General features: G+C 63.6%; 105 protein-coding genes, 1 pseudogene and 1 riboswitch (2 of these 107 cut by a window edge). Of the genes and pseudogenes, 49 read left to right on the top strand and 57 right to left on the bottom strand.

The window, feature by feature from the left end:
• Both G5134_RS01330 and G5134_RS01325 read right to left on the bottom strand, forming a co-directional pair.
• Positions 1-806, bottom strand: the 5' portion of a protein-coding gene (locus G5134_RS01330; protein ID WP_211049359.1) for a competence/damage-inducible protein A. 340 nt of this gene lie to the left of the window's left edge; only the first 806 of its 1,146 coding nucleotides appear in the window; the start codon lies at positions 804-806; its stop codon lies beyond the left edge, outside the window.
• A 58-nt stretch (positions 807-864) separates the two neighbouring features.
• A complete protein-coding gene (locus tag G5134_RS01325) occupies positions 865-2,103 on the bottom strand; it encodes an HD-GYP domain-containing protein (protein ID WP_005308285.1) in 1,239 nt (412 codons plus the stop codon).
• Positions 2,104-2,247: 144 nt separating this feature from the next.
• Here G5134_RS01325 and metA point away from each other — a divergent pair, with 144 nt between their 5' ends.
• A complete protein-coding gene (gene metA / locus G5134_RS01320) occupies positions 2,248-3,195 on the top strand; it encodes a homoserine O-acetyltransferase MetA (protein ID WP_005308287.1) in 948 nt (315 codons plus the stop codon).
• Here metA and G5134_RS01315 read toward each other — a convergent pair whose 3' ends face one another.
• Entirely contained in the window at positions 3,196-3,714 is a 519-nt protein-coding gene (locus G5134_RS01315) for a cyclin-dependent kinase inhibitor 3 family protein (RefSeq protein WP_411587016.1), read from the bottom strand. It abuts the gene before it with no gap.
• Between the two features lie 149 nt (positions 3,715-3,863).
• On the opposite strand from G5134_RS01315, the gene G5134_RS01310 reads away from it, so the two are divergent.
• The gene (locus G5134_RS01310; protein ID WP_005308292.1) at positions 3,864-4,334 is read left to right on the top strand and encodes an Lrp/AsnC family transcriptional regulator; all 471 of its coding nucleotides are present in this window, start codon (positions 3,864-3,866) and stop codon (positions 4,332-4,334) included.
• Positions 4,335-4,393: 59 nt separating this feature from the next.
• Here G5134_RS01310 and G5134_RS01305 read toward each other — a convergent pair whose 3' ends face one another.
• On the bottom strand, positions 4,394-6,358 hold the full coding sequence (locus tag G5134_RS01305; protein WP_421231824.1) for an LTA synthase family protein: 1,965 nt from the start codon (positions 6,356-6,358) through the stop codon (positions 4,394-4,396).
• A gap of 259 nt (positions 6,359-6,617) precedes the next feature.
• On the opposite strand from G5134_RS01305, the gene G5134_RS01300 reads away from it, so the two are divergent.
• From G5134_RS01300 to G5134_RS01290, 3 genes are all read left to right on the top strand, one after another.
• A complete protein-coding gene (locus tag G5134_RS01300; protein WP_010635292.1) occupies positions 6,618-6,875 on the top strand; it encodes a DUF2442 domain-containing protein in 258 nt (85 codons plus the stop codon).
• A gap of 245 nt (positions 6,876-7,120) precedes the next feature.
• Positions 7,121-9,088: a TonB-dependent copper receptor gene (locus G5134_RS01295; protein WP_065018392.1), complete on the top strand. Its 1,968-nt coding sequence runs from the start codon at positions 7,121-7,123 to the stop codon at positions 9,086-9,088.
• 125 nt (positions 9,089-9,213) lie between these two features.
• A complete protein-coding gene (locus G5134_RS01290; protein WP_065018391.1) occupies positions 9,214-10,830 on the top strand; it encodes an alpha-amylase family protein in 1,617 nt (538 codons plus the stop codon).
• A 50-nt stretch (positions 10,831-10,880) separates the two neighbouring features.
• On the opposite strand, the gene G5134_RS01285 is transcribed toward G5134_RS01290, so the two are convergent.
• Positions 10,881-11,414: an MgtC/SapB family protein gene (locus G5134_RS01285; protein WP_042009345.1), complete on the bottom strand. Its 534-nt coding sequence runs from the start codon at positions 11,412-11,414 to the stop codon at positions 10,881-10,883.
• A 24-nt stretch (positions 11,415-11,438) separates the two neighbouring features.
• Positions 11,439-12,881 carry a RimK family protein gene (locus G5134_RS01280; protein ID WP_065018390.1) on the bottom strand — a complete coding sequence of 481 codons (1,443 nt, stop codon included), beginning with the start codon at positions 12,879-12,881 and terminating at the stop codon, positions 11,439-11,441.
• A 186-nt stretch (positions 12,882-13,067) separates the two neighbouring features.
• On the opposite strand from G5134_RS01280, the gene G5134_RS01275 reads away from it, so the two are divergent.
• Genes G5134_RS01275 through G5134_RS01265 form a run of 3 tightly spaced genes read left to right on the top strand, consistent with a single transcriptional unit; the run spans position 13,068 to position 14,592 of the window.
• Positions 13,068-13,526 (top strand): GNAT family N-acetyltransferase, encoded by a 459-nt coding sequence (locus tag G5134_RS01275; RefSeq protein ID WP_005308308.1) that lies wholly within the window; start codon positions 13,068-13,070, stop codon positions 13,524-13,526.
• Positions 13,527-13,543: 17 nt separating this feature from the next.
• Positions 13,544-13,789 carry a DUF3624 domain-containing protein gene (locus G5134_RS01270; protein WP_005308310.1) on the top strand — a complete coding sequence of 82 codons (246 nt, stop codon included), beginning with the start codon at positions 13,544-13,546 and terminating at the stop codon, positions 13,787-13,789.
• A gap of 56 nt (positions 13,790-13,845) precedes the next feature.
• Positions 13,846-14,592 carry an SDR family oxidoreductase gene (locus G5134_RS01265; protein WP_065018389.1) on the top strand — a complete coding sequence of 249 codons (747 nt, stop codon included), beginning with the start codon at positions 13,846-13,848 and terminating at the stop codon, positions 14,590-14,592.
• Positions 14,593-14,652: 60 nt separating this feature from the next.
• Here G5134_RS01265 and G5134_RS01260 read toward each other — a convergent pair whose 3' ends face one another.
• Positions 14,653-16,125 (bottom strand): C69 family dipeptidase, encoded by a 1,473-nt coding sequence (locus G5134_RS01260; RefSeq protein ID WP_065018388.1) that lies wholly within the window; start codon positions 16,123-16,125, stop codon positions 14,653-14,655.
• A 465-nt stretch (positions 16,126-16,590) separates the two neighbouring features.
• Between G5134_RS01260 and G5134_RS01255 the strand changes: the two genes are divergently transcribed.
• Both G5134_RS01255 and G5134_RS01250 read left to right on the top strand, forming a co-directional pair.
• Positions 16,591-17,043: a hypothetical protein gene (locus tag G5134_RS01255; RefSeq protein WP_065018387.1), complete on the top strand. Its 453-nt coding sequence runs from the start codon at positions 16,591-16,593 to the stop codon at positions 17,041-17,043.
• A 167-nt stretch (positions 17,044-17,210) separates the two neighbouring features.
• Positions 17,211-18,386: an iron-containing alcohol dehydrogenase gene (locus G5134_RS01250; RefSeq protein WP_082038613.1), complete on the top strand. Its 1,176-nt coding sequence runs from the start codon at positions 17,211-17,213 to the stop codon at positions 18,384-18,386.
• Between the two features lie 125 nt (positions 18,387-18,511).
• Here G5134_RS01250 and G5134_RS01245 read toward each other — a convergent pair whose 3' ends face one another.
• From G5134_RS01245 to G5134_RS01235, 3 genes are all read right to left on the bottom strand, one after another.
• Positions 18,512-19,141: a glutathione S-transferase family protein gene (locus G5134_RS01245; protein ID WP_065018386.1), complete on the bottom strand. Its 630-nt coding sequence runs from the start codon at positions 19,139-19,141 to the stop codon at positions 18,512-18,514.
• A gap of 110 nt (positions 19,142-19,251) precedes the next feature.
• The gene (locus G5134_RS01240; protein ID WP_017764595.1) at positions 19,252-20,520 is read right to left on the bottom strand and encodes an O-acetylhomoserine aminocarboxypropyltransferase/cysteine synthase family protein; all 1,269 of its coding nucleotides are present in this window, start codon (positions 20,518-20,520) and stop codon (positions 19,252-19,254) included.
• 130 nt (positions 20,521-20,650) lie between these two features.
• Positions 20,651-20,827, bottom strand: coding sequence for a hypothetical protein (locus G5134_RS01235; protein WP_017764594.1), 177 nt, complete (start codon positions 20,825-20,827; stop codon positions 20,651-20,653).
• A 100-nt stretch (positions 20,828-20,927) separates the two neighbouring features.
• Between G5134_RS01235 and sgrR the strand changes: the two genes are divergently transcribed.
• From sgrR to G5134_RS01220, 3 genes are read left to right on the top strand one after another with little or no spacing between them, the layout of a single operon-like run.
• Positions 20,928-22,661 carry an HTH-type transcriptional regulator SgrR gene (gene sgrR / locus G5134_RS01230; RefSeq protein ID WP_421231823.1) on the top strand — a complete coding sequence of 578 codons (1,734 nt, stop codon included), beginning with the start codon at positions 20,928-20,930 and terminating at the stop codon, positions 22,659-22,661.
• A gap of 35 nt (positions 22,662-22,696) precedes the next feature.
• On the top strand, positions 22,697-23,092 hold the full coding sequence (locus G5134_RS01225; RefSeq protein WP_017783630.1) for an acyl-CoA thioesterase: 396 nt from the start codon (positions 22,697-22,699) through the stop codon (positions 23,090-23,092).
• A gap of 31 nt (positions 23,093-23,123) precedes the next feature.
• On the top strand, positions 23,124-23,837 hold the full coding sequence (locus G5134_RS01220; RefSeq protein WP_065018384.1) for a hypothetical protein: 714 nt from the start codon (positions 23,124-23,126) through the stop codon (positions 23,835-23,837).
• A gap of 64 nt (positions 23,838-23,901) precedes the next feature.
• Here G5134_RS01220 and G5134_RS01215 read toward each other — a convergent pair whose 3' ends face one another.
• Together G5134_RS01215 and G5134_RS01210 are read right to left on the bottom strand one after the other, a co-directional pair.
• Positions 23,902-24,645 carry a lipase secretion chaperone gene (locus G5134_RS01215; protein WP_065018383.1) on the bottom strand — a complete coding sequence of 248 codons (744 nt, stop codon included), beginning with the start codon at positions 24,643-24,645 and terminating at the stop codon, positions 23,902-23,904.
• On the bottom strand, positions 24,642-25,553 hold the full coding sequence (locus G5134_RS01210) for a lipase family alpha/beta hydrolase (protein ID WP_065018382.1): 912 nt from the start codon (positions 25,551-25,553) through the stop codon (positions 24,642-24,644). The genes G5134_RS01215 and G5134_RS01210 overlap by 4 nt, the downstream gene beginning before the upstream one ends.
• A 291-nt stretch (positions 25,554-25,844) precedes the next feature.
• Between G5134_RS01210 and G5134_RS01205 the strand changes: the two genes are divergently transcribed.
• Together G5134_RS01205 and G5134_RS01200 are read left to right on the top strand one after the other, a co-directional pair.
• Complete coding sequence (locus tag G5134_RS01205) at positions 25,845-26,270, top strand: hypothetical protein (protein ID WP_065018381.1); 426 nt, start codon at positions 25,845-25,847, stop codon at positions 26,268-26,270.
• 21 nt (positions 26,271-26,291) lie between these two features.
• Positions 26,292-26,906, top strand: a complete 615-nt coding sequence (locus G5134_RS01200; protein WP_065018380.1) for a superoxide dismutase — start codon at positions 26,292-26,294, stop codon at positions 26,904-26,906.
• Between the two features lie 53 nt (positions 26,907-26,959).
• On the opposite strand, the gene G5134_RS01195 is transcribed toward G5134_RS01200, so the two are convergent.
• The 3 genes from G5134_RS01195 to G5134_RS01185 form a co-directional block, all read right to left on the bottom strand.
• Complete coding sequence (locus tag G5134_RS01195; protein WP_421231822.1) at positions 26,960-27,940, bottom strand: SanA/YdcF family protein; 981 nt, start codon at positions 27,938-27,940, stop codon at positions 26,960-26,962.
• A 211-nt stretch (positions 27,941-28,151) separates the two neighbouring features.
• Positions 28,152-30,899, bottom strand: coding sequence for a collagenase (locus tag G5134_RS01190; RefSeq protein WP_065018378.1), 2,748 nt, complete (start codon positions 30,897-30,899; stop codon positions 28,152-28,154).
• A 493-nt stretch (positions 30,900-31,392) separates the two neighbouring features.
• Complete coding sequence (locus tag G5134_RS01185; protein WP_026141776.1) at positions 31,393-31,716, bottom strand: hypothetical protein; 324 nt, start codon at positions 31,714-31,716, stop codon at positions 31,393-31,395.
• Positions 31,717-31,809: 93 nt separating this feature from the next.
• Positions 31,810-31,895, bottom strand: a riboswitch (cyclic di-GMP riboswitch).
• 886 nt (positions 31,896-32,781) lie between these two features.
• On the opposite strand from G5134_RS01185, the gene G5134_RS01180 reads away from it, so the two are divergent.
• The 6 genes from G5134_RS01180 to G5134_RS01155 all read left to right on the top strand — a co-directional run bounded on the left by G5134_RS01180 (position 32,782) and on the right by G5134_RS01155 (position 38,736).
• Complete coding sequence (locus G5134_RS01180) at positions 32,782-33,327, top strand: fimbrial protein (protein ID WP_065018377.1); 546 nt, start codon at positions 32,782-32,784, stop codon at positions 33,325-33,327.
• Between the two features lie 99 nt (positions 33,328-33,426).
• The gene (locus G5134_RS01175) at positions 33,427-33,816 is read left to right on the top strand and encodes a hypothetical protein (protein WP_010635268.1); all 390 of its coding nucleotides are present in this window, start codon (positions 33,427-33,429) and stop codon (positions 33,814-33,816) included.
• 67 nt (positions 33,817-33,883) lie between these two features.
• Complete coding sequence (locus G5134_RS01170; RefSeq protein ID WP_017779285.1) at positions 33,884-36,418, top strand: fimbria/pilus outer membrane usher protein; 2,535 nt, start codon at positions 33,884-33,886, stop codon at positions 36,416-36,418.
• A gap of 10 nt (positions 36,419-36,428) precedes the next feature.
• Positions 36,429-37,160, top strand: coding sequence for a fimbrial biogenesis chaperone (locus G5134_RS01165; RefSeq protein WP_010635266.1), 732 nt, complete (start codon positions 36,429-36,431; stop codon positions 37,158-37,160).
• 2 nt (positions 37,161-37,162) lie between these two features.
• Positions 37,163-38,188 (top strand): fimbrial protein, encoded by a 1,026-nt coding sequence (locus tag G5134_RS01160; RefSeq protein WP_010635265.1) that lies wholly within the window; start codon positions 37,163-37,165, stop codon positions 38,186-38,188.
• An 8-nt stretch (positions 38,189-38,196) separates the two neighbouring features.
• Positions 38,197-38,736: a fimbrial protein gene (locus G5134_RS01155; protein WP_025202285.1), complete on the top strand. Its 540-nt coding sequence runs from the start codon at positions 38,197-38,199 to the stop codon at positions 38,734-38,736.
• Between the two features lie 2 nt (positions 38,737-38,738).
• On the opposite strand, the gene G5134_RS01150 is transcribed toward G5134_RS01155, so the two are convergent.
• From G5134_RS01150 to G5134_RS01120, 7 genes are all read right to left on the bottom strand, one after another.
• Positions 38,739-39,974, bottom strand: a complete 1,236-nt coding sequence (locus G5134_RS01150; protein WP_065018376.1) for a winged helix-turn-helix domain-containing protein — start codon at positions 39,972-39,974, stop codon at positions 38,739-38,741.
• Positions 39,975-40,275: 301 nt separating this feature from the next.
• Positions 40,276-41,682: a 2-succinylbenzoate--CoA ligase gene (locus tag G5134_RS01145; RefSeq protein ID WP_065018375.1), complete on the bottom strand. Its 1,407-nt coding sequence runs from the start codon at positions 41,680-41,682 to the stop codon at positions 40,276-40,278.
• A 10-nt stretch (positions 41,683-41,692) separates the two neighbouring features.
• The gene (gene menC / locus G5134_RS01140; protein ID WP_065018374.1) at positions 41,693-42,622 is read right to left on the bottom strand and encodes an o-succinylbenzoate synthase; all 930 of its coding nucleotides are present in this window, start codon (positions 42,620-42,622) and stop codon (positions 41,693-41,695) included.
• A complete protein-coding gene (gene menB / locus G5134_RS01135; protein ID WP_039215084.1) occupies positions 42,622-43,482 on the bottom strand; it encodes a 1,4-dihydroxy-2-naphthoyl-CoA synthase in 861 nt (286 codons plus the stop codon). Before menB ends, menC begins: the two co-directional genes overlap by 1 nt.
• Entirely contained in the window at positions 43,475-44,245 is a 771-nt protein-coding gene (menH, locus tag G5134_RS01130; RefSeq protein ID WP_065018373.1) for a 2-succinyl-6-hydroxy-2,4-cyclohexadiene-1-carboxylate synthase, read from the bottom strand. The genes menB and menH overlap by 8 nt, the downstream gene beginning before the upstream one ends.
• Positions 44,235-45,965, bottom strand: coding sequence for a 2-succinyl-5-enolpyruvyl-6-hydroxy-3-cyclohexene-1-carboxylic-acid synthase (gene menD, locus G5134_RS01125; RefSeq protein ID WP_421231821.1), 1,731 nt, complete (start codon positions 45,963-45,965; stop codon positions 44,235-44,237). The genes menH and menD overlap by 11 nt, the downstream gene beginning before the upstream one ends.
• A gap of 33 nt (positions 45,966-45,998) precedes the next feature.
• Entirely contained in the window at positions 45,999-47,345 is a 1,347-nt protein-coding gene (locus tag G5134_RS01120; protein ID WP_421231820.1) for an isochorismate synthase, read from the bottom strand.
• A 207-nt stretch (positions 47,346-47,552) separates the two neighbouring features.
• Here G5134_RS01120 and G5134_RS01115 point away from each other — a divergent pair, with 207 nt between their 5' ends.
• Entirely contained in the window at positions 47,553-48,458 is a 906-nt protein-coding gene (locus G5134_RS01115; protein ID WP_005308387.1) for a 1,4-dihydroxy-2-naphthoate polyprenyltransferase, read from the top strand.
• A gap of 103 nt (positions 48,459-48,561) precedes the next feature.
• Positions 48,562-48,777 (top strand): DUF6500 family protein, encoded by a 216-nt coding sequence (locus tag G5134_RS01110; RefSeq protein WP_421231819.1) that lies wholly within the window; start codon positions 48,562-48,564, stop codon positions 48,775-48,777.
• A gap of 68 nt (positions 48,778-48,845) precedes the next feature.
• Here the strand turns inward: G5134_RS01110 and G5134_RS01105 are convergent, their stop codons facing one another.
• On the bottom strand, positions 48,846-50,243 hold the full coding sequence (locus G5134_RS01105) for a PepSY-associated TM helix domain-containing protein (RefSeq protein ID WP_421231818.1): 1,398 nt from the start codon (positions 50,241-50,243) through the stop codon (positions 48,846-48,848).
• A gap of 274 nt (positions 50,244-50,517) precedes the next feature.
• Here G5134_RS01105 and G5134_RS01100 point away from each other — a divergent pair, with 274 nt between their 5' ends.
• Complete coding sequence (locus tag G5134_RS01100) at positions 50,518-50,913, top strand: hypothetical protein (RefSeq protein ID WP_017780374.1); 396 nt, start codon at positions 50,518-50,520, stop codon at positions 50,911-50,913.
• A gap of 37 nt (positions 50,914-50,950) precedes the next feature.
• Here G5134_RS01100 and G5134_RS01095 read toward each other — a convergent pair.
• The 3 genes and pseudogenes from G5134_RS01095 to dbpA all read right to left on the bottom strand — a co-directional run.
• Positions 50,951-51,118, bottom strand: a pseudogene (locus G5134_RS01095) (YkgJ family cysteine cluster protein); the annotation flags it as partial.
• A gap of 100 nt (positions 51,119-51,218) precedes the next feature.
• Positions 51,219-51,500: a YkgJ family cysteine cluster protein gene (locus G5134_RS01090; protein WP_017765205.1), complete on the bottom strand. Its 282-nt coding sequence runs from the start codon at positions 51,498-51,500 to the stop codon at positions 51,219-51,221.
• Positions 51,501-51,572: 72 nt separating this feature from the next.
• Positions 51,573-52,949 (bottom strand): ATP-dependent RNA helicase DbpA, encoded by a 1,377-nt coding sequence (gene dbpA / locus G5134_RS01085; protein ID WP_065018368.1) that lies wholly within the window; start codon positions 52,947-52,949, stop codon positions 51,573-51,575.
• Between the two features lie 564 nt (positions 52,950-53,513).
• Between dbpA and G5134_RS01080 the strand changes: the two genes are divergently transcribed.
• Positions 53,514-54,719: a NupC/NupG family nucleoside CNT transporter gene (locus G5134_RS01080; RefSeq protein WP_005308404.1), complete on the top strand. Its 1,206-nt coding sequence runs from the start codon at positions 53,514-53,516 to the stop codon at positions 54,717-54,719.
• Between the two features lie 69 nt (positions 54,720-54,788).
• Here G5134_RS01080 and G5134_RS01075 read toward each other — a convergent pair whose 3' ends face one another.
• The 4 genes from G5134_RS01075 to G5134_RS01060 all read right to left on the bottom strand — a co-directional run bounded on the left by G5134_RS01075 (position 54,789) and on the right by G5134_RS01060 (position 56,828).
• Complete coding sequence (locus G5134_RS01075; protein ID WP_043169419.1) at positions 54,789-55,289, bottom strand: metal-dependent hydrolase; 501 nt, start codon at positions 55,287-55,289, stop codon at positions 54,789-54,791.
• 91 nt (positions 55,290-55,380) lie between these two features.
• On the bottom strand, positions 55,381-55,938 hold the full coding sequence (locus G5134_RS01070) for a cytochrome b/b6 domain-containing protein (RefSeq protein ID WP_065018367.1): 558 nt from the start codon (positions 55,936-55,938) through the stop codon (positions 55,381-55,383).
• A 48-nt stretch (positions 55,939-55,986) separates the two neighbouring features.
• Positions 55,987-56,256, bottom strand: coding sequence for a PepSY domain-containing protein (locus tag G5134_RS01065; RefSeq protein WP_005308413.1), 270 nt, complete (start codon positions 56,254-56,256; stop codon positions 55,987-55,989).
• A gap of 119 nt (positions 56,257-56,375) precedes the next feature.
• A complete protein-coding gene (locus G5134_RS01060; RefSeq protein WP_065018366.1) occupies positions 56,376-56,828 on the bottom strand; it encodes a YaiI/YqxD family protein in 453 nt (150 codons plus the stop codon).
• 105 nt (positions 56,829-56,933) lie between these two features.
• On the opposite strand from G5134_RS01060, the gene zntB reads away from it, so the two are divergent.
• On the top strand, positions 56,934-57,926 hold the full coding sequence (zntB, locus tag G5134_RS01055) for a zinc transporter ZntB (RefSeq protein ID WP_065018365.1): 993 nt from the start codon (positions 56,934-56,936) through the stop codon (positions 57,924-57,926).
• 9 nt (positions 57,927-57,935) lie between these two features.
• Positions 57,936-58,454, top strand: a complete 519-nt coding sequence (locus tag G5134_RS01050) for a mechanosensitive ion channel domain-containing protein (protein ID WP_017780379.1) — start codon at positions 57,936-57,938, stop codon at positions 58,452-58,454.
• 42 nt (positions 58,455-58,496) lie between these two features.
• Here G5134_RS01050 and G5134_RS01045 read toward each other — a convergent pair whose 3' ends face one another.
• The 11 genes from G5134_RS01045 to G5134_RS00995 form a co-directional block, all read right to left on the bottom strand.
• Complete coding sequence (locus tag G5134_RS01045; RefSeq protein ID WP_005308429.1) at positions 58,497-58,745, bottom strand: hypothetical protein; 249 nt, start codon at positions 58,743-58,745, stop codon at positions 58,497-58,499.
• 63 nt (positions 58,746-58,808) lie between these two features.
• Positions 58,809-59,390 (bottom strand): DNA-J related domain-containing protein, encoded by a 582-nt coding sequence (locus G5134_RS01040; RefSeq protein ID WP_065018364.1) that lies wholly within the window; start codon positions 59,388-59,390, stop codon positions 58,809-58,811.
• Positions 59,387-61,174: a cation:proton antiporter gene (locus tag G5134_RS01035; RefSeq protein ID WP_010635247.1), complete on the bottom strand. Its 1,788-nt coding sequence runs from the start codon at positions 61,172-61,174 to the stop codon at positions 59,387-59,389. Before G5134_RS01035 ends, G5134_RS01040 begins: the two co-directional genes overlap by 4 nt.
• 176 nt (positions 61,175-61,350) lie before the next feature.
• Positions 61,351-61,872 (bottom strand): MltR family transcriptional regulator, encoded by a 522-nt coding sequence (locus tag G5134_RS01030; RefSeq protein ID WP_005308438.1) that lies wholly within the window; start codon positions 61,870-61,872, stop codon positions 61,351-61,353.
• 113 nt (positions 61,873-61,985) lie between these two features.
• The gene (locus G5134_RS01025; RefSeq protein ID WP_065018363.1) at positions 61,986-63,131 is read right to left on the bottom strand and encodes a mannitol-1-phosphate 5-dehydrogenase; all 1,146 of its coding nucleotides are present in this window, start codon (positions 63,129-63,131) and stop codon (positions 61,986-61,988) included.
• Between the two features lie 37 nt (positions 63,132-63,168).
• Positions 63,169-65,091, bottom strand: coding sequence for a PTS mannitol transporter subunit IICBA (locus G5134_RS01020; RefSeq protein ID WP_065018362.1), 1,923 nt, complete (start codon positions 65,089-65,091; stop codon positions 63,169-63,171).
• A 454-nt stretch (positions 65,092-65,545) separates the two neighbouring features.
• Complete coding sequence (locus G5134_RS01015; RefSeq protein WP_421231817.1) at positions 65,546-66,592, bottom strand: DUF418 domain-containing protein; 1,047 nt, start codon at positions 66,590-66,592, stop codon at positions 65,546-65,548.
• Positions 66,593-66,613: 21 nt separating this feature from the next.
• Positions 66,614-67,207 (bottom strand): TetR/AcrR family transcriptional regulator, encoded by a 594-nt coding sequence (locus tag G5134_RS01010; protein WP_139431231.1) that lies wholly within the window; start codon positions 67,205-67,207, stop codon positions 66,614-66,616.
• A 186-nt stretch (positions 67,208-67,393) separates the two neighbouring features.
• Positions 67,394-69,415: an exoribonuclease II gene (locus G5134_RS01005; RefSeq protein ID WP_421231816.1), complete on the bottom strand. Its 2,022-nt coding sequence runs from the start codon at positions 69,413-69,415 to the stop codon at positions 67,394-67,396.
• An 86-nt stretch (positions 69,416-69,501) separates the two neighbouring features.
• Entirely contained in the window at positions 69,502-70,401 is a 900-nt protein-coding gene (locus G5134_RS01000; protein ID WP_139725809.1) for a LysR family transcriptional regulator ArgP, read from the bottom strand.
• Between the two features lie 266 nt (positions 70,402-70,667).
• Positions 70,668-71,291 carry an acyl-homoserine-lactone synthase gene (locus G5134_RS00995; protein ID WP_421231815.1) on the bottom strand — a complete coding sequence of 208 codons (624 nt, stop codon included), beginning with the start codon at positions 71,289-71,291 and terminating at the stop codon, positions 70,668-70,670.
• Positions 71,292-71,353: 62 nt separating this feature from the next.
• On the opposite strand from G5134_RS00995, the gene G5134_RS00990 reads away from it, so the two are divergent.
• From G5134_RS00990 to G5134_RS00980, 3 genes are all read left to right on the top strand, one after another.
• Complete coding sequence (locus G5134_RS00990) at positions 71,354-72,136, top strand: LuxR family transcriptional regulator (protein ID WP_005308457.1); 783 nt, start codon at positions 71,354-71,356, stop codon at positions 72,134-72,136.
• A gap of 213 nt (positions 72,137-72,349) precedes the next feature.
• Complete coding sequence (gene lysE / locus G5134_RS00985) at positions 72,350-72,970, top strand: L-lysine exporter (protein ID WP_005308459.1); 621 nt, start codon at positions 72,350-72,352, stop codon at positions 72,968-72,970.
• A gap of 126 nt (positions 72,971-73,096) precedes the next feature.
• On the top strand, positions 73,097-75,076 hold the full coding sequence (locus G5134_RS00980) for a bifunctional 2',3'-cyclic-nucleotide 2'-phosphodiesterase/3'-nucleotidase (RefSeq protein WP_213344053.1): 1,980 nt from the start codon (positions 73,097-73,099) through the stop codon (positions 75,074-75,076).
• Between the two features lie 75 nt (positions 75,077-75,151).
• Here the strand turns inward: G5134_RS00980 and G5134_RS00975 are convergent, their stop codons facing one another.
• The 8 genes from G5134_RS00975 to hslR all read right to left on the bottom strand — a co-directional run bounded on the left by G5134_RS00975 (position 75,152) and on the right by hslR (position 82,682).
• Positions 75,152-75,628: a glycine zipper 2TM domain-containing protein gene (locus G5134_RS00975; protein WP_005308463.1), complete on the bottom strand. Its 477-nt coding sequence runs from the start codon at positions 75,626-75,628 to the stop codon at positions 75,152-75,154.
• 137 nt (positions 75,629-75,765) lie between these two features.
• Positions 75,766-76,218, bottom strand: a complete 453-nt coding sequence (locus G5134_RS00970) for a GNAT family N-acetyltransferase (RefSeq protein WP_065018359.1) — start codon at positions 76,216-76,218, stop codon at positions 75,766-75,768.
• Positions 76,219-76,330: 112 nt separating this feature from the next.
• The gene (locus G5134_RS00965; RefSeq protein ID WP_065018358.1) at positions 76,331-76,726 is read right to left on the bottom strand and encodes a nitrous oxide-stimulated promoter family protein; all 396 of its coding nucleotides are present in this window, start codon (positions 76,724-76,726) and stop codon (positions 76,331-76,333) included.
• A 112-nt stretch (positions 76,727-76,838) separates the two neighbouring features.
• Positions 76,839-78,641 carry an aminopeptidase P family protein gene (locus G5134_RS00960; RefSeq protein WP_065018357.1) on the bottom strand — a complete coding sequence of 601 codons (1,803 nt, stop codon included), beginning with the start codon at positions 78,639-78,641 and terminating at the stop codon, positions 76,839-76,841.
• A gap of 33 nt (positions 78,642-78,674) precedes the next feature.
• Entirely contained in the window at positions 78,675-79,340 is a 666-nt protein-coding gene (locus tag G5134_RS00955; protein WP_017783592.1) for a GntR family transcriptional regulator, read from the bottom strand.
• A 175-nt stretch (positions 79,341-79,515) separates the two neighbouring features.
• Entirely contained in the window at positions 79,516-81,141 is a 1,626-nt protein-coding gene (gene pckA, locus G5134_RS00950) for a phosphoenolpyruvate carboxykinase (ATP) (RefSeq protein ID WP_017765220.1), read from the bottom strand.
• Positions 81,142-81,290: 149 nt separating this feature from the next.
• Complete coding sequence (hslO, locus tag G5134_RS00945; RefSeq protein ID WP_065018356.1) at positions 81,291-82,175, bottom strand: Hsp33 family molecular chaperone HslO; 885 nt, start codon at positions 82,173-82,175, stop codon at positions 81,291-81,293.
• Between the two features lie 108 nt (positions 82,176-82,283).
• Positions 82,284-82,682 (bottom strand): ribosome-associated heat shock protein Hsp15, encoded by a 399-nt coding sequence (hslR, locus tag G5134_RS00940; protein WP_065018355.1) that lies wholly within the window; start codon positions 82,680-82,682, stop codon positions 82,284-82,286.
• Between the two features lie 214 nt (positions 82,683-82,896).
• On the opposite strand from hslR, the gene exeC reads away from it, so the two are divergent.
• The 12 genes from exeC to exeN all read left to right on the top strand — a co-directional run bounded on the left by exeC (position 82,897) and on the right by exeN (position 94,394).
• Positions 82,897-83,745, top strand: a complete 849-nt coding sequence (gene exeC, locus G5134_RS00935) for a GspC family type II secretion system variant ExeC (RefSeq protein WP_306729678.1) — start codon at positions 82,897-82,899, stop codon at positions 83,743-83,745.
• Between the two features lie 21 nt (positions 83,746-83,766).
• Entirely contained in the window at positions 83,767-85,800 is a 2,034-nt protein-coding gene (gene exeD, locus G5134_RS00930) for a GspD family T2SS secretin variant ExeD (RefSeq protein ID WP_065018353.1), read from the top strand.
• Positions 85,800-87,305, top strand: coding sequence for a GspE family T2SS ATPase variant ExeE (exeE, locus tag G5134_RS00925; RefSeq protein WP_065018352.1), 1,506 nt, complete (start codon positions 85,800-85,802; stop codon positions 87,303-87,305). The genes exeD and exeE overlap by 1 nt, the downstream gene beginning before the upstream one ends.
• Before the next feature lies 1 nt (position 87,306).
• The gene (gene exeF / locus G5134_RS00920; protein ID WP_005308480.1) at positions 87,307-88,527 is read left to right on the top strand and encodes a GspF family T2SS innner membrane protein variant ExeF; all 1,221 of its coding nucleotides are present in this window, start codon (positions 87,307-87,309) and stop codon (positions 88,525-88,527) included.
• Between the two features lie 152 nt (positions 88,528-88,679).
• The gene (exeG, locus tag G5134_RS00915) at positions 88,680-89,111 is read left to right on the top strand and encodes a GspG family T2SS major pseudopilin variant ExeG (protein ID WP_005308483.1); all 432 of its coding nucleotides are present in this window, start codon (positions 88,680-88,682) and stop codon (positions 89,109-89,111) included.
• Positions 89,112-89,158: 47 nt separating this feature from the next.
• Complete coding sequence (gene exeH, locus G5134_RS00910; protein ID WP_017765227.1) at positions 89,159-89,722, top strand: GspH family T2SS minor pseudopilin variant ExeH; 564 nt, start codon at positions 89,159-89,161, stop codon at positions 89,720-89,722.
• Positions 89,719-90,078, top strand: a complete 360-nt coding sequence (exeI, locus tag G5134_RS00905) for a GspI family T2SS minor pseudopilin variant ExeI (protein WP_005308487.1) — start codon at positions 89,719-89,721, stop codon at positions 90,076-90,078. Before exeH ends, exeI begins: the two co-directional genes overlap by 4 nt.
• Positions 90,079-90,122: 44 nt before the next feature.
• Positions 90,123-90,770 carry a GspJ family T2SS minor pseudopilin variant ExeJ gene (gene exeJ, locus G5134_RS00900; RefSeq protein WP_024942324.1) on the top strand — a complete coding sequence of 216 codons (648 nt, stop codon included), beginning with the start codon at positions 90,123-90,125 and terminating at the stop codon, positions 90,768-90,770.
• Positions 90,760-91,785: a GspK family T2SS minor pseudopilin variant ExeK gene (gene exeK / locus G5134_RS00895; protein ID WP_017780398.1), complete on the top strand. Its 1,026-nt coding sequence runs from the start codon at positions 90,760-90,762 to the stop codon at positions 91,783-91,785. The genes exeJ and exeK overlap by 11 nt, the downstream gene beginning before the upstream one ends.
• Positions 91,786-91,904: 119 nt before the next feature.
• Positions 91,905-93,089 (top strand): GspL family type II secretion system protein ExeL, encoded by a 1,185-nt coding sequence (gene exeL, locus G5134_RS00890; RefSeq protein ID WP_017783585.1) that lies wholly within the window; start codon positions 91,905-91,907, stop codon positions 93,087-93,089.
• The gene (exeM, locus tag G5134_RS00885) at positions 93,086-93,577 is read left to right on the top strand and encodes a GspM family type II secretion system protein ExeM (protein ID WP_005308496.1); all 492 of its coding nucleotides are present in this window, start codon (positions 93,086-93,088) and stop codon (positions 93,575-93,577) included. Before exeL ends, exeM begins: the two co-directional genes overlap by 4 nt.
• Positions 93,578-93,638: 61 nt before the next feature.
• Positions 93,639-94,394, top strand: a complete 756-nt coding sequence (gene exeN, locus G5134_RS00880; protein ID WP_024942326.1) for a GspN family type II secretion system protein ExeN — start codon at positions 93,639-93,641, stop codon at positions 94,392-94,394.
• A 59-nt stretch (positions 94,395-94,453) separates the two neighbouring features.
• Here exeN and G5134_RS00875 read toward each other — a convergent pair whose 3' ends face one another.
• A complete protein-coding gene (locus tag G5134_RS00875) occupies positions 94,454-95,269 on the bottom strand; it encodes a helix-turn-helix transcriptional regulator (RefSeq protein WP_065018351.1) in 816 nt (271 codons plus the stop codon).
• 166 nt (positions 95,270-95,435) lie between these two features.
• Between G5134_RS00875 and tyrS the strand changes: the two genes are divergently transcribed.
• On the top strand, positions 95,436-96,701 hold the full coding sequence (gene tyrS, locus G5134_RS00870) for a tyrosine--tRNA ligase (RefSeq protein ID WP_065018350.1): 1,266 nt from the start codon (positions 95,436-95,438) through the stop codon (positions 96,699-96,701).
• On the opposite strand, the gene G5134_RS00865 is transcribed toward tyrS, so the two are convergent.
• Positions 96,696-97,601, bottom strand: coding sequence for a LysR family transcriptional regulator (locus G5134_RS00865; protein WP_017787454.1), 906 nt, complete (start codon positions 97,599-97,601; stop codon positions 96,696-96,698). The genes tyrS and G5134_RS00865 overlap by 6 nt on opposite strands.
• Positions 97,602-97,716: 115 nt before the next feature.
• Between G5134_RS00865 and G5134_RS00860 the strand changes: the two genes are divergently transcribed.
• Positions 97,717-98,823: an NADH:flavin oxidoreductase gene (locus G5134_RS00860; RefSeq protein WP_065018349.1), complete on the top strand. Its 1,107-nt coding sequence runs from the start codon at positions 97,717-97,719 to the stop codon at positions 98,821-98,823.
• A 69-nt stretch (positions 98,824-98,892) separates the two neighbouring features.
• Here the strand turns inward: G5134_RS00860 and yrfG are convergent, their stop codons facing one another.
• Entirely contained in the window at positions 98,893-99,561 is a 669-nt protein-coding gene (gene yrfG, locus G5134_RS00855) for a GMP/IMP nucleotidase (RefSeq protein ID WP_065018348.1), read from the bottom strand.
• A gap of 138 nt (positions 99,562-99,699) precedes the next feature.
• On the opposite strand from yrfG, the gene nudE reads away from it, so the two are divergent.
• From nudE to G5134_RS00840, 3 genes are all read left to right on the top strand, one after another.
• Positions 99,700-100,308 (top strand): ADP compounds hydrolase NudE, encoded by a 609-nt coding sequence (gene nudE / locus G5134_RS00850; protein ID WP_054544019.1) that lies wholly within the window; start codon positions 99,700-99,702, stop codon positions 100,306-100,308.
• Positions 100,309-100,343: 35 nt separating this feature from the next.
• Positions 100,344-101,156, top strand: a complete 813-nt coding sequence (gene cysQ, locus G5134_RS00845) for a 3'(2'),5'-bisphosphate nucleotidase CysQ (RefSeq protein ID WP_005308514.1) — start codon at positions 100,344-100,346, stop codon at positions 101,154-101,156.
• A gap of 412 nt (positions 101,157-101,568) precedes the next feature.
• On the top strand, positions 101,569-102,840 hold the full coding sequence (locus G5134_RS00840) for an aromatic amino acid transport family protein (protein WP_065018347.1): 1,272 nt from the start codon (positions 101,569-101,571) through the stop codon (positions 102,838-102,840).
• 80 nt (positions 102,841-102,920) lie between these two features.
• Here the strand turns inward: G5134_RS00840 and G5134_RS00835 are convergent, their stop codons facing one another.
• The 3 genes from G5134_RS00835 to metJ form a co-directional block, all read right to left on the bottom strand.
• Positions 102,921-103,259 carry a tRNA-binding protein gene (locus G5134_RS00835; protein WP_019840797.1) on the bottom strand — a complete coding sequence of 113 codons (339 nt, stop codon included), beginning with the start codon at positions 103,257-103,259 and terminating at the stop codon, positions 102,921-102,923.
• A gap of 84 nt (positions 103,260-103,343) precedes the next feature.
• Positions 103,344-104,096: an AraC family transcriptional regulator gene (locus G5134_RS00830; protein ID WP_065018346.1), complete on the bottom strand. Its 753-nt coding sequence runs from the start codon at positions 104,094-104,096 to the stop codon at positions 103,344-103,346.
• Between the two features lie 34 nt (positions 104,097-104,130).
• Positions 104,131-104,454, bottom strand: coding sequence for a met regulon transcriptional regulator MetJ (gene metJ, locus G5134_RS00825; RefSeq protein WP_005308521.1), 324 nt, complete (start codon positions 104,452-104,454; stop codon positions 104,131-104,133).
• 208 nt (positions 104,455-104,662) lie between these two features.
• Here metJ and metB point away from each other — a divergent pair, with 208 nt between their 5' ends.
• The gene (gene metB, locus G5134_RS00820) at positions 104,663-105,835 is read left to right on the top strand and encodes a cystathionine gamma-synthase (RefSeq protein ID WP_065018345.1); all 1,173 of its coding nucleotides are present in this window, start codon (positions 104,663-104,665) and stop codon (positions 105,833-105,835) included.
• Entirely contained in the window at positions 105,835-108,303 is a 2,469-nt protein-coding gene (locus G5134_RS00815) for a bifunctional aspartate kinase/homoserine dehydrogenase II (RefSeq protein WP_065018344.1), read from the top strand. Before metB ends, G5134_RS00815 begins: the two co-directional genes overlap by 1 nt.
• A gap of 645 nt (positions 108,304-108,948) precedes the next feature.
• Here G5134_RS00815 and ppc read toward each other — a convergent pair.
• Positions 108,949-111,582, bottom strand: coding sequence for a phosphoenolpyruvate carboxylase (gene ppc, locus G5134_RS00810; protein WP_065018343.1), 2,634 nt, complete (start codon positions 111,580-111,582; stop codon positions 108,949-108,951).
• Between the two features lie 215 nt (positions 111,583-111,797).
• Positions 111,798-111,845: the 3' end of an acetylornithine deacetylase gene (gene argE, locus G5134_RS00805; protein WP_065018342.1), read on the bottom strand. It continues 1,098 nt past the right edge of the window; only the last 48 of its 1,146 coding nucleotides appear in the window; the start codon falls outside the window, past its right edge; the stop codon is at positions 111,798-111,800.

The following is a 111,845-nucleotide window of genomic DNA, read 5'->3' as shown; positions in this document are numbered from 1 at the left end:
AGCGTCAGCGCTCTCTCTCCCAACAGATCCAGGATCTGCCGCGCCGGTTCCTCGTCGCCCCGTCCCACCAGCCAGGGCTCGATGGCCGCAAGCAGCCGTGCCTCGGCGGCGTCCATGTCCGCCGTGCTGGCACCGTGGCCGATGAGCTTGAGCTCGATGAGCGGCATGGAGGAGCGGTAGCCCAGCTCGATGCCGGCGGGCCAGGGGGCGGCATCCAGCATGTCGCTGAGGGCCGACTCCGAGACGCCAAACGTGTAGAAGCGACGCAGCTCGGTGTCGGTCTGCGCGCCAGCCAGCGCCTTGAGGCGCGGCAAGATCTGTTCGCGCACCATCTGCTTGAACTCGAACGGCACGCCCGGGGTGAAGAAGAGCCGGCTTGGGCCCGCCTGCACCAGGAAGCCACAGGCGGTGCCCACCGGGTTGTCGAGGATCTCGCACCCCTGCGGCAGCCAGGCCTGCTTGGCGTTGCTGGCGGGCATGGGTCGGCCACGGCTGGCGTAGCGCGCTTCGATAGTGGCGAGCCAGTCAGGGAACAGGGTGAGCTGCTGGTCGAAGGCCTCGGCCGCCGCCTGGGCGGTGAGGTCGTCGGCGGTGGGGCCGAGCCCGCCGCACACCAGCACCACCTCGGCGCGGGCGGCACTCTCTTGCAGCACGGCTTTCAAATCGGCGAGGTTGTCCCCCACGGTGACGCGGCGGCGCACCTGCCAGCCCTGCTCCAGCAGGAGGGCACTGAGCCAGGCGGCGTTGGTGTCCACCACCAGGCCCGTCACTATCTCGTCGCCGGTGCTGATGATTTCGATGCGCATGAAGGGCTCCTCGGGGCTGGCGGTGGGGCTGGGCCGGCCACCTGGGTGGCCGGGTCAATCAGGGCTTGTTGTGTTCGAAGTAGTAGCTGATGCGGGTGCGTGGGTTGAGGTACTCAAACACCGCCGGCGGCAGCCGCTTGGGATGGATCACCTTGGCGATGGAGAGCTCGGCCTGCTGCAGATCGATGATGGCCGCCTCCTGGCGCGGAATGCGCGGATCGTACACCAGCACCGAGGGGTAGAGCAGGCGGGAGGTGTTGACCGACATCACCAGCCCCACCTGCCCGTTGGAGAGCTGCACCACGCTGCCCGGCGGGTAGATCCCCATCAGCCGGATCAGCATGCCGAGGTAGTCCGGGTTGAACTGGGCCTTGCGCTGCTTGTAGAGGCCGCTCAGGGCCGAGTAGGGCACCTTGGCCTGCATGTGGCAGAGGTTATCGTACTCGTTGATCAGCGAGACTATCTGGGTCAGCGGGTCGAGCTGCCCCTTCTTGAGCCCCTCCGGCCCGCTGCCGTCCAGGTATTCGTGGTGGTGCAGCACTATCCCCTTTGCCTCGGCCGGGAAGTCCTTGGCCAGGTTGAGCAGATCCAGCCCGTAGCGCGGGTGCTGGGCCATCAGGTTGCGCTCGGGCTTGGTCAGCGGCTCGGTCTTGCGCAGGATCTGGCTCGGGATCTTCAGCTTGCCGATGTCGTGGAACAGGGCCCCCATGCCGACCCGGCGGATTTCGTCGGCCGACATGTTGCACTCCTTGGCCAGCAGCATGCTGAGCACGCTGACGTTGAGGGAGTGGAAGTAGAGGTTGTTGCCATCCTCGCTGTCGGAGACCAGGTGCAACACCATCTCGTCCACCGACAGCAGCTGCTCGGTCATGGCGTTGATCAGCTCCTGCGCCTCGCCGATGGCGTTGAGGGGGCGGGACTGGATCTTGCCCATCACGTTGCGCACCTGGGCCAGCGACTGCTGGAACTGCTTCTCGCACTGCTGCAGGTCGCGGCGGTACTGCTGCAACTGCTCGATGCGGCGCTCCTTCTCCTGCTGCATCTCGGCCTGACGCTGGGCCGTGTCTGGCGCCTCCTGCGGCTGGGCCTGAACCTGGTTCAGCGGCTTGGGCGGGGCGTCGCTCTTGTCCGGGATGATGGTCACGAGCTTGAGACCGAGCCGGCGAATGAGCTCGATCTCCTCTTCGTTCTTGAGTTTGAAGCTGGAAAACAGGAAGGGGTGTTCGCGCCAGCCAAGTGGCAGAGAGACGTAATTGCCGACTTGCAGCCGGTCTACTGAAATCTTGATACCTGTCATTGTCTTGGATGCGAGAGACACATTGAGCCGTATGCTAGTCAAAGGTGGGGGTGAATACAAAAGGTATCTGATGACAGGGTAGTCGCTTTATTATAGGCTTCTGGATGTCCAGACATATTTACCGATGCAGTACAGGGAGTAAGCATGCCGATCAAGATCCCGGATCAGTTACCCGCCGCCGAAGTGCTGGGGCAGGAGAACATCTTCGTGATGACGGAGTCCCGGGCCGTCACCCAGAACATTCGCCCGCTGCGGGTGCTCATCCTCAACCTGATGCCCAAGAAGATAGAGACCGAGATCCAGCTGATGCGGATGCTCTCCAACTCGCCGTTGCAGGTGGACGTGGATCTGCTGCGCATCGACGATCGGGAGTCGAAGAACACCCCCCAGGCACACCTGGAAAACTTCTATCACGACTTCGAACAGGTGCGGGGCAACAACTACGACGGCATGATCATCACCGGGGCGCCGCTCGGGCTGGTGGAGTTCGAGGAGGTGGTCTACTGGCCGCGTGTCGTCGAGATCATCGAGTGGTCCCATCAGCACGTCACCTCCACCCTGTTTCTCTGCTGGGCGGTGCAGGCGGCGCTGAAGGCTCTGTACGGCATGGAGAAGCAGACCCACGGCGAGAAGCTCTCCGGGGTCTATCGTCACCACCGGCTCGATGAACACGAGCCGCTGCTGCGCGGTTTCGATGACGAGTTTGTGGCGCCTCACTCCCGTTATGCGGCGTTTGACGGAGATCTTATCCGTGCCAACACAGATCTGCAGATTTTTGCCGAATCGGCAGAGGCGGGTGTCTATCTGGCGGCCACCAAGGATTGTCGCCAGGTGTTCGTCACCGGCCATCCCGAATACGACGCGCTGACCCTGGATGGCGAGTATCAGCGGGATCTGGCCGCCGGGCTTGAGCCCGTCATTCCGGTCAACTACTACCCGAACAACGACCCGAGCCAGACCCCGCGCGCCAGCTGGCGCAGCCACGGCCACCTGCTGTTTGCCAACTGGCTCAACTACTACGTCTACCAGCTCACCAGCTATCGGGTGGAGGATATCGGCAAGGTCTTCACCTACGACCAGGGTGGCAAGTAATCAGGCGTACTGATCCAGCCGCTCGGCCAGCTGGTCGAGCCATTGGCGGTGGCAGGCCAGGGCGAACGCCTTGGGTCTGTGAGCCTTGATGGCGGCCATCGCCTCCTGTCGGTGCTGGCCCAGGCTCATCAGCAGGGCGGCGGCCACCAGCCCGGTGCGACCGCTGCCGCCCTTGCAGTGGATGGCCAGGTGCTGCCCCTCGCGCAGCAGGGCCAGTAGCTGCGGCAGCGTCTGTTGCCAGGCGAGCTCGAAGGTGGCGTCGGGGGCCTGGTCATCCTCGATGGGCAGGTGAAACCAGCGCAATCCCTCGCGCTCGACCGTCTCGCCCAAGTGGGCCAGCTCGAGGCGAGCCAGTTCGGCGTCAGTCATCAGCGTGATGACGGCGCGGGCGCCGGCCAGCCTGAGCTGATCGAGGACCAGCGGCAACGCGACCTGCTGGGTGCCGGGGCAGGGGGTCAGCAGCAGCTGGCCGTCGAGGCGCGGCACCTCCTGGCTCCAGAAGGGGTGGGAGGGGTGCATGAAGCTCCTTATGAAGCCAGTGACGGCGGGCGTGAACCGGTTTTTGAGTGCGCCAAAGCATAGGGGGCGCGGCCCCGATGTCAATCTGCGTTGTGTTCAGCCCGGTTTACGGGCAGAGTCTAAAAAATTGAGCGGTTCAAGGAGTAAAGATGAGAAACCTGGATCAACTGGATTTGGATATCCTGGCCCATCTGTTTCGCGATGCGGGCATGACCAACAAAGATCTGGCCGCGCTGGTCGGGGTGGCACCGTCCACCTGTCTGGAGCGGGTGCGCAAGCTGCAGCAGGATGGGGTGCTCAAGGGCGCCCACTGCGAGGTGGATTACCAGGCGCTGGGGGGTCACATCCAGGCCATGGTCTCCCTGCAGCTGGCTCGCCACAGCCGCCAGATCATCGATGCGTTTCGCGATGCCATCCTGGCGCTGCCCGAGGTGATCAGCCTGTTCCACATGGGGGGCAAGGATGATTTCCTGGTGCATCTGTGCGTCTCTGACACCGAACACCTGCGCAACTTCGTGTTCGATCACTTCACTTCCCGCGAGGAGGTGGTGCATCTGGAGACCTCGCTGGTGTTCGAGCACAAGTTCAGCCGTTCGCTGCCCTGCTTCCTCAACACCTGATGCCCCGCCTGCCTCCTACAAAAAAACCCGCCAATCGGCGGGTTTTGTTTTTATGGCGCTCAGTTCAGCACGGTGCGGGTGTCCGGCGCCGTCCGGTAGAGCCCCTGCTGGTAGGCGAGGCTGCCCCAGAGCGCGAGGCCGAGGGCCGCGTCCTTCATGGTGGCCGGCTGCGGCGCCGGGGTGAGCGTCTCTGTCGCATCCTCATAGATGAAGCCTTCTGGCGCCCGCTCCGGCTGCAGGATCACAACGTCCTTGCCGCGCATAAGGGCGAAGTTCTTGTCGTACTGCATGATGGCGCGGCCCGGCCAGTCGGCGGGCATGCGGGTCAGATCCTTGCCGAGCATGGGATAGTCGGCGCTGATCCCCATCAGGGAGAGCAGGGTCGGTGCCATGTCGATCTGGCTGACGATGCGCGGATCCTGTCTCGGCGCTATGCCGTCACCCACTATGACGCCCGGAATGTGGAACCGGGGGATGGGCACCAGGCTGGCACCGCTGACCCGGCTGTCGTGATCGGCGATGACCAGGAACAGGGTGTCTTTCCAGTACTCCGAATTTCTCGCCTTTTTGAAGAACTCGCCGATGGCGTAGTCCGCGTACTTGGCGGCGTTGTTGCGGGTCTGCTTGGGCTGCTCATAGAGGGCGATGCGATCGTCGGGAAACTCGAACGGATCGTGGTTGCTCGAGCTGAACACCAGGCTGAAGAAGGGTTTGCCCTGTTTGTGCAGGGCCTGGAAGGTCTGGTCGGCCTTGGCCATCAGATCTTCGTCAGAGGCGCCCCAGGAGCCCTCGAACACCGGGTTCTTGAAGTCCTTCTGCTCGACGATGGTGGTGAAGCCGTTGCCGAGGAAGAAGCTGCGCATGTTGTCGAAGTGGCTCTCGCCGCCGTAGATGAAGCTGGTGTCGTAGCCCCGCTGCTTGAGCAGATCGGCGATGGTGAAGAAGTTGGTCTGGCTCTTGCCAAGCTTGACCACGGCCTGGGCCGGGGTCGGCGTGAAGCCGGTCAGCACCGCCTCTATGCCGCGCACCGAACGGGTGCCGGTGGCGTAGAGCTGCTCGAACGCCCAGCCCTCTTTCGACAAGGTATCGATGTTGGGGGTGAGCGGCAGGCCGCCGAGGGAGCCGACGAACTGGGCCCCCAGGCTCTCCTGCAGCAGGATCACCAGGTTCTTCGGCTTGCCGCCGTAGCTGGCCTCGTTGAAGGTCTGGCTGGGCAGGGTGTCGGAGCTGAACTCATGGGATTCGCGGCCGCTCTCCTGGCGAACCAGATCCAGAATGCGCTGGCGGGGCAACTCGCCGTAGAACTGGCCGGCATCCTCCTCGGCGCGCATCTGCTTGATGGCGAAGAAGAGGGAGTAGGAGGAGTTGACGGTGAGCGCATTGACCAGGGGATCGCTGGCAAACGCCACCATGGCCGGGTTGAGGGCGCGGTGGCCCAGGCTGGAGCGGGCACCGAGAAAACCGATGGCCAGGATCAGCAGGGCAAACGCCGGACGCAGATACCAGCGCGGGAAGCTGATGCCGCGCAGCAGGCGGCCGCTCAGACACCAGCTGCCCGCCAGCATGGCGCAACTGAACACCAGCGCCAGCAGCAGCTCGCCCTTGCGGCCGGCCCACAGCATGGCGAACACCTCTTTGGGATAGATGAGGTACTCCACGTAGAGGCGGTTGGGCCGCACCCCGTACTCGGTCACGAAGGAGGGGGTGGAGATCTCCAGGAAGAGCAGCAGCCAGAGTCCCAGGGTCAGCCAGACCCGGATGAACTGCAGCCAGGCACGGCCCACGGCATGGGGGCCGGCCAGCAGCAGGGTGAACACGGCGGGCACGCCCCATAGCCAGCAGAGGGTGGCGAAGTCGACCCGCACACCCTGCAGCAGCATCTCCTGCCAGCCGGTGACGGCGTCGACCCGTTCCAGCTGCCAGAGGCCGAGGGCGAGCCGGCTGATGGAGAGAGAGACGAGCGCGATCAATGAAAAAACGGCGATGGGCCAAAACGGTCCCAGCCATCGTCTGATAGTGGTCATTGTTGTTCCTACAAGCCTGTTTGCACCCGTCCACGGGCGCATTGTTTTTATATTGCAGGGTTATGACAGTGGTGGCGGGCAAAGGTTGCGTCGGGAGCGTGCGAAAGCGCAACTTTTGGCACGTTTTATGATTTTTCTGTGATGGCGGACAAGGGTTGCAGACAGCAGAAACGACTGGAAAAACTGTGATCCTGCCTGCAAAGCGAGGGCGGGGGCTTATCTATAATGGCGCCGATTTTTCTCAATCGGAGCCGAAGGGATGCCGGTCTTTATCGATGTGGAATATTTGCAGGGGTGGAGCCTGTTCGTGGTGCTCTCCGACGGTACCACGGGGGCACTGGATCTCGCCCCCTGGCGCACCCAGCCGCTGTTTGCGGCGCTGGATTCGGAGCGGCGCTTCGCCCGGGTCTTCATCAATCGTCACCATCAGCTGGAGTGGCCCGCCGGCTGTACTCTGTCGGCTCATGAGGTCTATCACCTGATCAAGCCCATCGACGAGCGGGAGGCCTTCAGCTAACTCCCTGTTTTTGTGAGCTATCACAAGATTCCTGTAAAGGGAATGTTTGAGCGTTTGCCTTCCTCACCCATTTTGGGTAAAACCTGCGCAACATTTTGCCAACCCTAGCCTGGTTTCGCCTCAGAGGGCTTGCCGCCACCGTGCCGCAGGCCTTTTTTGCAGCCTGACGGCAAACCTTCCAGTAACTGAATGGTTTGGCAGTTGGAATTAAAACAACAAAATAAACAGAGAGATAAGGAAAGAGTATGGCTTGTCATATGCGCACCCCGCTGGCCCTGCTGGTGGGTGGTCTCGCCTGTCACGGCGCCGCCGGCCAGGAGACCGTTCAGCAGTTGGAACCCATGGTGGTGGTCGCCAGTCGCCCCGCCAGCACCCTGGAGGTGACCCTGGATCCCAAGAAACCGGGCTCCCCCATGCCGGCGGCCGACGGCGCCGGTTACCTCAAGAACGTCACCGGCATGAGCATGGTGCGCAAGGGGGGCCTGGGTGGCGATCCCGTGCTGCGGGGGATGGGCATGTCCCGCCTCAACGTGCAGATGGATGGCGGCATGCTGGCCGGCGGCTGCGGTGGCCGGATGGACCCCCCCACCGCCTACGTCTTTCCTCAATCTTTCGACCGGATCCGGGTGCTGAAGGGGCCGCAATCCCTCGAGCAGGGGGCCACGCTGGCAGGGACCGTGCTGTTCGAGCGGGACAGACCCGAATTCACCGCCCCCGGCGTCAAGGCCGAGGCGTCGGCGCTCTATGGCAGCTTCGGGCGCGACGACCAGATGCTGGACGCCACCGTGGGGGCGCCGCAAGGCTATCTGCGCGGCCAGTTCACCCACTCCGACAGCGATGACTATCGCGATGGCCACGGCGACAAGGTGCGTTCCTTCTACCGGCGTGAGAACGGCACCGCCCAGCTTGGCTGGACGCCCAGCGAGCACACCTGGCTCGAACTCACCGCCGAGCGCAGCAACGCCCGCGCCGCCTATGCGGATCGCACCATGGACGGCCCCATGTTCGACCGCGAGTCCTTCGGCCTCAAGCTCAGGCAGGAGCAGATCACCACCCACTGGCAGCGCAGCGAGCTGACCCTGTGGGACAACGACATCGACCACATCATGGACAACTTCAGCCTGCGGCCGAACAGCGGCATGAAGATGCTCTCCAACCCGGATCGGCGCAACACCGGCGGGCGCTGGGCCAACGACATAGCGCTGCCGGCCGACTGGCTGCTGACCGCCGGGTTCGATGCCAACCGGGATCAGCACAGGGCCCGCAGCGGGGTGGACTACGCCAGCCAGCCGCGCCAGCGCACCCTGCGCTTCGAGCAGCAGGGGGGCTTTGCCGAGCTGGGCCGTCAGCAGGGGGCCCACAGCTACAAGGGGGGCTACCGGCAGGACAGGGTTGAGACCACCCGTTATGGCGCGGGGGATCAGACCCTCTACAGCGATACCCTGACCCTGGACAGCGGCTTTGGCCGCTACGAATACCAGTGGTCGCCGGCCTGGTCGAGCTACCTGGCCTGGGGTCAGGCCAAGCGTGCGCCGGATTACTGGGAGCGCAGCAAGGACAGCGTGCCCTTCACCCTCAACCCGGAGCGCAGCCGCCAGTGGGATGCGGGGCTGGCCCTGCGCAGCCGCGATCTGGACCTGACCCTCTCCCTGTTCAGCGCCGACATTCAGGACTACCTGCTCTATAACAACAAGTCGAACAAGGTGCGCAACATCGACGCCCAGACCCGCGGCGGCGAGCTGGAGGGGCGCTGGCAGTTCGCCGAGCAGTGGCGTCTCGATGGCGGCCTGGCGGTGGTCTATGGCGAAAACCAGAGCGACAACAAGCCGCTGGCCCAGATGCCGCCCCTCGATGGCAAGCTGGCGCTGGGCTGGCAGCCAGCCGAGGCGTGGAACCTGACCCTGCTGGGCCGCGCCGTGGCCGCCCAGGATCGGGAGGATGTGGGTTCCGGCACCGTGGCCGGCCAGGATCAGGGGGAGACCCCGGGCTTCTTCACCATGAACCTGAGCGCCGCCTGGCAGTTCCACCCGGGCTGGCAGCTGTCGGCCGGGGTGGACAATCTGTTCGACACCTTCTACTACGAGCACCTCTCCAAGTCGGTGCACGCCAGTCAGGCCGGGCTGGGCTACGAGCAGGTGGGGCGCATCCCGGAGCCGGGCCGTGCCTACTGGCTCTCCCTCAGCTATCGCTTCGCCTCGGCCGGCGTGCTCTGAGCGGGGATTGGGTAACCGGCTGAATCGGGTAACGTTTTCAGTCACAGACCCGTGCGGGCTGGGCCGTTATCATGGCCCCAGTGCGGCGCTTTGGGCGTCGATACCACCACAGCGGGAACATAACAATGAAACAAGGAACGTTGCGTCGTGGCGGCCTCATCGGGGCCGCCCTGTTACTGACGGCTTGCGGCAGCGGAGGCGGGAGCGGTTCCAGCGAGCCCCAGCCCCCGGTCATCAACCCGCCGCCGGCCACCGCCAGCCGCGCCTGCTACGGCAATGACCAGCCGGCCTGCAACCTGCGCACCTATCAGGTGATGGTGGAATCCTTCGTCGACGGCGACGGCAGCACCAACTACGGTGTCGGCTACGGTCCCTCCCAGCACAACGGCGATCTGCAGGGGATCATCGACAGCCTGGATCACATCAAGAGCCTCAACGTCAACGCCATCTGGCTGACCCCGGTGTTCGACTCCTGCGCCGGTCAGGGCGGGGACGACAGGCTGGACGCCACCGGCTACTTCGCCTGCGACTTCTTCAACGTGGACCCCAACTTCGGCAGCAACGCCCAGCTTAAAAAATTGGTGGACGGGGCGCATCAGCGCGGTCTCTACGTCTTCCTAGACGGGGTGTTCGGCCACGTGGGCAAGGTGGGGGTGAGCAAGCCCTCGCCCGAGGGACGGCTGCCCGCCCTCAAGAGTGGCGGTGCCGGCTACCCGGGCCAGCTGGTGGATTACAGCCAGCCCGAGAGCCTGGCCTACTTCAAGGAGGTGGCCCGTTACTGGGTCGAGCAGTACGGCATCGACGGCTGGCGCCTCGATCAGGCCTATCAGCTCGATCTTGACGACTGGCGCGCCATTCGCAGCGAGGTGGAGCGGGCCAGCGCGGCGCGCAAAGCCGCCGGCCAGCAGTGGGGCACCCTCGGCTACCTGGTAGGGGAAGTGTGGAAAGGGGCCGACGAGATCCGCGCCCAGGCGTACGGGCCGAGCGACAATCCGGCGCTCTCCTCGGCGTTCGACTTCCCGCTGCGCTACGGCCTGGTGCAGGCACTGGCGGTGGAGGAGTCCGGCAAGGGCGGGCAGGGGGCCAGCGTGCTCGATGCCAGCTGGAACAAGGTGGAGAACTACCCGAACCACGCCATGCCGAACCTGATGCTGGGCAACCACGATCTGGTGCGCTTCGGCGATCTGCTGGAGCGCGGCAACTTCAATCCGGCGGACTACTGGCAGCGCCACAAGGCGGCCTTCAGCTTCCTGGCGGCCCGCTCCGGCCCCATCACCCTCTACTACGGCGAGGAGTTTGGCGACGAGGTGCCTGGCTTTGCCAATCAGGTGGGGGGCGACTGCGCCGCGCAGGGGCTCTGTGACGATCACGTGGCCCGCAGCGATGGCAAGGTGCCCGGCGTCACCGGTTTCGTGCCGAGCAGCGAGCAGGGCGAGCTGAAACAGTGGCTCAGCCAGCTGCTGGCCCTGCGCGCCGCCCACCCGGCCCTCTATCAGGGGGAACGGGTCAAGCTGGTGGCCGAGGGGAGCGTCTATGGCGACATCAAGCAGACGGCGGCGGAGCAAGTAGTCTACCTGCTCAACGTCTCCACCACGCCCCAGAGCTATGCGGTGCCGGCCAGCAAGCTGCGCAGTGGCAGCGCCCTGGTGGATCTGCAGAGCGGCGAGCGCCTGGCCATCGGTGGCAGCAGCGTGACGGTGGACTTGCCGCCGCTCACCGGCCGCTTCCTGCTGGTGCGCTGAGGCTGGTAAACAACAAGGGCTCCGTGATGGAGCCCTTGTTCATTGGGACGTTACTTCTCGATGCCGCTGCCGAGCTCGTCCTGATGGGGGGTGGCCTGACCGTTGCCATTGCCGTGCCGCCAGCTCTCCAGCCGGTTGTGTACCCCGCGGCGCAGGCCTTTGAAGCTGGTCTCCAGGTAGTCCACCCCCACCAGGATGGAGAGGGTGACACCGGTGAGCAGCAGCGCCTGGTGCAGCATCTGCATGCCGATAAGGGCGCCGAGGGCCGCCAGCATCCAGACGGTGGCGGCGGAGGTGACCCCCAGTACCTGACCATCCCGGGTCATCATCACCCCGGCGCCGAGAAAGCCGATGCCGGTGATGAGCTGGCCCAGCACCCGCGCCTGGTCGGCGCTCTGGGGACTGACGGCGGCACCGATGGCAAGAAAACAGTAGGTGCCGAGGATGATGAGCGAGGAGGTGCGGATGCCGACCGGCTTGCCGCGCAGCTGCCGCTCCAGCCCCACCAGGGTGCCGCACACCAGACAGACCAGGATGTTCTCCCAGCCAAGGGGCGCTATGTCCCACCAATCAGTCGTCATCATATCCACCTCTGCTCTCGATGCTTGTTATCCGGCCGCGCTCTGCCCCCGGTTTTCCAGCCGCTGGCGGAAGGCCCGGGCGAGGCGCTCGTAGAGGTCCTTTGCCTCTCTGTCCTCAATATCGCCACGTATCCAGGGATTGTCGATGATTTCCAGCAGCACGCAGTCACGCCCCTGCTGGCGCAGATCGACCCCGAACAGGCCGTTGCCGAGCTGATGAACGGCGCGGCGGGCGGTCTGCAACACCCGCTCCGGCACCTCGTTGAGCGGCAGCGCCTCGATGCGGCTCATGTCGAGGGGGTGTTTGCGGCGGCGGATGCGGTTGCCGGGCTCGGGCCGGAAGCGGCGGCAGGCAAACAGCGGAGAGCCGTCGAGAAAGCCGATGCGCCAGTCGAACTCGGCGGGGATCCGGCTCTGCACCAGCAGCAAGGCGGAGCGCCCCAGCCCTTCGTCCAGCAGGCGAGCCAGCTGCTGCTCGTCGCTGGCCATGGCGAGATCGCGCCCCTGCGCCCCGTCGGGTACCTTCACCATCAGCGGCAGGCCGAGCCGCTGCACCAGCTCGTCCACGTGGTGGCGGCCGCGGCGGGTCACCACCATGGTGGGTGGCATGGGCACGCCGCTGCGTACCATCAGCTCGTAGAGGTAGAGCTTGTTGCTGCAGGCGAGGATGGCGCGGGAGCTGTCGATCACCGGCATCTTGAGCTGCTCGGCGCGGCGGGCAAACTCGAAGGTGTAGTGGCCCACTGCAGTCTCGGAGCGCAGCCAGAGGGTGTCGAACTCCGGCAGCCGTTCGATGGCGGACGGCGGCAGGATCTCGGCCCGGATCCCCTGGGCCGCGGCCGCCTGGATGAAGCGATCCAGCGCCAGCGCATCGCTGCTGGCGCGGCCGTCGTTGGGGTCGACCAGGATGGCGAGCTGATAGAGCGGCGCCGCCTGCTCCTCGTCGCCGGTGCCCACCAGTGCCTGGGCGTGGTGCAGCATCAGCTCTTTCTCGCTAGGGCTCAGCGCCAGCGGTGACAGGCTCTGCTGCTGGCGCACCGACCAGCCGTGGCGGCCGCGCTTGAGGGTCAGCTCCTGCAGCGGCAGCTGGCTGAGGCCGTAGTAGTAGCGGGCCAGCCCCGCCAGCTCGCTCTGCTCGCACTGGCCGAAGATGGCGCGCACCCGGATTCGGTCCTCGCTCTGCTGGGCCAGCCAGCCTTGCAACTTGCGCCACAGCTTGGCCGGCGGCTGCTGGGGTTGCAGCTGGCTGATGGCTTGCAGGCCCGGCAGGCAGTGGTGACCGCGGGCCTGGGCCAGCAGCGAGCAGTAGTAGCCGGCACTGAGGTGCTCCAGATTGCGGCAGAGGTTGATGATGCGGGGGCGGCCGCCGGTGGTGGGCACCCCGTGTTGCAGGTAGGTGCGGGCGGTCAGCAGATAATCGGCATGGCAAGGCCAGTCGCCCAGCTCTTCGACGATGACGTAGGTACTCATTTTTTCGGCTCCACAGATGAAACTGCCTTAAGCGGCAGGATCCCCAGTGGGCTTCGATGCACCGACAAGCACGACAATGGCGCGAGGGGAAACAAGAGGTTACAGTGCCTAATATGCCGCCTTGGTAACTTGTGATACAAGTCGCATTTTTGGTGATGAAGATAAATAACCGAACAAGGATTCCCCGTGTTGACCGTGCGCGCGGCCCGGACCGATGATCTGGGCGCCATCGTTAAGCTGGAACGCTACTGTTTTCCCCCCGAAGTCGCCTTTGGCCGCAGCCGCTGGCACTATCTGCTGACCCAGGCCAAGGGGCGCACCTTGCTGGTGCTGGACCAGCAGGAGCAGCTGATGGGCTACCTCTGTTTGCTGGAGCACAGGGGCTGGGATCGGCTGATCATCCAGACCCTCGCCATCCGCTGGACCATCCGCCGCCAGGGCTGGGCTCGCCGCCTGCTGGAGCAGGTTATTCAGGAGGGCAAAGAGGCAGGCTGGGGGGCGATCCGGCTGGAGGTGGGCGATGCCAATGAAGAGGCGCAGGCGCTCTATCGCGGGCTGGGTTTTCGCCCAAGGCAGAAGCTGCTGGATTATTATGGCCACGGTCAGCATGCCCACCGGCTGGTGCTGGCGCTGAAGCAGGCCTGAGTGAAGGGAGAGAGGGGATGAGCTGCGACAACTGCCTCGCCACTGCCATCAGGGCCAAGCTGGGGCGCTGCCCGGTCTGCGCCGGCCAGACCTTCGCCATCGGCCTGGTCGGCTGGCTGGTCTGGTGGTGGTGTGGCGCCGACACCTCGGTCAACGCCCTCACCGGTCTGCTGTTCGCGCTGGGGGGCTCGGGCCTGTTTTTGCTCCATCTGCTGGTGTTCATCTGGCGCAAGGCGAGCGGGCGTGAATTGAGCGACGAATAGATCAGATTGGTTTCAAACAGATAAATAACAATAGCGCTGTAGAAATGGAGGTTCAGATGATTGCAATGGTAACGGGCGCCTCGTCCGGGTTTGGTGAATCCATCAGCCGTCAGCTGGTGCAGGCGGGCTACCGGGTGATCGGCACCGGTCGCCGCGCCGAACGGCTGGCCGCGCTGGCCGACGAGCTGGGCGCCCAGTTCCTGCCGCTGGTGTTCGACGTGCAGGACAAGGCGGCCACCCGCGCCGCCATCGACGGGCTGCCGGCCGAGTGGCGCGAGGTGGATCTGCTGGTCAACAACGCCGGGTTGGCGCTGGGGCTGGAGCCGGCCCACAAGGCAGACCTAGAAGACTGGGAGCAGATGATCGCCACCAACATCAGCGGTCTGACCCTGCTCACCCGCCTGCTGCTGCCGGGCATGGTGACGCGCAATCGCGGCCACGTCATCAACATCGGCTCCATCGCCGGCACCTACCCCTATCCGGGCGGCAACGTCTACGGCGCCACCAAGGCGTTCGTGAAGCAGTTCAGCCTCAACCTGCGCGCCGATCTGGCGGGCACCGCCATCCGCGTCACCAACGTGGAGCCGGGTCTGTGCGGCGGCACCGAGTTCTCCAACGTGCGCTTCCACGGTGACGACGCCAAGGCGGCCACCGTCTATCAGGGGGTGCAGGCGATCCAGCCGGAAGATATCGCCAATACCGTGCTCTGGATCAGCCAGCAGCCGGCTCACGTCAACATCAACAGCATCGAGATCATGCCGGTGGCGCAGACCTTCGGCCCGCTCCATATCAGCCGTCGCTGATCGCTGCTGCGGATGAAACAAGAGAGGCTCCCCTGGGAGCCTCTCTGTTTTGGGGCCTGTTTACAGGCTCATGATCTTCTTGAACTCCTCCGGCGAGTACTTCTGCTCGGTGCGCTTGGTGAGATCCGTCATCAGCTTGTAGCGCAGCTCTTTGGCCATCTGATAGCTCTTCTCCAGCTGGCCATAGGAGTAGTCGGATGCCAGCCCGATGGCGGTGGTCTTGTCACCGGCATAGGCCTGCTTCAGGCTCTGGTCGAGCAGGACCACCTCCTTGTAGAGCTTGCTGCTCTCCTTGCTCCAGACGCCGCGCAGCAGCGGCAGGTATTTGTCCGGATCGGCGCTGGCCAGCGCCGTCAGGCTGCGGAACTGCCAGTAGGCGGAATCATCGGAGTAGCTGTCGCTGCCGGTGCGATAGGGCAGGGGATAGGACTCCAGGGTGTTGTAGAGCGGCACCATCACGGATTCGGCCAGCACGCCGTAGCTCTGCCAGATGAGCCCCTGCAGCTCTTTGGGCATCTCCTTGCGCAGCTGGATGACGTGGGATTCGAGCTGCCTGTCGATGCGGATCGGCCGCTCTGCCTTGCCGGCCAGCGGGGTGCCGTCATAGGTGGCGCTCAGCAGCCTGGCCACGTCCGGCACGGCGATGGGGGCATCCGGCTTCATAAAGAGCGGGTACTGCGCCTGGCGGGTTGGCTGCTTGTGAGAGGCCGTCAGCATCTTCTGGCCGAGCCACTCCCGATCCACGTTGTAGGGGTCGGCGATGACCCCGAATGCCTTGGCGAAGTTGAACTCTTTCGGGTCGGCGTTATCCAGCAGTTTATGTTCGCGCACGAACTCCAGCAGTCTGGGCGAGTGCAGCACGTCGGCGCCGTCGAGATCGACGCCGTGGATGCGCAGGCCGTTGGCCACCATGGCGTAGCTGTCGTCCGGCACCCGCACCGCAATCCAGTGGTGGCCGGAGCCGATCTCCATCAGCCAGGCCTCGTTCACATCCGCCAGATAGAGGCTGTTGCCCTCACCGGCGCCATATTGCTCCACATAGCGGCCGAGCAGCTCGACCCCCTCTTTGGCCGTCCTGGCCTGCGGCAGGATCAGGGTCGGGATGATGGCCTCGATGACCCCCTTCTCGACCAGCGGATCGGCCTTCTGGGCCTTGTCGTTGACCTCGGCGCTGGTGGTGGCCGAGATGGCGACGTTAGCCTCGTTGATGCCGCGCTCCTCGTAATACTTGCCGTCCGGGTCGCTGGCTGTGGCATCCCAGTCACGAATGGCGGAGTAGGCCAAGAAGGCTTTGGGCATGGGCACTTCCAGCCCGTTGCCCAGTTTCCAGGTCTTGCCCTCGTTCTGCTGCGCGGGCCGGAAGGCCAGGTACTTGTTCCAGTTGTTGACGCCAAAATCCTCGTTTCTGGCGATCATCACGCTGCCATCGGCACTGGCGCCCTTGCCGACGATGAGGCCGGTACAGGCGTCGGCACTGGTGCCAAGCAGGGTGAGCAGGGTGGCGGAGAGAAGACTCAAGGTGTGTTTTTTCATAGTTATGCCCGAAAGGTTGCGGTGGATGCGCGTCAGGGGGCAGGAGAAGCGGCCGGGAGTAACTGGACTGGGTCGGGGATCCGACGGTAGACAGGTCTGCATCTGGTTGATTTCGCAAACATATCATCCATAACGCTGCTTGCTTGCCCGATGGTGCGCCAAAATTGTATGCCTCACTGGTTGTTTGTTTTGTGATCGGCAAGGCGTTCCTGCTGTTTATGTGGCGCGGAGTTTTTGAGGTAGTTGTATGTGTCGGAAATCGGGATAAAAGCAGCGGATGAGTCATGATTCTGACGCCACATCAGGTCCGTGACCGACTGCAGGCCTGCCACGGTGGGGATCTCGCCCAGCCTGACAAGTTGGCCTGCAACTTGCTGGTTTTATTGCCAATGATGGGGCCAGGTGCCTCATACCATCGAATCAGCGACCTCGTCATGCCGGTTTGGCATGCAGACTGGAGCCCCCATGGATATCAAACCCTACAGCCAGCAGCTTGCCCAGAGCGCCTCCAACAATCGCGCCCTCGCCACCCTCAGCAGCGCCGACAGCGGTCAGGGAGGCGGCGGCTGGGAAGATCTGGTCAACCTCTCCTCCCAGCGGATAACCGGCCAGGCCCAGCAGGCGCTGACCTATGAACACCTGGCCAAGAACAACAAGCTGCCGCCGGCGCTCGACATGAGCTCCGACAAGGGGGGCATGCTGCAGCAGCTGGTGGACAAGGCGCTCGGCTTTGATCGCAAGCAGTTCAACGAGATAGAAGAGAAGCTCAAGGCGATTGCCGACAACAAGCAGCTGAGCGCCGAGGAGCGGGCGGAGCAGAGCAAGCCGTTGAACGAGCAGCGGGACGCCATGCTGCAGGATGCCATGGACCGCCTCACCGGCAAGAAGAGCAGCAAGGAAGAGAGCAAGAGCGCCTGAGCAGCGGAATGACTCGAACGGCAATCCATGGTCGGTGGGGGCAAGCCCTTGCCCCCACCGACCACAGTGAATGAGCTGCCCTGCCGGCAACCCGCATCCGCGGTGCAATGTGAGGGCGGGTCTGCGTTCTTTGACCTGTGGGGGCCACAGGCGCACAATCCCTCTGCATGCATTCAACCGAGGGCTCTGCCGTGTACAACTTCCAATATGCCAATCCCACCCGCGTCTGTTTCGGTGAAGGCCAGATCGCCAAACTGCCCGAACTGATCCCGGCCGGCAGCCGCCTGCTGGTGCTCTACGGCGGCGGCAGCATCAAGCAGAACGGGGTCTATGACCAGCTGACCCAGGCGCTGGCAGGCCGGGAGTGGCTGGAGTTCCCCGGCATCGGCGCCAACCCCCAGTACGACCAGCTGATGGAGGCGGTGGATCTGGTCAAGCGCGAGCGCATCGACTTCCTGCTGGCGGTGGGTGGTGGTTCAGTGGTGGACGGCAGCAAGTTCGTGGCCGCCGCGGCCCGCTTCGAGGGGGACGATCCCTGGGAGATCCTGCTGCACAAGGCCCCCATCAAGGCGGCGCTGCCGCTCGGCTGCGTGCTGACCCTGCCGGCCACCGGTTCGGAGAGCAACCCGGCCGCCGTGGTGAGCCGCGGGGAGGCCAAGCTCTCCTTCATGAACCCGCTGGTACAGCCGGTGTTTGCGGTGCTGGATCCCACCACCACCTACAGCCTGCCGCCGCGCCAGGTGGGCAACGGGGTGGTGGATGCCTTCGTCCACATCCTCGAGCAGTACCTCACCTTCCCGGTGGGGGGCGAGGTGCAGGACCGGCTGGCGGAAGGCCTGTTGCAGGTGCTGGTGGATAACGGCCCGCGGGCGCTGGCGGAGCCCACCAACTACCAGGTGCGCGCCAACCTGATGTGGGCGGCCAGCCTGGCCCTCAACGGCCTCATCGGCCGCGGTGTGCCGCAGGACTGGTCCACCCACGCCATCGGTCACCAGCTCACCGCCCTGCACGGGCTGGATCATGCCCAGAGCCTGGCGGTGGTGCTGCCCTCCCTGCTGCGGGAGCAAGCGGCCCAGAAGCAGGAGAAGCTGGCCCAGTTCGCCGAGCGGGTGTGGCACTCCAGCCGCGAGGACAAGGCGCTGCGCATCGAGGAGGCGATCATTCGCACCGAGCAGTTCTTCCAGCAGATGGGGGTGGGTACCCGCCTCGCCGACTATGGCCTGGATGCGCGCTGCATCCCAGGGATCTGCTCCAACCTCAAGCTGTTCGGCCTGACCGCCCTCGGGGAGCAGCAGGACATAGATCCGGACAAGGTCGCCAGGATCCTCTCCCACGCGCTGTAAGTCATCCTGGCAACCATAGTGGCGCGGATCCTCTCCCACGCCCTCTGCTCACCGGCTGACCAACAGAAAAGAAAACGCCCCGATCATCGGGGCGTTTTGCATGGTGGCGCCGGGCGCTTGGCCGCTTATCCGGCGCTGCGGTCCAGCTCGCGCTCCAGCGCCGCCGCCTTCTGGCGGGCCGGATGAGTGTTGAGGCGCTGCCAGTAGGCCTGCAAATGCGGGAACTGGGCCAGCTGGCCGCTCTGGGCCAGCAGATCCACCAGGAAGGAGTTCAGGATGTCGGCGCCGGTGAGGCGATCGGCCACCAGATAGCGGCGGCTTGCCAGCACCTCGTTGAGATAGCCCAGCACCTTGGCGCACTCGGCTTTGGCGTAGTCCGGCAGGAAGCGCATCGGGCTGCCGTCCTTGCGCACGAACATGTCGAGCAGCAGCGGCAGAATGCCCGAGCTCTCGGCGAAGTGGAGCCACTGCAGGTACTCGGCATAGTCCGGGCTGTCGGCGGCCGGCGCCAGCCGGTCCGGGGCGTGGCGGGCGATCAGGTATTCGGTGATGGCACCGGATTCCGCCAGTACCCGGCCGTCAAACTCGATGACCGGCGACTTGCCGAGGGGGTGGACGGCCTTGAGCTCGGGCGGTGCCAGAAAAGTGGCGGCATCGCGCTGGTAGGCCTTGATCTCATAGGGCAGGCCCAGCTCTTCGAGCAGCCAGATGATGCGCTGGGAACGGGATTTGTTCAGGTGGTGCAGGACTATCATGAATACCTCGACGCAGTGACAAGAAGCGGTAGTACGCAGCGGCGCGGCGACGGGTTCACCGCTGCAGCTAAAAAAAAAGCGGGCTGATGCCCGCTCCCGCACCGTTTGCGTCAGGCCTCCAGCGCCTGATCCAGATCCGCCAGTATGTCCTCGATGGCCTCGATCCCCACCGACAGCCGGATCATCTCAGGTTTCACCCCGGCCTTGGCCTGCTCCTCTTCGCTGAGCTGGCGGTGGGTAGTGGAGGCGGGGTGGCAGGCCAGCGACTTGGCGTCGCCGATGTTGACCAGCCGCTTGAAGATCTTGAGCGCATCGTAGAAGCGCACGCCCGCCTCATAGCCCTCCTTCAGGCCGAACGAGAGGATGGCCGAGGGGCGGCCGGCCATGTACTTCTCCGCCAGCAGGTAGTGGGGGTGACCCGGCAGCCCGGCGTAGCTGACCCAGGCCACCTTGGGGTGATGCTTGAGGTGGTGGGCCACCTGCAGGGCGTTGTCCACGTGGCGCTCCATGCGCAGGCTCAGAGTCTCCAGCCCCTGCAGCAGCAGGAAGGCGTTCATCGGCGCCAGCGCCGCGCCGGTATTGCGCAGCGGCACGGTGCGCACCCGCCCGATGAAGGCGGCCGGACCAAAGGCCTCGGTGTAGACCACCCCGTGATAGGAGGGCTCGGGCTGGGTCAATTGGGGGAAGCGCTCGGCGTGATCCGCCCAGGGGAACTTGCCCGAGTCGACCACCACGCCCCCCAGCGAGTTGCCGTGGCCGCCGACATATTTGGTCAGGCTGTGCACCACGATATCGGCGCCGTGCTCGATGGGTTTGCACAAGACCGGGGTGGCGACCGTGTTGTCGACGATGAGCGGCACGCCGCGGGCGTGGGCCACCTTGGCCAAGGCGGCTATGTCCACTATGTTGCCGGCCGGGTTGCCGATGCTCTCGCAGTAGACCGCCTTGGTCTTGTCGTCGATGAGGGCGGCGATGGCCTCGGCGCTGTCATCCTTGGCGAAGCGCACCTCGACCCCGAAGCTTGGCAGCATGTGGGCGAACAAGGTGTAGGTGCCGCCATAGAGCTGGGGGGTGGAGACGATGTTGTCGCCAGCGGCGGTCAGCGCCTGGATGGCGTAGGTGATGGCGGCGGAACCCGCCGAGACCACTAGGCCGGCAATGCCCCCTTCCAGCGCGGCCATGCGCTGCTCCAGCACATCGTTGGTGGGGTTCATGATGCGGGTGTAGATGTTGCCAGGCACCGCCAGGTTGAACAGATCCGCCCCGTGCTGGGCGCTCTCGAACTCGTAGGCCACCGTCTGGTAGATGGGCACGGCGACGGCCTTGGTGGTGGGGTCGTTGGCAAAGCCGTGGTGCAGGGCCAGGGTCGCATCTTTCATCACACACTCCTTGTTGGATGTTGCTGGATAGCAGTCATAGATGGATAGACGTCCAATCTATCAGGCCCTTGGCCGATGTAAACCATCAGATCCGGCAAAGCAATCTCGTCGGGGCGTGGGGGAGGCCGTCTCAGAGGCGGCGGCGATACTCCTTGTCGTCGATCTGGTGCATGTCCCACTGCATCAGACGGTTGAGCTGACTCATGGGATCCTCGATCAGCGGCAGCGGGCGGGGCAGGATCCGCTTGAAGTAACGGCGCAGGATCTGCTGGATCCGGTTCGGTTTGATGGGGTTGGCGTGGCTCATGATGGTGCTCCTGTGCTGTGGTTCTCACGTTCGCCAGCAGTATTGAGCTAAAATGCGGAAGTAAAAACTGATGACTTTCAGAGCAAGGATTTCCTCTTTTATGCCCACCAGCCGCCTCTACCAGCAATTCCAACGGCTCGCCCAGCAGCTCGGCTGCGACGAGCGGGAAATCAGCCTCGCCGAGGTGGCGGATCTGCTCTGCTGTACCCCGCGCAACGCTCGCCTGCTGCTGCGCCGCATGCAAGAGCAGGGCTGGCTCGGCTGGTCTGCCGAGGCCGGACGGGGGCGGCGCTCCCGCCTCACCCTGCTGGACAACCAGGAGAGCCTGACCCGGCGCCGACTGCGGGAGCTGCTGAGCCAGGGCCAGCTGGCGCAGGCGGTGCGGCTGGCGGAAGATCGCCTCGATCTGCTCACTCCGCTGCTTATCGAGCAGCTCGGCCAGGCCACCCGGGCAGGACGCCAGATCCTGCGGGTGCCCTACTACCGGCCACTGCCCCAGCTGCTGCCCACCGGCCCGCTGCGCCGCTCCGAAATCCACTTGAGCCGCCAGCTCTTCAACGGCCTGACCCGGCGAAATGAGGAAAATGGGGAAATCGAGGGGGATCTCGCCCACCACTGGGAGTGCCTCGGCCCCTGCCACTGGCGCTTCTACCTGAGGCCGGCGGTGCGCTTTCACCACGGCCGCGAGCTGGTGGTGGAGGACGTGACGGAGAGCCTGCAGAGCCTGCGGGATCGTCCGCTGTTCGCCCATCTGGCACGGCTGGAGAGCCCCTGGCCGCGCACCCTGGATCTGCACCTCGACAGCCCGGATCCCCTGCTGCCCCACCTGCTGGCGGAGCCGGTGGCCGTCATCCTGCCGCGCGAGCTCAAGGGGGAGGCGGGCTTTGCCCTGCAGCCGGTGGGCACCGGCCCCTATCGGGTGACCGCCAACGATCCCATGCACCTGTGCCTGGAGGCATTCGACGACTACTTCGGTCTGCGCGCCCTGCTCGACGAGATCGACATCTGGATGCTGCCAGAGTTGGCGGAGCGGCTGGAGAGCCACCTGCAACTGGGGCGTGACAGCCCGGAGCTCGGCACCATGCGAGGCGAGTCCGAGCTCGAATCCGGCTGCTACTTCCTGCTGCAGGATGAGCGCTCCGGTGCCCTGCAGGATCCCGCCCTGCGCCAGTGGCTGGCCGGCCTGCTCAACCCCATCGCCCTGATGGCACGGGTTGCCCCCGAGCTGCAGCGGGGCTGGACCAGTGCGCTGGGTCTCTTGCCCCACTGGCGCGAGGCGCAGCCGGCCCCGTTGCCGGCGCCGGCCGGGCGGCCGCGTCAGCTGGTGCTGGCCTGCTTCAACCAGCACCTGGAGTTCAACGAGTGTGCCAACGCCATGAGCAGCCTGCTGGCCGAGCAGGGCATCGCACTCGAGGTACGCACCCTGGATTACGGCCGCTGGGTGAGCGGGGCGGACGAGGACGTGGATCTCTGGCTTGGCACCCTCAATCTGGAGCACGAACACGCCTTCGCCCCCTACGCCTGGTTGCAGGGGACCCCGCTGCTGCGCAAGGTGTGGGGCGGCCAGCATGGCCTGTGGCAGGGGCTGACACAGTGGCGTGCCAGCGGCGAGGAGCCGGGGCCGCGGGCGCTGCTGGCCAGCGTGCAGCAACAGGGCTGGTTCGTGCCGCTGTTTCACCACTGGCTGGAGCTGGAGAGCCGGGTCGGGGTGCACGGGGTGCGGATGACGGCGCTCGGCTGGTTCGATTTTCGCAGCGCCTGGCTGCGCCCGGAGCTGGCCGTCGGCGCCGGGGAGGAGATGGGGGAGCTTGAGTCCAGAGGCGGGCCGCGTTAGCCTGAGCGCGGTCCAACGACAAGGAGTCGATATCCATGCTGGAAATGCAGATCCAACCCCGTTTTCAAGAGACAGATGCCCTCGGCCACATCAACAACACGGTGCCGGCGGTCTGGTTTGAATCGGCCCGCGACCCGCTGTTTCGCATCTTCTCCCCCGAGCTGGATGTGCACAACTGGCATCTGATCATCGCGGGCTACACGGTGCAGTTCAAACGGGAGCTGTTCTACGGCCAGCAGGTATTGATCAAAACCGGGGTACGCCGCATCGGCTCCAGCTCCTTCACGCTCTGGCAGGAAGCCTGGCAGGAGGGCGAACTGGCGGTGACCGCCGAAACCACCCTGATCCATTTTGACTACCAGTCCCGCCAGTCCATCCCCCTGAGCGATCGCCACCGGGAGGAGCTGCGGGCCTGGCTGATAGAAAGCTAACCTTGGCCCTTCGGCCAATCACAGGACACTTATGCGCAATACCGTGATCGCCCTGAGCCTCGGCCTGGGACTGGGGCTCTGCTCCCTGCCTTCGATGGCGGCCTCCCTCGCCGAGCAGTTCTCCCTGATGGAAAAGGGGGCCGAGAGTGCCCTCGATACCCGTCTGTTCAGCCACGACGGCATAGACATCAAGGCCTGGGTGGATGGCGCCCCCGTTATCATCGCCGTGCCCATCATGAACGAGCAGGGCAAGCAGGAAGGGGAGAGCCGTTACTACTTCAAGGGCGGCAAGCTGTTCGGGGTGAAGGAGCCCGCCGCCCAGTTTGCCTTTGACGACGGCGGCAAGCTGACCCGGTGGCTGGACGAGAAAGGACAGCCCGCCGAGTTCGTCAGCAAGATGAGCATGCAGCAGCGAGAAGCCTGGCTCACCAAACGGGCGGCCGAGCTGGGCCAGCTGTTTGCGCCGAGCGCCGCCGAACAGAAGGCGGCCAAGGGGGGCGTCAAGCTCAAGGGGGCGGAGCTGGCCCACTGGCTCTGCAACGGCAAGCTGATGGCGCTGGCCGGGGGGGACAAGGTGACCTTCGAGCCGGCCAAGCTCAAGAGCCGTGCCGAGGGCATCGAGGGGGAGGTCTCCCTGCGCCAGGATAAGGGGTGGCAGGATCTGAGCCTCAAGTGCGAGGTACAGGGACCCCAGGTGACCCGCCTGACCTGGCAGCCGCTGCCGGGTGCCAACAAGCCGCAGTAAGCACGGCAGCAGCAAAGCAAGGGGCCCAGATGTGGGCCCCTTTTTATTTTGGTTATTGTGGCGGTCACTCGCCCAGCCTGAGCCGGGTGAGGGCTTCCACCCGTCGCCACTGGCCGGGCTCGAACCAGCGCGCCAGGATCTCCGACTGCTGCTCGGCCCGCCGCTCGGCGGGCAGGGGCTTGAGTTCGGCCAGATAGCCGGCCAGCTGCTGCTCGAACCCCTGCTGACTCTCCGCCAGCTGGTGCAGCCGGTCCGCCGCCTCCGGTCCCAGCTGCTCGCGCAGCACGGCGTCGCGCTCGGCCGCCGGCAGTCGCTCCAGACTCTGCAGATCGCCGAGCAGGCGGCTGTTGGCCTCCGCCTCCCGAAACCACTGGGGCTGCTCCGCCAGCCAGAGCTCGAGCTCGCTCGCCAGCAGCGGCTTGTCGGCATCGCCAGCCTCCGCCAGCGCCTTGCGGCGCAGAGTCCACTGCTCCATCAGCCGATCCTCGGCAAACAGCTGCTCCTGCTCGGCCGGGGTGAAGCTCTGCTGGCGCAACTGCTCGCGCTCGTCGAACAGCACCTGCAGGCTGGCCAGGCCCGGATCGGTCGGCACCGTCAGGCTGCTTTCGGCGGCAAGAAAGGCCTCATAGCGAGCCTGCAGCGAGTGCTCAGCGGACGAGGAGGCGGCCTGCCGGGCCAGGGGGGAGGGCGGCCCGGCCTCTTGCGCCAAGGGGGCAGCCGAGTCGGGGCTCGGGGCGGGCCACAGCTGCCAACCCCCCAGCAGCAGGGCCGCTCCCAGCAGAGCGGCCATCAGCCATGCCTTGTTCATAGCCCCAGTCTCTGCAGGCGGTTGGCGTGCTGGCGATAGAGGCCGACCGGGTCGGTCTCGAACAGGTGGCGAATGCCGAACGACTGGTTCACCTCGTCCAGATGGTTCATCCGGTAGTCGGTGCTGATCACCTTGCCGAGGTGGCTGCTGCACACCCCGACCAGGCCGTCGTTGGGCTCCTTGAAGAAGCTGCCGGTCAGCGCCAGCGCCGGATCCACCGGATCCAGGATGTTGGTCATGGTGCCGCGCCCGCTCCAGGAGAAGTAGTAGACCCCGTTGGCGGCCTGCATGGGCCCTTCGCCGCAATACTGGCTGGGCAACCCTTCCGGATAGCGCTGGTTGAAGCGCTGGGCACCGGCGCTGGTGAGGGCGTCGAGGGCGGCGAGGGGATCCTGCGGCAGCTGGCTGCCCCCGGAGAGCAGCGAGATGACCCCGGACAGGGCCGAGGCGGCGGCCACCGCCAGCTTCTCGGCCACCGAGCCCGGTGCCACGTTGGCGCGCACCAGATCGGCGATCTCCGAGCCGTAGTTGACCCCGCCCACACTGGTGGCGGAGGCGACCAGCTCGGGGGCGACCGAGGCGACGTAGCGAATGGTGGGGCCGCCGTGGGAGTGGCCGATGAGGTTCACCTTCTCCGCCCCGGTGATGGCGAGCACCTGCTGTACCTGCTTGAGCAGCTGCTCACCGCGCAGTTCCGAGCTCTGGGTGGCGGAGACCTGGGCCACGTAGACCTTGGCGCCATCCCGGGTCAGCGCCTGGGGGATGCCGTAGAAGTAGTCGACCCCGAGCAGCTTGTCGAAGCCGAACAGACCGTGCACCAGCACTATGGGGTAGCGGGTCTGGGTATAACCTGCCGCCTGGCCCAGCATGGGCAGGGCGCACAACAGCACCAATAGCCATTTTTTCATCTTGTCCATCCTTGTGAAGAGAGACTGCCGCAGCGGCAGCCACCGGCATCATGCCGATACCGACCAGCATGGCGGAACGGGACGTTTGCATCTGTGCAAATGATCACCAAACAGACAGATTCAAAAAAGCCCTACCCATATGGGCAGGGTTGTTGGCTGTGCCGGCACAACTATCCCTTGTGTTCGCCCCTTACATAAGTTAAATAATAATTATTATCATTTGTGGTGTTGGAGCCTATGTCGGCAAGCTGGGTAAGAGGTTGGGTAGGGACGGGGGAGAGCGACAGCAGCATGGTGCACTGGAAGGTGCAGACCATGAGCGGCAACCGCCATTTCGATGCCGGTGAGCACGCCAAGGCGCTCTCCTGCTATCAACAGGCGCTGTGGTTGGCCCGCCAGCAGTTTGCCGACTGGCACGATGTGGACGAGGCGGTGGCCGCGCTGGTGGTGGCCCACCACAACCTGGCGGATCTGCTGGTGGCGATGGCGCTGCCGGAGCGGGCCGCTGACCTGCTGTGTCACATCCACGACTGCCTGCTCGCCACCAGCCAGTCCCCCGCCTGCTCCGGAGCCCTGCGGGATGCCGCCCTGCGCCACACCCGCAGCACCCATACCGAATTGCTCGCCTTCGTGCGCAAGCACGGCAGCCACGACGGCATCCGCCGCTGCCTCGGCCAGTGTCTGTGTCAGACCGAGCCAGCCCCGCAACTGCATTAATCACAATAAACAGAGGTGACCATGAGCCATACCCTGCCTGCCCTTGCCTATGCCTACGACGCACTGGAACCCCATATCGACGCGCTGACCATGGAGATCCATCACAGTCGCCATCACCAGACTTACATCAACAACCTCAATGCGGCGCTGGCCGATCACCCCGAACTGGCGGCGTTGCCGGTGGAGGCGCTGCTTGCCCGCTTCGACAGCCTGCCTGTCCAACTACAGGGGGCGGTGCGCAATCACGGTGGCGGTCACGCCAACCACAGCCTGTTCTGGCGGGTGATGAGTCCCCAGGGCGGTGGCGAGCCGGCCGGCGAGCTGGCTGCGGCGATCGAACGGGATCTGGGTGGGCTGGAGGCCTTCAAACAGGCCTTTACCCAGGCCGCCCTGAGCCGTTTTGGCAGCGGCTGGGCCTGGCTGGTGGTCGATGGCAGCGGCAAGCTGCAGGTAGTGAGCAGCGCCAACCAGGACAGCCCCCTGCAGGATGGGCTGGTGCCCATCTTGGGGCTGGATGTGTGGGAGCACGCCTACTACCTCAAGTACCAGAACAAGCGTCCCGACTACATAGCCGCGTTTTACAAGGTGATCGACTGGAACGAGGTGGCGCGGCGTTACGTGGCGGCGCTGGCCTGATTGCTGGAAATACCGAGCCCAATGAAAGAGACCCGCCTGTTGGCGGGTCTCTGCTATTGAGGGGTCGGCGCGCTGCTGGTTGGCGTGGCCGCGCTGGCGGCAGCCGGAGTTTCTAAGGGAGTGGCTTCGCTCGGTACGGCTGCACTGGTGGCCTGGGCACTGCTGGTTGGCGTTGCTGCACTGGTGATGGCTGGTTTGTCCGCAGTGGTGACTTCGCTCGGCACGGCTGCGCTGGTGGCCAAGGCACCGCTGGTTGCGGCCGCCGCACTGGTGGCAGTTGCTACACTCACCACCGCTGCCGGCTTGGCCTTCGGCTGATGAGAGGGCGGCTTGATGGGCAGGCAGGGTTGGCTAGCGCCTATGGTGCTCAGCGCCTGGCAGGGAACCGGGCCGCCGATGACGATGGGCTCGCCGAGGAACTTGGGTCCCTTGTCCAGCACGTAGAGGTCGAGCAGCCCCATCAGGCGGGCGAACACCTCGCGCACCCGGGTCTTGATGCCCTGATAGGCGCTGGGATCCACGGCGTTGAAGCCGACAGCCTCGATGCCGAAATGGCGGGCGATGAAGATGGCGCGCTCGTTGTGAAAGGCCTGCGAGACCACGGTGAAGTGGGCCTGGCCGAACACCTCCTTGGCCCGCACGATGGAGTCCAGAGTCCGAAAACCGGCGTAGTCGCTATAGATGGCGCTGGCCGGGATGCCGGCCTGGATCAGGGCCCGCCGCATCTGGCGCGGTTCGTTGTACTGCACGGTGGCGTTGTCGCCGGAGACCAGGATGTAGTCCACCTTGCCGTTGTTGTAGAGCTCGGCGGCGGCCTTGATCCGGTATTTGAAGTAGTGGTTCGGGCTGCCGCCAATCAGGTATTTGGAGGTGCCGAGCACCAGGGCGACCCGATTGTAGGGCACCGCGTTGACGTCGTCATAGGTGTAGTGACGGGCGTCCGAGACGGTCCACTCGCTGTAGCCAAGCAGGGCGGCGGCAGAGGCCAGCAACAGGCAGAGGCAGGCGAGCAGGATCTTGGCAAACTTCTTCATGCGCGGTGGGGTTCGGGTCTGAAGTAAGAGATGACAGGGGGTCATTCTATTACAAGTTGCCGCCGCGCGTCAGGCTTGATGACCGCAGATGGCGTCACTCGGGCAGAGGTTGTCGCATGGCGGGAGTGGCTAACTGATTGATCCTGTGCCGCTTATCATCCTCCAATAAAAAGGGCGGCCATGGCCGCCCTTGAGTATTGATGCCAGCGTCTCAGTGGGAAGAGTCGTTGGCCTTGCACTCGTCGGAGTCCTTGTTGGCCTTCCACCAGGGCAGCAGTTCGCGGCCGAGCCACTGCTGGTAGGCCTCGCTGTCATTGGCAATCAGCTGGTCCAGCTCGGCTTCGAAGGCGCTCATCGCCTGCTGTTGATCCGGGTTGCGCAGGGCCTGGGCCATGGCCAGCCAGCTGGCGCCGCGACCGGTCTCGTTCAGGAAGCGATGCACGGTGTAGGACCAGGAGTAGACCATCTCGCCACCCTTGTCGTAATCCAGGTGCAGGATGTCGGCCAGGGCCGGGCGATCCCCTGCCGGGCGGCCGGCGACGTTGTCCAGACCGCGGGCGAAGCACTGGCCGTGGGCGATGAATTCCGCCAGCCCTTCCGACCACCAGGTGGTGCGGTTGAGCGGGTAGTGGCCGAAGCTGCCGTACTGGTTGAAGCGGCCGTCCAGGTAGTGCACGTACTCGTGGCGCAGGTTCCACACCTGGAACGCAGGGCGCTTCCACTCCGCCTCGTAGGCGAAGAAGCGGGCCTGGTTGCCGGGGCGAGCCGGATCTCCCTCAATGTAGATACCGCCGTTGTCGGTGGAAACGCCGCCAAACAGGGCGCTGCCGTAGCGTTTCCAGTCGGCGGAGGAGTCGAAGATCACCAGCTCCAGTGCCTCGTTGTGATCGTCCGCCACCGGCTGCCAGCCAGTTTCCATCTGCTGATGGAACTGCTGCTCTTCGGCGCCCAGTTCACGGCAGATCCCCTCGGCCTGATCCATGGTCAGATCCTGGGCCCGCAGGCGCAGGGTCGGCGAGCAGGTGTGCTCGAACGGCAGCACGTCCTCCACCCGGATCGGGGTGCAGAGCCCGGCGAAGTCACCGCTGATGCAGGCTTCGCTGGTGCGGTCCGTGTAGGTCAGGTAGTAGGTGGAGAGGGTCAGCGACATGTCTTCCAGCAGATCCTGGCTCTGCTGACCACCGGGGATCAGGTCGTGGTGGCGAACGAGGGCGATGACGGAGTCATCCAGCAGCCTGCGGTAGCCGTCGAGCTCGTCCGGGCGGCTATAGCGGGCGACCCGATAGAGGCGGGTGTAGGCATCCAGCACGTTGTTGAGCAAGAACAGATCGGCGCCATCCCGCCCTTTCCACAACGCGAGCTCGCTCATGCCGAGGGCGTGCAGCTGCTTGCGCAGCTCGCCATCCTGCGCTCGGAAGTCGTTGGCGAAGGGATCGCTGTAGTCGCTGGCGAAGTCGAGGAAGTTGAGCAGATCGAACAGGCCGGTCGCCCAGGCGTGCTGGCCGTTGATCTCGCTGGCATGGCGGGTGCTGTAGGCCAGCATCTGGTTGAACTCGCCGAGCAGGGTGCCAAAGCGGCTCTGTACTGCCGGGCTCTTGAACTGGCCGTGCAGGGCGATGCTCCAGGCACCGATCACGGAGCCCACCTCATCGGTGGGTTGCTCCGGGAAGAGCAGCGGATGGGCACCCAGCGCGGTCAGCGCCTCGGCCAGCGCCTCGGCGGCGGCCGGACCGTCCTCCTTGTGCTTGCCGTAGTTGTGGTAGTTGTGGGCACGCACGTATTCCAGCAGCAGCTTCATGGCCGGATGGGCCGGCTGATTGGCCGCCAGCAGGCTCTGGATGCCGCGGGAAACGGCCAGCAGCTTGGCATCGTCGTGACCATAGTTCTCCTGCCAGACCGGGGCGGGCTGGCCACTGGCATCCTGCACTATCCTGGCCGCTTCGGCGTCCAGCAGATCGGTATCGGGCAGGTCCGGCTCGGAGCAGGCGCGGCCGTCGGCACGGCGGCAGTCGAGCTGCTCCTCCTTGCTGGCCAGCATGATGGGGCGATTGAGCACCCGGCTCTCCTGCCATTCGGTTGTTTCCGGCAGGGTCTGCCATTCGCTGCCCCCCACCGGGTATTGATAGCCGGTGTCCTTCAAGACCACCTGCACCTCGCTGCCGGCGGGCAGGGTCTGACGGCACACCCGGTAGCTGATGGTCTTGTCCCCTTCCTGACGAGTCTGGGGTTCATCGCACTCCTGCTGGGTCTTGGCCTGTTCCAGCAACCAGGTGTACTGGCGCCAGACGTGCAGCTCGCTCACCTGACGGGCGGCCTGGCTGCCCGCAACCGGCTGCAGGCGGAAGAAGATCTGCTCGAGGCGACCATCCCGCTCGTTGGGGGTCTCTTCCAGTACCTTCAACTGCTGCCAGTTTTGCGGCTGGTACTGCCATGCCTGCTCGGCGCAGCGCCCCTCGGCGTTGAGCTCGCAGCGATCCAGCTCCTGCTCGCTGTGACCCAGGATGACCCGCTCCGCCAGCGGCAGACGATCCTGACGCGGCGCGGTCGGGGTGCCTGCCAGGGGCTCCCAGCGGCCCTGCTTCATGCCGTAGCCAAAGTCATAGCTGCTGGCCGGGACAGCCTTGCCGGCCGGCACCACCTCTTCACAGCTGAGGTAGCGGATCTGCCAGCCCTGCTCGATCTTGAGCTGGGGTTCGCCGCACTGTTGTTCTGCCAGTGCGGCCAGGTTGGCTTCACTCCAGTCGAAGCGACGATACACCCTCAGCTGTTGATAGGGGGCATCGCCACTGCGGGCACTCAGCTCGTAGGTCACTTCGGTGAGCTGATCCCCCAGCTGACGGCTGGATTCACCTTTGAGTTGATACTGTTGCCAGTCGGAGGGGGAGTAGTTGGCCAGCGCCGAAGTGGCAAGCAGGCCCGGTGCTGCCAGTAGCAGCAACCTGGTACCCAGATTGTTCATTTTTATCCCTTTGCTTGATTGTCTGCGTGATTGACGCGTGCAATCTATTCAGCTCCAAAAGGATATCAACCCACCAATCAGGCCATATAAATCATTTATTTAGATTGAATCAAAACAAAGTGAGCCCCATTGGGGGCCAGGTTGATAGCAAGGACTCATCTGCCATCTGGGGGGGATCTCAGTCTGAGGCTGGCAACTGTGATCAAAGTCTCGTTTGAGATGTGCTGGTCATGTGGCGTCGCGACAATGCGAAGCCGGCAAACCCGCAGAAAAAGCGCTGACTTGTCTGAGCAGAAAGTTGGGGGCGTAGTGAGAAGGCAGTTGGCTGCGCTCGGTATGGACGCAGAAAAAATAGGAGGAAAAGTGATGGGGAGTCGCGGGCAGGCGTTATCAGCCGCTGCCTGAGCATGGCAGTGGGTGCTCACCCTTCACGGTGCGAGCAGATCCGCCCGAGGCAATGAACAACCTCGGGCGGGTGACGGAAGTGACGGGCTCAGAGGTAGCTGACGGTCACTATGGCCATGTTGCTGCTGCCGGCAGCCAGCTTGTACTGCATGGTGCTGCTGATGGTATTGAGGCTGCCGGCTTGCTGCAGGCTGGCCAGATCCATGGTCTGACGCTGGGTGCCCGAGTAGCAGGTCACGCTGTTGTCGGCGAAGTCACAGGGGGCTTCGTAGATGGTACCGGTGAAGGTGACGCTGCCATCGTAGGCGGAGGCAGTAGCTGGCAACAAAGCGGCACCCAGCAGCATGGCTGCGGCGGCAGAAGAGGCAAAACGGATGGCGCTGTTGCGAACGGAAGCGGTGGAAGTGTTCATTTTTATGTCCTTTTCGTCACATGTCGTTGTACGAAAAGGGCAACGCAATCAAAGAGAATGACACAGATACAGCTGATGACATCGCTCTTCTCAGATGGCAGCTCCGCTGTCTTAGGTTATGAACCCTTAGACCGGTGGCTTTGCGTCCCGACCTTTCGATCGGTTTGCCCTTTACTCTATGTCTAGATGATAACATCGCACTTTGAGAAATCAATCACCATAAAAAAGTGTGAGGTATCGGTCACAAATAGTTTTTTATTCTCCGCGGTTCAGGATAAACGGCTGGTTTTCCTTAATGTTTTTTTGAATGAACATCCTGAATAATTCATTCTTATCTCCCTTGCCATTATGAATAACGGGCGAGCTCAGTAGTTCTATGTCGTTCACAAATATGGTTCAGCATGACCTTGGAAGTGAACAAGGGGATAATAAAAGGAAGCTTGTTGGTGTTTCCCTTCACAAGTGGAACCTGATTACCTGATTACCTGATTACCTGATTACCTGATTACCTGAGCTGTTTTATGTATGAGGTCAAGGGTATTCAAGAAACAAAAAACGTGATCTGGAATTATTTTGTTGTTGTGTTTTTGTTAATTGCTGTTAAGCGGTTGAGGTTGTCTGATTTAAAATAATCCAATCCGTGTTTGCTATATGAACGATATTTATTTTACGGCATTCATAAATGTATTGTCATGGACGTAAGTGATTGTTTTTTATGTGTTTATAAAAGAATTTATAAAAATCAAAATGTATTTGATGTGCATCATATGAGTCGTTAATTTGTTCATCAAGCAAAAGCGGAGCACGGCTTTCTGCACAGACGACAAGGATGTATGTAGTTGTGCAGTTGAGGTGTAGCGGGAACTGCTCCTTATGCGGTGAGCTGCTTTTGCTTATTTAGATAAACCATAAAGGCACAGCAAGTTATTGATGCCGCCTCTCACCGGCTTAATGAGAGAAAAGGCACCGGCATGCTGTGCAGTATATCGCGGCATCACTGAAGATCGTGACTCCAGCATGATTGGAGTGATGCAGTACAACACACGTTAATGTAGGTATAAACGAATGAAAGCTAACAAAATTCTGGTTGCTATGGGTGTTGGTTCCATGCTGCTGTGCGGCACCGCTTTTGCTGCTGGCAACACCGGTTCAGGTAAAGTCACCTTCAACGGTGAAATCATCAACGCTCCTTGCTCCGTTGCTCCTGAGTCTGTTGACCAGGTAGTTGAAATGGGTCAGATCAGCACCAAAGAGCTGGTCAACGGTGGCGAGTCCAACTCCAAGCCGTTCAGCATCAAGCTGCTGAACTGTGAAATCTCCGATACTGAAGATGCCGTCAAGGTTACCTTCAGCGGTGCCAAAGACCCGGTAGATTCCAGCCTGCTGGTTATTGGTGGTGGTGACGCCGCTGGTGCCGGTATCAAGATGACCGCCCCTGGCACTGGCGCTGCTATCGTGCTGGGTGAACCGACAGCCGCCTTCGGTCTGGTCAACGGTGACAACGAGCTGCCCTTCAGCGCCGTGCTGAAAGGTTATGCAAGCCAAGACACCTACCCGCTGAAAGCTGGCGCTTTCACCGCAGTGACCAACTTTACTCTCTCCTACGAGTAATCGACTGCCTTAACGTGTGACCAGGGTTGTGGTGGCTGATGCCACCACAACTTCACACCTTCTGTCTCCTCACATCGAACCTTGATCATGAAAACTTCAATGATGGCAGCCATGGTGCTGCAACTGGTGATGATGGCGGGATCAGTCCACGCCAACGAGATTTCGGATGGGCTGGCCGAGTCGGGCTGTACGCTGGACGTGCAGCGCAGTATTCCTTTGCAGGCCAGGCAACCGGGCACGTTGAAAATCAGCGGCTGTCAGGTTGAAGGAGCAGCAGAGGCATCACTGCCTTTTATTTCCATGTCCGTGCGCGGTGCCATGAGCGATGAGCTTGGCATTCTCAACAACGGCCAATATCACAAGGTGTCCGGCGAGAGCTTTATTATTTCGGATATCGTCAACAGTGATCTGGAATTCAATTTGGGTCTGACCAGTAGTCAACTGTTTTTTCCGGACAGTACGACGCTGTTTGAACTCAATTATATGTAAGCAAGCCAATTGCTTAGTGTAGATACCTCATTACGTGAGACCGTTATGCAATTCCTAGAGTAAATATATGAGCGTTTCAACATCAGACTCTGTGAGAAAAAAACATTATTCCAAAATGGCTTTTATGCTGTGCGTGCCCGGCCTGATGGCGGTGGCGAATCATGCATGGGCAGAGACGGAGTTTAATATTGATGCGCTCGATCTGGACGAACGAACCAAGATCGACCTCTCCCAGTTTGCCGACGAAGGCTACATCCTGCCCGGCGACTACTACCTCGAGATCGAGGTCAACAAGAACAAGCTGCCCCTGCAGAAAATCCCCTTCTACGAGACCGACACCGGCAAGGGAAAGGGCGGGGTGGCCTGCCTGCCGCAAGAGGTAATCCCCAAGCTGGCGCTGACCGACGAGGCCATCGCCAAGATCGACAGCTGGCACGACGGTCAGTGCGCCAACCTGCTGGCGCTGGACGGCGTGGTGATCGCCAACGACATCGGCAACGGCCTGCTGCGCATCGCCGTGCCCCAGGCGTGGATGAAGTACAGCGATCCCAACTGGATTCCGCCCGAGCAGTGGGATGAGGGGATCCCGGGGATGATGCTGGACTACAACATCAACGCCCAGATCAACGAGGGCGATGGCTACTCCAACCGCAACATCAGCAGCTACGGCACCCTGGGGTTCAACTACGGTGCCTGGCGCCTGCGCGGCGACTATCAGGCCAATGCCTACTGGGGCGACAACGATCGGACCACTTCCGAGCTGAACCGCATCTACGCCTATCGTCCGCTGCCGAACATGGCCGCCAAGCTGACGGTGGGCGAGCAGCAGCTCAACTCCCAGCTGATCGACGGCTTCCGCTATACCGGCGTCAACCTGGCCAACGATGAGCGCATGCTGCCGCCGAGCCTGCAGGGCTATGCGCCGGAAGTGAGCGGCATCGCCAAGACCAATGCCAAGGTGACCATCTCCCAGTCCGGTCGCATCCTCTATGAAACCAACGTACCGGCCGGTCCGTTTCGCATCCAGGGGCTGGACAGCTCGGTGCGCGGTCGCCTCGATGTGCGGGTGGAAGAGCAGGATGGCAGCGTCAACTCGTTCCAGGTCGACACGGCGACCGTGCCCTATCTGACCCGTCCCGGCTATGTCAGATACAACCTGGCGGTCGGCGCCCCTTCCGAGCAGACGGACTCGGTGCACGACGTGCACGGCCCTGCCTTCGTCACCGGTGATTTCTCCTGGGGGGTGGCAAACTCCTGGTCACTCTATGGCGGCAGTCTGGTTGCGGGTGAATACAACTCCATGGGGCTGGGTATCGGTCGCGATCTCTATGCCTTCGGTGCCATCTCTGCCGACCTGACCCAATCCATTTCCAAGCTGCCCGGCCTGTCGACCAAGATTGGTCAGTCGGTGCGGGTGAACTACGCCAAGCAGTTCGATGAATACAACAGCTCGATCACCTTCGCCGGCTATCGCTTCTCCCAGCATGACTTCATGACCATGTCGCAGTTCCTCAATAACAAGGATCGGCTGGAGAAGAACGAGAACACCTCGAGCGATGACTACAACAACTGGGGTGACAAGGAGCTCTACACCATCACCGCCAACAAGACCTTCTGGGCGGACGATGCGGCCAAGGCGCTGACCGTCTACCTGGACTACACCCACAGAACCTACTGGGAACATGACGCCGAGGATCGCTACGGCCTCACCATCAACAAGAACGTGAACATCGGCAGCTTCAAGGATGTCTCCGTCTATGTGTCGGCCTACAAGACCAAGACCGAGAACTACGAGGATGACAAGAGCGTCATGCTGACCCTGAGCATGCCGATCGGGGACAGAAAGAGCGCGGGATACAGCGTGCAGTCCTCCAACGGCAAGGTGACCCACCTGGCCACCTATCAGGACTACAGCCGGCCGGATGACACCTATCAGCTGGGGGCGGGCGTGCAGAGCAATGGCCACGCCGTGGCGCGGGGTTACTACAACCACAACAGCGACATCGGGGCGGTCAGCCTCAATGCCTACAGCGTGCAGAGCGAGTACACCTCGGTCGGTGCCAGCCTGCGCGGCGGCCTGACGGCGACCGAGCACGGTGCGGCCCTGCATCAGGCGACCCGTCGTGGCGGCACCCGCATGATGGTGGATACCGACAAGACCTCCGGCGTCTCCTTCAACAACGGCCGCGCCGTGACCAACCGCTTTGGCGTCGCGGTGATCAGCGACATGACCGACTATCGCAAGAGCGACACCCGGGTCGACGTGGATCAGCTGAGCGACGACATCGATGCGATGAACGCCATCAAGCAGGGGACCCTGACCGAGGGGGCAATTGGGTATAATGCCTTCGAAATCGCCGAAGGATTCAAGCTGCTGGCCAACGTCAAGCTGTCCGATGGCTCAGTGCCGCCGTTTGGTGCAACCGTCGTCAGGGATTCCGGCCGTGTGCTCTCGGTGGTGGATGAAGATGGCCTGGTCTATCTGACCGGGGTGAAACCGAATGAAGCGTTTGAACTCTCCTGGGGCGGCGCCCGCCAGTGCAAGATAGTGGCACCGCAACAAGTAACCGATCTGTCGATGAAGACTCTCACTTGCAAGTAATGGGATACCGATGAAAAAGCTGCTCTCTTATACCTGTCTGGCCGTGCTGGGCATGACCTCGCTCAACGTCAGCGCTGCCATCGTGCTGGACCGTACTCGCGCCGTCTATCCGGGTGGTGCCAAGTCCATCAGCCTCAACATCAAGAACGAGAACCAGAAGCTGCCCTATCTGGCGCAGTCCTGGATTGAAGATGCCCAGGGGCAGAAGATCTCTTCACCCTTCGTGGTGCTGCCGCCGGTACAGCGGGTGGATGCCAACCAGAAGTCCATCGTGCGCATCGCCAGCGTGCCGGCCATCGACAGCCTGCCCAAGGATCGCGAGTCGATCTACTACTTCAACCTGCGCGAGATCCCGCCCAAGAGCGAGAAGAGCAACGTGATGCAGATTGCCGTTCAGTCCAAGATCAAGCTGTTCTACCGCCCTGAGGCCATTTTGCCCGAGCGCGGCGCCATCTGGCAGGATCAGGTGCTGATCACCAAGCAGGGCAAGGCCCTGCAGGTGAACAACCCCACCCCTTACTACATCACCTACGTGGGTCTCGGCCATCCGCAGGGCAAGGGGAGAACCGCCATCAAGGGCTTCTCCGCCTTTATGGTGGCACCCAAGTCCGAGCAGACGGTCAACATCCCGGAAGCGCTGGGCAATGAATTTGTGATCAGCTACGTCAATGACTACGGCGGATATATGGATATCAAATACCAGTGCGCAGGCAATGCCTGTAAAGCCGTGAAGGAGAGATAAAGATGATATTGCGTACGGGGGTACTTGGTATCATTTTTTTGTCCATGCCAGTGATGGCTATTAATGGTGAGATTAGGGCTGCCACAAAAACCTATGACATTGAACTTAAAAAAGAAGACATAGACAACCAGGTTAATGCAAAAAAAGAGTTCAAGTGGGATCTGAATAGTACTTATCCTGGTACGGCATTTTGTCCAGATCAGGATATTAGAAATCAGCCTATTTATTACAAGGCAGTAATGAGTGCAGGGTTACCCAGTGTTGGTGGTGGATTTGTCAAGTTAAACGAGTTTTTGGATCTCAAAGTTGATATCTGGATTGAAGGTAATCGTCGGGCATATGTGACTGCCCCTTTTACTGAAGAATCCAATCAGGGTCAGTTTACTTGCTACAAGAGCAAGGGCTCTGCAGATTTTGGTTTTAGAAGTGGTAGCAAGGGCATTGTGACGTTTCGCGTTCGTAAACCCATCATCAATGGCGTACAAATCGACGACCATGAAATAGTCGAGATGTTTGGTCGTCTGGGCAGAACGGATTCCGGATTCAATAACGAGGTCATGTCCAGAATCGTCATCAAGTCCTCGGTGTTGTATGTGCCAGAAAAATGCACAATCAACGGAGGGCAGACGATTGAGGTCGAGTTTGGCGATTTGCCTGGGACGGGATTGGATGGCAACAATTTTGAGAAAACTGTACCACTTAACTTCGTGTGCAGTGGTGGGGTATTTGATAAAGATGCCTCATTAAAAATTAACCTCGCCATTTCTGGTAAACCGACATCGTTTAGTCAGAGTTATCTCAGAACGACTCGAGACGGATATAAAGGTGGTGATGTTATCAATAATCTTGGCATCAAATTCAAACAGCTGGATGGCTCGACACTGAATCTGAATGATTGGTATCCGGTTTCCATGCAGGGAAATATCGGTGACTGGGGTTTTATTGCCGCCCCGATAAGTCCTGCCGGTGCTGAAGTCGCTGCAGGTGACTTCTATGCAACCGGTACAATTGTTGCCTCATTCCAGTAGGAGTCGATATGTTGCGCTTAGGCTGTTTGGGGTTGCTGATACTCCCGCTGTGGGTCAATGCGGCTGCTGATGATCTTGAACTTCTTGGAGGAGAGCTCAATCTCCATGGCCGGATCATCGATCAGCCGTGCGAGATTGCTCCCGAGTCCATCGAGCAGGAGGTCGAGATGGGGGTGGTCGACGTGAAGGAGCTCTATGCCAACGGGGCCGGGGTCCAGGTGCCTTTCTCCATCCGGCTGACCAACTGCAAGCCGGGGATCTTTCGCATGGCCAAGGTGACCTTCACCGGCTCGCAGGATCCCCAGCTCAGCGGCGGGCTGGCGTTTACCGCCGGGATGGCCAAGGGCGCCGGGATCCGCCTCTATGACGTGACCCAGTCACCGCTGGATCTGGGCACCCCCTCCCGCGGTTATCTGCTGGGCGGTGCGGCAGACAATGAGCTGCAGTTCTTTGCCCGGGTGGAAGCGCATCCGGACGCGCTGGCTGCCAAGACCATCCAGCCCGGGGATTATTCCGCCGTGGCCAACTTTATCGTTGCCTATGAATAAGGTCAGAAGTCATTGCGCTGAATGACCTTTGAATTACCCAGACTGGGCCAGTTGATAACGCCACCCAGATAACTGGAGAGGTAAATGCCCCCCGGCAACTGCACAAACTGTGCTTTCTGTTTAGGGGGGGTCAAGGCGGCCACCAGGGTTGCCACCATGCCGTTATTGGTCAGTGCCTTTTGATCGATGTAATTGACGATGGTATTTTTTACCTCTACCGAAATATCGCCATCATCCCGCTCCAGATCCCCGACGGAATCCAGATTGAACAGCGTCTGACCCTGGCTGTCGGTAGCTATAATGGTTGCCACGACTATTTCACGGCTCAGTGTAACAATGAACTTGTTCTTTCTGGTCAGCTCAACCCAGTTGTCCGGCGCCTGGCAATTGCTGTGATATCGAACTGTGGTGTCGGTATTGTTGTAATAGTTGTGGGAAACATTCTTTCCCTGCTGGGCCATGGTGGAAATAACGCATTGCACCTCTTCGGCAAGCGGATGACCATTGCGCAATAAAAAGACATTTTCTGACAGCTGGCGACTGTTGTTGTCGATGGAGAAATAGCTGATGGCTTCTTTGCCGACCAGCAGGGATACCTGTTCATCATCCTTGCGCGAAATTTTCTGGACCAACGGCGAGAGCGCATCGATCTTTACCTTCAATGCTTGCTCGGTATCACTGGTCATATAAAGAGAAACATGGCCAAGATTGATGGTGCGCAGCGTATTGGCCGTGGCATAGTGATATATGCTGATGACCAGCGCGGTCAGCGATGCCAGCAAGAGTGCAACCAGCAAAATACGCTGCGGGCTGAAATAGCGATCATATTTACGGCGGGTATATTGCCGTCTTACCTGGGGCACATTGGCGGTTGCGATCGTCTGAATTTCTTCATTCGGCACTGCCTCCTCGGTTTCTCCGGCCACTTCAATGGGGGCGCAGAAGATATATCCCACCCGCGGGATAGTATCGATCGCATCCATCAAACCGAATGATTCCAGCTTTCGTCTCAACGAGAGGATCTGCCGGTTCAGGTTGGTGTCGGTATTGTCCTGGTTCGGCCACAAGGCATCCTGCAGCTTACTTCTGGCAATGACAGTACCTGCCTCATCACACAGCATCTCGAGCAGCTCGGCTTCCTTGTTGCTGAGCTTGATGTCCTTGTCTCCTTTCGAGAGTCGGAATATTGCAGCGGAGAAAAAGATATCCTCTGCAATTTTATAATTTTTGTTACTCATGTGTGACTCGTCTTACTGCCAAGGAGAGCATTTTACCACCATGCAGTCTTTGTTCAAATAATGGGAAATTAGCAATATCTTTAACTATCAACTAGTTACCTTTGCGTTTAAATGCATGGCGGGGAATATGGTACTACAGGCGGCTCGTTCAGTTCAAAAAACACGCAAAAAGAGGGTCGTGTATGTAATCGTTCTCACTTCCCCCTGCCTGTGAGGGGTATTTTGACGCCCCCAGCATTTTCTTTCGAATAAAGTGTGTATTTGGATGGCTCCACCATGTCTGAAATTGTCGCATGGCTGATCATTGTTCCTGCAGCATGCGCTGATATTGCCTGCGCTGCGGCTTGAGCTGCCCCCCGAGATCGGGCCAGGGATGCCACTGATCCGGCACCATGAAGCCGGGCAGGGTTTGCCGGATCCAGGTCGCCAGCTCGACATAAGGCCGCGGCTCGCCATGCCAGTCGATGAAGGCGGCGGGCCTCTGCCCCCACTCGTCGCTCGGTACCGGCACCACCAGCGCCTGTGCCACGGCGGGGTGATCCACCAGCCGCTGCTCTATGGTCTCGGGCTGGATGTTCTCGCCCCCCGAGATGAAGAGGTTGTCGAGCCGCCCCTCCACCACCAGTTCGCCATCTGCATTGAAATGCCCCTTGTCGCGAGTGTGGAACCAGCCGTCCTCGTCGAGCGGCCGCGCCAGCCCCCCTTCCTTGAAGTAGCCCGCAAACAGCGTCTCGCCGCGCACGCAGATCTCCCCCTGGCGGATGCAGACCTCCCGTCCCGGCAGCGCCTTGCCCACCACGCCAGCGGCGGCCGGCCGGCCGGTGCAGACCTGGCTGCCCATCTCGGAGAGGCCGTAGCTCACCTTGGGCACCAGCCCCATGGCGGTGAGCCTGTGCACCAGCGGTTGGGGAATGGCGGCGCCGCCGAGCAGCAGCTCGCGTAGCCGGGTGCGAGCGGGATCGAAGCCCTGTGCCAGCAGTCGCCAGAGCTGGGTCGGCACCAGGGATAGATGGGTGATGGGTTGCTGCTCGAGCCGCTCCCTGAGCGGGCGGCTGCGATCGTCCAGCACCAGGGCTGCGCCCGCCAGAAAGACCCGAAACAGGATGGCGTAGCCGCCGACATGAAACAGCGGCAGGGAGAGCAGCCAGCCGCACTCGGCATCGAGCGGGATCTGGCTGGTGGAGCCTCGCGCCGAGGCCAGGTGGTTGGCCAGCCGGTGCACCACCGCCTTGGGCGTGCCGCTGGAACCCGAGGTGAGGATCATGTTGTTGAGGCAGGCAGGATCCAGCATGCAGTCGCCTTCGTCCGCCGCCAGCTCACGGGTGAAGTCGAGCCGTAGCGGTTGCCAGCTGCCGGCCGGGATCTCGCTCGCCGACCAGCAGGCCCTGACGTCGAGCAGGGTCGCGAGCTCCGTTTGCCGCGTCAGCGGAAAGGCGGGGTTGAGCGGGCAGAAGACGATGGCGCTGCGCACGCAGGCCCAGGCCAGCAGCACATCTTCCAGCGCACCGCGTACCACGGCAGCGAGGCGATCTCCCGGTTGCAGGCCGGCCATGGCCAGCTGCTGGCACAGGCTGTTGAGCCTGGCGTCCAGTTGCCGGTAGGTGAGCGGGACGGCGGCGTGAATGGCGATGCGAGCGGGAGCGGATCGCGCCCAGTGACGCACCGGGCAGGATTCGGGATGGGAGTGATGGTCAGACAAGGGTGGCATGCAGGCCCCTTCAATCGTGGTGAAACAGGGGCTCCAGCAGACTTGGATCGGGTTTGCCGGCGGCGTCCAGCAGATCGGCGGCCAGCCAGTGCCGGGTATCCAGGCCGGGGGCCTGTTCCGGTGCCCATTCGCCGGCCAGATGGAACAGCTGGTTCAGACCGACGCCGGATTCGAAGCAGGAAGAGACGATGACCTTGAGGCGCAGCTCGTGGGCCCGGGCTACCAGCGCCTCGCAATGGGCCAGCGAGCCGAGCAGGGTTGGCTTGAGCACCAGAGCGCGCAGCTGGGGAATGGGTTCCCACGGCTTGCCCTGGGCCAGCAGCTCGTCGATGGCCACCGGCATGCCGGTGCGATTGGCTACGAAGGCGATGTCGGTAAAGTTGGCGCAGGGGTCTTCCAGGTATTCGATTCGGTTTGGATCCAGATGACCGCAGAAGGCCCAGGCCTCCTCGCGGGTCCAGCCCTGGTTGGCGTCCAGCACCAGCTTGAGGGTGGGGACGCGGTCGCACAGCAGGCGGATCAGCGCCAGCTCGTCGCGCATGGGGTAACGGGCCACCTTCAGCTTGGCCTTGTTCGGGGTCTTGTGCAGCCAGTTCTTCCAGTTCTTCAGCAGCTCCTGGGGGGAGCCCTGAATAAGGGGATAGGGTTCGGGCAACGGGGCTGTCTGGGCAGGCCAGCAGCGGCGGGCACAGTCCAGCCCGAATTGCACCGAAGGGAGCTGCGGGGCGATATCTTGCCCCGCCGCCAGCCGTTCCAGACAGACGATGGCCTCGGCTTGCGCCTCGGCCAGGTTCTCGCGGGAGAAGCCGGGCAGGGGGGCGATTTCCCCCCAGCCGTCGTCAACGCGGACCAGCAGGCCCTCTCGCGCCACCTCCACCTTGCCGTGAAAGGTCAGGGGCTGGGTAAAAGGCAGTTGGTAGCGATAGAGAGCGAGTGTCATCAGGGATTCCGCTTGTATTTGGAGAAGTCGGGACGGCGTTTCTCGTTGAATGCGTTGCGCCCTTCCTGACCCTCTTCGGTCATGTAGAACAGCATGGTGGCATTCCCCGCCAGCTCCTGCAAGCCGGCCTGGCCGTCGCAGTCGGCGTTGAGGGCGGCCTTCAGGCAGCGCAGCGCCATCGGGCTGTTCTGCAGCATCTCGCGGCACCAGCGCACGGTTTCACGCTCCAGCTCCGCCAGCGGCACGACGGTATTGACCAGCCCCATGTCGAGGGCTTGCTTGGCATCGTACATGCGGCAGAGGAACCAGATTTCGCGGGCCTTCTTCTGGCCGACGATGCGCGCCATGTAGGAGGCACCCCAGCCGCCGTCGAAGGAGCCCACTTTCGGACCGGTCTGGCCGAATTGGGCGTTGTCGGCGGCGATGGTCAGATCGCACATCATGTGCAGCACGTGGCCGCCACCGACCGCGTAGCCGGCCACCATGGCAACGACCGGTTTCGGGCAGGTGCGGATGTCGCGCTGGAAGTCGAGCACGTTGAGGTGATGGGTGCCCTCGTCATCGCGATAGCCACCGTAGTCACCACGGATCTTCTGGTCACCGCCGGCGCAGAAGGCCTTCTCGCCAAAGCCGGTCAGGATGATGGTGCCGACCTGATCGTCGTAGCGGGCATCGGCCAGCGCCTGCAGCATCTCTTTGACGGTGCGGGGGCGGAAGGCGTTGCGTACCTGGGGGCGGTTGATGGTGATCTTGGCAATGCCATCGTCGGACTTGTGATAGAGGATATCCTCGTAACCGGCGGAGCAATCACGCCACTCGACGGGGGCATAGAGTTCCGCTTCAGTCATTGCTTCAATCATGACGCTTCTCTTCTTGTTGTTGGTTGGCCCACTCCGCGAGGAGCCGGGCAAAAGTCTCAGGCTGGTGGGCATGCAGATTGTGGCCGCCATCCAGCTCCAAGTGGTTGATTTTGCGATGCTGACTCGTCATGAGGCAAGCCAGCTGATGGAATTTGTGATCCCGCTTGCCGCTCACGTAGGTGACCGGCAGCGCACCTTGCGCCAGCCAGGGGCCGAGATCCGGCTGCTGCCCCAGGGAGGTGGCGCGCAGCATGGCGGCCACGGCCTGGCCGTCGTTGCCAAGGCGGCGGGCTATCTGGCGGGCGCGGGCATCCTCGCCCAGATCGGCGAACACCCCCTGCCGATACCAGTCGGCCAGCACGGCTGCCAGGGGCTCCTGCTCGAAGCGCCGGGCCCAGCCCTCATCGTGGGCGAGGCGGGCGGGCCGCTCTGCCGGTGGCAGACCGGAGTGGCAGTTCTCCAGCAGCAGGGCCTGCAGCCCCACCGGCGACTGGCTGGCGTGATAGAGGGCGAGCCGCCCGCCCAGCGAATAGCCCACCAGTTGGTAGCGGCCGATGCCGCGCGCGGCCAGCTCGTCGCAGAGCCAGCGGTGGGCCTGCTCGAACCCCGTAACCCGCACTGCCTGGTTGCTGCCGTGGCCAGGCAGATCCAGCGCCAGGCTGGGGAGGTCGGTCAGGGCCGTCTGCACGGGCTGCCAGTCGTTGGCATCGCCGAGCAGGCCGTGCAGCAGCACCAGCGTCGGCTGGTCGGCACTAGCTGCCACGGATCGCGCTTCCCAGTGCCTTCAGATCCTCGGCGACTTCGCTGCTGGGGACCTTGATTTCAATCAGCGTTACCCCCTTTTCCAGCGCGGCGGCGTAATCCCGTTCAAAGTCGGCGAGGGTGGCCGGCGCCCGGTAGTGGAGGCCGAACATGGCGGCGGCGTGTTCGAAGTGCAGGCCGTGAGGCAGGCAGTAGTAGGTCTCCAACAGTGCGTCCTGGGTCGGCACCGGCAACATGCGAAAGATGCTGCCACCGTCGTTGTTGAGCAGGATCACCACCAGCGGCCGGCTCGCTTTGCCGAGCAGCGCCAGGCTGTTGAGATCGTGCAGGGCGCTGAGATCGCCGAGCAGCAGGGTGGTGGGCTCGTCGCTGTCCGGCTCGATCGATTGTGCAAAGCCGTAGGCGGTGGCGATGAGGCCGTCGATGCCGGAGGCGCCGCGGTTGGTCATCACCCGGCTGGGGCCCTTGCCCGCCTCGCCGAGCATGTCCATCAGCCGGGCCGGCATGCTGTTGCCAACGAACAGCTGGCCCCTGATCAGCTGGTTCAGACGGTGGCACACCCCGAGTTCGGAGAAGCGCTCGCAGGCGCTGCGCACCTGCAGACTCACGGACTGCTGGCGCTCCGCCAGCCGGTGCCAGGGCAGGTGAGAATGCGCCACCGGATGGGCGGCGGCAAAGGCGTCGGGTTCGCACAGCAGGCGGCGGCGCAGCCGGTAGTCCGGGTCGAGCCGGGCCGGCTGCGGATCCACCAGCCAGTAATCCTGCCAGGAGTGCTGCTTGATGAACTGGCCGAGCCGCTTGGAGATGAGACGGGCGCCAAATTGCAGCAGCACCTCGGCGCGGGCCAGTTCGGCCACGAAGCCGCTGTGTTGCAGGGCGAGATCGGCGTGCACCAGGTTGCGGCCATTGAAGCGTAGCTGGCTCTGCAGATCGGCCAGCAGGGGCCAGCCGAGCCGCTCGGCCAGGGCGGCGACTGCCTTGGCCTGGGCGGGCTCCTGAATGCGGCCGGCGACGATGAGGCCGCGCTTGCCCTGCAGCTCGTCCCAGTCGGGTTGACGGGGGCAGGGGGCCTCGGCCTGCTGCCAGGGACTCCAGGGCTCGGACGAGTGAAGCCAGTCGCCGAGGGGGGCCAGGTAGGCCGAGAAATCCAGGTACTCATCGCCCGGATAGAGGGGCTCCGGGTACATGCAGTTGAAGTGCACCGGCCCCGGTGTGCGCGCCTGCTGGGCCAGCGCCTGATCCACCGAGCTAAGCACGAAGGCGGCCGGGATGGTGGCGGTGGGGCTCGGCAGGTTCTGCTGATAGACGGGGTAGCGGCCGAAGATCCCCTGCTGGTCGATGGCCTGATTGGCACCGTTGTCGATGAGCTCGGGCGGCCGGTCGGCCGAGAGAATGATGAGCGGCACGCCGGTGAGCTGGGCCTCGGCCACTGCCGGCCAGAGGTTGGCCACCGCGGTGCCCGAGGTCATGATCACCGCCACCGGGCGGCCACTGCCCTTGGCCAGCCCCAGCGCCATGAAGCCGAGGCCGCGCTCGTCAAAGTGCAGATGGCGGCGAAAGCCGGGGTGCGCGGCAGCCGCCATGGTGAGCGGTGCCGAGCGCGAGCCGGAGGCCAGTGCGATGTCGCGCACGCCGAGGCGAAAGAGCTCCTCCAGCAAGAGGGAAGACCAGACGTGGTTGAAGGTGGCATGGTGACTGGCGAACGCTTGGCTGGCAGACATGAGGCTCTCGTGGTGAGGAGTCGATGAGAAACGCTATCCCAGCAGGGAGAGCACATTGGCGATCTTGTTGTCGAGTTCGGCCCACTCGGCGGCAGGCTCGGAACCCGCGACGATACCGGCGCCGGCAAACAGGGTGATGGCCTGCGCCGTGATGCGGGCGCTGCGGATGGCGACCGAGAACTCGGAGGTCTCCCGGCTCAGCATGCCGCAGGCGCCGGCATACCAGCCGCGATCATAGGGCTCACGCTCGCGGATGAAGGCCAGCGCGGCCTCGCGCGGAGCGCCACCCACCGCCGGGGTGGGGTGCAGCGCCTCCAGCAGCTGCCAGTCGCAGACGCCGGGCTTGAGTTCGGCCTCGATGTCGCACTTGAGGTGCTGCAGCAGCCGCAGTTTGAGAATGCGCGGCTCGGTCAGAGTGGCGTCAGTGGTGAGCGGCGCCAGCCGGCTGAGGATGTCGGCGTGCACCAGCCGGTTTTCCAGCCGGTTCTTGCTGTCGGCCAGCAGCTCGGCGGCCAGCGCCGCATCGGTCGCCTCGTCGCCGGAGCGGCGGATGGTGCCCGCCAGCGCCTCGGTGAAGAGGTGCTGCTGTTCGCGGCGATAGAGCCGCTCGGGGGAGCAGGCGATGAAGCTCTGCTCGGGGGAAAACTGGAAGCCGAAGTGAAAGCAGTCCTGACCGTGCTGTGCCCAGCGGGCCAGCAGCGACCAGGGGGCGACGGCCTGCGGCTCGATGGCATTCGTCGCCCCCTCATGGGTGAGCCGGCTCTGGCGCGACAGCACCACCTTGGGGGTGTGGGCCTGGAAGTCGGGGGCGGTCACCTGCTCGACCAGGGTCTGCCACTGGGGTTGGCTCGGGCAATCTTCCCGCTGCCACGGGTGGCGGGCCAGCGGGGGCAGGGGCGACTCCGGCTGGAGGGCGTCGAGGGCGGCGGCGGCGGCCTGCAGCTCGGCCTCGAAGGCGTCGCTATCGGTCTGCTCCGGCAGCCAGAGGTTGAGGCAGAGGGTGACGCACTCGCCACGGCGCACCAGCTCGATGCGGGGCAGCACGAAACGGCAGGGGCCGAACCCCTGCCAGCCGGGCTGGGTCGGGTCGAATGCCAGTCCGCCATAGTAGCGGGGGCTGTCATCATGGGGCTGGCTGGTGTGCTCGCAGACTTGGCGGATCGCCCTGGGCTCGGTCAGCTCGCGCAGGCAGCCCAGTGCCACGTATTCGGGTTTGTCCTGTCCTCTGGCATGCCAATAGATGCGGGGATAGAGAGTCTGCGCCGCCAGCCAGCCCAGGAAGGAGCGAACCTCGATCGCGACGCGCAGTCGCACGAAGCCGCTGGCATTGCCATGACGCAGGGCGTCCAGTTGTTGCTTGATATGGGTCTGAGCCAACATGGATTTCGTCTATGAGCCGATAGTGACGGTCCATCCTGCAGAAGGATGCCGTTGGTTTATGCCAAAGGAGCGATTATTCCTATATATTATCTGCCCATTCGTCCATGTAAATCGCCCGGGGAGCCAACTCCCGAGGGGCCAAGTATACCGAAATCCGGTTCGATAACCCTTAACACGATCAATATCTGATTGTTTGGCCATCACAATATGACAAATACCTTATCTATTTGGTTGCTGGCGGCGCGTTTGCGAACGTTGCCGCTGGCGTGTTCCTCCATTTTGCTGGGATCCGGGCTGGCGGCCAGCCGTGGCGCCTTCGACGGCACCATCATGGCGCTCTCCCTGCTGACCGCCATTCTGCTGCAGATCCTCTCCAATCTGGCCAATGACTATGGGGATGCGGTATCCGGGGCGGACAATGGCGAGCGGATCGGCCCCCAGCGCGCCGTGGTCTCTGGCCTCATCACCCGCAAGCAGATGTGCGTGGCCATGGCGCTGACCGCGCTGGCCGCCGTGGTCAGCGGCCTCGCCCTGCTGGGCTGTGCCTTCGGCGATCAGTGGCTGCAGATCCTCACTTTCGTGTTGCTGGGCGGTGCCGCCATCGTGGCCGCCGTTACCTACACGGTGGGCAAGACTCCCTACGGCTATCGCGGCTTCGGTGACATCTCGGTGTTCCTGTTCTTCGGCCTGCTGGGGGTACTCGGCTCCTACTACCTGTTCACCAAGACCCTGCAGTGGGATCTGCTGCTGCCAGCCACCGCCTGCGGCCTGCTGGCGACCGCCGTGCTCAACATCAACAATGTGCGCGACATCGAGACCGACGCCGCCAGCGGCAAGATCACCCTGGCGGTGCGGCTCGGCCGCAACCGGGCCATCGCCTATCATTGGGTGCTGCTGGGAGCGGCGCTGCTGGCGACCATCGCCTTCATCCTGACCCAGCCTGCCAGCTTCTGGCCCTGGATCTTCCTGCCCGCCATGAAGCCGCTCACTGATGCCGCCAGAACCCTGCGCCAGAGCTTCGACGGCGAGGTGCTGACCGGTTCGCTCAAGAAGACCGCCATCAGCGCCTTCCTCTACAGCCTGCTGCTCTCCATCGGGCTGGCGCTCTCCTGAGTCGCGACCTTGTCTGGCAATGAAGAAAGGCTCCCGCAGGGGAGCCTTTTTGCTGGTTGGGGTATGCTGTCCGGCCATTCACTCATCGGCCAGGAGGGCCGCCATGCGCGACTCGCTCAAGCAGAAGATCATCCAGGTGTGCCAGCAGAAGATTGCCCAGAAGGGGGAGACGGTCGGGGTCTCCTTCTATGGGTTTTTTGCCAACCGCAATGACGACCCCGAGCTGCTGATGGAGGCGGCGACCTGGTGGATCCAAACCCGGCGCCTCGATCACTTCGAGAAGGCGAGGAAGATCCTCCAGCTGGTGGAGCAGGAGTAAAGACGGGTTGAAAACCAGCGGGCTCCCGTTCGGGAGCCCGCTGGCTGGTGCGTCAGGTTGAGGTAACGCTAGCTGGCCCGTGCCAGCCTGGGAGCCCGACGGCGGGCGAAGAGCAGGCTGTCCAGCAGCCAGATCACCAGCATGGAGCCGCCCACCAGGGGGAAGCAGATGCCGAGCAGGATCAGCAGGGCAAGGGCGCCGCGCATGGGGGGCAGGGTGGTCGGCAGCGGCGGGGCGGCGAGGCGGCCCTGCGGACGACGGCTCCACCAGATCCAGAGCCCGCTCACCGAGCTCAGCAACACCAGCAGGCAGATGAGCAGCATGGCGAGCTGATGCGGCCAGCCGTAGAGCTTGCCCATGTGCACCATGACGCCGGTTTCCACCGTCTTGGCGACCGGGCCGTAGTCCTGCCAGCGCACGTCCGCCAGCACCTTGCCGCTGTATTGATCGATGTGCAGGGTGGCGTCGTTGCGGGGATCATCGGCAAAGATGGCGATGGTGTAGACACCGCTCGCCCCGGCCGGCGGCGTGATGCTGTAGCCCGGCGTGACCCGGCGTGCGGCGGCGATCTCCACCACCTGCTGCAGCGAGATGCGGTGCTCCGCCATCACCATGCCGTCGTGCTCGCCACCGTGTCCCATGGCGCTGTGGTCGTGGGCCTTGGGCTCGGCCGAGCTGGGGATGGGGGTGTTCTCCACCGCCCAGGGCACGGTCTGCTGGTGGGCATGGTTGAGGCTGCGGGCCAGGGGCGCCGACTTGGGCACCTCGTTCCACATGGCGGCCGGGAAGCGGTTCCAGACGGCGGCAAACTGATCGCCCCAGAAACCGGTCCAGGTCATGCCGCTCAAGAGCAGCAGCAGCAGGAAACCGGCGCCCCAGAAGCCGACCACGGCGTGCAGGTCGCGCCACCAGAGCCGGCCACGCTGGCTCCAGCGGGGCCACAGGATGCCGCCAACCCCTGGCCCCTTGCGTGGCCACCAGAGATAGAGCCCGCTCAGGAGCAGCACTATGCCCCAGCCGGCCGCCAGCTCGATCAGCCTATCTCCGGTGGTGCCGAGCAGCAGATCGGCGTGCAGGGCGCGCGCCACCGCCTGCAGATTCCACTTGTTGTCCATGGTGCCGAGCAGGGCGCCACTGGCGGGATCGAGGAACAGGGTCAGCTCGCTGCCCCCCTGGCGGACGATGAACTGGGCGCTGGCCTCCGGGCCTGTGGGGGGCAGGTATTTGCTCAGGCTGGCGTCCGGCATGGCCGCCATCGCCTTGACCAGCAGCTGGTCGGCGCTGAGCGGTTGGCTGACGGGGGCGACCTTCATCAGCTCGGGATACATGAGGTTGTCGAGCTGGGGCTTGAACAGATAGACGATCCCGGTCAGCGAGAGCAGGATCAGGAAGGGGGCGACGAAGAGACCCGCATAGAAGTGCCAGCGCCAGATGCGCTGATAGTGGTTCGCGTCCCGATTTTTCATCTCTGTTCCTTGCGCCTTGGGTTAACGTTTCAGTTGGTGGAATGTTGGTGGCGGCGCGGATGATAACAGCAACGTTTTGTTAACTGCAACAGAACATGAGGGCTGGCCGTGGAGGTAGCCGAGTGCACGCCGAACCGGTTTGCCGGCGGTCAGAAGGTGGCGCAAACCCCTCTGGGCGAACCTTGTCAAAATGGACTTTTGGCAGAGAGATCATTACCTTGTTGCAACATAAGAGAGTGCTTGCACGGCGAAGAATCCAGGGAAGGAGGCAGACGTGAAGTTGCGACCCCACGGCCATTTCGAGATGCAGCGACAGGGCCAGGTGCTGATCTGCCGGCCGAGCGGCCCCTTCAATCTGGCGGGGGCCATGGCCTATGAGGCGCAGTTCAGCCAGCAGATCGCCAGCCTGAGTGCCGGGCCCTGGGGCATAGTCGAGGTGGCGACCGAATTCGAGGCGGCAGGGCCCGAGGTGCTTGCCCGTTTTCGCCGTCAGTTCGAGTGGTGCGCCAACAACGGCTGTGCCTTTCTGGCGGTGGTGCTGGCGGGCAGTTTCAAGCAGTATCTGGCGGATCAGGTGTTCAGTGGGTTGCCGTTTCAGGGGATCCGTTACTTCGAGCAGGCCGACGAGGCACTGCACTGGCTGGAGCAGCAACTGGCCGGGCTAGTCTGACCGTACATCATCACGGTGAGTGCGATCGAGGGGCGGCTCAATCGAGCCTGACAAACCACTTGTCCCGCTCGTCGATACAGTCCGGCTCACCCATTTCAAACTCACGGCAGATCAGGGGGCGCACCTCATGGATGCGGCACATCATCGCGGTGAGTGCGGTCGAGGGGCGGCTCAATCTAGCTTGATAAACCACTTGTCCCGTTCGTCGATACAGTCCGGTTCACCCATCTCGAATTCACGGCAGATCAGGGGGCGCACCTCATTGATGCGGCATATCATCGCGGTGAGTGCGATCGAGGGGCGGCTCAATCGAGCTTGATAAACCACTTGTCCCGCTCGTCGATACAGTCCGGCTCACCCATCTCGAACTCACGGCAGATCAGGGGGCGTACCTCGTAGATGCGGCACATCATGGTGTTGCGATCGAGCGCCGCGCACCAGCCATCTTCCAGCCGGTGCATCACCGGCACTTCACCTTCCCGCTCTTCCACATAGCGATCCGGCACGCCGGTATCGGTAAACAGCATCACCTCGAGGCGGCAGCAGCAGGCCTCGCAGTTCTGGCAGCTCACTTCTGGGGTCGTCATGGCACCTGCCTTGTTCTCATGGGCACGGATAAATATGAAACAGGCGCCGCTGGGGCGCCTGTGGTCTGAACCTTAGCCCAGTTTGCGGGCACGGTAGCTGCGCCCCTTGATCTTGCCTTCCTGCAGTCGCTTGAGCGCCGCCTTGGCCACGCCCTGCTTGACTGCCACGTAGGAGTACTGCTCGGCGATCTGGATCTTGCCCACGTCGCTGCCGGCAATGCCGCCTTCGCCGGTCAGGGCGCCCAGGATGTCACCGGCGCGCACCTTGCTCTTGCGGCCCGCATCGATGGAGAGGGTCACCATCTGCGGGGCTATGGGTTTGATGGCGCGGCCGATGGCATCGAGATCCCCCAGCGGCAGCGGGGCCTGCTGGTACTCCTCGATGATGTTGACGCGCTGGGCCTCGTTCGGCTGATAGAGGCTCAGGGCCAGGCCCTGCTGGCCGGCGCGGCCGGTCCGACCGATGCGGTGCACGTGCACCTCGGGGTCATAGGTGAGCTCGTAGTTGATGACGGCGCCCAGCTCCTTGATATCCAGCCCGCGGGCGGCCACGTCGGTGGCCACCAGTATGGTGGCGCTGCCGTTGGCGAAGCGCACCAACACCTGGTCCCGCTCGCGCTGCTCCAGATCGCCGTTCAGCGCCAACGCCGAAAAGCCCTTGGCGGCCAGATGATCGGCCACGTCGTTGCAGGCGCGCTTGGTGTTGCAGAACACCACGCAGGAGCCCGGCTGATAGTGGCTGAGCAGCCAGCCGAGGGCCTCGAGGCGCTGACCGGCCGGCACTTCATACAGCTTCTGCTCGATGGCGCTCTCCTCGTGCAGGGACTCCACGCTCACCTCGACCGGGTTGCGCTGCACGCCGCGGCTCATCTGGGCGATCCCCTCCGGATAGGTGGCGGAGAAGAGCAGGGTTTGCCGGTCGCGCGGGGCGTGGCTGATAACCCGGTTGATGTCTTCGCCAAAGCCCATGTCCAGCATGCGATCCGCTTCGTCCAGCACCAGCGTCTTGAGGCTGTCAAGCGCCAGGGTGCCCTGCTCCAGGTGCTTGAGGATCCGGCCCGGGGTGCCGACGGCGATGTGGGCACCGAAGCTCAGGGTGGCCGATTGCGGTGCGGTCGGGGTGCCGCCACACAGGGTTACCAGCTTGACGTTGGGCAGGGTGCGGGCGAGACGACGGATCTCGGTGGCAACCTGATCCGCCAGCTCGCGAGTCGGGCAGAGCACCAGCGCCTGTACCTCGAGCCGGTTGACGTCGAGGCGGGAGAGCAGGCCGAGGCCGAAGGCCGCAGTCTTGCCGCTGCCGGTTTTTGCCTTGGCGATCAAGTCTTTGCCGTCGAGTACCAGGGGCAGGCTCTGGGCCTGGATCGGGGTCATCTGCAGATAACCCAGGCTGGCGAGGTTCTCGAGCAGGGCGGGGGAGAGGTTCAGGCTGCTAAATTCGTTGTTCACAAAAGGACTCTATATGGGAGAAAACGGGCTGCGCCGGGCGCAAGGGCGCGCATTGTACCAGAATCCGCCGTTGGATGTGCTGCAAATTTGAGCGGCTGCTTCTGTTCGTGACTGTCAGCCCGGCGGCAAGGGGTCGGCTCACCGACAGCCCCCTGGCAATCCGGAGCAGTAGTTCGCGGTCGCGGAAATATGTATTTGGCTCCGCCTACATTCATCGCAAATAAGATAAACGTTTTTCACCCTGCCTTGATTAAATAAACTTGTCGTAAATTTGTTCTGACCACTTCTGCGTGGCCTTGCGAGTATTAAGTGAATGTAATTAAGCTGTGAAAACAGGAGTTTACAAATACCTGATTCATTTTTAAGTGATTGTTTATATTGCGTTTTGTTATTTATTGAACAATGATTGGATGTTCTCATGAGCGTTTAATTAATTTAAAAACGTTTGTATTATCCAACATGCATATTTTTACCGCAGATTGTGATGGCTATCTGAATTTTTAAATATGCAAATGTCTATGATGGCGCCGGTCAAAAATTACAATTCACTCAGGTGCTACAGGTATGGAATACGTTCACTTTGTGCTCGGACTCGTCATGGTCCTCGCTCTGGCGTTGCTGGCAAACCGCCGCAACTGGAAACTGATCAAGCCGCGCTATATCGGCCAACTGCTGGTGGTCGAACTGGCGCTGGCCTGGTTCATGCTGAACTCCGAAGTGGGTCTGGCGGTAGTGGGTGGCTTTGCCGCCGGCTTCACCAAGCTGATGGAATTTGCCAAGCAGGGGACCGACTTCGTGTTCGGCGGCCTGGTCAATGAAGGGGCCTTCTCCTTCTTCCTGATGGTGCTGATGCCCATCGTCTTCATCTCCGTGCTGATCGGCATCCTGCAGTACATCCGTCTGCTGCCGCTGGTGATCCGCGGCATCGGTACCGTGCTGGCCAAGATCAACGGCATGGGCAAGCTGGAATCCTTCAACGCCATCAGCTCCATGATCGTCGGCCAGTCCGAGAACTTCATCGCGCTCAAAAACATACTGCCGCACCTGAACGAGAAGCAGATGTACACCCTGGCCGCCACCGCCATGTCCACCGTCTCCATGTCCATTGTCGGTGCCTACATGCAGCTGATCGAGCCGCGCTACGTGGTGGCCGCCCTGGTGCTCAACATGTTCAGCACCTTCGTCGTGCTGTCGCTGATCAACCCCTACGAGCCGGACAATACCGTGACCGACGCCAAGGCGCTGTCAGAGGGTGACGAGCACCACACCCCGAAGAAAGAGAACTTCTTCGAGATGCTGGGCGAGTACATCATGGCCGGTTTCACCGTGGCGGTGATCGTGGGTGCCATGCTGGTGGGCTTCATCGCCCTGATCGCCCTCATCAACTACCTGTTCGAGATGGCGTTCGGCGTCAACTTCCAGCACGTCATGGGCTACATCTTCTACCCCATCGCCTGGATCCTGGGCATCCCGGGCAGTGAAGCGCTGCAGGCCGGTTCCATCATGGCGACCAAGCTGGTGACCAACGAGTTCGTGGCCATGATGGATCTGGGCAAGATCGCGGCCCAGCTCTCTCCGCGCACCGTCGGCATCCTCTCCATCTTCATGGTGTCGTTCGCCAACTTCAGCTCCATCGGCATCATCGCCGGTGCGGTGAAGGCGCTGAACGAAGAGAAGGGCAACATGGTCTCCCGCTTCGGTCTGAAGCTGGTGTACGGCTCCACCCTGGTGAGCCTGCTCTCAGCCGTGATCGCCGGTGTGATGCTGTAAGTCATCCAGCCGCCCTCACCACGACAAACCCCTGCCTCGGCAGGGGTTTGTTTTTTGGCGGCCGACCACCTAGCCGGGCCAGTGGGCCCAGTAACCGGCGGCCAGCAGGGTGAGGGTGCAAAAGCCGGTCTCGAGGGCGCCGCCACTTCTGAGCGGCCAGCCCGGCAGCCGGTAGCGGCGCTTGCTGGGCCAGAAGAGCGGGATGCCGGCCGGGGTGAGCCAGTCCCCTAGCAGGTGGCTGAGGTAGCCGATGATGAGGGCATCCTTGACCCCGACCGGCAGAGTGTCGGGCGGCAACTGCTGGTTGAGCCCCCAGATGGCGACCGCCACCGCCAGCAGGCTGTGGGTGAAGCCGCGATGACCGAACAGGCGAGAGAGGGGTTTCGAGATCCAGGGCAGCCGCTGCCCCAATACCGACTTGGGATGGTCGAGGTCGGGCAGCAGGGCGCTGGCCAGGGCGGCGGGCACGGTCTGCCACAGGCTGGCGTAGGCCAGGGCCGGCGTCAGCTGGAGTTTGTGGGCGATCAGGGTGCAGGTAACGGAAAACAGCAGGTGCCCTTGGGCGGTCATGATGGCTACGACATGGGAAAATGGCGGCGCATCTTACCAGTGTCGCGGGCCATTGCAGCAAAAAACCGGGGCCCGGCGGGCGACCCGGTCATTAACTGCGCGGATCTTCCACCTTGGTGTCGGCGGGCACCCGTTTTTTACCCAGCACCATGGCGCGCACCAGGTCGCTGCGGGTGAGGCGATCGGTCAGGATCACCACGGCCGCATGGACACCGACGGCGGCCATCAGGGTGTTGGCGAGGATGCCGTGCAGCTCCTCCAGCCAGTCCTCGCCCCAGAAGGCATCCCAGGTGGTGAGCCAGCCGGTGACCACGGTGCCGACCAGCGACAGCAGCAGCAGCCAGATCATCAGGGCGCCGACCGGGTTGTGGCCGAGGTAGTAGGGGTGATGCCCGCTGGCCAGCTGGCGCAGGTAGTAGCGCACCCGGGCCGGGGTCGGCCACCACTGGCCGAAGCGGGCGTAATGAGGGCCGATCAGTCCCCACAGCAGGCGGATGATGAGCAGGATGCCCACCGCGTAGCCGGCGTACTTGTGGAGCTTGCTCCCCTCTTCCAGCACGAAGAAGTTGAGCAGGCAGAGGGTGACGGTAGCCCAGTGAAACACCCGGATGAGGGGATCCCAGACATTCACTTCAGAGGTAGGGGTCATGGCAAGGCTCCAAGGCTGGGGCCGGCGCATTGCCGGCCCAACGCGGCGTTATTCGTCGATCTCTTCTTTCACTTTCTTCAGATCGGTCGGGTCGAAGTAGATCTCGACCTTGCGCTTCTCCTTGTCCCAACCGTAAATCTCGTAGCAGTTGGTCTCGGTGACCTTGAACTTCTTGATGTCATAGCCCATCGCCTTGATCTGCTGCTGGGCGTCGGCTTCGCTCATCCACTTGCTCTTGTCGGCCTGGGTGCATTGGGGATCGGCCAGGGCTGCGCCGCTCAACAGGGGGATCAGTAACAACAGGGGGGTCAGTTTCATTGCTTGCTCCTTGCGGGTGGTTGGGTCAACAGCCACAAGGTTAGTTCAGCTCCCTTAAGAAAGAATTAAGCGCAGAAGGGGATGAACGGGTCTCCCCGGCAGGGTGCCGGGGAGCGGGCTCAGCTCAGCTTGCCCCTGACCAGCCACTTGTCCAGCGCGTTGGCGAAGCGCTGCTTGTCGGCCGCGTTGAGGGGGGCCGGGCCACCGGTCTGGACCCCGGCCGAGCGCAGCTCCTCCATGAAGTTGCGCATGCCGAGCCGCGCCTTGATGGTCTCGCGGGTGTAGAGCTCGCCGCGGGGATTGAGCGCCTCGCCGCCGGCATCGATCACCAGGGCGGCGAGAGGGATGTCGCCGGTGATCACCAGATCGCCGGGTTTGACCTGCTGGGCGATGACATGATCTGCCACATCGAAGCCCTTTTCCACCTGCTGGGTCTTGATGAAGGGGGAGGGGGGCACCCGTAGCCCCTGATTGGCCACTAGGGTCGTCACCACCTGGGCGCGGTGGGCGGCGCGGTAAAGGATCTCCTTGACTGGAATAGGGCAGGCATCGGCATCAACCCAGATGGGCATGGCATGGTTTCCTGTGTCTGAAACGAGTGGCGCATCTTAGCACGGCCGGGGGCGGCCGGCTGCCCCGGGGCTGAGTCGGGTCCGGCTTTGGTGTAAGCTGGGCCGATGAACATGAGCGAGAAGGACGAGCAGATGGATCGGGTGCCCAGTGACGTGATTTATGGCCTGACCCTGGATGGCAGGGGGGGCATGCAGCCGCTGGCGGCGGGCAGCGAGATACCGGCAGCGCAGCCGGGCTGGCTGCATCTGGACTATGGCAACCCTGAGGCGGCGCGTTGGCTGTTGCAGACGCCGCTGCTGGGTGACGCGGCACGCGAATCCCTGCTCGGCCAGAGCAATCGCCCCAAGCTGGTGCGGATGGGGGAGACGGTGCTGCTGATCCTGCGCGGCATCAACCACAACAAGGATCACAGGCCGGAAGAGATGGTGGCGCTGCGGATCTTCATCACGCCGGATCTCATCATCAGCAGCCGGCGGCGGCCGCTGCTGTCGGAAAAAGATGTCTTCGAGCAGCTGAAACTGGGGGGTGGCGCCGACACCCCGGCCGACTGGCTGGTGGAGATCTGCGACGCCCTGACCGATCGGGCCGGGGAGTTTGTCGAGGAGCTGCACGACCAGATCCTGGATCTGGAAGAGCAGGTGCTGATGCGCGACCTGCCTGCCAACGGCCGGCTGGCGCTGATCCGCAAGCAGCTCATCATGATCCGCCGCTACCTCTCCCCCCAACGGGATCTGGTGGCGCGCCTCGCCAACGAGAAGATCAGCTGGCTGGATGAGGACGACCGGCGCCGCCTGCTCGACATCGCCGACCGGCTGCGGCGCTGGCTGGACGATCTGGATGCCGGGGTGGCGCGCACCGCCGTGCTGGCGGACGAGATCAACAACCTGATGGCGGAGGCGACCAACCGCCGCGCCTACCAGATGTCGGTGATGGCGCTGCTCTTTCTGCCCGCCAGCTTCCTGACCGGCCTGTTTGGCATCAACCTGGGAGGCATTCCCGGGGCAGAGAGCCCGACCGCCTTCTGGATCTTCTGCGGATCCCTGGTGGCGCTGGCGACCGGGCTGGCGGTCTGGCTCAAACACAGACGCTGGTGGTAAGGAGCCGACATGACAACATGGGAATCTTTTGGCGTGACCCTGCTGCTGTTGCTGGGCCACACCCTCATTCGCGGCCTCATTCACAAGAGCCTGATGGCCCTCGGCCAGAGCCGGCAGGTGAGCGAGAACCGGGTGCTCTACGTGGAGCACGTGTTCCACTTTCTGCTCGGCTGCGCCACCCTGCTGATCCTGGCCGGGGTGTGGGGGCTCGACTTCTCGCGGCTGGTGGTGCTGGCCTCCTCCTTCTTCGCGGTGCTGGGGGTGGCCATGGTGGCGCAGTGGTCGATCCTCTCCAACATCACCGCCAGCATCACCATCTTCTTCGCCTTCCCCTACCGGATAGGCGATCGGATCCGGATCCTCGACAAAGATGACTCGGTCACCGGGGTCATCACCGAGATCGGCCTCTTCTATGTACGGGTACGCGATGACAACGGCGATCTGGTCACCTATCCCGCCAACCTGATCCTGCAAAAGCCGGTCAGACGGCTGGAGGGCAAGGGGGCAGAACCCCTGCAACCGGAATGAGAAAAGGCTCCCGTGGGAGCCTTTTTTACGCCTGCCAGCTTCTCAGCGTTCGAAGAAGCGGTAGAGGTGCTCGATCTGGATCGGGCAGTCCGCCACCAGATGCACATGCTGGCGGGCCTCTTCGACCGAGCCGAAGCTGAGGGGGCAACCCAGGGTGTCGGTCATCTCGTACAGTTTGCCGTCCTGTCCCCTGAACTCCACGATCCAGCCGGGCAGGATGGCATCCTGCAGGATCTCGGCTTCCTTGAAGGCTTGTTGCTGGTAGAGCAGACGAAGTTCATTGACTGTCATGACATCCTCCCGTGACGCTTGATGCCACTTCAAGTCTAGTGGTTGCGGCCGCCATCAGGCGGCTCATTTGGCCGTCTTGAGGTATTCCCAGGCCCAGCGCAGGCGGATGAAGGTGTCGGCATCGCCCCCTCGATCCGGATGGTGTTGCAGTGCCAGCTCCCGCCAGCGGCGGCGGATGGCGTCAGGCCCCGCCCCGGCCGGCAGGGCGAACAGGGTCAGCGCCTCGGCCCTGTGTTCATCACGCTCACAGGCCCGCCAGAAGCTGCCGAGCAGGGCTTCCACCTCCTCCCGGTCGGTCTGCCAGAACACCTGCCAGTCGAGGTAGTAGCTGCGCAGCGCCTCACCCCGGGCGAGGGCGCTTGCCGCGTTGCGAGGTGCGAGCGGTTCGAGCCGGATATCCAGGGTGCTGATCAGCAGCCACCACCCTTCATCGTGGAGCTCGGCCTGCAGCTGATAGAGGGCGTTCATGATGAGGAAGTTGAGCCGAAACAGCTGTTGCTGCTCGTCCCCCGGCAGAGGCGGGATGAGCTCCTGGCGGCGCAGCTCGGCCAGCAACTCGTGCACCTTGTAGCTGCCGCTGGCCTGCCTGAGCAGTGCCAGCAGCGGGGCGAGCAGCGGGTTGGCGGTCGGCTCGGCAGAGTTCACTGGCCGGCCCCCTCTTTGGGGGGCTGCAGGGCGATCAGCAGCTCCCCGGCCAGCGGCTCGACGGGACCGGTGACGATGCGGGTCCGCCCCTTGCCATCCAGCACGAACAGCGGGATGGCGCCCGGGTTGGCCTCCTGGTACTGGGCCCAGTCGAACGCCTCGCTCAGCCGGGTCGCCTTGATCTGGCCACCCCGGCTCAGCAGGCCGCTCAACCGGGCGTAGTTGATATCGGGACCGAACAGGTTCTGACGGGCGCGGAAGGTGGCGCTCTCCCGGTTGGCCTTGCCGTGCTGCTCGCTGGAGCGCAACGAGTAGACCTTCTCCTCGCCGTAGAGGTGGGCGAAGTGCAGCACGCCGAGGGCGTTGTTGTGGCGGTTGGGGGAGAGCGCCAGCACGGTACTGATGCTGGTGAGCGGCAGGTGCAGCTCGGCGTGCTCGGATTGCGGGTTGCCGAAGTAGCAGGGCAGGTTGCTCATCCGTGCCTGACGGCAGAACTCCCAGGCCGGATCGCAGAGCTGGACCGGCACCCCCTGATCCGCCAGCGCCCGGCCGATGGCCCGCGCCACCGAGTTGGCTCCTATGATGAGCCAGGTGTTGGGGGCGCTCTGGCGCATCTTGAGCAGCCCGGCCAGCGGCGCCGAAGTGAGGCTCTGCAGCACCACGGTGGAGATGATCACTGCAAACACCAAGGGGACCAGCTTGTCGGCATCGGCAATGCCGGCCTCATGCAGGCTGATGGCGAAGGAGGCGCTGACCGCCGCCGCCACTATGCCGCGCGGCGCGATCCAGCCGAGCAGGGCACGGGCCCGCCAGGAGAGATCGGATCCCCAGGTGGAGACCAGGATGCAGAGCGGACGCGCCACGAACTGCACCACGCACAGCAGCGCCAGCACCATGGGGCCGAGCTGCCAGAGCTGGGCCAGATCGAGGCGGGCCGCCAGCAGGATGAACAGGGAGGAGATGAGGATGACGGCGAGATCCTCCTTGAAGGCCAGCACCTCCTCCAGATCCAGCCCCTCCTGATTGGCGAGCCAGATGCCGAACACGGTCACCGCCAGCAGGCCGGATTCGTGGCTGAGCCAGTTGGAGAGGCTGAAGGTGACCAGCACCAGTGCCAATACGCCGAACTTGTGCAGGCTGACCGGTAGCCAGTCCTTGCGGATCAGCAGGGTGGTGAGCCAGCCGGCACCGACCCCGATGAGCGAGCCCACCCCCACCGTCTTGGCCAGCGCCAGCAGGGTGTGACCGACCAGATCCCCCTGGCTGCCGAGGCGCACCGCCTCGAACACCAGCACCGCAAACAGGGCGCCGATGGGATCGATGACGATCCCCTCCCAGCGCAGGATGCGGTCCACCTCCCGGGTCGGGCGGATCACGTTGAGCATGGGGGCGACCACGGTGGGGCCGGTCACCACCAGCACGGCGCCGAGCACCATGGCGACCCGCCAGTCCAGCCCCAGCAGGAAGTAACCGGCGCTGCCGATGACGGCGAAGCTCACCAGCATGCCGGTGGAGCAGAGGTTGCGCACCACCTTGCCGATCCCCTTGAGCTCGGCCAGGTGCAGGGTCAGCGCCCCCTCGAACAGGATGATGGCGACCGACAGGGAGACCAGCGGAAACAGCAGGTCGCCGAGCAGGGCATCGGGGTCGAGCAGGCCGCCGACCGGCCCCAGCAACAGGCCGGTGAGCAGCAGAAACAGGATGGCGGGTACCCGCAGCGACCAGGCGAGCCACTGGGCCAGCACTGAGACCAGGGCGATCCCGGCCAGGGAGAGAGCGATCATGCAGACCTCGGTTGGGGCAATGGACCTGGAGGAAGTGTAGTGGGGAAGATGGTCAGATTGACACCAGCCGGCGGCGGGAGCAAGGGGGGACGCGGGTCGCGCGACAGCGGGCGTCACGGGTGCCCGGCCGCGGGAGAGGGGCAGGGTGTGGCCGCTGGCTGCGGCCACCAGCCGGATTAGATGGGGCTCTCTTTGTGGAGTTCGGTGACGCAGTCGGCCACCGCCAGCACCAGCGCCGAGCGCACCACCTGATCGAGCCGGTTCAGCTGCATCTGGTAGAAGGGCCAGTCCTCCTCGTTGGCGGGGGCCTCCTGCGGCATCATGCCGCCCTGGCTGACGCCGTGCAGGCGTGCCAGCAGATCGCGGATCGGCTTGTCGCTGAAGCGGTAATCCTTGGGGTCGCGCACCAGAAAGTCGCGGATCTTCAGGTAAGCCTCGAGATCCTGATAGCGCTCGAGGGAGATGAGGCCGAGGGCGAAGATGAGCTTGAGGCGTACCTCCAGCTGGCCGAGGGGGCCGCTCTGGTTGAGCAAAGGTTCGATGGCGTATTTGACGGCATACTCCTCCTGACGGAACGCGCGTCGCATCAGAGAGTCGACCGCCTCTTCCAGGATGGTCACGACCTCGAGAAAGAAGCCGCGGGGGCCATCCTGCTCGTTCAGTCGTTCCAGTACTTCATCTTCCTGGTGTGTGGTCATAAGTGCATTGGGTCCAGCTGACTGGGAGAGAGTGGGCCTCTCTCCCGGTTTTTATCGTATGAGGCGCTTTGGTGGCCGGCCTGCGCGGGCCGGCACGGTGGCGCCTCATCAGGTCACTTCAAATTGCCATAACGGGTGACGATGGCGCTGACGATGTCGCTGTCGGCGGCCAGGCCGGTGATGCGCGCCAGGGTCTGGGCCGGGCCCAGCTCCGCCAGCAGCTGTTGCAGCTCCACCGCCTGCGGGTCGTCGGCGTTGCGATAGTGCAGCGCAGCGGCGATCCCCTCCTGCAGGTGATCGTTCGGCAAGCCGTACTCCAGGGTGCCGAGCAGCGGCTTCACCAGTCGATCTCCCGCCGCCAGCTTGCGCAGCGGCTGACGGCCGACCCGGTCAATCTCGTCCACCAGATAGGGGTTGGCGAAGCGGGCCAGGATCTTCTCGATGTAGGCGGCGTGCAGGCGCGGGTCGAAACCGTAGCGTTGCACCAGCACGGCGCCGCTCTCCTCCATGGCGCGGCGTACCTTGCTGCGGATCAGCGGATCCTCGATCGCCTCGCGGATGGTGCGATAGCCCCTCAGCTTGCCGAGGTAGGCAGTGACGATGTGGCCGGTGTTGAGGGTGAACAGCTTGCGCTCGACGAAGGCCATCAGGTTGTCGGTGGGCTCCATGCCCGCCACCTGCGGCAGCTCGCCCTTGAACTGGGTCTGGTCGACGATCCACTCGCTGAAGCTCTCCACTGTCACTTCCAGCGGATCATCGTTGGCCGCCGCCGGCGGGACGATGCGGTCCACCGCCGAGTCGACGAAGCCGATGCAGGCGTCGAGGGTGGCATGATACGCGACCGGCAGGTACTTGAGTACCTCCTGCTTGAGGTGGCTGGTGCCGCGCACCATGTTCTCGCAGGCGATGACGTTGAGCGGCGTCAGGTTGCCGGCATCGAAGCGGGCCTGCAGCCCCTGGGCCAGGGTGCTGGCAATCTTGTCCAGAATGTTGGGGCCGACTGCGGTGGTGACCAGATCGGCGGTGATGATGCGGGCGATCACCTCGTGGCCGGCGGAGCTCACCGCCGCCACGTTGCGCACCACGTCCAGCTTCTGATCCGCTCCCACCACGTGCACCTTGTACTCCTGGCGGTGGTTGAGCTGGTCGATCAGGGTCTCGTTGACGTCGGCGAAGGTGACCTGATGGCTGGCGTCAGCCAGCAGTTTTCCGATGAAGCCGCGACCGATATTGCCGGCACCAAAATGCAATGTTTTCATGATATTAACCTCTTGAACCAAAGACGATGAAGGACGATCAGGCAGCCTGTTCGGCACCCAGCAGATCCAGGAACTCCTGGGGATCCTGAGTGCTGGCCAGCCGGTCGATGAGGCCGGGTTCGTCCAGTGCATTGGTCAGGCGGGTTATCACCTGCATGTGTTCGTCATTGCGGGCGGCGATGCCGATCACCAGCCGCGCCACTTCATCGGCCGCCTCGCCGAAGGCGACCCCGGCCGGGTATTGGCAGATGACGATGCCGGTGCGCTTCACAAACTCCTTGGCGGCGATGGTGCCGTGGGGCACGGCGATGGATTCGCCGAGGTAGGTGGAGACCAGCTGTTCGCGCTCCAGCATGGCGTTGACGTAGTCGGGCGCCACGTAGCCCCGCTCCGCCAGCAGCTTGCCGGCAGCCCGGATGGCGGCCTCCTTGTTGTCGGCCTTGAGTCCCAGGTGCACGTCATGCCGGCTCAGGGTAAAGACCTCGGCCGCTTGCGGCTCGTAGCTGTCGTCGTTGGCAGCCACCAGCAGCTGCGGGTTGGCGACGTCATCGTTGGCGGCCTGGGTCAGGCTCTGTACCAGCTCCTGATAGAGACCGTTGTCGAGGAAGTTGGTGAGCGAGATGTGGTGAGCGTGCGGCGCGTGGCGACGGGCCCGCTCGGTCAGATCCTTGTGGGTGATGACCCAGTCCACCTGATCGTCGAGCTGATCGATGGCACGGTTGGTGACGCTGATGTCGAGGCCGGCGGCCTGCACCCGCTTGCGCAGCAGGCCGGCGCCCATGGCGCTGGAGCCCATGCCCGCATCGCAGGCGACGACGATGTTGCGCACCGCCATCAGTTCACCGCCCGGCTTCTTGGCTGCTGCGGTCTCGGGCTTGGCAGCCTTCATGGCTTTCATCTTGCGGGTGGCTTCACCCAATGCATCGGCCTCGTCGGCTTCCGGCTGCTGGGCACGCACGAACACGGCGGCGACCAGGAAGGAGACCAGGGTGGCGCTGATGATGGAGAGGGCGACCCCTATGAGGGAGGCTTTCGGTGTCATCAACAGCACGGCGAAGATGGAACCCGGTGAGGCGGGGGAGACCAGACCTGCGTTGAACAGGGTCAGGGTGAACACCCCGGTCATGCCGCCGGCGATCACCGCCAGGATGAGGCGCGGGTTCATCAGCACGTACGGGAAGTAGATCTCGTGGATGCCGCCGAAGAAGTGGATGATGGAGGCACCGGCAGCGGACTGCTTGGCGGCGCCGCGACCGAACACCATGTAGGCCAGCAGCACGCCCATGCCCGGGCCCGGGTTCGCTTCAATCAGGAAGAAGATGGAGCGGCCGTGCTCGGTGGCCTGCTGGATCCCCAGCGGCGAGAAGATGCCGTGGTTGATGGCGTTGTTGAGGAACAGGATCTTGGCCGGCTCGACGAAGATGGAGGTGAGCGGCAGCAGGTTGTTGTCCACCAGGAAGCCGACGCCACCGGCCAGCACGCCGGAGAGCACCTTGACGAAGGGGCCGATCACGAAGAAGGCGAGGATCGCCAGCAGCATGCCGATGAGGCCGGCGGAGAAGTTATTGACCAGCATCTCGAAGCCGCTCTTGACGCGACCTTCCATCGCCTTGTCGAAACGCTTGATGGCCCAGCCACCGAGCGGGCCGACCATCATGGCGCCCATGAACATGGGAATGTCGGTCCCCACGATGACGCCCATGGTGGTGATGGCACCGACCACGCCGCCGCGCTCACCGCCCATCAGCTTGCCGCCGGTATAGCCAATCAGCAGCGGCAGCAGGTAGGTGATCATGGGGCCGACCAGCTTGGCCAAGGTTTCGCTCGGCAGCCAGCCGGTGGGGATGAAGAGGGCGGTAATAAAGCCCCAGGCGATGAAGGCGCCTATGTTGGGCATGACCATATTGGACAGGAAGCGTCCAAAATTCTGTATCTTGACTTTGGTATCCGGTGATAACATGTCGGGACCCCGTTTTAAGCCTGTTTGATTAAAAGTGGTAGTCGGGCTGGCCGGTTTTGCCGAACCGCCATCCCTGTCGTCTAAGCAACTTCAATCTACCAGCTTGTGATCAAATTAGGCTGGAAACGGGGTGTCTTGTGACGCAGCTCTCAAATACCTCGACCTTCCCCCTCCATTCATAGTGATGTGGATCACATTCACTCTCTGTATTTCGGCTACATTTCGATCTTTGCTGCCGCCAGTATCGTCTTTATGTGACTCGCGTCACTCTTTTCTATTTGCGCAAACCTGATGTCAATGTGATCCATTTCTCATTTCTATTATTTGTATTCAATTGGGGCAATTCGCCTGACCCGAAAACTGAGGGTGTTGACGATGAATTGCTTGAATCAGTACTCAAATAACCAATGAATCAATTATTTTGTAACCTACTTTCAGTTTTTCATGCTCTCCTTCAGCCGCAGAGCTGGCGCATCAGCCACTCCAGCGGGCCTCGCTCGAAGTGCTGACTCCAGAGATTGGCAAACAGCAGCGCCGCCAGGGCGAAGAGGCCGGCGGCCAGCACTACCTCGGGCAGATCCTGCCCCTGCAGCCAGCCGATCGCCTCCAGCATCCCCATGCCGAGCATGATGTGGGCCAGATAGAGGGTCAGGGTCTGCCGGCCGACCGGCAGCCACATTCGCCACCAGCGGGCCTCGGGCAGGGTACGGCTCAGCCAGAGGCAGAGGGCGATCAGGGTGCTGGCCGCTCCCATGCCGAACAGCAGGTAGAGCGGCGCTGGGGGAATGGGCTGGGTCGCCAGCAGCGGCGCCAGCTCTGGGTTCGGTAAGAGGGTCCGCAACCAGAGTGAAAGCCCCTTGGCCAGCACCATGGCACTCACCCCGCCGGCCAGCAGCCAGCGCTGGGTGAGCGGATTGGCCAGAGGTTGACGGCTCAGCCAGAGGCCGTAGAGCAGAAAGCCCAGCCAGGGCACCACAGGGTGCCAGCCGTTGAACAGCAGATTGCGGACGAAGCCGACCAGGGTCCAGAACTCGGGATAGCTGAAGCTGTGCCACTGCCAGCCCCGATCGTAATCGAGCAGGAACAGCAGGCTGACGAAGCTTGCCGCCAGCAGCGGGATCAGGGCCAGCAGCCAGGGGGAGGGAAGCCGGAGACAGCAGGCCCCCAGCAGAAAGTAGACGGCGTAGTAGTGGATGATGTCGGCCGGAAACACCAGGTAGTTGAGCAGCCCTACGATCAGCAGGAACAGGGCCCGCTTGGCGGTGTGGGTCATGGCTGCCGACCACGCCAGCTTGCGGGTCGACAGTCCGAGCCCGATGCCGGCCAGCACCACGAAGCTGGCGGCGGAGCGCCCCTCCAGCGCATCCAGCAGGGGCTTGAGCCAGGTTGGCCCGCCCGCCAACACCCCCATGGCGATGCGAAAATTCACCAGCACCATGCCGAGCAGGGCCATGGCGCGGGCCAGATCCAGTCCTTCCAGTCGATTGTGCGGAGTAGTCATGGTGGTGACTCCTTGGGGTGATCAGCGGGCCGGGCCCAGCAACTGGTCCAGCAGGGACGGCAGCCGTTGTTCCACCGGCGCCTGCTCTGGATGCAGGGCGAGTGCGTGGCGCACCGCCTGCCCCTCCAGCGCGTCCAGCAGCAGCTGGGCCGTGAGATCCGGCTGCAGGTGGGCGGCCAGCTCCCCCGCCTGCTGGCCACGGCGCACCGTCGCCGCCAGGGCATCGCACAGCTGGCGCTGGTTGCTGGCGAAGGTGGCCGCCATCTCGGGATGGCGGGTCAGCTCGGCCAGGATCTCGGTGCCGAGCAGCAGGTTCTCCGGGGTCAGCGACCAGGCGAGGTAGCCGGCGGCGAAGCGGGCCAGCGCCGCCCGGGCCGGCCCCTGGACCAGCTCATCCAGCAAGGGTTGCAGCTCGGCCGCCTCCAGCGAGGCGATCAGGGCGATCAGCTCCTCCTTGCGGGCGAAGTGGTTGTAGAGGTTGCCGAGGCTCACCCCGGCGGCGGCGGCGATGTCGCGCATGCCGGTCTGGTGGAAGCCCCGCTCGATAAAGCAGCCGAGCGCCGCCTGGATGATCTGCTCGCGCCGCTGCTCCAGCCGCAGGTTGTTGGTGGTCATGGGGATGCCTCTTGCCTGAAAATTTTATATGAGCGAACGTTCGTTCATTGATGGATCCACTCTATGCCCGTGGCGAGCCACTGGCAAGCCAGGGCGTACAAAAAGTGATCTGCTGACTAGGCGGGCGGCATGACCCAATAAAAAAGCCCGCAGGGTGCGGGCTTTTGCAAGGAGGGAAGGCCTGGCTTATTCGGCCTTGGGAGCTTCCGCAGCCGGTGCGGCCTCGGCTTCGCTCACCGGGGCGACCGGCGCCGGGCCCGGCACCAGCTCCACCGCCGGCTTGGCGATGAGGGAGCGGGTCTCTTCCACCGCTTCGGTCAGCTTGACCTCGATGATCTGGCCGAGCTCGTAGACCACCTCGGTCTTGTCCAGATAGACGCGACCGTTGTCCCAGTTGCACTCCAGCCGATCCTTGTTGTCGAGGATATGGCGGGCGGGCATGAACACCACGGCGCCGTTCTCGCGCAGACGCAGCTTGAGACCGGCGCGCATCACGTCGATGATCTCGGCGTTGAACACCTTGTCGGTGCCGGCATCGGCCTTGAGGTAGCGGACATAGAGCCAGTCGCCGATGTCGCGCTCCACCATGCGGTGCAGACGGCGGCAGGCGGTCAGGTGTTCGGTGAGCTCCAGGCTCGGGCGCTCACCCGGGGTCTTGCCGGCGATGACGGCCTTGAGCAGGCGATGGTTGACCATGTCGCCGTATTTGCGGATCGGTGAGGTCCAGGTGGCGTAGGCATCCAGCCCCAGGCCGTAGTGGGCACCCGGCTCGGCGGACATCAGCGCATAGCTCTGGAAGCGGCGGATCTTGCCATCCAGCCAGCGGGTGTCCAGGCTGTCGATCCAGCGGCGCAGGGCGCAGAAGCCGGACAGGCTGGCGATATCGATCTTCTCGAACGGGGCCTCGGCGCTTTTGAGCAGATCGATGGCGCCGTCGAGGGACTCCTCGTCAAAGCCGGTGTGGACGTTGAAGATGCCGTAACCGACACTCTTGCCCAGCACGCGGCCGGCACAGATGTTGGCGGCGATCATCGACTCTTCCACCATGCGGTTGGCGATGCGGCGCGGCTCGACGTGGATGGCCAGCACTTCGCCGTTCTCGCCCAGCTCGAAGTCGTAGTCGGGGCGGTCCGGGAACACCAGGGCGTGCTCGGTGCGCCACTTGATGCGCGCCTCGGTCATCGCCTTCATCAGCGGCAGCTGGGCCAGCACGCCTGCGTCGATATTCAGCGCTTTGCCGTGTTCGGCCCAGTCGGAGACGTCGTCATAGTTGAGGCGGGCGTGGGAGCAGATGCGGGCGGCGAAGAACTCGGTCTCCTCCAGCAGCAGGCCATCTTCGGCGATCAGCAGGCGGGCGCACAGGGTGTTGCGCTCCTCGCCCTCTTTCAGGGAGCAGAGCTCGTCGGAGAGGGTGCGCGGGATCATGGGCACGTTGCGGCCCGGCATGTAGACGGTGAAGGCGCGCTGGGCGGCCTCCTTGTCCAGCTCGCTCCCTTCGGCCACATAGGCGGTCGGGTCGGCGATGGCGACCAGCAGCTCCCAGCCGTTGTCCAGCTTGCGGATGGCCAGGGCATCGTCCATGTCCTTGGTCTTGGCGCCGTCGATGGTGAAGAAGGGGGTCGCGGTCAGATCGGTGCGGGGCAGCTCTTCCTCTTCGATCACCTTCCACTCCGGCAGATCCGCCGGCTCGACCTGGGCCAGGTTGTGGCGCGCCAGCACCACCCACCAGGGCACGTTGTGATCTTCTTGGGCGGCGATCTTCTGGGTGATCTCGGCGGAGAAGTTGCCGTCCACCAGGGCGTGACGCTTGAGGGTGGCGACCACCCAGTCCCCTTCCTTGAACTCTTTCTCGTCCAGACCCTTCTTGACGCGGGCCTTGATGGCATCCTTGATCAGCGGATGATCGGCCACCACGTTGAGGCGGTCGCGGAACATCTTGACCCGGGCCACGAAGCGGGTGACGGACTGCTCCAGCAGTTCATCCGGCTCGGCCACTTCCTTCTCTTTCTCGGTGCGGATCAGGGCGGTCACCCGGTCACCGTGCATCACCTTTTTCATGTAGGGAGGCGGCACGAAATAGCTGGTCTTCTCATCGACCTCCAGAAAGCCGAAGCCCCGATCGGAGGCGCGGATCACACCCTCTTTCTTGGGGATGTTTTCGCGGATTTGTTGCTTGAGCTGGGCCAGCAGCGGATTGTCTTGGAACATAAATGGGGAACCTGAGTGGAGACCTGGTGGTTAATCGCCCAGCACTATACGTTTTTACCCCTCCAAAGCCAAGGTGAATGGCCCTGTCAGGGGCGTTGCAGCGCCCGGCGACCCTGCTCGATCAGGCGCTGGGATATCTGTTTGTGCAGCCCGCGCTCCAGCACCCAGCGGTGCCAGTAGAGTCGTTCTACCAGGTGCTGATCCGGGTTGAGATCGAGCAATGACCCCTCCGCCAGCTGGCGACGGATCTGCAGTTCCGGGATGAGGCAGCAGGCCAGCCCCTGCTCGGCCATGGCGACGAAGGCCTCGGACGAGCGCACCGTGTGGCAGGGGTAGCCGCCGGGCTCCAGCCCGAAGTGGCGGGCCATGTAGCTGACGTGCATGTCGTCACGCTGATCGAAGGCCACCGCCGGCGCCTTGGCCAGCGCCGCCAGGGTCAGCCCCTGTGGGAAGTGGCGCTCGACGAAGGCGGGGCTGGCGGTGAGCAGGTAGCGCATCTCGCCGAGCTCGTCGACGCAGCAGCCCGCCAGTGGCTGGCCGTGCAGGCTGACGGCGCCGAACGCCTGCCCCTCGCGCACCCGATCCAGGGTGCGGCTCTCGTCATCCACCAGCAGGTTGAGCTCGATGGGGTGCTGTTCCAGCAGCGGCGCCAAGGCGGGCAGAAACCAGGTGGCCAGGCTGTCGGCATTGACGGCTATGCTGACCCGGATCGGCGCCTGGGGCTCGGCGGGAGAGAGCTCGCCGGCCAGCTCCAGTTCCAGCTGGCGTACCTGGCGGTAGTGGGCCAGCAGCTTCTGCCCGAGCGCGGTGGCCTGCAGTGGCTGGCCGCGAATGATCAGCGGCTCGGCAAACTGCTGCTCCAGCTGCTTGATGCGCTGGGAGATGGCTGACTGGGTGATGTGCAGGCGCTGGGCGGCCCGCTCGAAGTTCTGTTCCTGCATCACCGCATCCAGCGCCAGCAGCAGCTTGTAGTCCAACGCCTTCATCAGCATTCCTTATCAGCAGGGAGATTGAGAAGGGATGCTACTCAAGTGGTGGCGAGAGAACAACCTGAGAGCGCTGAAAATGTCGGCAGCGCAGGCGGGACAAGGGTTGTGGGGTCAAAGCGGGTTTGTCACTGTGAGATGTGACAGTGGTGGTCAAAAGGTATTCAGGAGATACTCTTTTGCGTCCGTTTTTGCATGGGGTGGAAACGGGCCATAGCGAGAACTTTTAATCCCGGGTCTTACCCCGGGATTTTTTTGCGTCACCCTTATTCGGTGACCAGCTCGCGGGCTTCGTCATAGGCACCCTGCAGGGGCTGACCGACGGCACGGGCGAAACGCTCGTCCAGATGGAAGCGGATCCCCACCCCGCGCACGGCGCCCAGATCCACCGCCTGGCGGTGACCGAGCCGCTCGATGGGCAGGCCGAGGCGGCGGAAGATCCGCTCTACCGGCAGGCTGACCACGGCAACCAGCTCGCGGATCCCCTTCGCCCTGGCGAAGGCATAGACCTCGCGGAAGATGACGCAGGTCAGCTCGCTGACCCCGTTGCCCAGGCGCGGCGCCCGTTCGGCATCGATGGCGAGGCGGGTCAGTTCCCACACGTCGTTGCTACGTGGCGGGGCTTCGCCGGCGAGGGCGGTGGGGAAGATGCTGGGCAGCATGTAATCCTGGGCACAACTGAGCAGACGGATGCAGCCGCACAGGCCTGCCTCGTCTTCAATCAGCACCCAGTGGGTGTCCGGAGTATCGAAGCTGTCCTGCTCCAGACCACGGTGAGATTCCACATCCCAGCCGAGGCGATCGGAGAAGACGCGATTGCGAAAGCGATAAAGCTCGTTTTCTACCTCCCATCTGGGGTGTTCTTTTAATTTTCCTTTGAAAACAAGCATTCAGATGTCTCCATTTCAGTGTTCGGCGCTATAATCGAGGCCCTGGCCAGGGGGGCTAGCCTATGAAACAAGACCAACTGCTTGAGTACCTCGAACATTTCACTTCGGTAACGGACGGGGATCGTCTGGCCGAGTTGATCGGTCGGTTCACGCTCGGTATGGGTTACGACTACTACCGGTTTGCGCTGATCATTCCCATGTCGATGCAAAGACCCAAGGTGGTGCTGTTCAATCAGTGCCCCGACTCCTGGGTGCAGGCCTATACGGCAAACCATATGCTGGCCTGTGATCCCATCATTCAATTGGCCCGCAAGCAGACCTTGCCCATTTACTGGAACCGGCTGGATGAGCGAGCACGTTTTCTGCAAGAGGGCAGTCTGGACGTGATGGGGTTGGCGGCGGAGTTCGGGCTGCGCAACGGCATCTCGTTTCCGTTGCACGGGGCGGCGGGAGAAAACGGCATACTGTCGTTCATCACCGCCGAGCGGGCATCGAGCGATCTGCTGCTGGAGTCCTCGCCCGTCCTCTCCTGGATGTCCAACTACATCTTCGAGGCGGCGATCCGGATTGTGCGGGTCAGTCTGCGGGACGATGACCCTCAGGAGGCCCTGACTGACCGGGAGACCGAATGCCTGTTCTGGGCCAGTGAAGGGAAAACGTCGAGTGAAATCGCCTGCATCCTGGGGATCACGGAGCGAACCGTGAACTACCACCTCAATCAGGTCACCCGTAAAACGGGGTCGATGAATCGCTACCAGGCCATCGCCAAGGGGGTGAGCAGTGGCATCTTGCTGCCCAATCTCGAGCAGGTCGTGGTCACCAACTTCCCCAAGCTGATGCAATAAAACCCGATGATTCTCGGGGCAGAGTGACTGGCTAACAATTGTCAGATCCTGCAATTGACAGCCATGAACGGGTCTAGCCCCTTCTACCTCGAAGGGGTTGGGTCGAGCCCTTTGTCATTAGCAAAACAAATTGCTCAGCAGATTAATGAATTTCTCTAAACGTCTGGCCGCCCCTTATAGTGCCGTCCAATCACTCTGCTGGACGGTTCATCCATGTTTGCAACTACCCTGCAAGGCTTCACCCTCGGCCTTGCCATGATCATCCCCATCGGTGCCCAGAATGCCTTCGTGCTGAGCCGGGGCATCCACCGCAACCACCATCTGCTGACGGCGACCCTCTGCTGCCTGTGCGATCTCGTGCTGATCGGCATCGGGGTGTTCGGCGGTGCCAACCTGCTGGCGGCCAGCCCGATCGGACTGGCCCTGCTGACCTGGGGCGGGGTGCTGTTCCTCGGCTGGTTCGGTATCCGTTCCCTGCGCAGCGCCTGGCGCGGGCAGGGGGCTGCACTTGCTGACTCGCCCCAGCTGATGGGGGTCAAGAGCGTGCTGGCCATGACGCTCGGGGTGACCCTGCTCAACCCCCACGTCTACCTGGACACCCTGATGCTGCTCGGCTCCTTCGGCAGCCAGTTTGCCGAAGAGTTGCGGCCGGCCTTTGCGGCGGGGGCCATGCTGGCCTCGCTGGTCTGGTTCTACAGCCTGGCGTTCGGGGCGGCCGCCCTCTCGCCCTGGCTCGCTCGCGGTAGGGTTCAGCAAGCTATTGATACTATTGTTGGTTTCATCATGCTCGGGTTGGCGCTGCAGCTGGCGAGCGGGGCTTTGCTGGCGTCATAAGGCTATTTTTGTGCCGCACCTCATAAAAATTCACCCCGGCTTCATCCGCTGACATATTCGTCTGTTAAATTCCCGTCGCTGGTAAAGCGACACTCTAATAAAAGGGACAAGACAGTGAATAAATCCATGAAGCTGGGTGCTATTGCAGCCATCGTGCTGTTATCTGCCTGTAGCAATGACAACGACAGCAAGGCGCAACCGGGTGAGGTTGCCCTGCGTCTGATCCAGACCTCCGATATCCACTCCAACGTGCTGGGCTACGACTACTACCAGAACAAGGAGGACCGCAAGTTCGGCCTCTCCCGCACCGCGCTGCTGATCCGCGCGGCCCGCGCCGAAAACCCCAATAACCTGCTGCTCGACAACGGCGACCTGATCCAGGGCACGCCGCTGGCGGACTACATCTTCGAGCAGTCCGGTGCCGGCTACCTCGACAAGCAGGCCCACCCGGTGTTCAAGGCGATGAACGAGCTTGGCTACGATGCCGGCAACCTGGGCAACCACGAGTTCAACTACGGTCTGGATTACCTCACCAAGACCCTGCAGGGGGCCAAGTTCCCCTATGTGAACGCCAACGTGTTCGAGGCGGGCGCCTTCAAGCGCGATGCCAAGGGGCAGATTGACTGGAGTGGCAACAAGTTCACCCCCTACCTGCTGCTGGAGCGCAAGGTGAAGGATGACAAGGGCCAGCTGCAGACCGTCAAGGTCGGCATCCTGGGGCTGACCCCGCCGCAGGTGCTGCAGTGGGACAAGCGTCATCTGGAAGGCAAGGTGGTGGTGGCCGACATGGTCGAGACCGCCAACCACTATGTGCCCGAGCTGCGCGCCAAGGGCGCCGACGTGGTCGTCGTGGTTGCCCACACCGGCATCAATGCCAGCAGCTACGAGGCCATGATGGAGAACTCCGCCTGGCACCTGGCCAAGGTGAAGGGGGTGGATGCCCTGATGCTGGGCCACGCCCACAAGAACTTCCCGGGTGACTTCCCGGATCTGCCGGAGGTGGACAATAAGGCCGGCACCCTGAGCGGTATTCCGACCGTAATGCCGGGTTACTGGGGCAACCACCTCGGCATCATCGACCTCAAGCTGGAGCAGGTGGACGGCAAGTGGCAGGTGAAACAGAGCCAGGCCAGCCTGCGCAAGATCGACTCCAGCGAGGGCAGCGCGGTGGATCAGCGGGTGGTGGACCTGGTACAGGCCGATCATGACGCCACCAACCAGTGGCTGGACGAGCCGCTTGGCAAGATCACTTCCTCCATCCACAGCTTCTTCGCCCTGGTGCAGGACGACCCCTCGGTGCAGCTGGTGAGCGATGCCCAGCGCCGCTACGCCGAACAGCTGCAAAAAGATGGTCTGCTCAAGGAGTCCTACCCCATCCTGTCGGTAGCGGCCCCGTTCCGTGGCGGTCGCAACGGCATCAACGACTTCACCTACGTGGCCCAGGGCGACATCTCCCTGCGCAACGTCTCCGACCTCTACATCTATCCGAACACCCTGCAGGTGGTCGAGGTGAACGGGGCCACCGTCAAGGAGTGGCTGGAGATGAGTGCCGGCCAGTTCAACCAGATCGACACCGGCAAGACCGAGGTGCAGTGGCTGGTGAACGAGAAGTTCCCCACCTACAACTTCGACGTGATCGACGGGGTCAACTACGAGGTGGATATCACCCAGCCGGCCCGTTACAACAAGGAAGGGGCCAAGGTCAGCGACGGCCAGCGCATCAGCAGCCTCACCTTCAACGGCCAGCCCATCGATCCGGCCCAGAAGTTCTACGTGGTGACCAACAACTATCGCGCCAGCGGCGGCGGCCACTTCCCGGGTATCGACGGCAGCAACATAGTGCATGAAGACCCCTTCGAGACGCGCGAGATCATCGCCCAGTACCTGAAGGCCCAGTCTGCCGAGAACCCGGCCGGCTTCAGCCCGGCGGCCAACAACAACTGGCACATGAAGGCCCTGCCGGCCAACGTAGACGTACGGCTCTACTCCTCGCCTCGCGAGGAGGCCAAACAGCTGGCCGGTGCGGATCTGGAGTACAAGTCCACCCTGCCGATGGATGACGCCCAGCACCCTGGCTACGCCATCTTCCGGCTGGTTCGTCAGTAACCCTCCACCGGTATCGATGATAAAAAAAAGCCCTCGCACTGCGAGGGCTTTTTCATGGGCGGAGGCCTAGAGGGTTTAGTTGACCACGGCCACGTTGATGGTGCCGTTGCCCTGGGTCATGCGTACCCGGGCGCCCGGTACGAAGGTGGGGCTGGCCTTTTGCACCACCACGATGGATTCGCCGTTCTCTTTCTTGATCTCGAGCTCGACGCCATCCACCTGGTTGAGCTTGTCACCGGCTGCCTTGCCGGCCGCTGCACCCGCGATGGCGCCACCGGCCGCGGCGATGTCGCTGCCGCGCCCGCCGCCGATGGTGCTGCCGAGCAGGCCGCCGACCACGGCGCCGCCTATGGTGCCGATCAACGAGTTCTCATCGGCCTGGATCTTGACCGGGCGTGTGGAGAGGATGGTGCCGTAGCTGACGGTCTGTACCTGCTTGGCGCGATCCTTGGTGTAGACATCGCCGGAGTAGACGTCGCTGTTGGCACAGCCGCTGAGGGTGGTGGCGGTGGTGGTGGCCAACAGGGCGATGAGGGTAATGCGTTTCAACATGATGGGCCTCCTGGGCTGGCATCTAATCTGGTTTGTTCGGTCAGTGATTCAACTCTACGCCAACCGGATTGAGCATGAAACCAGCAAAGTGTAACCAATTATAAGGCCCGGACCCTGCAAACCCCGTCCCCACCGGCTCAGTCGAGCCGTTTTTCCAGCAGCAGGCGATCCTCGCCTTGGCCGAAATAGTCGCGCTCCTCGGCCAGTTGCTGATAACCGAGTCGAAAGTAGAGGCGCTGGGCCGGATTGGCCGGATCCACCGTCAGTCTGACCCGCTCGATCCCCAGTTTCAGCAGTGACTGCTCCACCTGCAGCATCATGCGTTCGGCCAGGCCGAAGCCGCGCGCCTCCGGCAGCACCGCCAGCGACAGCAGCCAGCCCTGCGACCGATCCTGTCCCAGTCCACCCAGGGCATAGCCCAGCAGCCTGCCGTCCAGCTCGGCTACCAGCAGCAGCTCGGGCCACAGATCCATGGCCTGGCGGAAGAAGAAGCCGGGATAGACATCCTCCCCGAATACATTGACGTCGATCTGCCAGATGGCGTGCATGTCGGTGTGGCGCGCCACTCTCAAAACGGGGGGCTGGTGCATCCGGGCTCCTGTGATGTCGTACGTGCTGCCGGGCGGCAGTCAAAAAGGAGCCACAGGGTAGTGGGCCCGCCGGACTGATGCAAGCGGGTCTGGGTCATCGGGCGGCCCCGGCTCAGGGTGGCAGAGGGCGGCTGCCCGGCCGTTTGGGGGCCTTGCGGCGGCTGTCCAGCAGGTGGCACAGGGCCAGCCAGGGGTGATGCCACAGCATGCGCGGGCCGCTCCACTTCATCACCAGCTGGATCTGCTTGCGCATGGCCGGGGCATAGCAGTGGATGTGGCAGTTGGCACAGGTGGGCTTGTGGCCGTGACCATAGCGGCAGCGGCGCAGCCGCTGGTGGGCGAACTCCTGCAACTGCTGGCAGTGCCGGCAGGCGGGATCCTGGTGATGGTGGTCGCAGTAGAGGCGGATCATGGCGCTGACCGTCTGCTGCTCCCGCTTGAGCCTGGGGTGCATGGGCACCTGGTCGGCGCGGGCCGGGCGCGCGGGGTGGGAGTGATGGGTCGTCATGAGGGGCATTGTCCTGACCTGGGGCGGCGGGGTCTTGATACAGGTCAAACCGGCGGGCAAAAAAACAGGGCCCGCAGGCCCTGTTTTATCAGACAAGCAGAGTTGTCTGCACTTAGATGAGGTTGGTCGCCTGTTCCAGCCAGGCGAGATCTTCGCCCTCCAGCAGCGGGCTGAGACGGCGGTAGACCTCGACGTGGTACTCGTTGATCCAGCGGAACTCGGCCGGGCTCAACAGGCTGCGATCGATGAGGCGGGTATCGAACGGTACATAGGTCAGCCGCTCGAAGCCCAGCATCGGCAGTTCACCGATCTGCTCCTGCTCGGTGACCACCACCAGGTTCTCGCAACGGATGCCGAAGGCATCTTCCCGGTAGTAGCCGGGTTCGTTGGAGAGCACCATGCCCGGTTGCAGGGCCACCAGGCTGCCCTTGGGGGCGATGCGCTGCGGGCCTTCGTGCACGCTGAGGAAGTGGCCGACGCCGTGGCCGGTGCCGTGGTCGTAGTTGTAACCGGCCTGCCACAGCGGCATGCGGGCCAGCACGTCGAGCTGGATGCCGGCGGTGCCGCGCGGGAAGCGGGCCTGATCCAGCGCGATGTGACCCTGCAACACCCGGGTGAACATCGCCTTGTGCTCGTCGCTCAGCTCACCCACCTTGATGGTGCGGGTGATGTCGGTGGTGCCGTCCAGATACTGGGCGCCGGAGTCCACCAGATAGATGCTGTCCTGACCGAAGGTACGCGGGGTGCCGTTGGTGTGGCGGTAGTGGCACATGGCGGCGTTGGGGCCGAGCGCCGAGATGGTGTCGAAGCTCGGCTCCACATAGTGATCCTGCTCGCGGCGGAAGGCTTCCAGCTGGTCGGCCAGGGTGCCTTCATCCACGCCGTCGAACTCGCCGCTGGCGATCAGCCGATCCAGCCAGGCCAGGAAGCGGGTGACGGCGACACCGTCGCGCAGATGGGCGGCACGCATGCCGGCCAGCTCCACCTCGTTCTTGCACGCCTTCGGCAGCATGGTCGGGTCCTGACCGGCCACCAGGATGGCGCCCGCCTCTTCCATGACCAGCTGGGTCCAGGCGTTGGCGGTGTTGGGATCGGCCAGCACCTTCTGCTGATCCTCGCCGATGCGCTTGAGCACGTCACCCAGCTTGTCGATGGGGTAGACGGAGACATCCTGCCCCACGTGCTGGCTGAAGGCGAAGCAGTCGATCTTGTCGGTGTCGACGAAGAAATCCATGGTGGCGTTGGCGTAGAGCACCGCAAAGCCCAGCACCACCGGCAGCCGCTCCACGTCGCGACCGCGCAGGTTGAGCAGCCAGTTGATGGGCTCGGCCTGAGTCAGCAGCACAGCATCCAGCCCGCGCTTGCGCAGATCGCTGGCCAGCAGCTCGCGCTTGGCCTGGCTGGACTGGCCCGCCAGCGCCTCGCTGTAGAGGATGGCCGGATTCTTGGTGGGAGCGGGGCGATCGCTCCAGTGCAGATCGATGGGGTTCTGATCAACACGCACCAGCTCGATGCCGCGCTCGGTCAGGATCTCTTTGGCGTGTCGATACCAGGCCAGGCTGTGCAGGCGGGCATCGAAGCCGACCCGTGAACCGGCAGGCAGCTGCTCGGCCAGCCACTGCACGTGGGGATCTTCGTTCAGATGGAGAAACTCGAAGAGCTCGGCCGGTGCCTGCATGCGGGCCTGCACCGTGTAACGACCGTCGATGAACAGGGCCGCCCGCTGCGCCAGTATGATGGCGAGGCCGGCGGAGCCGTTGAAACCCGTGATCCAGTCCAGTCGCTCGGCGTAGGCGGGAATGTACTCCCCCAGGTGCTCGTCGTCATGGGGGACGATGAAGGCGTCCAGCTCCATCATGGCCAGTTCGGCCCTGACCTGGGCGACGCGGGTTTCAATAATCTCGAAATGATTCATGTCGTTAATGCCAGATTGTAGTGATGTGAGTGTTCAGTGGTTGTGGCCGCTGTCCAGGATCCGCTTGATGGACTGGCCAGCCGCCTCGATATGTTGCTTGAGCAGTACCACCGCCTCGTGCTTGCGGCGGGCACGGCACAGCTCCAGCAGCTGGGCGTGTTCCCGCTCCGCCTTGTCGACGCCATCGCTGGCGAACAGCAGCTCGAAGCGCACATAGCGGTCACAGCTCAGATTGATCTGGGCGATCAGCTCCAGTGCCTGGGGGCGGCCGGCGGCCTGATAGAGGGTGGCGTGAAAACTGTGGTTCAGTTCGGCCCAGTGTTCGATCTGGGTGCCCGACTCGAGGGCCTGGTCGAACTGGGCGAGGATCGCCTGCGCCTTGGCGAAGGTCTCCTCTGTCATCAGGTCGACGGCGTGGAACAGGGTATCGGCTTCCAGCAGGGCTCGCAAATAAAAGAGCTCCTCGATGGCCGCGGCGTCCAGCATGGTGACCACGGCGCCGCGATGGGCCTCGAATTTCACCAGTCCCTGAGCTTCCAGCTGCATCAGGGCCTCCCGCACCGGAATGCGGCTCACCGCCAGCTCCTTGGCGATGGCGTCCTGGCGCAGGGGGGCGCCGGCGGGAAACTCACCGCGCAGGATCCGGCCACGGAGGTTTTCCATCACCATTTGGGTACGGGTCTTGTAGGGTGGGGTCATGATCGGGTCACAGGGGAATCGTTACAAAATTGTATATTGTATAAAGTTGGGCTGAATCTAACGCGCAAGGGCCCACAAGGCAAGGTTTGGCGGGAGTCAAACGCCGCGCTCTGCTCAAAAAAATACCGGTCAGCTGGGCTGACCGGTATGAGATGGGTTGTGAACGGGGTCGCTGTTACAGCTGCGGACCCGCCGCTACCAGACGCTTGCCTTCGTCGTTGTCGGTGAAGCGCTCGAAGTTCTTGATGAAACGCTGGGCCAGATCCTGCGCCTTGGCATCCCACTCGGCCTTGTTGGCGTAAGTGTCGCGCGGGTCGAGGATCGCCGGGTTCACGTCGTGCAGGGCGGTCGGTACTTCCAGATTGAAGATCGGCAGCACCTTGGTCTCGGCCTTCTCGATGGAGCCATCCAGGATGGCGTCGATGATGGCGCGGGTATCCTTGATGGAGATGCGCTTGCCGGTGCCGTTCCAGCCGGTGTTGACCAGGTAGGCTTCCGCGCCTGCCGCTTCCATCCGCTTCACCAGCTCCTGACCGTACTTGGTCGGGTGCAGGGAGAGGAAGGCCGCACCGAAGCAGGAGGAGAAGGTCGGGGTCGGCTCTGTGATGCCGCGCTCGGTACCGGCCAGCTTGGCGGTGAAGCCAGACAGGAAGTGGTACTTGGTCTGCTCCTTGGTCAGCTTGGAGACCGGGGGCAGCACACCGAAGGCGTCGGCGGTCAGGAAGATCACCTTGGTGGCGTGACCCGCCTTGGAGACCGGCTTGACGATGTTCTCGATGTGATAGATGGGGTAGGAGACCCGGGTGTTCTCGGTCTTGGAGCCATCGTCGAAGTCGATGGTGCCGTCGGCCGCCACGGTCACGTTCTCCAGCAGCGCATCGCGACGGATGGCGTTGTAGATGTCCGGCTCGGCTTCCTTGGAGAGCTTGATGGTCTTGGCGTAGCAGCCCCCTTCGAAGTTGAACACGCCGTCGTCGTCCCAGCCGTGCTCGTCATCGCCGATCAGCTGACGCTTGGGATCGGTGGAGAGGGTGGTCTTGCCGGTGCCGGAGAGGCCGAAGAAGATGGCCACGTCGCCGTCCTGACCCACGTTGGCGGAGCAGTGCATGGAGGCGATGCCGCGCAGGGGCAGGAAGTAGTTCATCATGGAGAACATCCCCTTCTTCATCTCGCCACCGTACCAGGTGCCGCCGATGAGCTGGATCTTCTCGGTCAGGTTGAAGGCGACGAAGTTCTCGGAGTTGAGACCCTGCTCCTTCCAGTTCGGGTTGGTGCACTTGGCACCGTTCATCACCACGAAGTCCGGTTTGAAGGTTTTCAGCTCTTCATCGCTCGGGCGAATGAACATGTTTTTCACGAAGTGAGCCTGCCAGGCTACCTCGGTGATGATGCGCACGGCCAGGCGGGTGTCCGGGTTGGCACCGCAGAAGCCGTCCACCACGAACAGGCGCTTGCCGGAGAGCTGCTTGGTCACCAGGGATTTCAGATGTGACCACACTTCCGGGCTGATGGCTTTGTTATCGTTTTTACCCTGGTCAGACCACCACACAGTATTCTGGGTAGTGGCGTCTTTGACGATATATTTATCTTTCGGGGAGCGGCCGGTGAAGATGCCGGTATTGACATTGACGGCCCCCAGTTCGGTCACCACGCCGCGCTCGAACCCTTCCAGGTCGGCACGAGTCTCTTCCGCGAACAGCTGGTCGTAGGAAGGGTTGCGCAGGATTTCAGTGGAGTTCTTGATACCGTACTGGTCCAGTCCTAATTGTTGGGCCAGGGTGGGTTCTGCCACGATTGTCATTGTATTCTCCTGGGTTCAGAGGTTGGTAGGGTTCTATCTGGCGTTCATCCTATCACTTAGGTGGTAGAGTTTAGCGATCGCCATCAAACTTTATAAAATAGGGTATTTTTTTGTTATTTAAGTTAAAGGCGGGTTTTGCCCGCCTTCAATTAGTGTAACTTGTTTGCATCATTACCGGGAGCCCCGCTGAACAGGGTTTCGACATCGATCCCGTCAAATTCGTACTGGGCGCCACAATAATCACAGTGCATGCCGATCTTGCCGAGCTCCTGCACCATCTCCATTACCTCTTCCTTCTCGATCTGCAACAGGGCCCCTTCGCAACGCTCGCGGGAGCAGGTGCAGCGGAACTCGACCGCCTGCGGATCGAACACCCGCACCTTGTCCTGGTGGTAGAGACGGTAGAGGATCTCTTCCGCTTCCAGACCGAACAGCTCTTCATCCTTGATGGTGCTGGTGAGCTGGGTCAGGTGCTCGAAGTCGTTGCCGTGATCCTCGTTCTGGGCAGGTAGCTCCTGTAGCAGGATGCCGGCGGCACGCGGCGCGCCTTGGTGGTAGCCGGTGCGGATCCAGAGCTTGGTCGCCAGCTGTTCAGACTGGGTAAAGTACTGCTCCAGGCAGCCGGCCAGGGTGTCGGCGTCCAGCGCTATGATGCCCTGATAGCGTTCACCCTGCTCCGGGGTGATGGTGATGACCAGCTGGCCTTCCCCGATCAGGCTTTGCAGCTTGCCGTCGCTCGGCAGTTCACCCTCGTAGCGGGCCACGCCGCGCAGCTGCTGGTTGTTGTCGCCGTTGATGACGGCCAGCCGTACCGGGCCGTTGCCCTGCAGCTGTACCGTGATGGAGCCTTCGAACTTGAGGGTGGCGGTCAGCAGGCTGGTGGCGACCAGCAGTTCACCCAGCAGTTTTTGCACCTGTACCGGGTAGTTCTGAGCCTCCACCACGTGGCGGTAGGTGTGGTCCAGCTGGACCAGCTCGCCCCGGACTTCGTACTCTTCGAACAGATAGCGATACAGGAGATCTTGGTTACTCATCATGCATTCCTGGGTTCTTCGGTGGGGTAAATAGATAAAAACATTAATAAACAGGTGGTTAGGAACTTATTCCGCCATCTGTCGTCATAAAAGGGCCATCTTGGCGGGTCAATATTGCTTGACCTTGATCAGCTGGCGCCGCTCCTGCTTGTCGGGACGACGCTCGGGGCTCGGGGCAAACTGGCTGTTGAAGCGGCGTGCCTCGCTGTTTTCCGCCCGTCGTTTCAGGCTGGCCTCGGTCTCTTCATAGAGCTGCTGGGCCAGCGGGGCGGATTTGCGCTGCTCGCTCACCTCGAGCACCCGCACTTCCCGCTCGTCCTGGCCCTGCCAGAAACGAATGAGGGCGCCGACCTCGACATGCTTGCCCGGCTTGCTGCGCTGGCCGTTGTAGTGCACCTTGCCCCCTTCAATCTGGTCGCGGGCCAGGCTGCGGGTCTTGTAAAAACGTGCCGCCCACAACCACTTGTCGAGACGGACCTGGGTTGAGATTTCTGCGGGGTTCGGCATGAATCGACTCCGGAATGGCTGAAAGGGGTGCCTGATTATACCAGAGGCAGGCCCCGGGATAGAAACAGGGGGCCCAAGGGTGTGACGGAATGTCAATTTTCGCAGCTTACTCCCATCCGGTCGGTTGTCTCTGGGTCCATTGCCGTACACAATAGCCAACCGATTTGGATGCCAGAAAATATTGATAAACATGACGCTACCGTTCAGGGATGACTTGTTGAGCTCCCTTCTGGCCCGTTGTAAAACCGTGCCACTCTCCCGTTTCAGCCAGCCTCTGTTCTGGCTTCTGCTGCTGTTGCTGGCCCACCAGTGTGCCGGTCTCACCTGGCGTCTGCTGGATCTCGGCAGCCGCCCCGTCAGTCAACCCTGGCTGCCATCGGTGGTAGCCAGTCAGGGCCAGGGTTCAGACCGGCTCGATCTGAGCGGCGTCAGCCGGCTGGCGCTGTTCGGCAAGGCCAGGCAGCAGGCCCAGGCGGCCGATGTTGTCGCAGCCGATGCTCCCAAGACCCAGCTCAACGCCCAGCTCAATGGCGTGCTGGCGAGTTCGGATCCCGCCAAGTCCATCGCCATCATTGCCCACAACGGGCTGCAGAACTCCTATGGCATCGGTGACCTCATCGACGGCACCCAGGCCAAGATCCGCCAGGTATTTGCCGACCGTGTCATCATCGAGCGGGATGGGCGCGACGAGACCCTGATGCTGGACGGGGAGGAGTACGGCAAGCCGCTGCCCCAGCAGGGCAAGCAGGACGACAAGCTCTCCTCGGTACGCAACGAACTGATGGGCAACCCCGGCAAGATCACCGATTACCTCAATATTTCCCCGGTCCGGGTCGATGGTCGCATGGTCGGCTATCGCCTCAATCCGGGTCGCAATCCGGAACTGTTCAATCAACTCGGGCTGGTCGCCAACGACATGGCGGTCAGCATCAACGGGCTGGATCTGCGGGATAACGCTCAGGCCATGCAGGCGATGCAGCAGGTGGCTGGCGCAACGGAAATGACCGTCACCGTCGAGCGGCAAGGACAGCTCTACGACGTTTATGTCGGCTTGTCAGAATAATGAATTGGAGTAGCACCAAGAATGACAAATAAAGGGAAGGGCTGGCGTCTGGCCACCGTGGCCGCGGCGTTGATGATGGCAGGCTCAGCCTGGGCCACCGAATACTCCGCCAGCTTCAAGAATGCCGACATCGAAGAGTTCATCAACACGGTCGGCAAGAACCTGAACAAGACCATCATCATAGAGCCGTCGGTACGGGGCAAGATCAACGTCCGCAGCTATGACCTGCTCAACGAAGACCAGTACTACCAGTTCTTCCTGAGCGTGCTCGACGTCTATGGCTTCGCCGTGGTCCCGATGGACAACGGCGTGCTCAAGGTTGTGCGCTCCAAGGATGCCAAGACCTCCGCCATCCCGGTGGTGGACGAGAGCAACCCCGGCAGCGGCGACGAGATGGTGACCCGGGTCGTGCCGGTGCGCAACGTCTCGGTGCGCGAGCTGGCGCCGCTGCTGCGCCAGCTCAATGACAACGCCGGCGGCGGCAACGTGGTCCACTACGATCCCTCCAACGTGCTGTTGATCACCGGCCGCGCCGCCGTGGTCAACCGGCTGGTGGAAGTGGTGCGCCGGGTCGACAAGGCGGGCGACCAGGAAGTGGACATCGTCAAGCTGAAGTACGCCTCCGCCGGTGAAATGGTGCGGCTGGTGACCAACCTCAACAAGGACGGCAACAACCAGGGGGCCAACACCTCCCTGCTGCTGGCCCCCAAGGTGGTGGCCGACGAGCGCACCAACTCCGTGGTGGTGAGCGGCGAGCCCAAGGCGCGCGCCCGCATCATCCAGATGGTGCACCAGCTCGACCGTGACCTGCAGAGCCAGGGCAACACCCGGGTCTTCTATCTGAAATACGGCAAGGCCAAGGATCTGGTGGAGGTGCTCAAGGGCGTCAGCTCCAGCATCGAAGCGGACAAGAAGGGCGGCGCGGCGACCACCACAGGCGGTGGCGGTGCCAGCATCGGCGGTGGCAAGCTGGCCATCTCCGCCGACGAGACCACCAATGCGCTGGTGATCACCGCCCAGCCGGACGTGATGTCCGAGCTGGAGCAGGTGGTGGCCAAGCTCGACATCCGCCGTGCCCAGGTGCTGGTGGAGGCGATCATCGTCGAGATCGCCGATGGCGATGGCCTCAACCTCGGGGTGCAGTGGGCCAACACCAATGGCGGCGGCACCCAGTTCACCGACACCAACCTGCCCATCGGCTCGGTGGCCATCGCGGCCAAGGATTACAAGGACAACGGCAACACGGATGCGCTGTCCAAACTGGCCGGTGGCTTCGACGGCATGGCGGCCGGCTTCTACAAGGGCAACTGGGCCGCGCTGGTGACGGCCCTGTCGACCAACACCAAGAACGATATTCTCTCCACCCCGAGTATCGTCACCATGGACAACAAGGAAGCCTCCTTCAACGTCGGCCAGGAAGTGCCGGTGCAGAGCGGCTCCCAGAGCTCTACTACCAGCGATCAGGTGTTCAACACCATCGAACGCAAGACGGTGGGGACCAAGCTGGTGGTGACGCCGCAGATCAACGAGGGGGACTCCGTGCTGCTCAACATCGAGCAGGAGGTCTCCAGCGTGGCGCAGACCCAGGCGACCGGGACCGCCACTCTGGGCCCGACCTTCGATACCCGCACCATCAAGAACGCCGTGCTGGTGAAGAGTGGCGAGACAGTGGTGCTGGGCGGCTTGATGGACGAGAAGACCCAGGAGAAGGTCTCCAAGGTGCCGCTGCTGGGCGACATCCCGGTGCTGGGCTACCTGTTCCGCTCCACTAGCAATACCACCTCCAAACGCAACCTGATGGTGTTTATCCGGCCCACCATCTTGCGTGACTCCGACGTTTACAGCGGCATCTCCGGCAACAAGTACTCCCAGTTCCGCTCCGAACAACTGGATGCGGCGGCGCAGGAGGGGTACCTCACCTCGCCCAAGCGCCAGGTGCTGCCCCAGTACGGCCAGGACGTGACCATGTCGCCCGAGGTGCAGAAGCAGCTCCAGCAGACACAGTCAGCCCCGCAGACGAGCGGCGGATCCCAGCCATTCGTGGGTAACAAGTAATGGCGGCATACCAGCTGGATGGCGTCGACATGCCGGCAGCCCTACCCGAGCTGCCGTTTGCCTTCGCCCGCAACTTCGGCGTGATCCTGACCGAGCGGCAGGGGGCCCCGGTGCTGCTCTGCCGCCAGGGCGTGACGCCGCAAACCCTGCTGGAAGTACGGCGGGTGGCGGGTTGCGCCTTCACGGTGGAGCAGATGGACGGCGAGACCTTCGAAGAGCTGCTGATGGCCCACTACCAGCGCGACTCCTCCGAGGCGCGCCAGCTGATGGAGGATCTCGGCAACGAGATGGACTTCTTCGCGCTGGCCGAAGAGCTGCCCCAGAGCGAAGACCTGCTGGACGCCGACGACGACGCCCCCATCATTCGCCTCATCAACGCCATGCTGAGTGAGGCGATAAAAGAAGAGGCGTCCGACATCCACATCGAGACCTTCGAGCGCGCCCTGGTGATCCGGTTTCGCATCGATGGGGTGCTGCGGGAGATCCTGCGCCCCCATCGCAAGCTCGCCTCCCTGCTGGTGTCGCGCATCAAGGTCATGTCGCGGATGGACATCGCCGAGAAGCGGGTGCCGCAGGATGGCCGCATCTCGTTGCGCATCGGCGGCCGGGCGGTGGACGTGCGGGTCTCCACCATGCCGTCCAGCTATGGCGAGCGGGTGGTGCTGCGTCTCTTGGACAAAAACAACGTGCGCCTGGAGCTCAAGCAGCTCGGCATGACGCTGGCCAACCGCAACATCATCAGCGAACTCATTCGCAAGCCTCACGGCATCATTCTGGTGACGGGCCCGACCGGTTCGGGCAAGTCGACCACCCTCTACGCGGCCCTCTCCGAGATCAACTCGCGGGATCGCAACATCCTGACCGTCGAAGACCCCATCGAATATGACCTCGAAGGGGTGGGCCAGACCCAGGTCAACAGCAAGGTGGACATGACCTTCGCCCGCGGCCTGCGCGCCATCCTGCGTCAGGATCCGGACGTGGTGATGGTGGGGGAAATCCGTGACCTCGAGACCGCCCAGATCGCGGTGCAGGCGTCGCTGACCGGTCACCTGGTGATGTCGACCCTGCACACCAACACCGCCATCGGCGCCATCACCCGGATGCGGGACATGGGCATCGAGCCCTTCCTGCTCTCCTCCTCACTGCTGGCGGTACTGGCCCAGCGGCTGGTGCGCACCCTCTGCCCCGATTGCCGCGCCCCGCGCCCCATTACCGAGCAGGAGCGCCTCGCCATGGGCATCGAGCTGGCGCCTGATCAGCAGGTGTGGCGGCCGGTGGGCTGCGAGCAGTGCAACCACACCGGCTATCGCGGCCGGACCGGCATCCACGAGCTGGTGGTGGTGGACGAGGCGGTACGCGAGGCGATTCATAGCGCCAGCGGCGAGCTGGCCATCGAGCGACTGATCCGGGGTCACACCCCCAGCATCCGCCGCGACGGCATCGACAAGGTGCTCAAGGGGCAGACCAGCCTCGAAGAGGTGCTGCGCGTGACCCGGGAAGACTGAGATGGCGGCATTTGAATACAAGGCCCTCGATGGCAAGGGTCGCAACAAGAGCGGCGTACTGGAGGGGGATTCCGCCCGTCAGGTACGCCAGCTGTTGCGCGAGCAGGGGCTGACCCCGCTCGAGGTGAACGAGACCACCGAGAAGGCCAAGCGCGAGGCGAACCGCTTCGTGTTGTTCCGCCGTGGTGCCAGCACCGCCGAGCTTGCGATGATCACCCGCCAGCTGGCGACCCTGGTGGGGGCCGGCCTCACCATCGAAGAGGCGCTCAAGGCCGTCGCCGAGCAGTGCGAGAAGGCCCACCTGCGCAGCATGGTGGCCACGGTGCGCAGCAAGGTGGTGGAGGGCTATTCGCTGGCCGATTCGCTGGGGGCTTTCCCCCATGTGTTCGATCAGCTGTTCCGCTCCATGGTGGCGGCCGGCGAGAAGTCCGGTCACCTGGAGAAGGTGCTCAACCGCCTCGCCGACTACACAGAGCAGCGTCAGCACATGCGCACCAAGCTGCTGCAGGCGATGATCTACCCCATCGTCCTCACCTGCGTCGCCATCGGCGTCATCTCCATCCTGCTCACCGCCGTGGTGCCCAAGGTGGTGGCCCAGTTCGAGCACATGGGCCAGCAACTGCCGGCCACCACCCGCTTCCTCATCGGTACCAGCGAGCTGATGCAGCACTACGGCCTCTGGTTCCTGTTGCTGCTGCTGGTGGGCGGCTTTGTCTGGCGCTGGTGGCTGACCGACGACAAGCGTCGCCGTCACTGGCACCAGGTGATCCTGCGCCTGCCGGTGATCGGTCGGGTCAGCCGTGGGCTCAACACCGCCCGTTTCGCCCGCACCCTGAGCATCCTCAATGCCAGCGCCGTGCCGCTGCTGGAGGGGATGAAGATCTCCGGCGAAGTGCTCTCCAACGACTTTGCCCGCATGCGCATCGGTGAGGCCACCGAGCGGGTGCGGGAGGGGACCAGCCTGCGCAAGTCGCTGGATGAAACCAAAATTTTTCCGCCCATGATGCTGCACATGATCGCCTCCGGCGAGCAGAGCGGCGAGCTCGACAACATGCTGGAGCGGGCGGCGGACAACCAGGATCGGGAGTTCGAAACCCAGGTGAACATCGCCCTCGGGGTGTTCGAACCCATGCTGGTGGTCTCCATGGCCGGGGTGGTGCTGTTTATCGTGATGTCGATCCTGCAGCCGATCCTCGAGCTCAACAACATGGTGAATTTGTAAGGTTCGGACGTTCGAATACGCTTCGCTATTCGAACCTACCAATCCAATCGACCTCGTCGGTTCGATTAGCCGACAGGCGTCATCGAGCGATCGCGGTTTAACAATCAATCGTCGATGGTTCATGCCATCTCATCTGTGAGGGAGTCAAAGTAATGCAAAAGCGTCGTCAATCGGGTTTTACCCTGCTGGAAGTGATGGTGGTCATCGTGATCCTGGGGATCCTGGCCAGCCTGGTGGTGCCCAACCTGATGGGCAACAAGGAGAAGGCTGACCAGCAGAAAGCGGTCTCCGACATAGTGGCGCTGGAAAACGCCCTCGACATGTACAAGCTGGACAACAACCGCTACCCGACCACCGAGCAGGGGCTGGACGCGCTGGTCAACAAGCCGACCGCCGCACCTGAGCCGCGCAGCTACCGGGAAGGGGGCTACATCAAGCGCCTGCCGCAGGATCCCTGGGGCAACCCGTACCAGATGCTGAGCCCGGGCCAGTTCGGCAAGATCGACATCTTCTCCATGGGGCTGGATGGCGAAGCCGGTACCGATGACGACATCGGCAACTGGAACCTGAAGGATTTCCAATAAGTGATCCCGCCGCGTCGCGCTCACCGAGACATGCCGAGGCTGCCTGAATGAAGGTGGCCTCTTCTGCCCGTCGCCAGGCCGGTTTTACCCTGCTGGAAGTGTTGCTGGTGGCCATGTTGATGGGTCTGGTGGCCACTGCCGTCACCCTCAGCATGGGCGGCGCCAGGGGGGATCGGGAGCTCGACAAGCAGGCGCGCCGCTTCATGGCCGTGCTGCAGCAGGCGCAGGAGTACTCGGTGATGGATGGCCGGCTGGTGGGCCTGCGGGTGGAGGACAACGGCTGGCAGTTCATGCAGCGCGCGGCCAAGGATCGCAAGTGGCAGGTGATGAGCGGCGACAAGCTGCTGGATCGGGTCGAGCTGCCCGACAACATGCAGCTGGCCATCGAGCTCGAGGGCTTCAGCTGGCGGACCGACTCCGACGAGAAGTACGAGAAGGGGCGCGACGAGAAGGAGCGCACGCCCCAGGTGTTCATCTTTCCCGGTGGCGAGCTGACCCCCTTCGTGCTGACCCTGACCCAGCAGGACGACGATCAGCGCTATGTGCGCACGGTCAAGGCGGACGAGTTCGGCCGCCTGCGCCTGCTGCAGGACGAGGAGGAAGAGGAATGAACGCCCGCGGCATGACCCTGCTGGAAGTCATGGTGGCGCTGGCGGTGTTTGCCATCGCCGGGCTGGCGGTGATGAAGACCGCCAGCGAGCACCTCTCCGGCCTCAACTATCTGGAACAGAAGACCCTGGCGACCTGGGTGGTGGAGAACCAGCTGGTGCAGCAGAAGCTCGAAGCCAAGTGGCCCGGTGACAGCTGGGTGGAGGGGGACGAGCAGATGGCGGGCCAGACCTGGTACTGGCGCTATCGCGGCGTCGCCACTGCCGACAGCAACTTCAAGGCGCTGGACATGGAAGTGCGTACCGCGCCCAAGGCCGACAGCCCGGTGGCCATGATCCGGACCTATATCAGCCGATGAACCTGCATCAAGGTGTCTCCATAAGCCGGAGCCGGCATCAGCCGATGAACATTCACCAACGTCTCTCCATTAGCCGGCGTCAGGCGGGGTTTACCCTGCTGGAGATGCTGGTGGCCATCGCCATCTTCGCCGGCCTGAGCCTGGGCGCCTATCAGGTGCTGCAAGGAGTGCTCACCAGCGACGAGGTGGCCAAGCGCAAGGAGGCGCGTCTCTCCGAGCTGCAGCTGGCCTTCTCCGTGCTGGAGCGGGACGTCACCCAGATGGTGCCGCGCAGCGGCCGCATCGACGGCGAGAGCAACAAGGTGCTGCTGGCGGCCTCCCGCTTCGGTCAGCAGAGCGACGACTGGGGTATGGCCTTCATGCGCGGCGGCTGGCTCAACCCCGATGGCATGCTGCCGCGCTCCGGCCTGCAGCGGGTCGGTTGGCGGCTCAAGGATCACAAGCTGGAGCGGCTGAGCTACCTCTACCCGGATCCGGTGATCGGCACCGAGCCGCGCATTCAGCCGATGCTGGATCGGGTGACGGCGCTGCGACTCTACTTCTACGACAAGGGCAGTTGGAAAGAGGAGTGGACCCAGCGCAACGTGCTGCCCTACGGGTTGGCGGTAGAGCTGGATCTTGAAGACTATGGAACCATTCGCCGCCAGTTCCTGATCGGCGCCGGCGGCCAGCGAGCGGACAATGGCAATTAAGCGCGGCCGGGGCCGATCCCGCACCACTCCGGGCCGCCAGGGGGGCATGGCCCTGCTGGTGGTGCTGCTCATCCTGTCGGTGATGGTGATCATCGCCAGCAACATGAGCGGCCGCCTGCAGCTGGAGCTGCGCCGCACCGCCAACCTCACCGCCGGCAAGCAGGCTTGGTGGTATGCCATGTCGGCGGAGGCGCTGGTGAGCAAGGTGCTGGCCCAGGATTTCAAGGATGACCCCAACGTGGTCAGCCTGGGGCAGAACTGGGCGCGCCAGGATGCGGTCTTCCCGGTGGATGACGGCAAGCTCACCGGCCGGGTGCGAGACCTGCAATCCTGCTTCAACCTCAACAGCCTGAGCGTGCCGTTGAAGGACGGGATCAGCGGCGACGATCTGGAGAAGCAGCCCTATCCGGTCAAGGTGTTCAAGGCGCTGCTCAAGCAGCTCGAGGTGGAAGATTACGAGGCGGTGCAGTTGACCGATGCCATCCGCGACTGGACCGACAAGGATACCGTGCTGGTGTCGAGCTACGGCGCCGAGGATGCCTATTACGAAGGGCTCACCCCCCCTTATCTGACCGCCAACCAGTGGATGCTCGGCACCGACGAGCTGCGGGCGGTGCGCGGGGTGAGCGCCAAACTTTATGCCCGGCTGGCGCCCTATGTGTGCGCCCTGCCCAACGACAAGCTGGTGGTGAACGTCAACACCATCCGGCCGGAGCAGTCGGCCCTGCTGGTGGCGCTCTATCTGGACAAGGTGGGGCTGGACGATGCCAAGCGGGTGCTGACCAGCCGTCCCCAGAAGGGGTGGAAGAACAAGAAGGAGATGACGGACCAGATGCCGGTGCAGGTGGGCAACATCCAGGGACTGGATGCGGCGCTGGACGTCAAGAGCAGCTATTTCGAAGCCAGGCTGCTTGCCGAGGTGGGTGACACCCGGGCCAGGCTGGAGAGCGTCTTCGTGCGCGGCAAGGACAACAAGCTGGTGATGCTGCGCCGTCTGAACGGCGGCGCCGAATAACAAGGGAGGCGGGTGACGGTCGTTGGCCGGCCCGCGCCATCCCCCGATTGGACTGCAGCCCATGGCTGCGCGCCCGCCCATCCCGAGGGATGCGAGCGAGCATGGCAGGAGAGACATTAGTGAGCGAGAGTCTGGTCATCCGTCTGGGGACCAATGCGCAGCAGCCGGTCGAGTGGCTGGTGTGGTCGGGCGGGGAGGAGGAGGTGATCGCCTCCGGTACCCTGGCCTCGGCCCATGCCCTTGGCGAGCTGCAGGAGCGGGCCGGTGGCCGCCCGGCGGTGGTGCTGGTGCCCGGCAGCGATCTTATCTTCCGGCGGGTGAGCCTGCCGGGCAAATACAGCCGCCAGAGTGCGGCCGCGCTTCCCTATCTGCTGGAGGAGCAAATCGCCTCCGACGTGGATGAGCTGCACCTGGTGGTGCTGGGCCATCAGGGTCACGAGGTGGACCTGATGGCGGTCGACAAGGAGAAGATGCAGACCTGGCTTGGCTGGCTGGATCAGGCCGGTCTCAAGAGCCGGCAGCTGCTGCCGGACGTGCTGGCGCTGCCGCAGGCGACCGACGGCTGGTCGGCGCTGCAGCTGGGCAAGGAGTGGCTGCTGCGCCAGGGGCCCTGTCAGGGCATCGTCGCCGACGAGCCGCTGCTGGCCATGTTGCTGGCGGCGGAGCCGGCGCCGGTGACCATTCACAGCCATACCCCGCCGCCGGCCATTGCGGCGGCCAGCTGGCAGGCGGCCGATCCCGAGCTGCCCATGCTGCTGCTGGCCCGGGGCGCGCTCGCCAGTCAGGCCAACCTGCTGCAGGGGCCCTACCGGCCGCAGACCGAATACTCCCGCTACTGGCAGCAGTGGCGCAAGGTAGCGGTGGTGGCCGGGGCGCTGCTGGTGGTGGCGTTTGCCCAGCGCGGCGTGCAGCTCTACCAGCTGGCGGAGCAGGACAAGGCGCTCAAGGCGGAGATCCGGCAGGTCTACACCCGGATCTTCCCGGGGGAGAGCCGCATCGTCAACGTGCGCAGCCAGATGACCCAGCACCTCCAGCAACTGGGGCAGACGCCCCAGGACGGGGTGTTGATGGTGCTGACCGAGTTGGCACCCACCTTTGCCGAAGTGCCCGGCCTCAAGCCAGAGGTGCTGCGTTTCGACGCGGCTCGCGGCGAGCTCAGGTTGCAGGTGACGGCCCCCGGTTTTGCCGAGATCGAGCGTTTTCGCGAGCTGGCCGGCAAGCGCTTCGAGGTGCAGCAGGGAGAGGTGCGCAGCACCGAAGGCAAGGTCGAAGGGGCACTGGTGCTGAAGGGTAAATCATCATGATGGACAAACTACAAGGCTGGTGGCGGAGCATCAGCGCCCGCGAGCAGCGGCTGGTGGCGGTGGGTGGCAGCGTACTGTTGATCGGCTTCTGCTACTGGGTCATCTGGCAGCCCATCGGCAACCGCATCGACGAGCGCGAGCGGCAGGTATTGAGCCAGCAGCAGACCCTCGCCTGGCTGAAAGAGAAGGGTGAAGAGGTGCTGGCGCTGCAGGGTGGCCAGGGCCGCCAGCTCGATACCAGTGGCACCCTGGAAGGGGTGGTCAACCGCACCGCCTTCAACCAGAAGATCAAGATTGCCCGGCTGCAGCCCCAGGGCCAGGAGCTGCAGGTATGGATCGACACGGTGGCGTTCGATGATCTACTGATCTGGCTGGCGACCCTGGCGGATCGCCATGGCGTGCAGGTGCAGGTGATCGAGCTGGCCAGCGAGAATCTGGCGCCCGGTCTGGTCAAGGTACGCCGCTTGCAACTGAGCCGTCCCCAATGAAACCACGCGTCCCGAGCAGGGCCCCGCGCCTGATCGGGCGTTTGCAGTCGAGTCGTTTTCTATGAAGCAAAGAGTGCTGATTGCCGTGCTGTTTCTGGCGGCCTATCTGGTTTTCCTGCTGGCCAAGCTGCCAGCCTCTCTGGTGGTGCGCCATCTGCCGCTGCCGCCCCTGGTGCAGCTGGAAGGGGTGAGCGGCACCCTCTGGAATGGCCAGGTTGCCCGCCTGCAATACGCCAGCGAGTCGCTGACCCAGCTGCGCTGGGAGCTCAATGGCTGGTCGCTGCTGCGCTTTGCCCCTGAGGTCTCCCTGCGCTTTGGCGAGCGCAGCGGCCTCAATGGGCAGGGGGTGGTTGGCTGGAGCGGGGCCGCTTTTGGCCGCGACATCACCCTCAACGTGCCGGCCCCCTGGCTGTTGGCGCGGGTGCCGATGCAACTGCCCGTGCCGGTGACCGTGGCTGGCCAGCTGCAGCTCAAGCTGGATCAGTTTGCCCAGGGCAACCCCTGGTGCGACAACCTCTACGGCAACCTCTACTGGTACGGGGCCGATGCCGATACCCCGGCCGGCAAGCTGGTGCTGGGGGATCCCGAGATCAAGCTGACCTGCATCGACTCCCGGCTGGTGGCCGAGCTCAAGCAGGGCTCGGAGGCGGTACAGGTACAGGGCAAGCTGGAGCTGCAGGCCAATCGCCAGTACCTGTTCCAGGGCACGTTGAAACCCGGGCCCGAGCTGCCGGAGCAGATGAAGCAGGGGCTACCCTTCCTTGGCCAGCCCGATGGTCAGGGGCGCTTCCCGCTGCGCTACCAGGGCCGCATCTGACGGCTTGTTGTCTGATCTGGCATGCATCAACACCACCCCGCCCCGGCGGGGTGGTGTCGTTATGGGGCCGCGGCGGCCGGCGCCGTGATGAGGTGATTGAGGAAGAAGCGGAACAGCTCGGCCCGTGAGCGCAGGTGCAGCTTGGCGTAGAGGTGCTTGCGATGATTCTTCACCGTGCCGCTGCCGATGCCAAGCGCTCCGGCAATGGCCTCGGTATCGAGCCCCTGCAACAGCAATCCCGCCACCTGACGCTCGCGGCGGGTGAGGCTTGCGCCCCCCACGCTGGCGATGGCCTGCTCCACGGTCGCCTTGAGATCGGCGCCACCCGGTAGCATCGGGCTCTGGGCCAGCAACGCGGCTCCCTCCCGCCAGTGCTGGCGGCACAGCGAATGCACCAGCGGAAACAGCGCATCCAGTCGGGCCAGTTCGTCACGACTGAGGGAGCTGCGCTTGTCGAGGCGGCCCAGAAACAGCATCAGGGTGAGGCCGTCCCGTACCGGCAGGATCAGCCCCACCTCCTCCTGCCAGCCGGTGGCCTGATAGAAGTGGTGGCGATACTCGGGGTCGAGCCGCCCCTGCGACACCTGTGCCAGGGTCCAGACCCCGGCCCCCTGCCCCTGTTCCAGCGCCTGCATAAAGGGATCCTGGTTGAAGTGGCGGGTGAGGTAGCGATCGAACAGCAGCGCCCGCTGGTAGTGCAGGTTGTCATAGAGGTAGACGGGGCGCTGTCCCACCCCGAGCAGCAGGGCGCAGTCGAACGCCACCTGCTGCTGGATCAGGCGCACCAGGGCTGCCGGGAAGCCGCTGTCATGCAGGGCATCGACGACGGCGGTGAGGTTCGTGGTCAGCGAATCTGCGGTGAGGGGTTGGGTCATGGCGATAAGTTCCGGATGGCGGGCAGGCTCCCCGCGATGGTCGTGCAATGGTCACACGATAGCTGGATGCTAGCACGAGAGTGGCAAAACTGTCCCCTAGGGGACATATTCGGTGCAGGCCAGAGCGGCGAGGATGTGGCCTTTTCCCCCTGCTGTTGGAGACTCCATGATCAACCCCCACCTGCTCGATGAGCTGACCCGACGTGGCCTGGTGGCCCAGAATTCCGACCCGGTGGCGCTGCGCGATCATCTAGCCACCCCGCGCACCGTCTACTGCGGGTTCGATCCCACCGCCGGCAGTCTGCACATCGGCCATCTGGTGCCACTGCTGATGCTGCGCCGCTTCCAGCTGGCGGGCCACACCCCGGTGGCGCTGGTGGGCGGTGCCACTGGCCTTATCGGCGATCCCAGCTTCAAGGCGACCGAGCGCAACCTCAACAGCGCCGAGACGGTGCAGGGCTGGGTGGCCAGCCTGTCGGCCCAGATAAAAGTGCTGCTGCCGGCCAGCGAAGGGCTGGCGGCGCCGCTGCTGGTCAACAACGCCGACTGGATGGGGCAGATGTCCGCCCTCGATTTTCTGCGCGACATCGGCAAGCACTTCTCGGTCAACGCCATGCTGGCCCGCGAGTCAGTGCGCCAGCGCCTCGCCCGCCCGGATCAGGGCATCTCGTTCACCGAATTCTCCTACGCTCTGCTGCAATCCCAGGACTTTACCGTGCTCAACCAGCGCCTCGGCTGCACCCTGCAGATCGGCGGCAACGACCAGTGGGGCAACATCACCAGCGGCATGGATCTCACCCGCCGCCTCCATCAGGCCCAGGTCTATGGCATGACCCTGCCGCTCATCACCAAGGCGGACGGCACCAAGTTCGGCAAGACCGAGGGGGGCGCAATCTGGCTCGATCCGGCGCTCACCTCGCCCTACGCCTTCTACCAGTTCTGGCTTGGCACCGCGGACGAGGATGTCTACCGCTTCCTGCGCTACTACAGCTTTATGCCGCTGACCGAGATTGAGGCGCTGGAAGTGGAGGATGCCACGCGGCAGGGGCGCAAGCTGGCCCAGCAGGTGCTGGCCGAGGAGCTGACCGAGCTGGTGCACGGCAAGGGGGCGCTGGCGGCGGCGCGGCGCATCAGCGAGCTGTTGTTCAGCGGTGACGTGGCCCGCCTTGGCGAGAGCGATCTGGCCCAGCTGGCCCAGGATGGCCTGCCGAGCAGCCCCATCGAGGGGGAAACGGATCTGGTGACCTTGCTGGTGGAGTGCGGCCTGGCGAACTCCAGGCGCATCGCTCGCGAGCTGCTGGCGGCGGGGGCGGTCAGCCTCAACGGTGCGATCCGCCAGGATGGGCCAGTGACCGACGGCGACTGGCTGTTCGGCCGCTATCTGCTGCTGCGCCGGGGCAAGAAGCAGTACCACCTGGTGATCCGCTCATGAGGGGGTGAGCGCCTCGATGACGTAGTCGAGGAAGTGGCCGACCAGGGCCGACTCGGCCCGGCGCTGGGTGTAGAGGGCATAGAAGCCGGTCCCCTTGGGACGGTAGTCGGGCAGCACCTCGCGCACCACCCCCTCGGCCAGCTCGGCCGCCACCAAGTAGCGCGGCAGGCGGGCGATCCCCAGCCCCTGGCGCATCGCCTGGTGGATCGCCTTCTTGCTGCTGAAGGCCAGCTCGCCTGCCACTTCCAGCGGGATCTCGCGCCCCTGGGCAAGCAGGGTCCAGCGCTCGTGGCGGCTGTACTCCTGGCAGCGGGTGATGAGGGGGTGCTGCTGCAGATCCTGCGGCTCGCGCAAGGGCGGGTGGTGGTCCAGGTAGTCGGCGCTGGCGCAGAGCACCAGATCGTCCACCGCGATGGGGCGCGCCAGATAGGGCTGGCTGCCAAGCTCGGTGCTGCGAAACGCCACGTGCAGGTTGTCGCGCAGCAGGTCGGCCGGGGTATTGCTGAAGTCGGCGATGATCCGCACCTCGGGGTGGTCGGCGCGAAAGCGCAGCAGCACCGGGGTCAGCACCACCTCGCCCCACAGATCCGGCGCCGTGATGCGCAGCTCCCCGCACAGGGCCGAGCGGCGGCGCTGCAGGCCGTCCAGCAGCTGCTCGTGCAGGGCGATCATCTGGTCAGCCTGGCGGTAGGCGAGCTCCCCGGCGTCGGTCAGCTGCACCCGGCGGGTGGTGCGGCTCAGGAGCGTGTTGCCGAGGCTCTGCTCCAGGTGGCGCAGATCCTTTGAGGCCTTGCTCGGGGTGATGCCGAGCTGGGCCGCCGCCGCGGCGAAGGATCCGCAGCGGACGATGGCGACCAGCAGGCGCATCAGGTAGAGGGTGTCGAGCTTGTGGTGACTCATGTGTGGCGGCCTATTGCGTCCTGGTGGGAATGAATGCCTTGCTTGTGCACCTGATTATATCCTGAATGCCCGGGATTATAGTGGCGACATTCCATTGCGATCCCGGGAGAGGGTGATGAACAAGGCACTTGGCGACAGCTTCCACTTCGAACGGGCCGGATTGCGGCTCAAGAACCGGGCCGTGCTGGCCCCTTTGACCCACAACATGAGCGGCGCCGGCGGCGATCCCGCTCAGGCCGAGCTCGACTGGCTGGCGCGCTGCGCCCGGGGTGGTTTCGGCCTGCTCATCGCCGCCGCTACCCAGGTACAGCCCGGCGGACGCTGCTGGGCGGGGCAGCCGGCCCTGATGACCGACGCCCAGCAGCAGGCCTTCACGGCCCTGGCCGACAGTGCGCGGCAGGCCGGGGCGCTGGCGGTGGTGCAGCTGCATCACGGCGGGATGCGGGCCCTGCCCGAACTGAACGACGGGGCGCCGGTCGGCCCGTGCGCGCTGGCGCCGGGTGGACGCTACCCGCTCGGGGTCAAGGGGCTGAGTGAGGAGGGAATTCTTACGCTGATCGAGGCCTTCGTGGGCGCCGCCGAGCGGGCCCATGGCGCCGGCCTGCACGGGGTCGAGCTGCACGCCGCCCACAACTTCCTGCTCTGCAACTTCCTCAACCCCCTGCACAACCGGCGTACCGACCGCTGGGGCGGCAGCATAACCAACCGGGCGCGGATCCTGGTGGAGATAGTGCGCGGCATCCGCGCCCGCCTGCCCCGGGACTTTCTGGTCGGGGTGCGCCTCTCCCCCGAAAACTATGCCCATATCCAGGGCATAGAGCTGCCCCATCAGCTGGCGGTGGCGCACCTGCTGGCGGACGAGGGGATCGACTACCTGCACTTCTCCATGGGGGACAGCTTCAAGGCGGTGGCGGGGGATCCCGATGGCGGCGCCCTGCTGGAGGCGGTGCGGGTCGGGTTGGCCGGGCGGGTACCGCTCATGGTGGCGGGCAAGATCCACGACGCCGCCTCGGCCGAGCTGGCTCTGGCCGGCGGCGCCGACCTGGTAGCGGTGGGCACGGCGGCTATCGGCAATCCGGACTGGATGGAACGGGTGAGCCGCGGCCTGCCCCTGCAGCGCGCCCCCTTCACGGCGGCGCACCTCGCCGAGATCGGCTTCACCCCGAGCGCCCTCGACTACCTGGCCGGCATGGGGGTGCTGGCCCCGCGCGACGCGGCCTGAGGGCTTTAATCAGCGGACTGGCTGCTGAGCCGATATGACAAGGCCCTCGCGATGAGGGCCTTGAGCGTATCAGGTGCCGAGCGGCAACAGCTCGGCGTAGTCGCGGATCGCCGGGAAGGCGGTGATGCGCTGCTCGGGCTGCCGGCTGTCCGGATTCTGGATGGCGAGCTGGTAGCCGATGCCGTAATCGGCGGCGGCGCACAGGATCCGCTCGCTGTCATCCACGAACAGGGTGCGGGCCGGGTCGAACGCCAGCCGCTCGGCCAGCGCCTGCCAGCAGTGCTGGCTCTCCTTCGACCAGCCCAGCTCGTGGGTGCTCACCATCAGATCGAGGTGCTCGGCGAGGCCGAGGTGCGCATCCTTGACCGACAGGCTGGCAGGGTGGGCATTGGTGAAGAGCACCAGCTGCTTGCCGGCGGCCTTGAGCGCGGCCAGGAAGGGGATGACGTTGGGGCGCCACTGGATCTTCTCCAGGATCTCCTGCTTGAAGGTGCGGATGTCGAGCCCGAGCGTCTCGCTCCAGTAATCCACGCAGTACCAGTCGAGGGTGCCGCTGACGGCCTGGTAGTGCGCCTCGATCTGCACTCTGGCCTCGGCCAGCGGCAGGCCGAGTCGCTCGGCATAGCGCTCGGGGACCAGCTGTTGCCAGAGGTGGTTGTCAAAATGGAGATCGATCAGGGTGCCATCCATATCGAGCAGGACAGTGTCTATCTGGTGCCAGGGCAGTGGGGTCGGCATGGGGCCTCGGTGGTCGGGTCGAAACGGGCGGGCATTATAACGGATTTTTCCCGCCGCTTTCCCACCCTTGCCCCGTGGTGTTCGGGAGGGGAGTCGTTTACTCTTGAAACACGATTTTTTAACGAGCAGCCAGCCCCGATGAGTGATCACCACCAACGCAAACCCGTCCACCTCAGCGTCGACACCATGGCGCACGACAAGAGCAAGCCGGAGATCCTCAAGGCCGAGATCGTGGCCGAGAGCCGGCTGTTCAAGGTGGAGTCGCTCCACCTCAAGTTTTCCAACGGCGAGGAGCGGGTCTACGAGCGGATGCGTGGCGGCAACCGGGGCGCCGTCATGGTGGTGCCCTTGTTCGATGCCCACACCCTGCTGCTGGTGCGCGAGTACGCGGCGGGCACCCACTCCTACGAGCTGGGCTTTCCCAAGGGGCTGATCGACCCGGGTGAAGATGCCCTCGAGGCGGGCAACCGGGAGCTGATGGAGGAGGCGGGCTTTGGGGCCAACAGCCTGACCCTGCTCAAGCAGGTGTCGCTGGCGCCGGGCTACTTCTCCAGCCGGATGGACATCTTGCTGGCGCGGGATCTCTTCCCCGAGCAGCGGGTGGGTGACGAGCCCGAGCCCCTCGAGGTGATCCCCTGGCCGCTGAACCGGATCGACGAATTGCTGGCGCGCCCCGACTTCACCGAGTCGCGCAGCATCAGTGCGCTGCTGCTGGCCCAACGCTGGCTGGCGGAGCAGGCAGAGTAGCCCGCAGGGGCAGTTTGAATACAGAGGATGACAAGATGCAGGAGTTGTTGGCCTGGGTGCCGGGGGTCAAGGAGATCGCGCGCGAAGCGGGCCGGATCCTTCACGAAATCTATCACGGCGGTCAGTTCGAGCGTCAGCTGAAGGAGGATGCGACCCCGGTCACCAGTGCCGATCTTGCTGCCGATGCCTACCTCAAACAGGCGCTGTCGGCGCTCACTCCCCACGTGCCCGTGCTGACCGAAGAGGCGGCCGACATCCCCTTCAGTCAGCGCGCCAACTGGCGCCAGTACTGGCTGGTGGATCCCCTCGATGGCACCGGCGAATTCATCGCCGGCAGCGGCGACTTCGCCACCCTGATCGCCCTGGTGCAGGACAATGTGCCGGTGCTCGGTGTCATCTATGCCCCCGAGTCTGACGTGCTCTACTGGGCGGTGCGCGGCCATGGCGCCTTCAAGGAGGCGAACGGCGAGGTGCACCCCATCAGTGCCATGCACCACGAACACGATCAGCCCGATTCGCTGGTGGTGGCCATCAGCCGCCGCCAGAAGCTGGAGAACCTGACCCGCCGCCTCAACCCGGCTATCAACTACGAGCTGATCCCGCTCGGCTCCAGCTCCCTCAAGTCCTGTCTGGTGGCGGAAGGGGCGGCCGACTGCTACGTGCGGCTCGGCCCTACCGGCGAGTGGGACACTGCCGCCGCCCAGTGCATCGTCGAGGCGGCCGGTGGCCGCATCCTCAGCCTGGCGCTGCAGCCGCTGCGCTACAACGAGACGGAGTCGCTGGAGAACCCGGACTTCATCGTGATGGGAGATCCGGATCTCGCCTGGGGCAGCATCCTGGCTCACTGAGCGGGTGAATATCTTATCGTTGACGGCAATCAGGCGGCCCCATGGCCGCCTGATTGCATGGTGTGATCCGCTGGTTTCATCGGGGATGAACAGGAATATCCGCTGGCAAAGCGCGGGAATGACAGTGAATCATCACAAGAGAGGGCGGCGGAATGGCACGATTTTTCAGGTAATTCTGCAAACGATCATTTGGCCAAAATAAAAAATTGACCATGAATGAAAATTTGGTTTTAAATTTCACTAAATTGACTTAATTTAGTTTTACTCATTTATGTGATCCCGATTCCATTCCCAATCTCACTGGCTGAAGCCCGTAATGGTAGTGATATGTTTCAGGGGGGATTTTTGAGAATTAAATCCCGATAAACCACAATGAACTCAGATTAAAACACTGACAAAAAGTGAATTAGTAATGAGTTTATCTGTAGATGTCACAGGGGAGCTGTCCGGTTCCCGCTCCACCACCGTCAGCGCCACCCCCTGGCGCCGCCACGACACCCACTGGGTCATCAGCCTGTTTGGTACCGCCGTCGGTGCCGGCATCCTGTTCCTGCCCATCAACCTGGGTCTGGGCGGGATCTGGCCCCTCATCATAGTCGCCGTGCTGGCCGGCCCCATGACCTTCCTGGCCCACCGCGGGCTGGCGCGCTTTGTGCTTTCCTCTTCGCGCCCCCACGCCGACTTCACCGAGGTGGCCCAGGAGCACTTCGGCAAGATGGCCGGCCGCCTCATCTCGGCGCTCTATTTCCTCTCCATCTTCCCGATCCTGCTCATCTACGGGGTCGGGCTGACCAACACGGTGGAGAGCTTCATGATCAATCAGCTCGGCATGGCGACCCCGAACCGGGTGATGCTCTCCGGCATGCTGGTGTTCGCCATGATCGCCGTGATGCTGGCCGGTGAGAAGGCGATGCTGCGCGCCTTTGCCGTCATGGTCTATCCGCTGGCGGCCATCCTGGCGGCGCTCTCCTGCTACCTCATTCCCCAGTGGCAGTGGCCACAGCTGGGCAGCCTGGAGGGCGGCAGCTTCCTCAACACCGTCTGGCTGGCGCTGCCGGTCACCGTGTTCGCCTTCAGCCACGCCGCCGCCATCTCCGGCTTTGCCAACGTGCAGCGCCGGGAGTACGGCGAGCAGGCGGAAGCCAAGAGCAGTCTGATCCTGCGCAACACCACCGTCATGCTGGTGGGCTTCGTGCTGTTCTTCGTCTTCTCCTGCGTGCTGAGCCTCTCGCCGGCCCAGCTGGCCGAGGCCAAGGCCCAGAACGTCTCGGTACTCTCCTATCTTGCCAACATCACCGACAACCCGGTGATCGTGACCCTGGGGCCACTCATCGCCTTCATCGCCATCAGCTCCTCCTTCCTCGGTCACTTCCTCGGTGCCCGCGAGAGCCTGAAAAGCCTGATCGCCAAGCCCACCGGCCTGTCGCTGGCGAAGGCGGACAAGCTCGGCATCGCCCTGATGTTCTTCTCCATCTGGGGCGCCGCCATCATCAACCCGGGGATCCTGGGGCTGATGGAGACCCTCTCCGGCCCGGTGATCGCCATGATCCTGTTCATCATGCCGGTGGTGGCCATCTACAAGGTGGAGGCGCTGGCGCGCTTCCGCCATCGCTGGGCCAACGGCTTCATCCTGCTGACCGGCGCGCTGGCGGTGTCGGCGCTGATCTTCAGCCTGCTGAAGTAACGGCGGGCAACCAGCCGCAAAAGCGCAAAAGAGAGAGGCGACCCTTGGGTCGCCTCTCTTGTATCCGTCCGGTGGTGGCCTCAGCCTAGCTTGGCGCCGTTTTGCACCGCCTGCTCGGGGATGGCGATCACCACGGCGCCATCCGGCCGGTAGAAGCCGGTCAGCAGAAACTCCGACTGGATCGGGCCTATCTGCTTGGGGGGGAAGTTCACCACGGCGACGATCTGGCGGCCCACCAGATCCTCCGGTTGGTAGAGGTCGGTGATCTGGGCGCTGCTCTTGCGCACCCCGAGCTCGGGGCCGAAATCCGCCCACACCTTGTAGGCCGGGCGGCGCGCCTCGGGGAAGGGCTCGACCCGCACCAGGGTGCCCACCCTGAGCTCCACCATCTCGAAATCCTGCCAGCTTATGGTCTGCATCTTGGCTCCTCGTTGCCCATACCTTGCATGAGCCTCAGCATGCCTCGAAACCACCTGCGCCGTCTTCGGCAAACGGCCGCCCGGTTACGGCAAGCGGCCGTTTTGTTGGCGCCAGCGGGAAGGGGTCACTCCGGTTTCGGCCAGGAAGCGCTCGCCGAATGCCCCCTGATTCTGGTAACCGCAGCGGCTGGCCACGTCGCCGACGGGCAGGGCGGTGTGGGCGAGCAGGGTACGCGCCAGTGCCATGCGCCGCGCCCGGATGTAGTGGGAGACGCTCATCCCCACCTGCTGCTGGAAGGCGTGCTTGAACTGGCTCTGGCCGAGGCAGGCGATGGCGGCCAGCCGCTCGTTGCTGAGAGGTTCGGCGAGATGGGCCTCGATATGACGCTGCACCTTGCCGATGCGCGGGGCGAGGCGGGCACGGCCGCGCGAGCCTGCCTGCTGCGCGTCTGCCAGCAGACCCAGCCACACCTGCTCCATGCCGGCCACGTGGCGCCCCTCGGCCACCATGCGGTGCAGGAAGGCGAGGTAGTGGCGCTGAGCCTCGTCCAGCTCGATGAAGGGGCGCTCGCCCAGCTCGCCGGGCAGCCAGTGACTCTCCTGCACCAGAAACGAGAGCGCCGGATCGGCAGCGTAGTCGTGCCGCTCACCGGGGGCGATGATGCAGGCAAAGCCGGGCGCAAGCCGCCGCCCCTGGCCCTGCACCTCGATCTCGATGGGACCGTCGAGGGGGATCACCAGCTGGGCATGGTCGTGGCTGTGGCTGCAGACGTCGCTCTGGTAGCGACGCAGGCTGAAAGGGGTGGATAGCGATGACGCGGCCTGGGGCCGCGTCATCGAAGGGGGTTTGCTGTCTGGCATCTGCTGCAGATTACTCGGCGTCGAAATCTTCGATCTCTTTGCCCAGCGCTTCCATGATGGCACGCGCCTCGGCAGGGACGCTGTCCGGATGATCCTTGCGCAGATCTTCGTCGCAGGGCAGCGGCTGACCGGTGAAGGCGTGCAGGAAGGCTTCGCAGAGTAGCTCGCTGTTGGTCGCATGACGCAGGTTGTTCACCTGACGGCGGGTGCGCTCATCGGTCAACACCTTCAGCACCTTGAGCGGGATCGAGACGGTAATCTTCTTGACCTGTTCGCTCTTCTTGCCGTGCTCCGCGTAGGGGCTGACGTAGTCGCCGTTCCACTCTGTACCCATGATCCACCTGTTCTCATTTAGCCGTGAGCGCGGATTTTAACCCTTAAGGAAATCAATGGCAATCCAACAGCAAAGCCATTTAGACGTCTGGAAGTGTTGACGGCCTTTTTAAGCTGGCGTAGTGTGGGTCACCATGAGCCTGCAATGGCGGGATGGCGCGTGGCAGAAACAGCATGCCAGCGTGTGAAGAGACATCAAGGAGAGTGACATGACCCACAAGGCCACCCAGGCAGTGCGCACCGGGATTGAGACTGACCAGCAACACGGTGCCGTGGTGCCGCCCATCTACCTCTCCAGCAACTACACCTTTGCCGACTTTGGCGAGCCCCGTCAATACGATTATGCCCGCTCCGGCAACCCGACCCGCACCAATCTGGCGGACGCCCTGGCGGCCCTGGAAGGGGGCGCCGGCGCCGTGGTGACCGGCACCGGCATGGGGGCCGTCCATCTGGTCACCACCGCCCTGCTCAAGGCGGGGGATCTGCTGATCGCCCCCCACGACTGCTACGGCGGCACCTGGCGCCTGTTCGAGTACCTGGCGGCCAAGGGCCACTACCGGGTGCAGTTCGTCGATCAGGGGGATGCGGCGGCACTGGCCGAGGCGCTCTCGCAAAAACCGGCGCTGGTCTGGGTGGAGACCCCCTCCAACCCGCTGCTGCGGGTGGTGGACATCGCCGCCATCGCCGAGGCGTCCCATGCGGCGGGCGCCAAGGTGGCGGTGGACAACACCTTCCTCTCGCCGCTGCTGCAACAGCCGCTGGCGCTGGGGGCGGACCTGGTGGTGCACTCCACCACCAAGTACATCAACGGCCACTCGGACGTGGTGGGCGGGGTGGCGATCGCCAAGGATCCCGAGCTGGCCGACTCCCTGGTGTGGTGGGCCAACTGTCTGGGGCTCACCTCCGGGGCGTTCGACTCCTACCTTACCCTGCGCGGTCTGCGCACCCTGGCCCCCAGATTGCGCGCCCATCAGGAGAACACCGACCGCATCCTCGCCTTCCTGCAGCAGCAACCGCTGGTCAAACGCATCTATCACCCCAGCCTACCGAGCCATCCGGGCCACGATATTGCGCGCCGTCAACAGTCCGGTTTCGGCGCCATGCTAAGTTTTGAGCTCGATTGCGGCGAGGCGGGCATTCGCACCTTCCTGGCGGCCCTCACCCTCTTCTCGGTGGCCGAATCCCTCGGCGGGGTGGAGAGTCTGGTGGCCCATCCGGCCAGCATGACCCACAGGGCCATGACCCCGGCCGCCCAGCAGGCGGCAGGCATCAGCAGCCAGCTGCTGCGCCTGTCGGTCGGTATCGAGCACGGTGAGGATCTGGTGGCCGATCTGGCCCAGGCGTTTGCACAGGCACAGCAAGCACAGCAGGTGGCGAAGTAATGGAACAGCAGCAACAAGGAGAGATCGCGGTGGCAACAGAAGCAGGCTTGAAGCGACGTCACGTCCACAAATTCGGTGGCAGCAGCCTGGCGGATCCGGTCTGTTACCGCCGGGTCGCCAGCATTCTCGAACAACAAGCCGAGCAGCAGGGGGGCGGGCGAGAGCTGGTGGTGGTCTCCGCTGCCGGCAAGACCACCAACCGGCTGATCCAGCTGGTGGAGCTGGCCGAAGCCGGCGATGAAGCCGCCGGCGAGGCCATCTCGGCCCTGCAGGCCTATCAGCAGAGCCTGATCGACGGTCTGCTGGAAGGAGAGCTTCACCTCGAACTGAGCCAGCAGCTGGCGGACGACATGCAGCTGATCGCCAAGACCCTGGAGGGGCAGTTTGACCGCTTCGAGCGCAACGGTCTGCTCGCCTTTGGCGAGGTGTGGTCGGCGCGCCTGCTGGCGGCCCTGCTCACCAGTCGCGGTGACAAGGCCATCTGGCTCGATGCCCGCAGTTTCCTGCGCGCCGAGGATGGCGCCCTGGTCAAGGTGGATACCGCCCTCTCCAGCGAACTGCTCAAGGCGCGGCTGGCGGAACACGCCGGCCGCATCGTGGTGACCGGCTTTATCGCCGCCGACATGGAGGGACGATCCCTGTTGCTCGGTCGCAACGGCTCCGACTACAGCGCCAGCCTGTTGGCCCTGCTGGCGGACGGCGAATCCACCACCATCTGGAGCGACGTGGCCGGGGTCTACAGCGCCGACCCGCGCCGGGTCAAGGAGGCGCGCCTGCTGGAGCGCCTGAGCCTGGCCGAAGCCAACGAGCTGGCCCGCCTCGGCTCCTCGGTGCTGCACTCGCGCACCCTGCAGCCGGTGGCCGACAGCCGCCAGCGGCTCACCCTGCGCTGCAGCTACAACCCGGACGAGGGCTGCACTCACATCCTGCGCCGTGCCCCCCGCTCCGGCGGCGCCCGCATCGTCTCCTCGGTGGATCAGATCGCCCTCATCGAGCTCAAGGTGCTGCCGCAGACTGATTTTGAGCAGACAGTGGCAACCATCGAGGCTTATCTGGCCCGCCATCGCCTCAACCCGCTCACCTTGCAGCGCCAGCCGGATCGCCGGATCCTGCGCCTCGCCTACACCCTGGAGGTGGCGCAGGGTGCGTTCGAGCTGCTGCGCGACTTCCAGCTGCAGGGCAGCTTCACCGCTCTTATCCAGCGCGAAGGCTACAGCCTGGTGGCGCTGGTGGGGGCCGGCGTCACCGACAACGCAGAGCAGTGTCACCGCTTCTACCAGCTGCTGGCGGATCAGCCGCTGGAGTTCGTGCAGGTGGCCAAAGATGGCCTGAGCCTGGTGGCCGTGCTGCGCCAGGTGGTGCTGGAGCCGCTGCTGATCGCCCTGCACAGCGCCCTGTTCAGCCGCCCGAACCGGGTCGGTCTGGTGGTGTTCGGCAAGGGCAACATCGGCGGTCACTGGCTGAATCTCTACGCTCGCGAGAAGGTGCGGCTCGAGCATGAACTGAACCTGGCGCTCACCCTCTACGGGGTGTTCAGCTCGGAAGGGGGCCTGCTGGATGAAGAGGGACTGGATCCGCTCAAGGTGCAGGACAACTTCAATCCCAAGCCGCTGATCTGGCCCGAGCTGCTGGCCCAGCTGGAGCAGCACGGCTTCGATACCCTGATCGCGCTGGACATGACCGCCAGCGAGACGGTGAGCCGCTATTACCCGGACTTTGCCCAGCTCGGCATTCACATCATCGCTGCCAACAAGTTTGCCGGCGCCGCCGACAGCGAGTTCTACCAGCGCATCAAGCAGACCTGCCGCGACCATCAGGTGCAGTGGCGCTACAACGCTACCGTGGGCGCTGGGCTGCCGATCCAGTCCAGCATCCAGATGCTGCGCCAGAGCGGCGACCGCATCCAGGGGGTCTCCGGCATCTTCTCCGGCACCCTCTCCTGGCTGTTCCAGCAGTATGATGGCTCTCGTCCCTTCTCCGAGCTGGTGGACGAGGCGTGGCAACACGGCCTGACCGAGCCGGATCCCCGCGAGGATCTCTCTGGCCAGGATGTGCGCCGCAAGCTGCTTATTCTGGCGCGGGAGGCGGGCTTCGAGCTCGACTCCGCCGACATCGAGCTGGAGAACCTGGTGCCGGTGGCCCTGCGCAAGGTGAGCACGGATCAGTTCATGGACAGGCTCAAGGAACTGGATGACCCGATCCAGACCGCCTTCGAGGGGGCGCGCCGGGTCGGCAAGGTGCTGCGTTACGTCGCCCGCTTCGAGCACGACGGCAAGGCGCGGGTCGGGCTGGAGGCATTGGAGCCGCACCACCCGTTCGCCAACCTGCTGCCGTGCGACAACATCTTCGCCATCGAGAGCGACAGCTATCGCACCAACCCGCTGGTCATTCAGGGCCCGGGGGCCGGCCGAGAAGTGACGGCCGCCGCCATCCAGTACGATCTCTGGCAGATCTGTGCCAGCCTGTAACAGCGGACAAGCCGTTCAGCAAAAGAGGCGCCAGTGGCGCCTCTTTTTATTGTTTAACTGCAGGTCTGCCGGTTGATTTCCCTATCCCGTAAGCGGCCCGTTTTGAGCTTCTTCAACAGGTTGCAGGCAGGAGTCAGGTAGTAACCGGAGTTGCACAGGTAGCATGAGCGGATATTGCGCCTGCACAGACTGGTCAAGAAGGGGCACGGTATTGGTTCCCCCCTCTTATTCGCTGAGGCGAGAGCGCTTGTTCAGGCTGCGAGACAGGATGTCGAGCGAGCGGTGCCGGGCCATGGATGGCCCGTCGGCGCATGCCGTCGGACAAGCGGGTGAGACGAAGGAACCCGACGTAGTCGGGCGAAGAAGCGGGGGAGAAGACCTTTGGTGACTTTGGGTCTTTCCAAAGTCACTCGCCCCAGCCCGAAGGGCGGGCGAAACCCCTTCAAGACCGGCAGGCTTGCATCCACCATCCTCTAAAGCTGTAAAGTGGGCGATTGCCCCTGATAGCTAATCGACCCTGCGATTCCATGGCAACGCCTAACGACCAAGGATTCTCCGGCAACATGGCTCCAGCGGGCCCTGTCGATATGACAAAGGGCGCCGAGGCGCCCTTTGTCATTGAGGGGAGCTTGATAGCCCCGATTATCAACCCGTGTTGCGCATACCGGCGGCAATACCGGCGATGGTGACCATCAGCGCCTGATCCAGCTCGGGATGCAGGGTTTCCGGGTGGTTGCGCGAGCGGCCCAGCAGCTCGACCTGCAGCACGTTGAGCGGGTCTGTGTAGGGGTTGCGCAGCTTGATGGACTCCTTGATCCAGGGCTGGTCGTCGAGCAAGTCGCCCTGCGGGCGCAGCTCCAGCACCACCTGGATGGAGTCGGCAAGCTCCTGACGCAGCTGTTTGCCGAGGCCCCACAGCTCCTTGGGCACCAGCCGGGTGTCATAGTACTCGGCCAGCCAGACGTCAGCCTTGAGGAACACCATCTCCAGCATTTCGAGACGGGTGCGGAAGAAGGGCCACTGACGGCTCATCTCGTCCAGCACGCTCTTCTGGCCGTCGTCGATGGCCTGTTGCAATCCCTTGTGGGCGCCGAGCCAGGCCGGCAGCATCAGCCGGTTCTGGGTCCAGGCGAAGATCCAGGGGATGGCGCGCAGGCTCTCGACACCGCCGTTGGGCTTGCGCTTGGCGGGGCGGGAACCGAGCGGCAGCTTGCCGAGCTCCATCTCCGGGGTGGCGGCGCGGAAGTAAGGCACGAAGTCCGGGTGACCGCGCACGATACTGCGGTAGTGATCGCAGGAGACAGACGCCAGCTGCTCCATCACGGCGCGCCAGCTCTCTTTCGGCTTGGGCGGCGGCAGAAGGTTCCCCTCCAGCACGGCGCTGGTGTAGAGGTTCAGGCTCTGGATGGCCACCTTCGGCAGGCCGAACTTGAAGCGGATCATCTCCCCCTGTTCGGTGACCCGCAGGCCGCCGCGCAGGGAGCCCGGGGGTTGCGACAGGATCGCCTGATGGGCGGGGGCGCCGCCACGGCCGACGGTACCGCCGCGGCCATGGAACAGGGTGAGGCGGATGTTGTTGGCTTCAGCTAGCGCCACCAGGGATTCCATGGCGGCGTACTGGGCCCAGCCTGCGGCCATCATGCCCGCATCCTTGGCGGAGTCGGAGTAGCCGATCATCACGTACTGACGGCCCTGAATGTAACCGCGATACCAGTCCACCGACAGCAGGCGTTCCATCACGGCGGTGCCCGCCATCAGGTCTTCCTGGGTCTCGAACAGCGGGGCCACCGGCATGCGGAACTTGCAGCCGGCTTCCTTCAGCAACAGCTGGACCGCCAAGACATCGGACGGGGCACCGGCCATGGAGATGATGTAGATGCCGAATGCATCGGGGTCGTGCTGGGCGATGACGCGACAGGTGTCGATGGTCTCGCGGGTCTCGGCACTGGGATCCCAGTCGCTCGGGATGAGGGGGCGGCGGGAGTTCAGCTCGCGCAGCAGGAAGGCCTGTTTGTCCTCTTCGCTCCACTCGGCGTAGTCGCCCACACCCAGGTAGCGGGTCAGCTCGGAGAAGACCTGGCCGTGACGCTCGCCATCCTGACGGATGTCCAGTTTGACCAGGTGGATGCCGAAGCAGGCCAGCTTGCGCAGCACGTCCAGCAGCATGCCGTCGGCGATGTTGCCCATGCCGCAGGCATGCAGGGAGTGGTAGCAGAGCTCAAGGGGCTCGCGCAGCTGGGCGGTGCTCTTGACCAGATCCCGGCTCTCGCTCGCCTGGCCCTGTACCTTGGCGGTCAGGTACTCCTGGGTCTCGCGCAGTTGCTCGCGCAGCTCGCGTACCAGGGCGCGATAGGGTTCCGGGTTATCACCGACCCGGGCACGCACGGCGTCAGTGCAATCGGCCATGGAGAGCTCGGAGGTGAGCTCCTTGATGTCCTTGTAGAACAGGCTCACCGCCATCCAGCGGCCCAGCTCCAGCACTTCGGCGGTCACCTTGGCGGTGACGAAGGGGTTGCCGTCGCGGTCACCGCCCATCCAGGAGGTGAACTTGACCGGCGCGGCATCCAGCGGCAGCCGCACACCCAGATGGTGTTGCAGGCGCTCGTCCAGATTGCGCATGAATTCGGGGATGGCCGGCCACAGGCTGTTTTCCACCACGGCGAAGCCCCACTTGGCCTCGTCCACCGGGGTCGGGCGCTGTTCGCGGATCTCGTTGGTGTGCCAGGCCTGGTTGACCAGCTGTTCGATGCGATTGAGGATCTTGTCCCGCTCGCGGGGCAGCAGATCGGAGAGTTCCAGCGCCTCGAGGCAGTCGTTGAGCTGCACATGCTTGTGGATCAGGGTGCGACGGGTCACCTCGGTGGGGTGGGCGGTCAGCACCAGATCGATATCCAGCTCGCGCACCGCCTGGATGATGGCTTCCTGCGACAGGTTGGAGGCTTTCAGCTTGTCGAACATCTGCTCGAGCGGATCTGGGGTGCAGACCTGCTCTTCGCAGCGACGGGAGATGGTGTGGAACTGTTCGGCCACGTTGGCCAGGTTGAGGAACTGGCTGAAGGCGCGGGCCACCGGCAGCAGCTCGTCGTCGCTCAGGTTGCGCAGGGTGTCGAGCAGACGTTCCCGGTCCGTCTCATTGCCTTTGCGGGAGGATTTGGCCAGCTGGCGAATGGTTTCGATCTTGTCGAGGAAGGCCTGTCCCTGATGATCCTTGATGGACTTGCCCAACAGTTGACCCAGCATGCCTACGTTGGCGCGTAGTGCGGCGTACTTTTCGTTCATTCCACATCCTTATCTTGTTGGTGCCTGACACCCATCCGGGGTGCGAGACGACCTCACTTATTGTTGTGCGATTACAACATATGCTCCGTCATCTTAGGGTGACAATCTACCCAGATTGTCTGCGCAAGGTCAAATAACAGGCCGATTCAGAACATGTATTTCCATCACCTGTCCCGAGGTGCGATGTCATGTAACTTACTTACATTCCCGTCAGTTCAGAGGCAGAAACGGCGGATCAGGTGCTGCAATACGCTGGTGGTCGG

The organism is Aeromonas sp. 600276 (assembly GCF_049175815.1).
Taxonomy (GTDB): Bacteria; Pseudomonadota; Gammaproteobacteria; order Enterobacterales; family Aeromonadaceae; genus Aeromonas; species Aeromonas dhakensis.
Note: the sequence above shows the minus strand (reverse complement) of the source record. Positions and strands in the feature narration are given on the sequence as shown.

Bases quoted from the DNA above. Each gene is read 5' to 3' on its own strand.
- exeD (WP_065018353.1), top strand. From the start codon at position 83,767: ATGACAAATAAAGGGAAGGGCTGGCGTCTGGCCACCGTGGCCGCGGCG.
- yrfG (WP_065018348.1), bottom strand. From the start codon at position 99,561: ATGCCGACCCCACTGCCCTGGCACCAGATAGACACTGTCCTGCTCGAT.
- pckA (WP_017765220.1), bottom strand. From the start codon at position 81,141: ATGACAATCGTGGCAGAACCCACCCTGGCCCAACAATTAGGACTGGAC.
- G5134_RS01315 (WP_411587016.1), bottom strand. From the start codon at position 3,714: ATGCACCCCTCCCACCCCTTCTGGAGCCAGGAGGTGCCGCGCCTCGAC.
- exeJ (WP_024942324.1), top strand. From the start codon at position 90,123: ATGAACATTCACCAACGTCTCTCCATTAGCCGGCGTCAGGCGGGGTTT.
- G5134_RS01280 (WP_065018390.1), bottom strand. From the start codon at position 12,881: ATGAGTACCTACGTCATCGTCGAAGAGCTGGGCGACTGGCCTTGCCAT.
- G5134_RS01190 (WP_065018378.1), bottom strand. From the start codon at position 30,899: ATGAACAATCTGGGTACCAGGTTGCTGCTACTGGCAGCACCGGGCCTG.
- G5134_RS01090 (WP_017765205.1), bottom strand. From the start codon at position 51,500: ATGACGACCCCAGAAGTGAGCTGCCAGAACTGCGAGGCCTGCTGCTGC.
- G5134_RS00865 (WP_017787454.1), bottom strand. From the start codon at position 97,601: ATGAGTCACCACAAGCTCGACACCCTCTACCTGATGCGCCTGCTGGTC.
- G5134_RS01175 (WP_010635268.1), top strand. From the start codon at position 33,427: ATGATGGCAGCCATGGTGCTGCAACTGGTGATGATGGCGGGATCAGTC.
- G5134_RS00965 (WP_065018358.1), bottom strand. From the start codon at position 76,726: ATGACGACCCATCACTCCCACCCCGCGCGCCCGGCCCGCGCCGACCAG.
- G5134_RS01160 (WP_010635265.1), top strand. From the start codon at position 37,163: ATGATATTGCGTACGGGGGTACTTGGTATCATTTTTTTGTCCATGCCA.
- G5134_RS01180 (WP_065018377.1), top strand. From the start codon at position 32,782: ATGAAAGCTAACAAAATTCTGGTTGCTATGGGTGTTGGTTCCATGCTG.
- menC (WP_065018374.1), bottom strand. From the start codon at position 42,622: ATGACACTCGCTCTCTATCGCTACCAACTGCCTTTTACCCAGCCCCTG.
- metA (WP_005308287.1), top strand. From the start codon at position 2,248: ATGCCGATCAAGATCCCGGATCAGTTACCCGCCGCCGAAGTGCTGGGG.
- G5134_RS01000 (WP_139725809.1), bottom strand. From the start codon at position 70,401: ATGAAGGCGTTGGACTACAAGCTGCTGCTGGCGCTGGATGCGGTGATG.
- G5134_RS00995 (WP_421231815.1), bottom strand. From the start codon at position 71,291: ATGCTTGTTTTCAAAGGAAAATTAAAAGAACACCCCAGATGGGAGGTA.
- G5134_RS00990 (WP_005308457.1), top strand. From the start codon at position 71,354: ATGAAACAAGACCAACTGCTTGAGTACCTCGAACATTTCACTTCGGTA.
- G5134_RS01215 (WP_065018383.1), bottom strand. From the start codon at position 24,645: ATGAACAAGGCATGGCTGATGGCCGCTCTGCTGGGAGCGGCCCTGCTG.
- G5134_RS01255 (WP_065018387.1), top strand. From the start codon at position 16,591: ATGGATATCAAACCCTACAGCCAGCAGCTTGCCCAGAGCGCCTCCAAC.
- exeF (WP_005308480.1), top strand. From the start codon at position 87,307: ATGGCGGCATTTGAATACAAGGCCCTCGATGGCAAGGGTCGCAACAAG.
- cysQ (WP_005308514.1), top strand. From the start codon at position 100,344: ATGCAGGAGTTGTTGGCCTGGGTGCCGGGGGTCAAGGAGATCGCGCGC.
- G5134_RS01195 (WP_421231822.1), bottom strand. From the start codon at position 27,940: ATGAAGAAGTTTGCCAAGATCCTGCTCGCCTGCCTCTGCCTGTTGCTG.
- G5134_RS01065 (WP_005308413.1), bottom strand. From the start codon at position 56,256: ATGAAACTGACCCCCCTGTTGTTACTGATCCCCCTGTTGAGCGGCGCA.
- exeE (WP_065018352.1), top strand. From the start codon at position 85,800: ATGGCGGCATACCAGCTGGATGGCGTCGACATGCCGGCAGCCCTACCC.
- exeG (WP_005308483.1), top strand. From the start codon at position 88,680: ATGCAAAAGCGTCGTCAATCGGGTTTTACCCTGCTGGAAGTGATGGTG.
- G5134_RS01010 (WP_139431231.1), bottom strand. From the start codon at position 67,207: ATGACCACCAACAACCTGCGGCTGGAGCAGCGGCGCGAGCAGATCATC.
- G5134_RS01120 (WP_421231820.1), bottom strand. From the start codon at position 47,345: ATGTTGGCTCAGACCCATATCAAGCAACAACTGGACGCCCTGCGTCAT.
- G5134_RS01265 (WP_065018389.1), top strand. From the start codon at position 13,846: ATGATTGCAATGGTAACGGGCGCCTCGTCCGGGTTTGGTGAATCCATC.
- G5134_RS01030 (WP_005308438.1), bottom strand. From the start codon at position 61,872: ATGACCACACACCAGGAAGATGAAGTACTGGAACGACTGAACGAGCAG.
- G5134_RS01260 (WP_065018388.1), bottom strand. From the start codon at position 16,125: ATGAAAAAACACACCTTGAGTCTTCTCTCCGCCACCCTGCTCACCCTG.
- zntB (WP_065018365.1), top strand. From the start codon at position 56,934: ATGAACATGAGCGAGAAGGACGAGCAGATGGATCGGGTGCCCAGTGAC.
- exeN (WP_024942326.1), top strand. From the start codon at position 93,639: ATGAAGCAAAGAGTGCTGATTGCCGTGCTGTTTCTGGCGGCCTATCTG.
- G5134_RS00970 (WP_065018359.1), bottom strand. From the start codon at position 76,218: ATGCACCAGCCCCCCGTTTTGAGAGTGGCGCGCCACACCGACATGCAC.
- exeK (WP_017780398.1), top strand. From the start codon at position 90,760: ATGGCAATTAAGCGCGGCCGGGGCCGATCCCGCACCACTCCGGGCCGC.
- sgrR (WP_421231823.1), top strand. From the start codon at position 20,928: ATGCCCACCAGCCGCCTCTACCAGCAATTCCAACGGCTCGCCCAGCAG.
- metB (WP_065018345.1), top strand. From the start codon at position 104,663: ATGACCCACAAGGCCACCCAGGCAGTGCGCACCGGGATTGAGACTGAC.
- G5134_RS01185 (WP_026141776.1), bottom strand. From the start codon at position 31,716: ATGAACACTTCCACCGCTTCCGTTCGCAACAGCGCCATCCGTTTTGCC.
- exeH (WP_017765227.1), top strand. From the start codon at position 89,159: ATGAAGGTGGCCTCTTCTGCCCGTCGCCAGGCCGGTTTTACCCTGCTG.
- hslO (WP_065018356.1), bottom strand. From the start codon at position 82,175: ATGAGTAACCAAGATCTCCTGTATCGCTATCTGTTCGAAGAGTACGAA.
- G5134_RS01035 (WP_010635247.1), bottom strand. From the start codon at position 61,174: ATGATCGCTCTCTCCCTGGCCGGGATCGCCCTGGTCTCAGTGCTGGCC.
- G5134_RS00980 (WP_213344053.1), top strand. From the start codon at position 73,097: ATGAAGCTGGGTGCTATTGCAGCCATCGTGCTGTTATCTGCCTGTAGC.
- G5134_RS00860 (WP_065018349.1), top strand. From the start codon at position 97,717: ATGAACAAGGCACTTGGCGACAGCTTCCACTTCGAACGGGCCGGATTG.
- G5134_RS01310 (WP_005308292.1), top strand. From the start codon at position 3,864: ATGAGAAACCTGGATCAACTGGATTTGGATATCCTGGCCCATCTGTTT.
- G5134_RS01295 (WP_065018392.1), top strand. From the start codon at position 7,121: ATGGCTTGTCATATGCGCACCCCGCTGGCCCTGCTGGTGGGTGGTCTC.
- G5134_RS00840 (WP_065018347.1), top strand. From the start codon at position 101,569: ATGAGTTTATCTGTAGATGTCACAGGGGAGCTGTCCGGTTCCCGCTCC.
- G5134_RS01075 (WP_043169419.1), bottom strand. From the start codon at position 55,289: ATGACCGCCCAAGGGCACCTGCTGTTTTCCGTTACCTGCACCCTGATC.
- G5134_RS01325 (WP_005308285.1), bottom strand. From the start codon at position 2,103: ATGACAGGTATCAAGATTTCAGTAGACCGGCTGCAAGTCGGCAATTAC.
- metJ (WP_005308521.1), bottom strand. From the start codon at position 104,454: ATGGGTACAGAGTGGAACGGCGACTACGTCAGCCCCTACGCGGAGCAC.
- lysE (WP_005308459.1), top strand. From the start codon at position 72,350: ATGTTTGCAACTACCCTGCAAGGCTTCACCCTCGGCCTTGCCATGATC.
- ppc (WP_065018343.1), bottom strand. From the start codon at position 111,582: ATGAACGAAAAGTACGCCGCACTACGCGCCAACGTAGGCATGCTGGGT.
- G5134_RS01225 (WP_017783630.1), top strand. From the start codon at position 22,697: ATGCTGGAAATGCAGATCCAACCCCGTTTTCAAGAGACAGATGCCCTC.
- menB (WP_039215084.1), bottom strand. From the start codon at position 43,482: ATGATTGAAGCAATGACTGAAGCGGAACTCTATGCCCCCGTCGAGTGG.
- G5134_RS01205 (WP_065018381.1), top strand. From the start codon at position 25,845: ATGGTGCACTGGAAGGTGCAGACCATGAGCGGCAACCGCCATTTCGAT.
- exeM (WP_005308496.1), top strand. From the start codon at position 93,086: ATGATGGACAAACTACAAGGCTGGTGGCGGAGCATCAGCGCCCGCGAG.
- G5134_RS01285 (WP_042009345.1), bottom strand. From the start codon at position 11,414: ATGATGACGACTGATTGGTGGGACATAGCGCCCCTTGGCTGGGAGAAC.
- G5134_RS01115 (WP_005308387.1), top strand. From the start codon at position 47,553: ATGACAAATACCTTATCTATTTGGTTGCTGGCGGCGCGTTTGCGAACG.
- G5134_RS01270 (WP_005308310.1), top strand. From the start codon at position 13,544: ATGAGCTGCGACAACTGCCTCGCCACTGCCATCAGGGCCAAGCTGGGG.
- G5134_RS00960 (WP_065018357.1), bottom strand. From the start codon at position 78,641: ATGAATCATTTCGAGATTATTGAAACCCGCGTCGCCCAGGTCAGGGCC.
- G5134_RS01165 (WP_010635266.1), top strand. From the start codon at position 36,429: ATGAAAAAGCTGCTCTCTTATACCTGTCTGGCCGTGCTGGGCATGACC.
- G5134_RS00955 (WP_017783592.1), bottom strand. From the start codon at position 79,340: ATGACCCCACCCTACAAGACCCGTACCCAAATGGTGATGGAAAACCTC.
- nudE (WP_054544019.1), top strand. From the start codon at position 99,700: ATGAGTGATCACCACCAACGCAAACCCGTCCACCTCAGCGTCGACACC.
- G5134_RS01305 (WP_421231824.1), bottom strand. From the start codon at position 6,358: ATGACCACTATCAGACGATGGCTGGGACCGTTTTGGCCCATCGCCGTT.
- G5134_RS01240 (WP_017764595.1), bottom strand. From the start codon at position 20,520: ATGAAAGATGCGACCCTGGCCCTGCACCACGGCTTTGCCAACGACCCC.
- G5134_RS01150 (WP_065018376.1), bottom strand. From the start codon at position 39,974: ATGAGTAACAAAAATTATAAAATTGCAGAGGATATCTTTTTCTCCGCT.
- G5134_RS00835 (WP_019840797.1), bottom strand. From the start codon at position 103,259: ATGCAGACCATAAGCTGGCAGGATTTCGAGATGGTGGAGCTCAGGGTG.
- G5134_RS01060 (WP_065018366.1), bottom strand. From the start codon at position 56,828: ATGCCCATCTGGGTTGATGCCGATGCCTGCCCTATTCCAGTCAAGGAG.
- G5134_RS00830 (WP_065018346.1), bottom strand. From the start codon at position 104,096: ATGACGCGGCCCCAGGCCGCGTCATCGCTATCCACCCCTTTCAGCCTG.
- G5134_RS01200 (WP_065018380.1), top strand. From the start codon at position 26,292: ATGAGCCATACCCTGCCTGCCCTTGCCTATGCCTACGACGCACTGGAA.
- G5134_RS01250 (WP_082038613.1), top strand. From the start codon at position 17,211: ATGCATTCAACCGAGGGCTCTGCCGTGTACAACTTCCAATATGCCAAT.
- G5134_RS01155 (WP_025202285.1), top strand. From the start codon at position 38,197: ATGTTGCGCTTAGGCTGTTTGGGGTTGCTGATACTCCCGCTGTGGGTC.
- G5134_RS01020 (WP_065018362.1), bottom strand. From the start codon at position 65,091: ATGTTATCACCGGATACCAAAGTCAAGATACAGAATTTTGGACGCTTC.
- tyrS (WP_065018350.1), top strand. From the start codon at position 95,436: ATGATCAACCCCCACCTGCTCGATGAGCTGACCCGACGTGGCCTGGTG.
- G5134_RS01015 (WP_421231817.1), bottom strand. From the start codon at position 66,592: ATGACTACTCCGCACAATCGACTGGAAGGACTGGATCTGGCCCGCGCC.
- G5134_RS01290 (WP_065018391.1), top strand. From the start codon at position 9,214: ATGAAACAAGGAACGTTGCGTCGTGGCGGCCTCATCGGGGCCGCCCTG.
- G5134_RS01025 (WP_065018363.1), bottom strand. From the start codon at position 63,131: ATGAAAACATTGCATTTTGGTGCCGGCAATATCGGTCGCGGCTTCATC.
- G5134_RS00975 (WP_005308463.1), bottom strand. From the start codon at position 75,628: ATGTTGAAACGCATTACCCTCATCGCCCTGTTGGCCACCACCACCGCC.
- G5134_RS01005 (WP_421231816.1), bottom strand. From the start codon at position 69,415: ATGTTCCAAGACAATCCGCTGCTGGCCCAGCTCAAGCAACAAATCCGC.
- G5134_RS01300 (WP_010635292.1), top strand. From the start codon at position 6,618: ATGCCGGTCTTTATCGATGTGGAATATTTGCAGGGGTGGAGCCTGTTC.
- G5134_RS01210 (WP_065018382.1), bottom strand. From the start codon at position 25,553: ATGAAAAAATGGCTATTGGTGCTGTTGTGCGCCCTGCCCATGCTGGGC.
- G5134_RS01170 (WP_017779285.1), top strand. From the start codon at position 33,884: ATGAGCGTTTCAACATCAGACTCTGTGAGAAAAAAACATTATTCCAAA.
- G5134_RS01145 (WP_065018375.1), bottom strand. From the start codon at position 41,682: ATGCCACCCTTGTCTGACCATCACTCCCATCCCGAATCCTGCCCGGTG.
- G5134_RS01050 (WP_017780379.1), top strand. From the start codon at position 57,936: ATGACAACATGGGAATCTTTTGGCGTGACCCTGCTGCTGTTGCTGGGC.
- menD (WP_421231821.1), bottom strand. From the start codon at position 45,965: ATGTCTGCCAGCCAAGCGTTCGCCAGTCACCATGCCACCTTCAACCAC.
- exeI (WP_005308487.1), top strand. From the start codon at position 89,719: ATGAACGCCCGCGGCATGACCCTGCTGGAAGTCATGGTGGCGCTGGCG.
- G5134_RS00875 (WP_065018351.1), bottom strand. From the start codon at position 95,269: ATGACCCAACCCCTCACCGCAGATTCGCTGACCACGAACCTCACCGCC.
- G5134_RS00815 (WP_065018344.1), top strand. From the start codon at position 105,835: ATGGAACAGCAGCAACAAGGAGAGATCGCGGTGGCAACAGAAGCAGGC.
- G5134_RS01110 (WP_421231819.1), top strand. From the start codon at position 48,562: ATGCGCGACTCGCTCAAGCAGAAGATCATCCAGGTGTGCCAGCAGAAG.
- G5134_RS01235 (WP_017764594.1), bottom strand. From the start codon at position 20,827: ATGAGCCACGCCAACCCCATCAAACCGAACCGGATCCAGCAGATCCTG.
- G5134_RS01220 (WP_065018384.1), top strand. From the start codon at position 23,124: ATGCGCAATACCGTGATCGCCCTGAGCCTCGGCCTGGGACTGGGGCTC.
- G5134_RS01105 (WP_421231818.1), bottom strand. From the start codon at position 50,243: ATGAAAAATCGGGACGCGAACCACTATCAGCGCATCTGGCGCTGGCAC.
- hslR (WP_065018355.1), bottom strand. From the start codon at position 82,682: ATGCCGAACCCCGCAGAAATCTCAACCCAGGTCCGTCTCGACAAGTGG.
- G5134_RS01045 (WP_005308429.1), bottom strand. From the start codon at position 58,745: ATGACAGTCAATGAACTTCGTCTGCTCTACCAGCAACAAGCCTTCAAG.
- G5134_RS01245 (WP_065018386.1), bottom strand. From the start codon at position 19,141: ATGATAGTCCTGCACCACCTGAACAAATCCCGTTCCCAGCGCATCATC.
- G5134_RS01070 (WP_065018367.1), bottom strand. From the start codon at position 55,938: ATGACCCCTACCTCTGAAGTGAATGTCTGGGATCCCCTCATCCGGGTG.
- G5134_RS01080 (WP_005308404.1), top strand. From the start codon at position 53,514: ATGGAATACGTTCACTTTGTGCTCGGACTCGTCATGGTCCTCGCTCTG.